Below are 112,504 nucleotides of genomic sequence, written 5' to 3'. Positions count from 1 at the left end.
CGCGATGAACTCGTAGTCGGAGGCCGTCACCGCGCGGTGCTGGTGCCGGATGTGCTGGGGACCACGCACCAGGGCGCGGTCCAGCGTCTCGGCCGCCTGCCCACCGGACGCGGCGGCCGGGTTGGTCACCATGACACCGGGCCACGTGCCCTGCACGGTGGTCAGGGTGCCGGGGGCCACGTTGCCGTCCTCGCCACCGCCACGCCAGTACCACGCGCGCACCTCGCGGCCCGCCGCGACCGGGGGCGGGCGGCCCGCCGCGCCGGGTGGGAAGGTCACGCTGCCGGCCAGCCGGTCGGCCAGATAACTCTGCGGGTCGCCCCCCCCGGCACTGAAGAACGGCACCTCGCGGGCGATCCGGTACACCTTCCCCTCCCAGGTCATGATCGGCGTGCTGGGCTGCACCTCGGCGGGCTGGGCCTCGACCGCCACGATCAGGTCGGCCCCCTGCGCGTCGGTGACCGGCGCGACGATGGGTGGCCGGGCCACGGTGAAGGTGCCGCCGGCCGCGCCAGTGACGCCCAGCAGCTCGCCCACGACGAACTCGGCGTGGATGGCGGGGACGTCGACGCCACCGCTGCCGGCGGGCAGCTCAGCGTCCCGGAGGGTGGAGAACACGGACGCCGTGCCGGACGCGGTCGCCCCGCTGGTCACGCAGGTACCCGCCGGAAGGCGGAGCGCGGCGTCCGGCGACCCGGTGCGTGTGAAGCGAAGCGTGACCCGCGCGGCCGAGGGCGGCAGCATCACCACACCCAGCAGCCGCAGGAACTCCACGTAGGCCCGCTGCGGCAGGCGGTTGAGGCGGTAGATCATGGTGTCGGTCAGGAACGCGAAGGCTTCGAGCAGCACCGTGCCCGGCTCGCCGGCCGAGAAGTCTGTCCAGTCGGGGGCGCTCTGGCGTGCGCGGGCGATGGCCGCTTCGCGCAGCTGCTCGAAGGTGCGGTCGTCCATGTTCGGGAGGGGCAACGCCATCACGTCCCTCCCGCGAGGTTCAGCCGCAGCTGGAGTTCGTCCTCGTGCAGGGTCGCGCGCACGCGGTAGCGCAGGGTCACGCGCAGCACCTCCGGCGCGCCCGGGTCGCGGCCGGCGTCCAGCTGCAGGATCTGGGCACGCGGCTCCCAGCGCTCGATGGCCTGTCTCACGTAGTGGATCGCCAGCCCGGCGGTCGTGTCGTCGTTCGGCGCGAACATCAGCCGGGGCAGGTGGCAGCCGTAGGCGGGCCGCATGACCCGCTCGCCGGGCCGGGTCGAGAGCAGCAGGAGCAGGGCCTGCCGCACCAGCGCCCCGCCGCGCGCCACCTGCACGCCCCCGCCCGGTGCCAGCCGCAGCCCCGGCCCGTCCGCACTCGCCTCGCCGGCGTCCAGATCCGGGTGCACGAAGCGCCAGCCCTGATCCGGCGCGGTCATGGGCGCTCCTCCAGCAGCTCCTGGCCGGGCTGGCGCACCACATACTCGACCACGCCGGGCGGCGTGCCGTCGGTCAGGCCACGCACGCTGTCCAGGGCCACGCGCTTCCCGCCGATCCACAAGAGCGTGGAATAGCCCTGGTGCACCTTCAGGGTGCGCTGGCAGGGCTTGATGGCCACGCCGTAGTTCGGGCACAAGCGGATGGGCCGGCCCTCGGGATCGTCGTCCACCAGCAGCGGCTGGCCCTCGACGTACACCAGGGCCTGCGAGGCCTGCAGGCTCACCCGGCCGATCTCGTGCGCGCAGACCAGCGTTGCTCTGTCGGTCAGGAGTTTCATCAGGCCCTCTCGAAGTTGATGCGCCCACCCCGGATCAGGACGTCCTGCCCCGGCGCTTCCAGGATCAGCCGGTTCCGGGCATGAACCCGCAGGGCCTCCGGGGTGAGTTCCACGGCGCTGCCCTGGCCGTCCTCCAGGCGCAGCACGCCGGCCGCCGCGTCCAGCACGACCTGCTGCCCGACCGCCGTGCGCAGCGTGTAGCGCCGGGTCTGTCCGCCCTCGATGCCGCTGTCAGGCATGCCCCCCGCCCCGTACAGGCCGCCCAGCACCACGCCGGAGCTGCCGTCCCCGGCGGGCAGCAGCACCAGCACCGTGTCGCCCACGTCCGGCAGGAGCATCAGGCCCCGATCCGGCCCGGCGGCCAGGCTTAGCACGGGGAGCCACCCGCTCTCCAGGTCGCCCTGGGCGGGCAGGGTCACGCGCACCCGCCCGAGCGTGTCAGGATCGTCCACCTGCGACACCACGCCCAGGGTCGCCCCCGGCACCGGCGGGACGGGTGGCGGCAGGGGGGCACTGCCGAACTCGGTGACGAAGCCCAGGCCGGCCTCGACGCGGTGCGTGACCTCGGTCAGCACGAACCCGCCGTCCAGGCCATCCCCCAGGCCCTCCAGGCGCACGCCGCCGCCCGGCCTCAGGCGCGGGTCGCCCAGACTCACGCCCCGGCAGGTGTGCGCGGCGCGGGCGCGCCAGTCCAGTTCCGCCTGCGCCAGCCACTGCGCCTCCTCGTCGTTCTCGGCCGGCACGCCTACAATCTGGCGGGCACCGCCCTCTCCGGCGCGGCCCTGCACGGCCTGGACGGTCAGGACGTTCCAGCCACGCACCTCCACCGACTCGCAGGCGGGATCGGCGCCCCGTTCCACGCGCACCTCCAGCAGATCCTGACCCAGCCGCAGCAGGGTCACGGTGCCGTCCCCGGCGGGCCCCACGAAGTCGAGATGTCCGCCCTGCACCCGGAAGGCCCGGCCGCTGCGTTCACTGAGGCGCCGCAGCACGTCGAAATCTGACTGCCGCACCTGCGCGCCCCACGTCCGGGTCAGGGCCGGCACGTCGAGCTGCACATCCAGCCCCAGTCCGGCGGCGAGTTCCTCCGCGAGGGTGCGCAGATCCTGGCCGGCGTGCACCCGAGCGGTCTGGCGACGGCGCAGGCGCTGGAGGGGGTCGTAAGCGCGCACGCGCACCTCCCTCGTGCCGCCCGCCAGGAATTCGACACCCACGGCCGAGACCTCGCCCGTGAACACCGCCGGCCCGCCGTGCGCGTCCTCGACCACCAGCGGGTCGCCGGGTTGCGCGGGCGGCAGGCCGGGCCCCCGCAGTACCAGTTCGCAGGCGGCCGGCAGAGACAGGCGCTGCATGACCCGCAGGGCGTGCACCGCACCGTCCCAGACCTCCAGGGGCTGCCCGGCCAGCACCACGCGCAGCACCGCTGTCGGCCTCGTCAGCACGGGTGCTGTCATGGCGTGCCGCCGGAGACCGTGGCATCCAGCCCGCCCGACACAGCGACGGACAGCACCTCGGGCAGCCGCAGCAGTTGCCCGGCCACCAGCCCGAAGGGACTGGCGAGGTCGTTGACAGCCGCGATGGCCCGCCACGCGGCCGGGTCGCCATACACCTGGGCAGCCAGCGTGTCCAGGCGGCTGCCCGCCTGCACCCCGTCGCCCTGCACGGCGTAGACGTCGGCCGGCGCGGCTGGATCGGCCCCGGCGAACGTCAGGGCCGGCCAGCGGCCATGGCTGGGCGCGACCACCGGATCGGCGCCCATGCCGCCCGGCGCCTGCTCGGACACGCGGCGCAGGCGCAGGCGCAGCCACGAGCGCTGCGGCGCCCCGCTCGCGGCGAACTGCTCAAAGCGCTCGCTGACCGCCAGGATCACGCCGGGCACGTTCCAGGACTTGCCCCACAGGAAGCGCACGCGGGCCAGGGCTGGCGCGCGGCCTGGAGAACGCTGCTCCTCGGCCAGCTGCCACAGCGGGCGGGTCAGTTCGCGTACGTCCGTCACGCGCTGCGGCGGTTCCTGCACGGAGGTGTCAAAGAGCAGTCTCAGCTCCAGTTCGGTCACGCCGCCCCCCAGCGCCAGCAGCGGATCGTCGCCCAGCGCCCGGCCGCCCAGCAGCCCGCCCACCGAGCGGCCCGCTCCCACGCCGGCCTGCCGCGTCACGGTCAGCAGCTCGGGATTCAGCAGGCACGACACCCGCTCGTTCGTGGCCTCAATCAGGAAACTCACCCGTTCCACCGTTCACCTGCCTGTTCGCGTTCCAGCTCCCGCCAGCGTTCCTGCTCGCGCTGCGCGGCATGAAAGAGGTCCACCACGTCCGGGGCTGGCGTGGGCAGGTCGGGCCAGTCGTCTGAAGAATCGTCAGGAGCGGCCGGCCATCCACTCCCAGACGGGGTGGCCGCCGCCGGGGGAAACGTCGTGGTGGGTGCTGCGCTGGAGGGCGTCTGGGGCCACGCCGGGCGCGGTTCCCGTGTCGGCTCTGATCTGTCCGGCCACGTCGGCACCGCTGGGCTCGCCCCATCCGGCGCGGCGGCCAGCCACGGTGGAGGCGCCGGAGTCGGGGCGACATCGGGCCAGCGGAGCGGTGCAGGCGGAGTGTCAGGCGCGGGCGGCTCCCAGCCCGGCCTGGATGGAGCTGGAGACCTGACCTCGCGCACTTCGGTACGGACGACGGGTGCCGTGGGTGGACGTTCCGGGAACACCGGCCGGGCATCGGTGGCCGGAGGCCGCGCGGAGAAGACCAGGGCCGGCGACGTGTCCTGCCGGCGCGGCGACGCGGTGCCTGGGGCAGACGCCGCCAGGACGGCCGGACGCTCCGCGCTGAAGGTCAGGAGGCGGTGCGGTTCTGCCGTGTGCGCCGCCGGTCTCTCCGCCCCCACCCCCAGCCAGTCCACCCCTGGCGCGGCGCGGACACGCTGTAGCCACACCTGTGGTGCCCCGGACGGCCCGGCAGCGGCCGGCTCGTCCTCCCACGCGTCCAGGGCACGCACAGCGTCCAGCGCCCAGCGCCGCAGCCACCGCCGCACGGGTCTCGGGGGGCGGGGCCACCTCATGCGCGCTCGAGGGTGTCGTACACCAGCGTCAGGTGCTCCAGCGCAGCTTCCTGGCTCATGGCGTCCAGCACTGCACCCCGCCACTGCGACGGCCACGCGTTCACGAGGTTCCAGCGCATGACCTCCTGCGTGCCCTGCGCGTCGAGCATCAGGATCGAGACATTCTTGCGGACGACCTCGCCCTGCACGGCCGTCATCAACCAGTCCCACAGCTCGCGGGACTTGGTGAGGCCATACTTCAGCTCCACGTCCGCGTACTCCACGCGGCCCGGCAGCGCGCGGGCGACCTGGCCGTTGCCACCCTCGCGGTAGCGGATCACGCCCACGCGCACGCCGAGGCCGCTGCACTGCGTGAAATGCCCTTCCACCACGCCCTGGATGACGATCTTGAAGTTGTAGCTTCGGTACGGATCGAGATTCTCTGGCACCCTCATTCACCCGGCCCCTGCGTGTCGCTGCGCTGATCCATCTGGCTCAGGCGGAACACAATGAACTCTGCTGGCTTGACCGGGGCCACGCCGATCAGCGTGACCACCTGCCCGGCGTCGATCACCTCCGGCGGATTGGTCTCCCGGTCGCACTTGACGAAGAACGCCTCCTGGGGCGTGCGGCCCATGAGCGCTCCATCCCGCCACAGCCGCAGCAGGAAGGCATTGACGTCCCGGCGGATTGACTTCCACAGCGTCTCGTCGTTCGGCTCGAACACGATCCAGCGCGTGCTCAGGGCAATCGACTCCTTGATCATGTTGAACAGCCGCCGGACGTTCAGGTAACGGAACTCGCTGGCACTGGCGGCGACCGTGCGCGCCCCCCACACCCGCACACCCTCACTGGAGAAGAAGCGAACGCAGTTCACACCGTGGCTGTTGAGCTGCTCCTGCTCAGCCCGCGTGAGGTGGTAGCTCAGGTCGAGCGCCCCGCGGACCGCCTCGTTGGCCGGGGCCTTGTGGACGCCGCGCATCGCGTCGGTGCGCGCCCAGATACCCGCCATATGGCCACTCGGCGGGACGTCGATCAGTTCGGCCGGATTGCCCGGATCACGCACCCTCAGCCACGGGAAGTACAGCGCGCCGTACCCATTGTCGGACTGCCGGGGCCGCAGCCCGTCCAACTCGCCGGGCGGGGGCCGGCCAGGGCCGTCTCGCTCCGCTCCTTCCCGGGTGGACGTGTCCGCCCCCGCGCGGACCGCCGGCACCGGGCGGGCCACCCGCGTCAGGGCCATCACGTCCGGCACGTCGCGCGGGGCGTCCAGAATGGCCACGCGGTCGCCCAGCGTCTCGCAGTGGGTCAGCAGGGCGTCGTAACTGGCCGCGTCGGTGAAGCCCGGCGCCGCCACGATCGCCACGTCGTCGCGCTGCGCGACGAGGTTCAGGGCCGCCCCCAGGTCGCGCGCCGGGCCGGTGTTCACCACGTAGCAGCGCTGACCGCCGTTCTGGAAGAAGCCGAACACCGCCTGCGACAGGTCGGTGCCCGCCTGCCCCTGTGCGGCGTACAGCCGCTGGAATTCCGACCAGTTGGTGACCGCGCGGATGCCCTGCGTCAGCGCGTCCGCGTCCGGCGCGGCGCCGATGAAGGCGGCCGTGCTCGTGCCCACCGCCTCGATCGGGCGCGGGCCGCCCGGCACTTCCTCGACGTAGACATCCGGCGCAAGATAGTTCGGCATGGAGACTCCTCCTCAGGGAAGACCGGCGGGTGGGGGACGGTGACGGGGCCGATCGCGGCTACTCGGGGGGCGGCACCTGCACCGGCCATCCGGCGTCCCGCCCCGGCGGCTGAACGCGCACCTCCCGCACCTGTCCGTCGACCACGGCCGCCACGTGCAGCGTGTCCTCCGGCCGGGCGGCCAGCTCAAAGTGCCCGGAGGCGTCGGTGTACAGCGGTTCCGGGGCACCGCCGAGCTGCACGCGGGCGCCGGCCACCGGCTGGCCCCGGGCGTCGGTCACGGTGCCGCGCCGCCACGCCCGCCCGGAGGTCTGCACGCTGAGCACGTGTTCCCGGGCCAGCGGGGCGGTCGGCTCCGCCAGCGGCACACTGACCGGCACGAGCAGCCAGAAGGCCGGCTGGGGGGGCCAGCCCAGCGCCGACCACCACTCCGGCGCGATGTCACCCAGTTCGACCTGCAGCTCCGGCTCCTGCAGGGCACTGACCAGCAGCCGTCCCAGCAGGGTCTGCGCCTCTGGCGTGGTGGACGGGCAGGTCACCAGGTAGCGCAACCGGAAGCGCAGCGGCGCGCGGGTCAGGGTGCGCGGCGGCGGAAATGGCAGGATTCCCAGCAGGCTCAGCCGCGCGGCCAGCGTGCTGTCGTGTGGGGCGTCCCCGGCGAAGACGACCGCGCCGGCCCCCTGCGTGGTGGCCCAGGTGGTCAGACGCTGACTCACTCCATCGAACATGTCGTCCTCCGACGCGGCCAGGGGCCTGACGTAGCCCCTGACGGCACTCGCGCCACTCCAGCACCCGGCTAGGGCCTCAGGCGCGTTCCAGGGCGGGGCGGATCATGGATTCATCCAGAGGTTCCGGGACAGGGGGCCAGGGGCAGGGAGGTGGCCCCGTCGACACCACGACGATGCACTTCGCCACGTGATGCCCGTTCACCGTCCGCCGGTCGAAGTGCCTGCACAGTAGGGGCTCACCCGTGATCAGGCCATGATCGGCGGTCTGCAGGTCGGCTGCCGCACTCGTGGGGCCACCACACACGCCACGCCGGGCACCGGGATGTGCCCAACACGCCGCCTGGCTGACCGGGGGCGGATCAGCGACACCTCCATGATCAACGCCATCCCATCCGGTCGTTCGACACACGTGATTCCGAGCGGCCATCGGTGACCGTGCCCTGCACCTTGACTTGCGCGGACGCCTGCGCCATGATGCTCCCACTACAGGCAAACGTTGTCTCGCCAGCTGGGCGAGGAATTTTTCTATTGCATCGAGGGGTGTTCTGTTGGCACGCGTCCGGGTCGCACAGCCAAGCAAGCCGGCCACCATCAAGGATGTGGCCCGGGTGGCCGGCGTGTCGTTCTCGACCGTGTCGCGTGTGGTGAACAACTCCAAGCCGGTCGACGAACCCACGCGGCTGCGGGTGCTGGAGGCGATCGACCACCTGCGGTACGTGCCCAACACGCTGGCGCGGGGGCTGCAGACGCGGCAGTCCCGCTGCCTGGGCATCATGCTCCCGGAGATCGGGTCGTCCGGCGCGGCGCAGATCGTCAAGGGGGCCGAAGACCGGGCGCGGCAGGCCGGCTTCACCCTGCTGCTGATGACGACGGCGGCCGATGACCGGCGCGAGGTCGAGTGCCTGTCGACCATGCGCCAGCAGCAGATCGACGGCGTCATCTGGGTGGCGGCGTCGTACACCGCCCTGCACGACCAGTGGCTCGGCCATCACGCCATGCCGGCCGTGGTCATCGCGCAGGACTTCTCGACCCACGGGCTGCCGAGCGTGGTGGTGGACAACGAACGCGCCGCCTTCGACGCGACCCGCCACCTGATCGAGCAGGGCCACACCCGGATCGCCATGATCACCGCCGACCTCGCCGATCACGCGGTCGGGCAGGCGCGGCGCCGCGGGTTCGAGCTCGCGCTCTCGGCTCACCAGCTCACCCTCGACCCGGCCCTGGTCACGAGCGGGGACGTGTCCTCGCACGACAGTGGGTACGCCGCGATGGAACGGCTGCTGCCGCTGGCCCCCTCAGCCGTGCTGGCCGCGTCGGACATTCTGGCGATCGGGGCCATGCAGGCCATCCTCGAACGGGGGCTCTCGATCCCGGGCGACCTCTCGGTCATGGGCTTCGACGACCTCGACATTGCGGCACACCCGGCGCTGCGCCTGTCCACCGTCGCTCTGGACTTCAGCGAACTCGGCCAGATCGCCGCACGGACGCTGATCCACTCGCTCTCTGGCGAAGGTTCGGTACCGCTCGTCCAGACCCTGCCCCACCGCCTGGTGCTGCGAGACACCGTCCGACACCTCTGATTTTTTTGAGACGCTGGCAAACGTTTGCCTGATCCAAGGAGCCCATATGGCCGTCACCCACCGTCCCCGAGCACCCTCGCCGCCTTTCCGCGCGCCGCCCCCGACCTACCGCCCCGTCACAAGGAGTGTCAGATCATGCCCATGACCCGTGTCCAGACCGTCATCCTGCTCGTCTCCGCGAGCCTGCTGCTGAGCCCGGCGGCCACGGCCGCCGTCACCCCTCCGGGCGGCACCTTCACGTTCGCCGTGGGCAACGCGCCGGCCTCTCTCGATCCGTCGAGCGGCGAGGCCTCGAACGAGTACTACTTCACCCCGGCGTACGACTCCCTGATCAACTACGGCTATGACGGCAAGTACACCCCCGGTCTGGCCACGTCGTGGAAGTGGGTGGGGAGCAACTACAAGACCCTCGACCTGACGCTGCGCCCGAACGTCAAGTTCAGCGACGGCAGTCCCCTCACCGCCCAGGTCGTCAAGAGCTGGCTCGACCTGCAGATGAAGAACAAGTCGCCGGTCTTCGTGAACCTCGGCACCAAGTCCGTGGAGGTTCGCGGCCCCCTGTCGCTACGCCTCAACCTCGCCTCGTCCAACCCGCTCACCCTGCTGTTCCTCTCGCGGACGTGGCTTTCCGGCGTGATTCCCTGCGCCAAGGCCGCGGCGACGCCTGCAATGCTCAAGGCAGCCACGTGCGGCACCGGTCCGTACGTGCTCGACCCGAAGCAGACGGTCACGGGCGACACCTATACCTACGTGCCCAACCCGAACTACTGGAACCCGTCGCGCATCCAGTGGAAGAAGCTGGTGCTCAAGGTCGTGACGAACAACCAGGCCGCCATCGACGCGGTACGCGCCGGGCAGGCCCAGGCCGCGTGGCCCGCGCAGGCCTCCCTGATCCCCACAGCCGTCGCGGCCGGCCTGAAGAGCGCCGGCGTGCCCCAGAACATCATCGGTCTGGACTTCCTCGACAAGAGCGGCAAGATCGTGCCAGCCTTCAAGGATGTCCGCGTGCGGCAGGCGCTGAACTACGCCGTGGATCGCAAGGCGCTCGCGGCGGCCCTCGGCGGCGGTCAGGGCGACCCGGTCAGCACCCAGTTCCTGCCGGGCGGGGAGGGCTACGACGCCGCGCTCAGCAACTACTACCCGTATGACGTCGCCAAGGCCAAGCAGCTGCCTGCAGATGCCGGCTACCCACAGGGCTTTGAGTTCACGGTTCTCTCGACGCCTATCGCCGGGATCGACACCATGATCCAGGCCGTCGCCGGGTACTGGCAGGCGATCGGCGTGAAGGCGAAGATCGACACCAAACCCCAGGCGGCCGACTTCTTCGCCGGCCTCACATCCGGCAAGTACGGCATCGCGGGGGCAGGCCTCGGGGCCACCAACCCCACCCTCCTTGCGTGGAACTGCTGCTTCCGTCCTGGCGCGGTGTGGAACCCGGACAAGACGGCCGTGCCGGCCCTGCAGGCCATCGTCGACAAACTCGCGGCAACCGATCCCACGCGGGCGAACCCGGTCGCCATGCAGGTCAACGCCTATATGACCAAGAACGCGTGGTTCGTGCCGGTCTACAGCGGAAAGCTGAACTACATCTACGACGCGAAGAAGCTGTCGCTGCCGACCCCGTCGACGGTGCAGCCGGTGATCGACATCCTCGACATGAAGCCCGTCAAGTAGGTTCGATCGGTGGATCACGGTTCGGCACGTGCCGAACCGTGATCCACCCCTCCACGTCCGGGAGTGCCCGTATGCCCACTGCCTCCACCACCCCACCCGGCGGTTCACGTCACCCACACCGCCCGATCACCCGGACGCGCCCGTGCTGAGGGTGCTCGGCCTGCGCCTGCTGCTGTCGGTGCCGCTGCTGCTGTTCGTCACGGCCCTGACCTTCTTCCTCGTCTCACTGACGCCGGGCGATCCGGCGGTCGTCATCCTGGGGCAGAACCGCGCGCCCGAGGAGTACCAGCGCCTGCGCGAGCAGCTTGGCCTGCTCGACCCGGTTCCGGTGCAGTACGCCCGCTGGCTGGGCACCCTGACACAGGGCAGTCTCGGCGTGTCGATCTTCAACAACGAGCCGGTCGTGGCGAAACTCGGGGCCCGGCTCGGCGTCACGCTGTCGCTCGTGACGCTCACCGCCCTGGTCGCCAGCGTGGTCGGCGTGGCGCTGGGGATCGCGAGCGCCCTGCGTCAGGGTGCCCTGGCCCGCGCCGTGGACGTCCTGTCGCTGCTGGGCATCGTGCTGCCGAACTTCTGGGTGGCGCTCGTGCTGGTCGCGGTGTTCGCCGTCCGGCTGCGCTGGTTCCCGGCCATCGGGTACGTCCAGCCGTCCACGTCCACGGGCGGGTGGCTGCGCAGCCTGGCGCTGCCGGTCGTCGTGCTCGCCGGCCCGGCCATCGGGCTGATCGCGCAGCAGACCCGCAACGCCATGCTCGACGTGCTCGACCGGCCGTTCATCCGGACGCTGCGCGCCGGGGGCGTCCCGCCCGCCTCCCTGATCTACCGGCACGCGCTGCGCAACGCCGGTATCCCCATCATCACGGTGGTGGGGCTGGTCTTCATCGCGCTGCTGGGCGGCACCATCATCGCCGAGAACGTGTTCGCCCTGCCGGGCCTGGGTGGGCTGGCCGTGGAGGCCACCAGCCGGCACGACCTGCCGGTCATCCAGGGCATCGTCCTGTACTTCACCGTGATCGTCGTGGTCGTGAATCTCGTCATCGACGTGATCTACGCGTGGCTCAACCCCCGCGTGCGGGTCACGTGACGGTCGCCGCGCCGCGCCGCGCACGCTTTCCGCTGCTGCGCGCCCTGCGCCGCCAGCCGCTCGCCGCCGTCCCGATCGCCTTCCTGCTGCTCGTCGTCGTCGCGTCCGTCTTCGCCCGGCAGCTCGCGCCGTATGCGCCGGACGCCTTCGACCTGCCCAACCGCCTGAGCGGCCCCACCGCCCGGCACCTGCTCGGCGCGGACGAGCTCGGGCGGGACGTCCTCAGCCGCCTGCTCTACGGCGGCGTCCGGGCGCTCGTCGGCATCCTCGAGGCCGTGCTCACAGCGACCGTGGTGGCCGTGCCCCTGGGAATTCTCGCCGGGTATCTGGGCGGCACGTTCGACCGCGTGGTGTCGTGGCTCACGGATCTCGTGCTGGCCATCCCGGCGATCATCCTGGTGCTCGTCGTGCTCACCGTGTTTCCGGGCAACTCGCACGCCGCCATGATCGCGTTCGGCCTGCTGGTCGCGCCGGGCTTCGCCCGCGTCGTCCGGGGCGTGACCCTGCCGCTGCGGGAGGCGGACTTCGTCTCGGCGGCTCGCGTGGCGGGCGTGTCCGAGGCCCGCATCATGACCCGGCACATCCTGCCGGGCGTGACACGTACGGCCATCGTGCAGGCCTCGCTGGTCGCCGCGAACTCGCTGCTCTTTGCCGTCGCGCTCGGGTTCCTGGGTCTGACGGCCACGCCCGGCGAGGCCGAGTGGGGCCAGATCGTGGCGGGGGCCGCGCAGCAGATCAGCGTGCAGCCGTGGCTGCTGGTGCCGTCCGGCGGCCTGATCGCCCTGATGGCCCTGGCCCTGGTGCTGTTCGGCAACGCGCTGCGGGACGCGGCGGCCGACCTGGGGGCCAGCGCGGAGCCGCCCGCCGTGACCACAGAACCGCCCGCCACGCCGAACACGGCCCGTCCTCAGGCCCCAGACGCGCTGTTCTCGGTACGGAACCTCACGGTGGCGTTCTCACAGCGCGGCCGGGACACGGTGATCGTGGACGGCGTGAGCTTCGACGTCCACGCGGGCGAGACGGTCGGACTGGTCGGCGAGTCCGGCGCCGGCAAGAGCGTCACGGCCCTCGCCGCGCTGCGCCTGCTCGCCCGTGGCGGACGCATCACGGCGGGGCAGGTGCTGTTCGAGGGCCGCGACCTCGTGCCACTGGACGACCGCACCTTCGACACGCTCCGTGGCAGCGCCCTGGGCCTCATCTCGCAGGAGCCCCTGTCGAGCCTCGATCCGGCCTTCACGATCGGCAGCCAGCTCGGGGAGCTCGTGCGCCTGCACGACCGTGTGCGCGGCCACGCCAACCGGGAACGCTGCGCGGAACTGCTGCGGCTCGTGCAGCTGCGGGAACCGGAGCGGGTGTTGCGTTCGTACCCGCACGAACTGTCCGGCGGCATGGCGCAGCGCGTCGCGATTGCCCTGGCGCTGGCGGGTCGGCCCCAGCTGCTCGTGGCGGATGAGCCCACCACGGCCCTCGACGTGACCGTCCAGAAGGAGATCCTGGCCCTGCTGCGTCAGCTGCAGCGCGACACCGGCATGGCCGTATTGATCGTCACGCACAACCTCGGCGTCGTGGCCGACATCTGTGACCGCGTGATCGTGCTGTACGCCGGCCAGGTCTTCGAGGACGCGGAGGTCTACGCCCTGTTTGACCGGCCGCTGAATCCCTACACGCTGGGCCTGATGGGCGCGAATCCGGCGAACGCCCGGCCCGGCCAGCCACTCACCGTGATTCCCGGACGGGTGCCCCCGCCGGGCACGTGGCCAGCCCACTGCCGCTTCTCGCCGCGCTGCGCGTACGTGCAGGATCGCTGCCTGGCCGCCCCCGTGCCGCTCGTGGAGGTCGCGGCGCAGCACGACAGCCGCTGCGTGCGTGCCGCAGAGTTCGCAGTGGTGAACCCGACCACCGTGACGGGCCGTGACGCGGCGCTCACCGCCCAGGAGGTGCCATGACCACCGCCCACGACACCGCCCCACCGCTGCTCAGCGTGCGCGAGCTCGACGTCCGGTACCGGCGTCGCGGCGGCACCACGCTGCGCGCGGCCGATCACGTCAGCGTGGAGGTGCGGGCCGGTGAGACGGTCGGGGTGGTCGGCGAGTCCGGCTCCGGGAAGTCGACCGTGGCGAGGGCTGCCCTCGGCCTCGCCCCCATCCACGGCGGGAGCGTCCACGTCGCCGGGCGTGACGTCACGCACCTCGGCACCCGTGGCCGGCGCGACCTGAGCCGCGTCATGCAGGTCGTCTTCCAGGATCCCAACGCGTCCCTCAACCCGTACCTGACCGTCGGCCGCTCCCTCGCCGAGCCGCTGGAGGTGCAGGGCGTCCGTGCCGGCCCAGCCCGCGAGCGGCAGGTCGCGGAGGCCCTGGAACGGGTGGGCCTGTCGTCCGAGGCGGCGGCCCGTTACCCGGCCCAGTTCTCCGGCGGGCAGAAGCAGCGGATTGCGATCGCCCGCGCCCTGATCGTAAATCCGCAGCTCGTCATCTGCGACGAGGCGGTCAGCGCCCTCGACCTGTCCGTGCAGGCACAGATCCTGAACCTGCTCGTGGAACTGCAGCACGAACGCCAGCTCAGCTACCTGTTCATCTCCCACGACATCGAGGTCGTGCGCTACGTGTCTGGCCGGCTCTATGTGATGTACCTCGGGCAGGTGATGGAGACCGGCCCTACCCCGCGCGTCACCGCTGATCCGGCCCATCCGTACACGCAGGAACTGCTGGACTCCGCCCCGGTCGCCGACCCGCGCGTCCAGCGGCGCCGGCACGTCCTCGATCAGGAACGCCGCGCCGCCCAGGCCTCCACCCTCCCGGCCGTGGGCGGCGCAGGCTGCCCGTTCGCGCCGCGCTGCCCCTACGCCACGGAGGTGTGCCGTACCACGCGGCCCCCCCTTGCGCCCACGCCCGACGGCGGCCTCGTCGCCTGCCACCACTTCCCAGGCTGGAAGGCGAGCCGGGACGCCGCCCACGCCCTCATTGCCGCACCCTGAGGCCCCCATGACCGCACCCCAGACCATCCAGAGCGCCATCGACACCATCCTCAGGGCCACGACCCTGGCCCCACTGCCCCACACCGCCGACACCCTCAAGTCCGGCGACCCGGAGCGGCCCCTGACCGGGATCGTCACGACCTTCCTCGCGACGGCCGACGTCATCACGCGCGCCGCGCAGCACGGCGCGAACCTGATCATCACCCACGAGCCCACCTACTACTCCGACCATGACACGGACGACGTCGCGTGGCTGGATGGCGACCCCATCTACGACGCCAAGCGGGCCCTCGTCGAGTCGCTGGGCATGGCCATCTGGCGCTTCCACGACTACTGGCACCTGATGACCCCGGACGGCATCCAGACTGGGGTGGCCCGGCAACTGGGCTGGCCACTCGACGACCCGTCCATCGATACCCGCGAGGCAATCCGGGCGTGGTCGATGACGCGCGGCCAGGACTGGAACGCGGAACTCGCGGGCGCGTCCAGCAGCGTCGCCACCATTCCCGCCACAACCCTCTCCCAGCTGGCCGAGGACGTCCGCAGTGGGCTCGGAGCGGCCCAGATCCGGTATGTCGGCCCGGCGGAGCTGCCGGTTCGGCGCGTGGCCCTCACAGTCGGGGCGCTGCCCGGCAAGATGACCATCGCCACGCTACAGCGCGACGACGTGGACGTCGTGCTGTGCGGCGAGACCCGCGAGTGGGAGACCTGCGAGTACCTCCGGGACGCCGCGTACTTCGGCCGGCCCAAGGGCATGCTCGTCGTCGGCCACGCCACCAGCGAGGAGGGCGGGATGGCCTACCTCGCCGAGTGGCTGCGCCCGCAGCTGCCCGGCGTGACCATCACACACCTGCCGAGCGGCGATCCCTTCCAGACCATCTGAGTCGCCCGCGCGACCACCGAGGACGTCCCTGCATGACCTTTTACACCCGGATCGACCCTGACAGCCGCGCGGCACTCGCCGCCGTCACCACCCTGATGCCCGACGATCTGTGGGCTCCCGACCCCGCCGTGCGCCGCGCGGCCGGTGAGGCCATGCTCGCCGCGATGCCCCCAGCCCCCCCACACCCGGCCGTGCAGTGGATCGACCGCATGATTCCGGGACAGCCCGGCCACCCGGACATTCCAGTGCGCGTCTACCGCCCGTCTGCGGGATCCGGCCCCCATCCAGCAGTGCTCGTCATCCACGGCGGCGGCATGTGGGGCGGCAGCCTCGCGAGCGAACATCCCCAGGCCACCGCCCTGTGCGCCGCCCTGGAGGCGGTGGTGGTCTCGGTCGGCTACCGCCTGGCCCCGGAACACCCGCATCCTGCCCCGGTCACGGACTGCTACGGTGCGCTGTGCTGGCTGGCGGCCCACGCTGCCGACCTCGGTGCCGATCCGCAGCGGCTCGCGGTGTACGGCGGCAGTGCCGGTGGCGGCCTTGCCCTCGGCACGGCGCTGAGGGCACGCGACCACGGCGGCCCCACGCTGGCCCTTGTCATGGCGCTCTACCCGATGATCGATCCCCGCCACGACACGCCGTCCTCGCGCGAGTTCGAGAACCTCGGCCCGATCTGGGATCGTGGCAAGAACATCGAGGCGTGGGGGTGGTACCTGGCCGGACAGGAGGCTGATCCCTACGCGGCACCTGTCCACGCGACGTCGCTCCACGGGCTGCCCCCGGTCTTCATCGATGTCGGCGAACTCGACCTCTTCCGCGACGAGGACATCGCCTTCGCCCAGCGCCTGATGGCTGCGGGCGTGCCGGCCGAGCTGCACGTGTATCCGGGGGCGTTCCACGCCTCCGAGCACCTCGCCCCGGACGCGGCCCTGAGCCGGCGCATCGTGGACACCCGCATGACGGCGCTGCGCCGTGCGCTGAAGGTGCAGGCTGCGCCGCCTCAGGAGTTGAGCCCGGAGGTCGTGAGCTGAGCGGTAGAAGCGCGTTCTGAACCTGACGATCCGATCTCCGCCAGAGGAGGGTCACGCTGGACGTGGCCCCGCCTCGCGCCGGGCGGAGCGCCGGGGCTGGTCATCATGCCACTGCACCCGAGGTCACCCCTGTGGTGCGGGTGGGGACTGTGGACGCTGCCCCTTGACTTCAAGCGCTTGAGGTCTGGTGTGATGGGGACATGACGTCGATACTGAGCATTCAGGACGTGTCCCGCCGCTGCGGACTGAGCGAGCCGACCCTGCGCTACTACGAGGAGGTTGGCCTGATCGGCCCGGTCGAGCGTGAGGGGCGCAGTGGGCACCGCCGCTACCACGAGCAGGACGTCGAGACGCTGCAGATGCTGGCCTGCCTGCGCGCCATGGGCGTCGGCATCGAGGACATGCGCACCTACCAGGCCAACCGTGCCCGGGGCCATGCCAGCGCGGGCGAACAGCGCGACCTGTTGCTCAGGCACGCCCAGCGCATCAAGGCCGAGATCGTGACCCTCGGGATTCACATGGACTACCTGCAGCAGAAGGCCGCCCTGTGGGACGCCCGTGAGCGCGGTGACGACGCAGCGGAGGCACGCGTCCAGGCGCACATTCACGACCTGCTGCCCCGCCTGGCCCCGGTGGCCCGATGAGCCGGGTTCTGATGACGGGAGGGAATGGCTACCTCGGCGCGTGGGTCATCGATGGCCTGCTGCGCGGGGGAACCGATGTGCGCGCCGTGATCCGGACGCTGGACAGCGCAGCCCTCCTCCGCGACGCGCTGCGCCGCCGCGACACCGACGATACCGGTCTCGAACTTGTTGTGGCGGACGTGGCGGGCGGCACCGGACTCGCCCAGGCCTTCGCGGGAACGCAGGAGGTCTACCACCTCGCGTCGCCGATGCAGCACGGCGGCACGTCCGAGCAGATTGTCGACCCGGCCCGCGACAGCGCCCTGTACGTGCTGCGCGCCGCGCGCGACGCCGGGTCGCGCCGGGTCGTCTTCACGTCGTCCTTCGCGGCAGTCGGGTACTCCCCCAAGCCTGTCCGGGAGTACACCGAGGACGACTGGACGGATCCCGCCACCCCGGGCCTGCCCCTGTACCCGCTGTCCAAGACCATGGCCGAGAGGGCCGCGTGGGACTTCATGGCGCGCGAGGGGGGGGACATGGAACTCGTCGTCCTCAACCCCACATTCATCGCCGGCCCGCCCCTGACGGCGGAGTTGCGGTCATCCCTCCACTCCTTGACGGCAGCCTGAAGGCGCTGCCCCGCCAGCGCTTCGGCGTGGCCGATGTGCGAGACGTCGCCGGGCTACACATCACAGCGATGATGACGCCCCTGGCGGCCGGTCGGAGCTAACTCACGCTGGCCGACGGGCCCACCCTGACGTACCTGGACATCGCCCTGCTCCTGCGCGCCCGGCTCGGCCCACTGGGCACCCGGATCGCGACCACGGAGGTGCCCGGCGACGTCCCGCTGCCGCTCACCATCCACAATGACCGGGCAAAGCGGGAGCTGGACTTCCGGCCGCGACCCGCCGAGACGACGCTCCTCGACACCGTCACGGGTCTGTACGACCAGGGTCTGTTGCGGGAGGACTTCTGGCGTCTGAACCGCTCCTGGACACCAGCCTGAATGATCGTGGGGGGTGGGTCGCTATGGCGATGACCGGCCTGCGGCGCGCCGAGACCCGCAGCCTGCGCTGGAAGCGCGGGCGTGCCCTGGGGCGATCACCGGGGAGCCGACGACGTGGTCACCCGCCGTGACGGCGCCGCGCCCCGACTCCCTGCGCAGGCTGTTCCACACGCTGTGTGCGCAGGCGGGAGTGCGGCCGATGCGCCTCCACGATCTGCGGGGGATCACGGCCACCCATCTCGCCCAGCAGGGGGTGCCGATGGACATGGTGGCGAAAATCCTCGGCCACGCCAGCGCCGCGGCCACGCGCACGTTCTACATGGAGGTGCAGATCGGAGAGGTGAAGGAGGCCATCGCCAGGCCGCCGCTGCTCAGCGAGCCGGACAGCAAGGGGGGGGCGCAGGCATCTGCGCAGGACGAGGGCCGGGGGCAATCCCCGGCCCTCTTTGCCGCGCCCTGACCTCGATCCGAGATCGCGAGGCGTGCCTTCGGCGTCGTGTGCTCCAACTGCACCCCGATCCCAGGGGCGCTCGTGAGTGCGGCGCTCAGATGGGCTCGGGCGCACCGGCATTCATCCACACCGAGCCGTCTGCACATGGCTCCCGCTTGACCTCCCCACGGAGTCTCGGCACCTTCACTTGTCTACTCTTCACCCCTCACTGCGGCGGACAGGCCTTGCACACACAGATCAAGGTCGTTACGATCTATCAAACGGTTTGAGAATATCAATCAGGAGGCCACGGTGACCCAGTCCACCAGGGATGTTCCGCGCTACCTCATTCAGTCCGCCGCCCTCACACTCGAAGTCCTGCTGGTGTTCGGCCGCCCCCCCTACCGCTACACCCCCTCCGAGATGGCCCAGCAGCTCGACGTGGATCGCAACCAGGCCTTCCGCTGCCTGCGAACCCTGCAACACGTCGGGTTCATCCGCCTGGACGAGGACGACCGGTTCGTGCTGACCACCCTGGTCGACCAGCTCGCCGCCGCGTCTCAGCCGCAACCCACCCTGGTCAGCGCCGCGCAGAGCTACCTGGACGAGGTCTCCCAGACGACCGGTGAGACCGTCAACCTCTTCACGCTGGACGGAGACCAGCTCACCTGCGTGGATCACCGCGACGGCCTGCGCCCTGTCCGGCTCGTCACCGAACCCGGCCGCCGCACCCCGCTGCACGCCGGAGCCTGCCCCAAGGCGGTGCTGGCCTTCCTGCCCGCCGAGCAGCAGGACGCCGTACTGAGCGCGCTGCCGACCATGCCGCGTTTCACCCCGCATACCGAACTTGATCCCGCTGCACTCCGCCTGGAGCTCGACGCAACCCGCCGACGTGGCTACGCCATCAGCGACCTGGACATCGACGAGGAAGCGCGCGGTGTCGGGTCTCCCATCTTCAATGCCGCCGGGCAGGCCATCGGTGCGATCAGTGTGGGGGGCCCCGCGACCCGCATGAGTCCCCCCCGACTGGCCGAACTCGGCGACCTGATCCGCGGCGCCGCGCAGCGCATCTCCCGGCAGCTCGGTCACAACCGTCCTTTGTCGTCCCCCCTGGAGTGAGGTGGCAGGTATGAAACGAACCCGCACGCTGACCCTGATTGCCCTGAGTCTCTCCCTGGCCGGCGCCGCCAGCGCCCAGACGGCCGACCCCAGCGGCACGGTCACCTTCGTGACCACGGCCGACCCGACCTTCAACCCGTGGAGCCCAAACGCCTTCGTCGAGTCCAATCTGATCAACGAACTGCTGTTCCCCGGCCTGACCCGCTGGGACAAGGATCTCAAGCCGGTGCCCGACCTCGCCACGTCGTGGAAAGCCTCGGCTGACGGCCTGAAGTGGACGTTCACCCTGCGCAAGAACGTGAAGTGGTCGGACGGCAAGCCCCTGACCGCCGACGACGTAGCGTTCACCTTCAACGACCTCGTCCTGAAAAAGGAACTCGGCGCGAACCAGGGCAGCACGTGGCGCAATTCCGTGACGAAGGTGAACGCCGTCAACCCGACCACCGTCGAGTTCATCCTCTCGCGGCCGTGGGCGTCCCTGCCCACCTACCTCGCGTACTACGCCGGCATCCTGCCCAAGCACGCCTTCGCGGGCGTGACCGATCCGTGGAAATTCACGGCCTTCAACAAGCAGAACCCCATCAGCTCGGGGCCGTTCAAGATCTCTCAGGTGGTGTCCGGGGCGACCGTGCGCATGGTGCGCAACGACAACTACTGGGGAGAGCGGCCCAAGCTGCAGGGCGTGACCTTCAAGGTCGTGCCGGACAGCAATGCGCAGCTCGCGCAGCTGCTCTCCGGGGATGTGGATCAGATCGCCATCGGCAACCCCGAGACGGTCGACCGGGTCAAGAGCAGCCCGAACCTCACGGTGGACATCGCCACCGCGAACATCTACTACTTCGTGGCCCTGAACCAGGATGATCCGCGCTTCAAGGACGCCCGGGTGCGCCAGGCGCTGCTGTACGCCATCAACCGCCCGGCCATGATCACCAGTGTCCTCAAGGGCTACGGCCAGGTGGCCACCGGACCCATTGCGCCCATCCAGAAGTCCTTCTACAACGCCAAGGTTCAGCAGTATCCGTATGACCCGGCCAAGGCCAAGGCCCTGCTCGCCCAGGCCGGCTGGAAGCCCGGCCCGGACGGCACCCTGATGAAGGACGGCAAGCCCTTCGTGATCAGCATGCCGACCGCGTCCTACCAGCAGCTCGTGCCGATCTCGCTGCTGGTGCAGCAGTACTGGAAGGACATCGGCGTGAAGGCCGAGATCAAGACCATGGACTGGAATTCGTACATCCAGCAGGTCATCGTCAAGCGCGACTACCAGGCCTCGGCGGCGTGGTGGTCGACCCCGGCCGATCCGGACGTGCTGCCGTACTACGACTCCTCGGCGGCGAACGTGGGCAACAACATCCCGAACTACAAGAACCCCAAGCTGGACACGCTGCTCGAGAATGGCCGCAAGGCCAGCAGTCTGGTGGCCCGCCGGGTCGTGTACAACGAGGCGCAGGCACTGATGGCCAAGGAACTGCCGTACCTGTACCTGTGGTACCCGCAGAGCATCACCGCCTCCAACAAGCGCGTGCAGGGCATGCGCGGCATCACGCAGGCCGCGGATTTCCAGTACGCCAACGAGTGGTTCGTCACGAAGTAACCGCAGGGGGCGCGCTTCGGCGCGCCCTTGCCCGTTCATGAGGTGCTGAGATGCTGGGTTTTCTGGTTCGCCGCCTCGGACAGGGCGCGCTTGTCCTCGTCCTGATCTCCCTGATCACCTTCTTCCTGATCAACCTCGCGCCTGGCGGGCCAAGCGCGGCGTCGCGCTTCGAGACGACCGCCGAGGAACGTGCCGCGCTGACCAAACAGCTCGGCCTCGACCAGCCGCTCGTCACCCGCTACGGACAGTGGGCGGGCAACCTCGTGCAGGGGGATTTCGGGGTGACGCTCAACGGCGGGCAGCCGATCGGCCCGATCCTGCGTCAGCGGCTCGGCAACACCGCGCAGCTGGGCCTGTCGGCGCTGCTGCTGTCGGTCGTGATCGGTATTCCGCTGGGCATCCTGACCGCCATGCGCCGCAACTCCGCACTCGATCACGTCGTGAACGCCATCACCACGCTCGGCATGAGCATCCCGGACTTCTGGACCGGGATCATGGCGATCCTGCTCTTCTCGGTGGTGTGGAAGGTGCTGCCGTCGTCGGGGCTGTACGACGCGAGCGCCGGCTTCTCCGCGACTGGCTGGCTGCAGCACATGATCCTCCCGGCCGGCGTGCTGGCCTTCGTGATGCTGCCGAACCTGGTGCGCTTCACGCGCTCCTCGCTGCTGGAGGTGCTCGGCATGGATTACCTGCGCACCGCGCGGGCCAAGGGCGTGCGCGAGCAGCGGGTCATCGCCAAGCACGCGCTGCGCAACGCGTTCGTGCCGATCATCGCCATGGTCGGCCTGATCCTCCCGGCGCTGCTGAGCGGCTCGGTCATCATCGAGAGCGTGTTCGGCCTGCCCGGCATGGGCCGTCTCGCGGTGGACGCCGCGCTGGGACGCGATTACAACACCATCATGGCCGTCACGCTGGTGGCGGGGGCCGTGGTGATCGTCACGAACCTGCTTGTCGACCTCACGTACTCGCTCGTGGATCCGAGGATCCGCCATGACTGAGGCGCGCGACCTGGGCCCGGCGCGCGTGCCGGCAGGGCGCCCGGTTCGTCGGCGGTCGGGGCTGGTCGCCCGGCTGGTGACGCATCCGGTCGGGATGCTGGCGCTGATCGTCCTCGCCCTGATGTACCTCACGGCGTTCCTCGGGCCGCTGGTCTACCCCGCCTCCCCCATCACGACCGACGCGCTGAACACGACCGCCGCGCCGTCCGCACAGCATCTCCTCGGCACCGACGAACTCGGCCGGGACGTGCTCGCCCGGCTGATGTACGGCGGGCGGATCACGCTGATGATCAGCGTCATCTCGATGGTCGTGGCCCTGACCATCGGTTCGCTGGTGGGCGCGCTGGCCGGCTACCACCGTGGGTGGCTGGAGACCGTCCTGATGCGGATCGTGGACACCTTCATGGCCATCCCCAGTTTCTTCCTGATCCTCGCGGCGCTGGCCGTCCTGGGGAACAGCCCACCGGTCGTGGTCGTCGTCGTCGGCCTGGGCTTCTGGCCGCAGGTGGCGCGCATCGTGCACGCCGAGGTCACGAAGATCCGCAACTTCGACTTCGTCGAGGCCGAGCGTGCCCTGGGGGCATCGAGCAGCCGCATCATCTGGCGGCACATCTTCCCGCAGGCGCTGCCCGCCACGGCGGTCCTGACGACCCTGGGCATCGCGTGGTCGATCCTCACGGAGACGGGCCTGAGTTACCTGGGGCTGGGGATCCAGCCGCCGCTGGCGTCGTGGGGCAACATGCTCCAGAACGCGCAGACGTACTTCTGGACGAAGCCCGCCCTGGCGGTGTACCCGGGCCTGGCGATCGCGGTGGCGGTGCTGTGCTTCAACCTGCTCGGCAACGTCCTGCGCGACCTGACCGACCCGAGGGGCCGGTGACCGCCGCCCCCGCGTGGTGGACGGCGCTGCGCGCCGAACTGGCCCCCGTCCTGCCCGGCCTGCGGGTCGCGGTCTACGCCTCCGGCGGTGCCCCCTACCACCACGCGGCGCTGATCGCGCAGTGGGGCGGCACGCCGGAACCCGTGAGCGCCGCGCAGATCCAGGCCGGCGACCTGGCGGCCTACGACGTGCTGGTCATGCCGGGCGGCGGTCTGCTCGGCATGGGCGGCCTGCTGGCCCCGCTGGGCGTCCGTGGCGGTGAGGCCATCCGGGACTGGGTGGCCGGGGGCGGCCTGTACATCGGCTCCTGCGCCGGTGCGTACCTGCCCGCGACCGTCCCCGACAGCTTCGCCGCGCAGCACCCGGCCATCACGCACCTTCACCTGCTCGACGTCCCCCTTGCCAACGGTGCCGATGCGGGCCTGGGTGGCCTCGACTCGCCCGGCGTCGGCGTGCTGCGCGCCGCCGTGAGCGCGCCGCACCACTGGCTCACCCGCAACCTGCCTCTTCATTTCGAGGTCGTGCACTACAACGGGCCGTGCTTTACGCCCCTCAGCGTGACAGACGTGACCGCCGTGACCCGCGTGGAGGGCACGGGCGCCGCCTTCACGCCGTGGGAGCACAGTCTGCCGGGCGGGGAGTTTCCCCTGGTCTACCGCCTGATCGAGGCGCAGGCCGCCAATGTGGTGAGCGGCGCCCACGGTCACGGCGAGGCGGTGCTGTTCGGCTCCCACCCGGAGTTCGGCTTCGATGTCCTGCAGCTCGGCTGGGGGGAGGCCGCGCGGCTGTTTGGCAATGCGCTGCTGCATCAGGCCGGCCACGCGAAGCGTCCAGGGGACGCGCCCCTGGACGCCCCCCGCGTGACCGCTGACCTCAGCGCCGTGACGGCCGACCTCGAGCACGCCTCGGAGCGGTTCGCCGCCCTGGTCGACCGCGCGCCGGAGCTGGGCGGGGCCCCCGCCTTCCAGGGACGCGACGCCCCGGCCCTCTGGGCATCCTCCCTGGCCGAGGCGGCCACCCTGACCGCCGACACGGCCGCGTACCTGCGCGCCCTGCACCTCATGACCGTTCCCGCCGGCGGCGCGGTCTGGATCGACCACCCGGGCGCGCCGGGTCAGGACTACGGCTTCGTGGGCCTGCGCCAGCTCGCCACGCACATCCTGGCGCTGCTCGATCAGGCCGAGGCGCACCTGCGGTCTCCCCCGCCGCCGGTGACCTCCCCGTACGGCGACTGGGATCAGCACGCGTACCACCTGCTGGCGAGCACCTACCTCAGCGCCGCGGGCCTGAGCGCCTCCGCCGCCCTCGCCGCCGGCACCCTCGGCACCCTGTCCGGCACCCTCCTCCCGCCCCCCCACCCGATGTTCAGACCCGAGAGGATTCCCCATGACTGACGTGAAAGACGTGCCCACCCAGAACGACGCTCCAATGCAACAGAAGAACTACACCGGCTACAAATCCTTCTCGTACCTGGAGCCCGGCACGGACTACAAGGTGTACCCGCTGGCGAAGGAACTGAACCGCGTCCCCAGCCGCCGCCCGGAGATCACCGGCGAGCAGGAGGCCCGCGTGCGCCGGCTGTTCCAGGAGCAGCTGATGATCTCCCTGCACGACCACTGCTTCATCGCGCCTGAGGATCTGAGTCAGTTCCTGGAGTTCCGCCGCTGGGGCCGCGACTTCACCGGGTACGAGGGCCTGAGCGTGTCCGGTCTGGACGCGGTATTCGACAACCTGATGAACGGTACGGCCATGATCACGTCGCGCGGCGGGTGGAAGTGGGACGACATCATCTACGACCTCGGCATGCGCCTGTCGGACATCGCGCACCAGGAGATGGTCGTGCTGTGCCGCACCACCGAGGACATCGTGAACGCCAAGAAGAACGGGCAGATCGCGTTCATCGTGTCCATCGAGGGTGCGGCGATGATCGAGAACGAGCTCGACCGGCTGGACATTCTGTACGGTCTGGGCGTGCGCTGCCTGGGTATCGCGTACAGCGAGGGCAACCAGCTCGGCGCGGGCCTGAAGGAACCCAACGACGGTGGCCTCACGACCTTCGGGCGGCAGGCCGTGAAGCGCATGAACAAGCTCGGGATCGCCATCGACGTGAGCCACTCGGGCGACCGCACGGCGCTCGACACCATCGAGGTGAGCGACAAGCCGATCTTCATCACGCATGCCGGCGCGCGGGCCCTGTGGAACTCCAACCGCCTGAAGCCCGACGACGTGATCCGCGCGTGCGCCGAGAAGGGGGGCGTGATCGGCATCGAGGCCGCGCCGCACACCACCCTGACGGAGAAGCACCCCCGTCACTCCATCGAGTCGTTCATGGAGCACTTCGAGTACTGCGTGAACCTCGTCGGGATCGACCACGTCGCGTTCGGCCCGGACGTGCTGTTCGGGGATCACGTCGGCCTGCACAATGCCCTGACCGAGGCGCTGTCGATCGGCGCGTCCCGCGGGCACCTGAGCTACGAGAAGGTCGCGTACGTGGACGGCATCGAAAGTCCCGCCGAGGCCTTCCCGAACATCGTGCGCTGGCTGGTGAAGCACGGCTACAGCGACGAGGACATCGGCAAGGCCGTGGGCGGGAACATCATGCGCGTGCTGAAGGCCGCGTGGTACCGGTGAGCAAGTCGGTCACCGTCAATGGCGTGACGCTCGTGTACGAGGACGGCGGCCACGGCACGGCCATCGTGACGCTACACGGCGGGCCGGGCATGGGGAGCCGCGCCGGGGACTGGGCCGCGTTCCAGCCGCTGACCGACACCTACCGCCTGATCAGCTACGACCAGCGCGGCAACGGCGACTCGGACGCCGGCGAGCCGTACTCGCACGCGCAGTTCGTGGCCGACCTCGAGGCGCTGCGCGAGGAGCTGGGGCTCGGGAAGATCGTCGTGCTGGGCGGCAGCTACGGCGGCTTTCTGGCGCTGGAATACGCGCTGGCCCACCCGGACGCCCTGCACGCCGTGATCCTGCGTGACACCGCCGCCAGCAACCGCTTCCAGGGCACCAGCATGGAACGCGCCATGGGCAGCGGCTTTCCCATGGATCAGGAGCGCCTGGAGCGCCTGTTTGGCGGTCGGGTCGCCAGCAACGACGAGTTCCGCGAGAGCTTCGGCATGATCCAGCCGCTCTACACCGTCGAGCGCGACCCCGCCGCCGAGGCCGAGCGGCTCGCCCGGATCCCGTTCCGGTACGAGACGCACAACTGGGCGTTCAGCCGCAACCAGCCGGACTACGACCTGACCGGCCGCCTGAACGAGATCCAGGTGCCGGTGCTCGTCACGGTCGGCCGTGAGGACTGGATCACGCCGCTGGAGGCCTCCGAGGAACTCGCGGCGGGCCTGCCCAACAATGAGTTCGTGGTCTTCGAGCACAGCGGCCACTCGCCCCACATGGAGGAGCAGGAGCGGTACCTGGGCGTGGTTCGGGACTTCCTGGCGCGGCACGTGCCGGCTCCCGCGCCCGCATGACCACCAGCCCGGACACGCCCGTTCCGCCGATCAGCCGTGAGGAGCGCGCCCAGCGCGCCGCCACCGTGTTCAACCACCTGCCTCCGCGCACGGACGCGGCCGTGCTGTTCGATGACCAGTTCATCCAGTACTACGCGGGGTTCGCCTTCCACGCGACGGAGCGGCCCATCGCGCTGGTCATCCTGCCCGGTGGGGAGCGGCACCTGTTCGTGCCCCGCCTGGAGCGGGAGCACGCGCAGACCTTCGCCGAGACCGAACAGGTCGTGGACTACCCCGAGTACCCCGGAGAGACCCACCCCATGGAGGTGCTGGCTGCCCACCTGCGGGCCCTGGGGCTGGGCCACGCCCGGATCGGCGTGGATCACGACGGGTACCCGGCGGTGATGGGCTACAGCGGCCCGCCGGTCAGCGAGGTGATGCCGGACGCGGTCGTCCGGCGGGTCTCGCCACACCTCGACGCGCAGATGGCCCTGAAGTCCCCGGCGGAACTGGCCCTGATCCGCGAGAGCGTCCGCTGGGGCGACCATGCCCACCGGCTGCTGCAGCAGTACACGCAGGTCGGCGCGAGTGAGACGGACGTGGAGGGGCAGGCGACCCGGGAGGCGACCGCTGCGATGGTGGCCGCCATCGGTGAGCAGCGCCGCACCCCGAACCGCTGGCTCAGCGGCGCGGTGGCGCTGTACCGCGGGCAGATCGGGGCGGCCAGTGCGCTGCCCCACGCCATGACCAGCGGCGTGCGGTTCCAGGCCGGCGACACGCTCGTGACCGGGGCGGGGGCCGGGGTCGGCGGGTACCTGAGCGAGCTGGAACGCACCATGGTCATGGGGGAGCCCAGCGCCGAGCAGCGTGCCTTCTTCGCTCACATGCTCGCGCTGCAGGACATCGCCTTCGAGGCGCTGCGGCCCGGCGCGACCTGCGCGAGCGTGGATCTCGCCGTGCTGGCCTACGTCGACCGGGAAGGCCTGCAGCCGTACTGGCGGCATCACGTCGGGCACGGGCTCGGGCAGCGCATCCACGAGGCGCCGTTCCTCGACCGGGGCGATTCACGTGTGCTGGAACCCGGCATGGTGCTCAGCGTCGAGCCGGGCCTGTACGTGCCGGGCCTAGGCGGGTTCCGGCACTCGGACACCATCCTGATCACGGCCTCCGGCATGGAGATCCTGACCTCGTACCCGCGTGCCCTAGAGGATCTCGTCATTCCTTGACCAGCCCGCCGAAGGGGTCGCCGCCAGTCGTCGTCCCCCGGCCTTCAGAGGAACGCGGCGATCACTCTGTCCGGGGCCGTCCTCCCAGCGACGTTCCCGGCACCCACTGGCAGGGCAGGGTACGGGACTCGGCAGGATGCCCGGACAGGAGGTTCGCCAGCAGTCTCACCGCGTGCCGTCCCATCTCCAGCCGGGGGATGGTCACGTGCGCCCACCCGGCCGGCAGGTCACTCTGGTAGATGGGATCGCCGAGCACCGCGAAGCCGTAGTCCTGCGGCCAGCCGACGCCCAGCGTGTCGGCGGCCGCAATCCACTGCGCGGTGAGGCGTTCGTTCTCGCACAGCACGCCCGTCACGCCGGCACGCAGCGCCCTGGACACCACGTCCGGGGTGACGACGTCGACGCGCTCCACCTGTCCGGCCGCCGGGGTGCGGCCCATGGCGCGGCGGTACCCGAGTTCACGGTCGACGGCGGATTCATGGCGGGTCAGCGTGCCGAGGTAGAGGGTGCGCTCGTGGCCGCGATCCAGCAGGGCCTCACACGCCCCGGCGGTCGCCGCGGTGTAATCCGCCGTGACGTACGGCAGCTCCTGACCGGGCAGGTCGCGGCGCCCGATGAACACCGTCGGGTGGCCGCTGCCGATCAGCTGGGCCAGGTCGCCGCGCCGGTCGTCGTCGAGCAGACCGAGCATGACCGTGCCGTCCGCGAGGCGCAGGCGGCTGGCGCCGTCGTGGTATACCGCCCGGCGGCCCCCCTGCGGGGCGGGGCGGGTGTGCAGCAGCAGGTCGTAGTCGAGTTCGGCGGCGGCCTCCTCAATGCCCTCCAGAAAGGGCGTGAAGAAGTCCCGCGTGCTGGTCGGAAACACCGGCTCGTAGGTGAACACCCCGAGAATGCGGTTGCGGCCTCCGGCAAGGCGACGCGCGGCCACGTTGGGCACGTAGCCGACGTCCTGCATGGCCTGCAGGACGCGCTGCCGGGTGGCGTCCGGGATGCGGATGCCACCCTCGCCGCCGTTGAGCACCTGGGACACGGCGGCCTGCGACACGCCGGCAAGCCGGGCGACCTCGCGCTGGGTGGGGCCTTTGCGGGATGGGGGGGCCACCTCCGTATCCTAGAACCCCGGCGAGGGGGTGAGCCGCTGCGCGTCGGGCCAGTGGAGCTCGACGCCCAGGTCGCGCTCCAGCAGACGCTGGAAGTCGCTCAGCAGGTCGGGCGAGTGGTACACCTGCGCCGGGGTCAGGCCCGCGTTCAGGGCGTGCGCCGCCAGCGCTCCGGCGGCCTCGCCGATGTTCCACTCGACGGGATGCAGGCGGTAGCAGCCGTTGGTGATGTGCGTGACCCCGAGGTTCTTGGCGGCCGGCAGCAGGTTTTCCACGCGCACCGGGATCAGGGCACCGAGCGGGATCTGGAAGGGCCAGGACGCCACATCCACGTAGTTGCGTCCACGGGTCGAGGGGTGCAGGTCGATGCGGTACTGCCCGATGCCGACGGTGTCTGGGAACGGCTCGGCGCCCTGCAGGCCGGCGCGGGCGTCCACGCCGACCATCTGCTCAAGCACCGTGAACTGCGCGCGGATGCGGCGGGACTCGCGGACGTAGATGGCCTTGGCGAGCCCGTCGGTGGTGCCGGTCACGTCGCCGCGCAGGCGCAGGCCCGGGTAGCCGTGACCGGGGCCGTCGTGGCGGGGGGCCTCCGTCTGCATCCAGTACAGCAGGCTCAGGCTCAGGTCGCGGGCCCCGGCGAGGTGCCTCGCCTTCTCCTCCTCGCTGACGCCGAGCACCGGCCCCAGCCAGTAGTCGATCTGCGGCCAGTTCACGAGCGTGATGTCGCTGGCATAGCGGCCCTCGGGGTAGTGCCGCCGGGCGAAGATGCGCCGGAAGTGCCACAGGTCGCCGCCGTGCGGGGTCTCATCGGGATTGCCGAACAGGTCACGGTACACGGCGCGGTGCGTGATGGGATGGCACAGCGTCCAGCTCAGTTGCCTGTCCGGCCAGAAGGGGGCCTGGTACTCGCGCCAGAAATCGTAACCGCCGGGCTTGTCGATGGTGTGATCCTCGCCCTCCAGGTGATCCATCGCGAAACACCAGCTGATCGCCTGCTGGTTCAGGGGGTCGGCCTCGGGCAGCGCGTGCGGCTCGCCGGTCTGATCCTGCCCCTCGGCCCCGATGACGCTCTCGATGTTCCCGAGTTCCAGCAGCTCGCCCATCTCCGTGGCGTCGAGTACATACGGCGCTGTGAGGATTGACCGCTCCCCGGTGCGGAGGTTCTCCACCGTGACGGCGGCCACGCGGTCGCCGTCCATCTCGACCGCCACTGGCCGGGTGTCCAGCCACACGTCGAGCTGCCGGTTCGCTCGGTACGGGGCGAGCATGGCCTCCAGCACCGCCAGCGCCACGCGCGGTTCGTGGCACAGGCGGCTCACCGTGCCCGCGCCGGGATTCAGGTCGCGCTCGGCCATCGACTCGGGCCGCAGCGGGTAGTGCTGGCGGTAGTACGCCCGCACCCCGCCCCTGAAGGCGCGGTAACTCGCGGTGCAGCCCACCTCCTCGATCCAGACGCCCTCGTCGGGCGGGACGGCCTGGGAGGTGAGCTGCCCGCCGATCCAGTCCGTTTCCTCGGTCATGAGGACGCGCCGGCCCAGGCGCAGGGCAGCGAGGGCCGCGGCGACGCCGCCGGTGCCGCCGCCGATGATCAGGATGTCTGTGTGGGTGTCTGGCATGGAATCAGCCTTTGGTGCCGCTGGCGGCGAGGCTCTCGATGAACTGCCGCTGCGCGAGGAGGAAGGTGAGGAGCACCGGCAGGGCGACGAGCACGCCGCCGGCGAGCGTGAGGTTCCAGTACACGCCGCCAAGCGGATCCGTGAAGCGCTGGAGCGCCAGCGGCAGGGTCAGCAGCCCCTCGCGGCTGAGGTAGATCAGCGGGTTGAAATAGTCGTTCCATGAGTTCAGCACCGCGAAGATCGCCACCGTGGCCAGCGCGGGCCGCGACAGGGGCAGCATGATGTGCCGGAACACGCCCAGGGTGCCCAGGCCATCGACCCGGCCGGCGTCGTCGAGTTCCGGGGGCAGCGTGATGAAATGCTGGCGCATCAGGAAGACCGCGAGCGCGCCAGTGGCGCTGAAGATCTGCGTGACGATCACCGGAAGGTGGGAATTGGTGAGGCCCAGGCGGCTGAAGACTACGAACTGCGGCACCGCCGTGAGTTCGCTGGGCACCATCATGGCGACGAGCGTCAGGATGAACACCGCGTCCCGGCCGGGGAAGCGCAGCCGCGCGAAGGCGTACCCGGCCAGCGCGGAGAGCCCCATGGTGAGGGGCACGACCAGCGCGGCGATGTAGACGCTGTTGAAGTACTGCCGGGCAAACGGATACTCGGCGAACACCTGACGAAAATTCGCGGCGCTCAGCCGGGCGGGATCAAGGTCAAAGGGCGAGGAGAAGATCGCCGCGCTGGTCTTGAAGGCCGACAACAGCAGCCACAGCAACGGGAGCAGAAACGGCAGGCTGACGAGGATCAGCAGCGCGTACAGCGCCCACGACCAGCGGGGCGCGCGCTCAGCTCTCATAGAACACCAGCCGGCGGCGCAGCGACCACTGGGCTACGGTCAGCGCCAGGACGATCACGAACAGCACGGTCGCGACTGCGCTCGCATACCCGAACTCGAAGAACTGGAAGCCCTGCTTGAACATGTACACGATCAGCGTGGTGGTCGCGTCCGCCGGGCCGCCCCCGGTCAGCACGTACACCGGCGTGAAGAGCTTCAGCGCCCCGATCAACGTGACGATGAACACCAGGAAGAAGGTCGGGGAGATCAGTGGCAGGGTGATGTGCCGGAAGACCTGCCACGGACTCGCGCCGTCGAGCCGGGCGGCCTCGTGCAGTTCCGGGGGGACGCCCTGGAGGGCACTGAGGAAGATCACGGCATTCAGACCCACCGCCTTGATGACTTCAATGACCACGACCGTCCACAGGGCCGTGCCGGGCGTGAACAGCAGGTTCGCGTCGCCGGCCCCGAGCCGCGACAGCCCGGCATTCACGGTGCCGTCGGGCTGCAGCAGGAATTTCCACACGAGCGCCCACGCGACGACCGGCATCACGACCGGGGAGAAGATGATGGTGCGGAACACCCCGATGCCGCGCAGTTTCGCGTTGAGCAGCGTCGCCAGGGCCAGCGCCACGCTGATGTTGAGCACCAGAATGCCAGCGGTGAACGCGGCCGTCACGCCGGCGCTGCGCAGGAAAGCCGGATCGGCGGCGAGGCGCGCATAGTTGTGCAGACCCACCCAGCGCGGCGCGTCGAGCAGCGACCACTGCGTCAACGAGATGCCGATCACGCCCAGCAGTGGCAGAACGACGACGAGCAGCATCCCCAGCGCGAAGGGCGCGGCGAACAACACGCCCATCAGCGCCTCGCGCTGGGCACGCCGCAGGGCCGGCCGGCCCGGGCGTGCCGCGCCCATCATAGGCTGTCCACCTGCCGGCAGATGTCGTTCAGGACGCTGCCCACGTTCGCGCCCGGCTGGTACAGCCGCTCCAGACCGCCGGCGATGACGTCACCCGCGCGCAGGTAGTTCTCTCCGGTCTTGAAGACGCGGGCGCTACCGAGCTGGCTGACCAGAGCGGTCTTGACGTCGGCGGCGGGAATCGCCGGGTTGCTGCCCAGGTACGCGGCGCTGTTCAGCACGCTCTTCCGGGGCGGCGGGAAGAACTTCGCAGTGCGGGCCATCACGGCCGGAGACGCCAGGAACTTCAGGAAGGCCTGCGCCTCGGCCGGGTGGGCGGACTTTGCGAAGACCACATACCCGGCCTGCCCGAGCTGCGTGACCCGGCCCGTGCTGCCTCTGGGCATCGGGGCCACCCCCCACTTGAAGGGCGCGTCCCTGAGCTGGGCACTGAAACTGACGTTGTCCACGTACATCCCAAGCTTGCCGCCCTGGAAGGTCGTCTGGTCACCGGGACGCGGCACCGACTGATCCCTGAAGGTCATGTCGTGCATGAGCTGGAAGGCCTGCACGCTGGCGGGCGTGTTCAGGGCACACTTCAGCTTCGCGTCAAAGGCATTGCCGCCGTTCGACCACAGCACCGGCAGGGTGCCGCTGTTCCACGCCTTGATGTCCAGCCGCATGATGCGTGCGCCGTACGCACCCGTCTTGTCCTTGATGGTCTTTGCGGCCGTGCGGAAGGACGTGTATGTCCACGTGCCCTTGGCGTACTGCGCCATCGGATCTGCGACGCCCGCCTGCCGGAAGAGGTCTTTGTTGTAGAAGAGCACCGAGGGCGAGTTCGAGAACGGCACGCCGTACAGCGCCCTGCCCTGCGTCCACAGCGACAGGGCACTGGTCGGGAAGTCCGCGACGTTGAAGCTCTGATCCGTCCGTAAGGCCGCGAGGTCGCGCAGCGAGCGGCTGGCAAGGAAGGTGGGTACGTTGGCCTCGGCGAGCCACCCGATGTCCGGGCCGTCGCCGGACGCGAGCTGCACCGCGACCTTCCTCGCGTAGTCCGCGAAGGGTGTGACCTCCACGCTGACCTTCACGCCGGGGGTCTGGGCCCCATACTCCTGGGCGAGCTGCTGGAGCAGGGCGAGGCCGTCACCGCCGGCCCATGTGGAGAAACGCAGGCTGGTCTGAGCGGAGGCGGCGGACGACAGAAGCAGGGCGGACACGCTGAGCAGCAGACCGGTACGGGACATGACATCCTCCAGGGAATGATTTGATTATGCGTATTATCAGAATGGATCGGAGGGTTGTCAAGATGACCCTGACCGTTCCCCCAACGCACCTGTTCCGCCTGCGATCATTCCCTGGCTCACGTCACCGAGTCACCACACGTGAATTCGGTCATCTCGGCCATAGAGGGGCGGGGGATGAGGTTGTGCTGTCTGGCTCACACTGGAATCACCAGGGCCGCCAGATCGCGCGGGTACAGGCTCAGGCTCTCCGCGCCACCATCGGTGACGACCACCGTGTCCGAGAGGATGGGCGTGAACAGGCAGCGCACGCCGATCTCGCGCTCCTCGTCGTCCACAGCGTAGCCCTGCTGGCGCACGACCTGCAATGCCGCGTCTAGGTCGTCGGCGCTGTTGATGGTGTGCGGCGTCCAGGGGCGCAGGCCGGTATTGTCGATCATCTTGTTCATGCGGGCCGGCGGCAGATCCGCCAAGAACTGCTTGCCGACGTCTCTGCAATACAGCGGCGCGATGGAGTCCGGCGTGGTGAACACACGTGTGAGGAGGGCATCATGCCGTGGCGACCCCACGGCCTTGACGGCCGCACCCGATCCCCCTATCCTCAGTTCACTTATCAGATATCTGATGTCAGATCGACTGCGATCCGACACTCCCAGGGAGGTGGCATGACCGCCAAAGTTCCGGCCTACCGTCAGGCCCAGATCGCCATCAAGCGCTACATCGAGGAGCACCGCCTGCAGCCCGGCGACCCCCTCCCCTCCGAGGGCCAGCTCGCCCGCGACATGGGCATGAGCCGCCTGTCGCTGCGAGAGGGGGTCAAGACCCTGGAGGCCGTCGGCATCCTGGAGGCCCGCCACGGCGAGGGGCTGTACGTCAAGACCTTCACCTTCGACAGCATCTTCGAGAACCTCCCCTACTCCTTCGCCGCCGACGGCAAGTCCCTGCGCGATCTGCTGCAGGTGCGCACCGCGCTGGAAGAGGGGCTGATCGGCACGGTGGCCACCCAGGCCACGCCCGCGCAGCTCGACCACCTGCAGCACCTGGCACAGCGGATGATGGACCGGGCGCGTGCCGGCGAGACCTTCGCCGACGAAGACCGCGAGTTCCACCTGACGCTCTACGGCCCCCTGCAAAACCAATTCCTGACCCGCCTGGTCGACCTGTTCTGGGAGGTCTTCCGCCGCCTGCACGGCACCACCGGCGTCACCCACTGGAACATGCAGAAGACTGCGCAGGATCACCTGGATATCGTGCAGGCCCTACGCGAGGGCAATGTCGCGCGCTCGGGCGACGCCATGCGCGAACACTTCCGGCAGATCCAGGAACGCCTCGGCAGCGGCGACGGCGAACCGCCGGTCGTGACCGACATCCTGCCGCGGCCCCCGAGCCGCACCCCGTTCTGACCCCGCACCCCACCGCTCGACGCTCCCCCAGGAGGACGCCATGTTCAGACGCACCCTCGTCAGCCTCGCCCTCGCGTTCACGCTCGGCACCGCCGGCGCCGACAAGGTCATCACCGGCGCCTTCGACCAGGGGCCGGGGGGCGCGGCCCAGCAGTTCAACCCGCTGACCAACACGGCCGGCTTCACGTGGCTGAACAAGATCTATTCCACGCTGGTGCTCTACGACGTGGGCTTCAAGAAGGTCAGCGGCGACCTGGCCAGCTCGTGGGTGATCGCCGATGGCGGGAAGAAGTACACGTTCATCCTGAGGGACGGCGTGAAGTGGCACGACGGCAGTGCCTTCACCTCGAAGGACGTGAAGTTCAGCATCGAACTCGCCAACAACCCGGACTCCGGGAGCGCCTTCGCCGCGAAGTTCGGGAACATCACCACAATCCAGACCCCCAATGCCCGGACGGTCGTGCTGACCCTCAGCAAGCCCAACGCGGCGCTGCTCGACGCCCTGACGAACTTCATGATCCTGCCGGCCGCGCCCCTCTCGAAGATACCCGCCAGGGATCTGCGCACCTCGGCGTGGTGGCGCACCAGTCCGGTCGGCACCGGGCCCTTCCGATGGGGCCGGCTCGTGCCGGATCAGTACAACGAGCTCACGGCGAATCCCACGTATTTCCGGGGTCGGCCCAAGGTCGACCGGCTCGTGAACCGCTACTTCAAGGAACAGGCCGCCGCCGTCCTGGCCCTCAAGAGCGGCGACATCGACTTCACCTACCTGACGCTGGACGACACCAGGAGCTTCACCGGCAGCGCCGTGAGCATCCTCAGCGGGCCGTCGCAGGTCGCGAACTACCTGGGCTTCAACAACGCCGCCCCCCTGTTCAAGGACGTGCGGGTGCGCCAGGCGCTTCTGCACGCCATCGACCGGACGACCATCGTCAAGCAGCTGTACGGCGGCGGCGCGGAACTGGCGAACTGCCCGGTCACGAACGCCCGCTATGTGCCCAAGGGCGTGAACACCTACGCCTACGATCCCGCCAAGGCCCGCCAGCTGCTCCAGGCGGCCGGATGGAACGGCAACCAGACCGTGGAGGTCATGACGTACTACGGCGACCAGCTGAGCAAGGACGTGCTGGTCACGATCCAGCAGATGCTCGCGCAGGTCGGGTTCAGGATCACGCCGCGCTTCGTGGACGTCCCCACGTACAACCAGACGACCGCCGGCAGCAGCTTCAGCATGGTGTACGCCGGCATCGGCAACGGCCCGGATCCCGACACGCTGTACCCCAGCCTGCACTCGGACTTCATCCCGCCGAACGGCGTGAACCGCATGAAGGTCAGCGTCCCGGCGCTGAACCGGCTGTTCGAGCAGGGCCAGGAATCCGCCGCACCCGCCGCGCGCACCAAGGCCTACCAGACCATGTGCACGCTCGTAAACCAGCAGCTTCCGTGGGATGTGCTGTGGACGGCCAAACGCTTCGGCGGGGCCAGCAGCAGGCTCGTGAACTTCGTGTGGACGCCCGCGCCGGGTGGCGGGCGCTACAACGACCAGGCGCAGCTGTGGGACATCAAGTAGCGCCCGGACGGGCGGAGCGCTGAGCCGTGGGCACGTATGTCCTGCGCCGCCTGGCGACCAGCGTGCCGCTGCTGCTCGTCATCACGGTCATCATCTTCACGCTGCTGCAGTTCACGCCGGGCGATCCGCTGGACGCCTACATCCCGCAGGATACGGTCGTCACGGCCGAGCAGCGTCAGAGCATCAAGGCGCAACTCGGGCTCGACCAGCCCACACCTGTCCAGTACCTGCGCTGGCTCGGCGAGGCGGCGCAGGGCAACCTGGGCTACCGCATCAAGAACGGCGAGCCCGTCGCCGCCGAGATCGCGCGCCGCCTGCCGCCCACCCTGATGATGATGGGCCTGGGCATGACCGTGGGCATCGTGCTGGGCGTGCTGTTCGGGGTGATCGCGGCGGTGCGGCGCTACACGGCGCTCGACACCGCCCTGACGGTGCTGGCCTTCCTGGGGATCTCCACGCCCGCGTTCCTGGCCGGGCTGGTGGGCATGTACGTGTTCGTCCTGAAGCTGGGCTGGTTTCCCGCCGGCGGGTACCAGACGCCGGGCGATGGCAGCGCCGCCGACATCCTGCGGCACCTCGTGCTGCCCGCCCTGATCCTGTCGGTCACGTACGTCGCCACCCTGATGCGCTACACGCGCTCCAGCGTGCTGGAGGTGATCACGCAGGACTTCGTGCGGACCGCCAGCGCGAAGGGCGTCACGGCCCGGCGGGTCATCAGCAAGCATGTGCTGCGCAACGCCCTGATTCCCGTGGTCACCGTGATCGGGGCGAACACCGCCAACCTGATCGGCGGGGCGGTGTTCCTCGAGAGCATCTTCTCGTGGCCCGGCACCGGGCAGCTGTACCTAGACGCGATCGACGCGCGCGACTACCCGATGATCATGGGCACGACGCTGGTGCTGGCCGCCGTGATCCTCCTGGCCAACCTCGTCACCGACGTGCTGTACGGCGTGATCGACCCCCGGATCCGGTACTCGTGACGCCCGCCGACCCTGCCCAGCCCTGCTCCTCCCCGCTCGTCCTCTCCCCGGAGGTCACGTCATGACAGCCGCCCTCACTGTGTCTCCCCTGGCCCGAACCCCAACCCGGCTGGCCATGGGCCGCTTCCTCAGGCACCGCCTCGCGGTCGTGGGCCTGATCCTGCTCGGCGCGGTCGTCCTGCTGGTGCTGCTCGGGCCGATCCTCGCGCCGTTCAGACCCGACGACATCGACCTGCTCGCCCGCAACCAGGGGCCGGGCGCACGGCACTGGCTGGGCACGGATCAGACCGGGCGGGATGTCTTCGCGCGCACCGTCGCGGCCGGCCGCGTCTCGCTGATGGTGGGCCTGTTCAGCACCCTGATCTCCGTCGCAGTCGGCACCACGCTCGGGGCGCTCGCCGGGTTCTTCGGCGGGTGGGTGGACAACGTGATCATGCGCTTCGTCGACGTCGTCATGACCTTCCCCAGCATCATCGTGCTGCTCACCCTCGCCGCGATCATCGGCCCCGGCCTGGACAAGACCATCGTCATCATCGGGCTGCTGGGCTGGCCGCTGGCCGCGCGGCTGGTGCGCGCCAAGCTGCTGTCGGTGCGGGAACTGGAGTTCATCGCCGCCGCCACGGCGCTGGGAGCCTCCGACCGGCGCATCCTGCTGCGGCACGCCCTGCCGAACGTGCTGGACGTGCTGGTCGTGTTCTTCAGCCTGGGGGTGGCGAGCGCCATCCTGACCGAGGCAGGCCTGAGCTTCCTCGGCCTGGGGGTACAGCCGCCGCAGGCGAGCTGGGGCAACCTGCTGAGCACCGCGCGCGAACTCACGATTCTGGAGGCGTACCCATGGCAGTGGATGCCGGCCGGGGCACTGATCCTGATCACGGTGCTCGCCACAAACTTCCTGGGAGACGGCCTGCGCGACGCCCTCGACCCCAAGAGCCGACCGTGACGTGCCGGCCGTGACCGTACCGCCCTCTCGCCCTTCCTTCTCCCCGAGGCCTCCATGACCCAGCACGACCTGACCCAGCTCCACGGCATCATCCCGCCCGTCGTCACGCCACTGACGCCCGACTTCCAGGTGGACGAACCCGCGCTGAGGCGCGTGCTGCGTCACCTGCTCGCCGGCGGCGTGCACGGCCTGTTCCTGCTGGGCTCCACCAGCGAGGTCGTCTTCATGGACGCCCCCCAGCGGCGCGAGGTGCTGCGCATCGCGGCGGACGAGGTGGCCGGCCACGTGCCCCTGCTGGCGGGCGTGATCGACCCCACCACAGACCGCGTCATCGCGCACGCCCGCGACGCCCTGGCCGCCGGCATAGACGGCCTGGTCGTCACGGCCCCCTTCTACACGCGCACCAGCCAGCCGGAGATCGTGGAGCACTTCCGCGCCGTGCAGGCGGCCGTGCCCCTGCCGATCCTGGCGTACGACATTCCCGTGTGCGTCCATGTGAAGCTCGAGCGCGACACCATCGTCACGCTGCGCCGCGAGGGCGTGATCACCGGCCTGAAGGACAGCAGCGGCGACGACACGAACTTCCGCCTGCTCGCCCGGGCGTGTGCGGACGACCTGGGCTTCCGGCTGTTCACCGGCTCCGAGCTGATGGTCGACACGGCCCTGCTGGTGGGCGCACACGGCTGCGTGCCGGGCCTGGGCAACGTCGACCCCGCAGGCTACGTCGCGCTGTACGAGGCCGCCTGCCGCGAGGACTGGCGGGAGGCCCGGCGGATTCAGGAGCGCCTGATCCGGCTCTTCGGCGTCGCCCTCCAGGGCACGCCGCGCACCAGTCCCGGCGCATCCGGCGTGGGCGGCTTCAAGACCGCCATGAAGCTGCTGGGGCTGATCCCCACCCACCACATGCACCGCCCGAACGCCCCGCTGGACGCCACCGAGACGCACCGCGTGCAGGCGATCCTCCGGGCCGAGGGCCTGCTCACGCCGGCATGACCGCGCTGACGGCCGATGGTATCCACAGCACGTGGGTCACCGTGCTGCTCCCTGTCCGGGAGAATGACACCGTCGACTATGCCGCCCTGGAACGTCAGGTGCAGGCGCTCGTCGCCGCGGGCGTGGACGGTGTGTACACCAACGGCACGGCCGGCGAGTTCCACACCCAGGACGACGACGAGTTTCTGGAGGTGAGCACGGTGGTGGCGCGGATCTGCGGGTGCAGCGGGACGCCGTTCCAGCTGGGCGTCAGCCATCCGGTCGCGCAGACCTCGCTGGCGCGGCTGCGGCGCGACGAAATGCCCGATCAGGCCGACGCGTTCCCCACGGGTGTGGGGATGATCCGTCTCGATCACCAATCCCATCCCGCTTTCCTGACTTCGACTGTTCACCGGAGGCCACGGCATGGATTTCTGGCACAGCTCCATGCTCCTATTGCACACGCTACTGCACACGCGCCGAATAGTGCATATGCCACAAAGAGAAAACCCACGTCTAAGACGTGGGTTTCTGTGGTGTGCCCGAAGGGATTCGAACCCCTGGCCTTCTGATCCGTAGTCAGACGCTCTATCCAGCTGAGCTACGGGCACATCCGTACGGTGGTGCTTGGCGGAGAGAGCGAGATTCGAACTCGCGGTAGGGTATAACCCCTACGAGCGTTTAGCAAACGCTTGGTTTAAGCCGCTCACCCATCTCTCCGTGATGGAGCACCGGATTGTCATGTGTGGCCGTGTGTGGCGAGGGGTGAGGGATTCGAACCCCCGGTAGGTTGCCCTACTACGGTTTTCAAGACCGTTGCCTTCAACCACTCGGCCAACCCCCCAGGTCTGGCGGGCGCACGACAGCAGGGGGCTGCGGAAGTGCGAAGGGAAGTATAGGCACGACCCCCGACGTTGTCAACGCTTGCGCCACCACGCGTACACCAGCGCTCCCAGACCGAGCAGCCCCCACGGCACGCGTCGCGTGGGCAGGACAGCGTCGGCCAGCAGGGCCTGCAGCGCGTGTTCGTGTGGCGTGCGCTCTGGCAGCGGCCGACTCACTGCCGGAAGCGTCAGATCCGCGTGCAGGACGGCCGTGTGGTAGGCGTTCTCGCGCGGGTGGCCGCTGTGGGCCGCGAGGTGCTGGCCGAGCGACCGGAGGTGCTCGGGAGGGCCATCCTCGACCCACGGCGCTAGGGCGAGAAAACCGGGGCGGGGCGGGGTCATCACATAGCTGCGGAGTGCCGGGGCCTCGTCGGCCGGGCCGGTGATGGCGCTCTGTCCGTCGAACGTCAGGTCGAGCAGGTTGCCCACAACCATGGGGTTCACGGCGTAGCGGATCTGCCCACCGCGCGCGGTGACCGCCCAGCTGGACTCCAGCCACGCCAGCGGCTGGTCGCGCCGGTTCGCGGGATCCGGCGCGAGCCCCTCCAGCGCCGTCCATGAGGCGCCGTTCGCGTCGGGCTGCAGGAGCACGGTGCAGCCCTGAGCGTCCAGTGCCCCGATCACATCCGGGCGAAAGGCGTCCAGACTGATCGCCACGCCCAGGTCACCGACCGGCGTGGGAAAGACGCGCAACGCCTCCAGGACGCCGGCGCTCAGGTCGACGCCGCCGGTCTCCTCATCCGGGGTCAGGTAGACCTTGTCTGCCGTGCCGACCAGGGCACCGTCCGGATCCAGGATCACACTCTGGTTGGTGAGGACACCCGGCTCACGGCGCAACCGACCATCCTGGAGGCGGTAGCGCGGCGTGGGAGCGCTGCCACAACACACGTACACACCGTACTCACGGGCCAGATCGCGGCAGGTGTGCAGGTACAGCCGCGTGTTGGCGTCACTGTCCGCGAGTTGCAGGGCCCGCACGGGAGACACGCGCTCACGCAGCAGCACCGGCAGGGTGCGTGGCAGCCGGGCGAGGAACAGGGCCATCGCCACCCGTTCCAGGGTGCGCAGCCCCAGGGCCCACCCACCGCCGCGCAGCACCAGCGGCAGACCATTCAACTCGGTCAGGACGACCAGGGTCGGCCGGTCGCGGGACATCTCCGGGCGGGCCGCCTCGAACTGGCGGCGCAGCCAGGCCCGGAACGCTCGGGCGCTGGTGAAGTCTGCCGCATGCCACTGCGGCTGGACGGCGATCACACGGAAGCGGCGGGGGGACATGATCCCCAGAGTAGCGGGGTCGCCCTGGCCGTGGAGGGAAGGATGCGCTGCTGGAGGCACGTTGAGCGGATCCGGGCCGGCCCGCCTGTATGAGGAATGTGATATGTCCCGTGATCCACTGCCAGCTGAGATGCGTGACCGTGTCACCCTGACGCCCCCGATCCTGCCGGATCGGCCCCGCACTGCGGGCTGGCCGATGCTGGCCGGCGTCATGACCCGCCGGGAGCTCTATCTGCTCGGCCTGCCCCTGGGGGCACTGGCACTGGTACCGACGTGGCTCGACGGGCAGCTCGACGTCTTCGAGCGTGCGGCGATTCCCGCCGTGTGGGCCCTGATGGCCGGCGTGTTCGTGGCGCTGCTGCTGGGGCGCTGGCCGCTGGAACGGCTGTTGTGGGTGCTGCTGGGCGGCCTGTGGCTGTGGGTTCTGGGCCGGGTGGGATTCATCCTCTTCGATCCCCACCCGGCATCGACGGGGGCGCTCGCCGCGTGTGGCCCGTGGGTGCCGGTGCTGCTGAGCGGCCACCTGTGGATGCTCGGCCGCGACGCGGGCCGGCTGGCGAGTCAGGCCGCGCTGGGAGCGTTCGTGCTGCTCCTGCTGACCGCTGGCCTGCTCGATCCCGGTCTGGCGACCTCCGGCCACGGGAATCTGCTCGTGCAGATCCTGCTGGCATCGCTGGCGGCCCTCGCCGGTCAGCGGTCCGGGGTGGCGCGCCTGAGGCGCGAGTTGCGCGTGCAGCGCCTGGGCACGGATCTGACCGGCCTGGGCGACAGCCTGACGGGTCTGCTCGACGGCCGGGCCACCCGGCGCTGGCTGCGGCAGGCCTCCGCCCGACAGCTGGAGGGGCTGGCCGTGGCCGTGATCGAGGTCGATCAGCACCGGCAGCTGGAAGCCACCCGCGGCGAGGCCTTCGCCGGGTGTGTCATGGCGCACGTGGCCCGCGTGCTGGAGGGTGCCCTGCGGGACGGCGACGCCCTGGCCCGTCTGGGGCCGTCGGAATTCGCAGCGCTGGTGCGGGTGCCCGACGAGCGGGCGGCGCGGGCGGCGTGTGAACGCCTGCGTCTGCGGGTGGCGTCCCGGCCGCTCGACGGCGTGAACGTGTCGGTCAGTGTCGGGGTGGCGGTATACGGCGGCGAACACGACGGACTGGCGCTGCTGGCCGGCGCACAGGATGCGCTGGATGACCTGCGCGCCGGCGGTGGCAACCGGGCGAAACTGGCCAGCCATCGCCCGGCCGGGCCGACCGACACCCCTGCCGACGTCCTCTGACAGCGGCGTGCAGTTCCCTCCAGGGGCTGAAGAGATGACCCAGGGCTCCACGGAGGCCGCTGTCATGTCAGGGACTCGCTTCGCTCGGTTCAGAGGCAGTGAGGGGTGCCCTCACTGCCTCTGAACTCTGCTGTGAGTCAGTCCGGCGTGACCTGCACGCCCTTCCAGAACGCGATCCGGCCGGCGATCTGTTTCGCGGCGTCCTTGGGCTGCGGGTAGTACCACGCGGCGTCGCGATTCTCCTGGCCGTCGACGGTCAGGGTGTGGTAGCTGGCCTCGCCCTTCCACGGGCAGGTGGTGTGCGTGCTGCTGGGGATCAGGTACGCGGGATCCACGCTGCCCTCGGGGAAGTAGTGGTTGCCCTCGACGACCACGGTGTCGTCGGACTGGGCGATGACCTTGCCGTTCCAGGTGGCTTTCATACTGCAGGCTAGGCCGCTGGCACGGCTCCAGACCGTCAGCGGACGCGCAGTGTGCGCCCTGCCATGCGCTCCAACCTTCACGCAACCGACAGCCTGTCCTCATGGATGGATCACGCCGGGGTGGACGCGGCATACTGGTGGTTGCCTGACAATTCGCCTGCGCCACAGATCCGTCTGCCCAAGGAGTGTTGCCCACAAATGAAGCGCTTCCATCCTGTCTGCCGTCTGCCCGTCGCGGGCCTCCTCACCGTCTCTCTGGCCGCGTGCAGCCAGTCCCCGGCACCGGTGGGCACCATGACTGCCCAGGCGGCCACCAACGAGAACCGCCGCGACTGGCGGGACGACACCATCTATTTCGCCATGACCGACCGCTTTGCCAACGGGAACCCAGCGAACGACAACGGCCTGAACCGGGGGGCGGGCGACGTGGCCGACAGGGCCAATCCGCTCGGCTGGCACGGCGGCGATTTTGCCGGCCTGAAAGCCAAAATCGACGAGGGCTACTTCAGACGGATGGGGTTCACGGCGCTGTGGATCACGCCGGTGGTGCTGCAGGTGCCGGCCATTCCCGGGCCGACGAGCGGGCCCAACACCGGCAAGCTGTTCGCCGGCTACCACGGCTACTGGGCCGAGGACTTCTTCAAGGTCGATCCGCACCTGGGCACGCTGGCGGAATACCGCGAGCTGATCAAGACGGCACACCGGAACGACATCCGGATCATCCAGGACGTCGTCGTGAACCACGCCGGATACGGCGCGACCCTGACGAAGACGAATCCGGAGTGGTTCCACACGGACACCGAGTGCGCCGCGAGCACGAACCAGACGACGGACTGCCCGCTGGCGGGCCTGCCGGACTTCAAGCAGGACATCCCGGCGGTCACGAGCTACCTGAATTCGTTCATTGAGTCCTGGCGCAAGGAAACGGGCATCGACGGCCTGCGGATCGACACCATGAAGCACGTGCCGGATGCGTACTGGCGGCAATTCTTCGCCAAGGGCGGCGCGGGTGATCCCAGCAAGCTCTGGTCGGTCGGCGAGGTGTTCGATGGGAACCCCGCGTACCTTGCGCGCTTCATGAACGACCTGGGCGCGCCCAGCGTGTTCGACTTCGCGCTGTACTACGCCTTCAAGGATCAGATGAGCAGCTCGGGCGGGAACCTCGACCGCATGGCGGACGTGTTCGCGCAGGACGGGGTATACCGGGACGCCACGAGACTCACGACCTTCGTGGACAACCACGACGTGCGCCGCTTCGTGAACGAGGTGACGTCCCGGGGCGGCACCGCCGCACAGGCGGCCGAGCGGCTCGACCTGGCGCTGTCGACCATGTACTTCTCGCGCGGCACGCCCAGCGTGTGGCAGGGCACCGAGTACGCCCAGGTGGGCGAGGGCGACCCCTACAACTACCCCACCGGCCAGGGCAACCGTGAGGACATGGACTTCTCGAGACTCGCGTCGTCCACACTGGACGAGCGGCTCGGCGCCCTTGCGCAGGCCCGGCGCACGTACACGGCCCTCACGCGCGGCGCGCAGCAGGAGCTGTGGCGGCCGAACGGCGGCGCGCCCGTCCTGGCGTACCGCCGGGTGGTGAGCGGCGTGCGGGGCACGGCCGGGCAGCCCGTGGTGTTCGTGGTGAACAACGGCGACGCGCCCGTGAACCTCTCGACCCTGAGCGGCGGCGGGATTCCGCTGCTGGGCACCTTCGGCGGCGGCGCCCTGACCGAGATCACGGGCCGCGCCAGCACCCTGGCCATCAGCGGCGGGAAGCTGGTGGGCAACCTCCCCGCCCGCACCGCGCTGGCCGTGACCGCCCCGGCGGGCAGCGGCGCGTCCGGCACCGTGAACCCCGCGCTCCCCGAGGTCACCGCCCTGAGCGCGGCGCCCGGCGACAGCGCCGTGAACCTCACGTGGACGCCGAGCACGGATCCGGCCGTGAGCGGCTCCCGCATCTATGCCAAGACCGGAACGGGGGCCGAGCGGCTGCTGAACTTCGCGCCGCTGCCCGCGTCGCAGGGCTCCTACCTCGCGCGCGGCGTGACGAACGACGTCGCCACGACGTTCCGGGTGGTCACCGTCGATGCCGGCGGGGCCGAGAGCAGGGGCGCGTCAGTGACGGCCACACCCAGCGCCACCATCACCGCGAAGGTCACGTTCACGGTGGACGCGCGCAGCCAGGGCAACGGGCCCATCGAGCTGCGGCGCTTCGACACCGGCGCTCAGGTCGTGTATCCCATGACCTCGGCCACGCGCGGCATCTGGAAGACCAGCATCGACCTGCCGCTCTACCGCGAGGTCAAGTTCAAGTTCGGCAACACCGGCCCCGGCGCGCGCAACAGCGGCTACGAGGGCGACGGCCAGGGTGACCGCGCGTACGTGGTGGGCACCGGCGGGAATGCGTACAGCGGCACCTACGACTTCATCGACGTGCCCGCCCCGACCACGGTCATCGAGGGCACCGTGCGGGGAAGTGGCAGCCCGCTGACCGGCGCGCTCGTCGAGGCGACGACCGCCGACCCGAAGAAGAACTACGCCCTGACCTTCGGCGACGGCACCTACACCCTGTTCGCCCCGGCAGGTGCGCAGACGCTTCGGGCCAGCGCGGACGGCTTCGACGCCGCCACGCGCACCGCGACCTCGCCGCAGAGTGGCGCAGACGTCGACCTGAGCGCCCAGACCGGCACCGTGGTCGGCAAGTACCGCATCGACGGGAAGCTCGGCGACTGGACGGCCCCGAAGGTCAGCGTGCAGAGCCCCGCCGAGGGCACCTTCGGCGCGGACAACAACTGGCTGACCCTGCAGGCCGACAGCGACGCCACGTACCTTTACCTCGCGTACACGTACCGCGTCTCGGGCAACTCGGCCATCGTGTATCTGGACACGCAGCCCGGCGGGGCGGCGCAGGCCGACTCCTTCGATGCCTGGAGACGGGCCGCGACCTTCAGCGGCGGGATGGGCGGCGTGGACGCGTTCATCGCGCGCTACGAGAACCAGAACCCGGAAGTGCGGCTGGTCGGCAGCGCGACCGCCACATCGGTCGTGAGCGGCAGCGCATACACCGCCGTGGGCACCGGCACGCTGCCCGCGCAGACCGTCGAGATGGCGATTGCCTGGACGGCGCTGGGCCTGAGCAGCGCACCGGCGAACGGCGTGAACCTCGTGGGCGGCATCTTCGGCGGGGACGGCTACGGCGCGGGCGACATCGTCCCGGACGCGGGCAGCACCCCGGCCGGCGCGAACACCATCACGGACTGCTACACCTCCTGCCGCGCGACGTTCACCGCGCCGCTGAACGTGAAGTAACCCGGCAGCAGGTACACTGGTTTCCAGACGCGGGAGGTTCATTCAGGGCCTCCCGCACTGTTCTGCCCGGACATCATGACCTGCCCATGACCGCCGGGCGGAACACGGGGAGGAATGTCATGGTGCTGTCAAAATTCATGCCCAGCAACCCGAAGTTTGCCGCGAAGTTCGCCGAGGCGGCCCGCAACGCGCACGTGACCGCCCAGGCCCTGGTGGATCTGCTGGAGAACTACACGGACGTCGAGGGCAAGGTGCAGCGCGTCCGCGACCTGGAACACGAGGGCGACCGCATCTCGCGCGAGGTCACGAACCTGCTCGCCGAGTCGTTCATCGTGCCCTTCGACCGCGAGGACATCATCTCGCTGCGCGACGAACTCGACGATCTTGTGGACGACATGGAAGACGCCGCCCGCAAGCTCAGCCTGTACGGGGTCGAGAAGCCGCTGCCCCAGATGGCCCAGCTCGCCCGCGTGGTCGAGCAGCAGTGCGCCCTGCTGGCCCAGGGCATGCCCATGATCGAGGACACGGGCAGGGCCAGGGATCTCGCGCAGATCGCCGTGCAGATCCGTGCCCTGGAGGACGAGGGCGACACCATCAGCGACGACGTGCAGCGCCGCCTGTACGACGGGGTGCACGACGTGCCGGGAATGATCCGCGCCATGCGGGGCGGCGAGATCGTGAACCTGATCGAGGACGCCAGCGACCAGGCGCAGCGCGTGGCCAAGACCGTCGAGAGCATCCTGCTCAAGAACGCCTGAGGCCTGTGGTGGAACCCATCCTTCTCGGCTTCGTGCTGATCGTGTTCCTGGCCCTGGCCTTCGACTTCATCAACGGCTTCCACGACACGGCCAACGCCATCGCCACCTCGGTCGCCACGCGGGTGCTGACGCCGGCGCAGGCCATCGCCATGGCCGCCGTCCTGAACGTGGTCGGAGCGCTGGCGGGCACGGCGGTCGCCAAGACCATCGCCACCGACATCGTGCCGCAGGACTACGCCACCCTGGAATTGACCGGCGCGGCGCTGCTGTCGGCCATCGCGTGGAACCTCTTCACGTGGTGGAGGGGGCTGCCCAGTTCCTCCAGCCACGCGCTGATCTTCAGCCTGGTGGGGGCCGGTGTCGCGGTCGGCGGCTGGGGGATCATCGTGCCCAAGGGCGTGCGCAAGACCCTGACCGGCCTGGTCACCAGCCCGGCGCTGGGCTTCATCGTGCCCATCGTGTTCATGACGCTGCTGACGTGGCTGGTGCTGCGCTTCCTGCGGCCGCGCACCGTCACGCGCAGCTTCCGCTGGCTGCAGATCGCCTCGGCGGCGTTCATGGCCTTCAGCCACGGCGGCAACGACGCCCAGAAGGCCATGGGGATCATGACCTTCGCCCTGAGCGCGTACCTGGGCACGCAGGTCGCCGAGGTGCCGCTGTGGATCATCCTCTCTGCGGCCACCGCCATGGGCCTGGGCACCGCCGTGGGCGGGTGGCGCATCATCAAGACCATGGGCTTCAAGGTCGTGGATCTCAAACCCGTGGACGGCTTCGTGGCCGAGGCGAGCGCCGCCGGCGTGATCACGGTGGCCACCCACCTGGGGATTCCCGTGAGCACGACCCACACCATCTCCAGCGCCATCATGGGCGTGGGCACCACCAAGGGCTTCCGCAAGGTCAAGTGGCAGGTGGCGGGGCGCATCGTGCAGGCGTGGGTGTTCACCATTCCCGTGTGCATCGCGCTGGGGTGGGTGTTCCACAAGTTGATTCTGCTGGTGGGGTAGACGGGGCTCTGGGCTCTGAGGCGGGGTGGGTCGGCGGACTCGCCCCGCCTGCTCTATTGGAGGCGCACGCTCTGGCCAGCGGTCGGCTCGCCGCGCAGCAGGGCGGCCAGCACCGCCGCGCCCCGGATCACGCCCAGCGCGGGGCGGCTGAACAGGGCGTTCGCATCCACGGCCCAGACCTCACGATCCCGGACGGCGCGCAGGTCGCGGCGCTCCAGCACGTCGCGGGCGAAGGCCACGTTGTCGTCCAGCCCGTACCCGCAGCACATGACCACGACCACGTCCGGGTCGGCCGCGGCGACCGCCTCCCACGTCGTCCGGGCGCTGTCCACGCCGGGGGCGCCCAGGACGTTCACGCCGCCGGCCCGCTCGACCTGCTCGGGCACCCAGTGACCGCCGGTGAACGGCGGATCGGCCCACTCCAGGGTCAGCACGCGCGGCGCGTGGGTCACGGGCTGCACGGCGTCCCACTCGGCCTGGGCACGTGCCGCCAGGGCCTCTCCCCTGTCCGGGACGCCAGCGGCCGTCGCCAGGGCGCGCAGGTCGGCCAGGATGCCCGCCACGGATGTCCCCTCCAGGCTCAGCACGGAGTCCGCGGGCAGGCAGCCGGGCAGATACCGCACGGCCTGTTCGATGGTGCCCGGCGTGACCGCGCAGACCTCGCACACGCCCTGCGTGACGACCAGATCGGGGTTCAGGGCGTCGAGCAGCGGGCCGTCGACGGTGTACAGCGCGAGGCCCGAGCGCATGGCCTCGCTCACGGCGCGGTCGATCTCGGCCTGGGGGGCGCGGCTGTCGACGATCGAGCGCGTGAGCACGCTCCGCCCCGCCACCCCCGGATGGTCGCAGGAGTGGCTGATCCCCACCACACGGTCGCCCAGCCCCAGGTCGAACAGCAGGTCGGTGGCGCTGGGGAGCAGGCTCACGATGCGGGCTGGAGACGTGTACAGACTCATCCGGTCACAGTAGAACAGCACGACAGAGAACCTTCTGGTCAATCCCCACCGATCAACCCACGGATATGGTCGTCGATGAGCGACGCCTTTCCGAGAAGGGAGGCTGGAACGGAGCCGAGATGTTCGGTGCGGATTCTTGGAACGTTTTGCCACCAGTCCGGGACGATGCCCCGTCCATGCACGTAGTTGTCGCAGGTTCCGCACCATATCCAGCTTCCACCCCTGCGTCGTTCATCACCGTCAAGGTTCCAATACAGATGAACGTCGAAGGCAGCGCAACCTGGACACTGGAATGGAGGACGAGCAGTGCCAGCCCGTACAGAGCCCTGAAGTTGTCCGAGTTGCTTGAGGTGGTCTTCCGTCCACCATTTCACCGGCTCGCCCACAGTTCCACGAGGCCGCGCAGGGTCAGCGTCTCGTCGTAGTGGTCGATCTCGCGGCAGATGCCCTCGATGGTGCGCGCGAAGCCCCCGGTGGCGACGGCCACGGCGGGAGTGGGCAGCTCGGCGCGGATGCGGCGCAGCAGGCCGTCCACCATCTCGGCGTAGCCGTACACCAGCCCCGACTGCAGGGCATGCACGGTGTTCTTCCCGATGGCGGACTGCGGCGCGGCCAGCGTGATTCGCGGCAGTTTCGCGGCGCGGGCGAACAGCGCGTCGGCGCTGACCTGTGCCCCGGTGGCGAGCACACCGCCCAGGAAGCGCCGGCCGCGGCCGATCACATCGAAGTTCGTGCTGGTGCCGAAATCCACGACGACCACGTAGTCATGCCCGTCCATGTACTTCTCGGCGCCGAACAGGTTGCACAGCCGGTCAGCGCCCACGGCATCGGGCTGGTCGAGTTCCACCGACACGTCCGGCAGATTGATCGCCGCCACGCTGAAGGCCTCGACCATGAAATGCCGCCGCAGCGCCAGCTGGTAGTTCTCGCCCACAGGCGGGGCGACGCTGCTCAGGATCGCGCTCCTGGGCACCTGCGCTCCGGCCAGCCCGAACAGACCGTGCAGCTGGAGCGCCAGGTCGTCCGGCAGCACGTCGCGGTTGGTGCGGATGCGCCACGTGTGGGTCAGGTTCAGTGTCTCGTCCGCGAGACCCAGCACGGTGCTGGTGTTGCCGATATCCACGGCCAGGAGGGGAAAGGCGGGCACGCCCCGCATTCTACCGGAGGGCCCGGTCACGCAGCCGGCTCAGCTCAGGGTTTCGGGAAGGCCACGTAGAAGGTCGCGCCGTCGCCGGGATGGCCCGTGGCCCACACCCGTCCGCCGTGCCGCTCGACGATCCGCTTCACGTTCGCCAGACCCATACCGACCCCCTGGAAATCGCGGTCGCTGTGCAGGCGCTGGAAGGCCCCGAACAGCCGGTGGGTGTACGCGGGATCGAAGCCCACGCCGTCGTCCTGCACGAACACGATCCACTCGCCGCCGCTGCTGCTCGATCCGACCTCGATCTTGGCGCGCTCCCGGCCGCTGGTGTACTTGATGGCGTTCCCGAGCAGATTCTCGAAGGCCAGCCGCAGCAGATCCGGGTCACCGTGGACGACGGGCAGGTCGTGCGCCACCCACTCGATCTCGCGGCCCTGGGTCTCGGGATTCAGGTTCGCCCACGCGCGCAGCACGACCTGGGCCAGATTCACGTCCTGAAACTGCAGGGCAGTCTGCGACACGCGGGCCAGGCCCAGCAGCTCGTTGATCATGCCGTCCAGACGACCGGCCGCGCCGTCGACCACCTCGATCAGCCGCCGGTCGTCGGGGGTCAGGCGGGCCTCGGCCCGGCCGAGCAGCAGCTGCATGTAGCTGCGGATATGCCGCACCGGCGTGCGCAGATCGTGCGACACGGCCCCCACGAAGGAGTCCAGTTCATCGCGCTCGGTGCGCAGGGCCTGGGTACGCACGCGCACCTCGTGGGCCACCTCCGTGTCCATGTCGGACTCCCGGATCTCGGCGTGCTTGCGCTCGGTGATGTCGCGGTGGAGCACCGTGGCGTACCGCGCTGCCCCGTCCGCGAAGGGCGTGATGGTGATCCGGAACCAGCGTTCCTCGGTGGCGCTGTGGCATGGATACTCGGCCTCGAAGCGGTCGGCATGGCCGCCCAGCACTGCCCGCATGCCCTCGGCCACCAGCGGCCCCTCGTCGGCGCACGGCCCCTGGGTGCTGTCGCACACGTCCAGATAGTTGCTGCCGGTGGCGCAGGTGGCCTCGGTGCCGCCATTCGCGGTCATGAACCGCAGCCACGGGTCATTGACCATCACGATCACGCCCTGGCCGTCCACAATGGCGATGATGTCCTCCACGGCGTCCAGGGCGCTCTGCACGGCGCTGACCGGAAGCCGTGCAGCCGGGGCCGAGGCCCGCCTGCGCGTGGTCACGCGGGCCTCCAGGGAACGGCGCCGCCCCGCAGGTTCAGACCGGCGGGACAGGAACTGGCGCCGGCCTGTCCGTCCCAGCTCTGCCAACCGCCGTCACCCGCGTTCACCGCGCCACCATCCTGACCTTGTACCATCCCGCCCGGTGCCGGCCCCAACAGCGTTTCTTCACACTGACGAGGCCAGGCCCGGGCCGATCACTGGAACGCGCCCAGGTCGACCGGCACGCTGTAGGCACAGGCCGTGTCGGCCTCGGTTCGCAGCAGCAGTTCGGTTCTGTCGCTCGCGCCGATGCCTGCCTTGAGCGGCTGGAAGTAGTACACCAGGGTACCGCTCCAGGTGTCGCCCACCTGCTTGAAGTCGTTCACGTACGACGTGCGTTCCGGTGCGATCAGCTTGCCGTCGGTGCCCTTCAGACGTACCAGATACGCGCCCCTCGCCTGCTGGTTGGGCAGGCCGGACACGGCGATGTCCACGCGCAGTTCGCCGTCGGCCAGCCGGCCCTTGCTCAGGTCGGCGCCCAGGGCGTCCTGCACGCTCAGGTTCTGGAAGTTGTTGCGGGCCTGCTGTGCCTGGAACGCCAGTTCATCGGCCTGCCCGCTCAGGGTGATGGTCAGTGGCCGGCTGCCCTGTTTCGGATCCTGGGGGGCGGTCAGCCAGTCGCTCACGCAGGTGGCCCCGCCGTCGAAGGCGGTCACGGCGGTCGGACCGGACACGAAGGCCCCGTCCTTGACATTCAGGTCGACGGTCAGGAAGGTCGTCACCGCGTCACGACGGGCATACACGCCGTCAATGACGTTCTTCGCGGTGGTGTCCTCCAGCTTCGGCACCCACGCGAGGGCCGGGGCGGACAGGGCGAGCACGCCCAGCAGGGCGACGGACAGGGCAGAAACGGACGTGGGATGGCGCATGCAGAGGGTCTCCTGAGGGAAAGGGGGACGGTCAGTCCTTGAGGTACACGACGCGGCAGGCCTGACCGGCCGAGCGGAACAGGGCCGTGCCCGCGATATTGAGGGCCACGTCGGTGTAGACGTTCGACTGCGGGGCCAGCGCGTTGGGCCGGATGCGGGCCGCCCTGATCCGCGTGACCTCCGGGAAGGCCGCGATCTGAGATTCGGAGGTGATGTAGGTGTGCAGGTTGCCCTCCTGCACGAGGTCGTTGCTCACACCGGCGATCAGGGCCGCGTCCGGCCAGACCTTACGGCCCTGGTCGTCGTAGACGGCGCTGGTCATGTCCCGCTGGAAGCTGCCCAGGCCGCGCACGTCGATCACGACCGTGCACGACAGCGGCTTGCCCGCCGAGGCCGATACCCCGGCCCCGCCGGCCCCACCACGGGCCCCGACACCGGCCCCACCTGCGCCGCCAGTTCCGCCGCCGCCCGTGCCGGCACCCGCACCGCCGCCCGTGCCGGCCGGGGCCGCACCGCCGCCCCCGCTGCCACCCCCGGCACCCGCCGGGGAGCCAGTGCCGCCCGAGCCGTTTCCTGCTCCACGGGCCGCTGGCGCGGCCCCCGCACCGCCGTCGCCCCCGCTGCCTGCTCCCGACGTCCCGCCACCGGAAGGGGTGGCGACCGGCGCGGCCGGAGCAGTGCTGCCGGACGGACGGGCCGGCGCGGTGACCGGCGCGGCGGCGGGTGCCGACGCCACTGGAGCAGACGGCCGCGCTGCCACGGGGGCCGCCGGAGAGGCCCCCCCACCCCGCGCCTGCACCGGTGCGGCCGGAGCCGACGCGTCCTGCCCGCCCGCCGGGGTCGTCCGTGACGCCACTGGGGCGACCGGAGCCGCGGAGCCCTCCCCGCCCTGGGGAACTGCGGTGCGGGGCGCGGTCGGGCTGAGTTCGGCGGGAGCCGCCGCGACCGGACTCACCGGCGTGGTCGGGGGTGCCGGAGCCGTCGGCGTGACGGAGGGGCGGGACGTGACGGGCGCAGTCGCCACCGGAGCGGCGGCCGCCGGTGTCTGCCGGGGAACCGACGTGCTCGTCGCCGGAGCGGGGGGCGCCGGACGGACGGCGGGAGCCGAGGCCACCGGCGCTGGCGTGGACGAACCCGCGCTGCGCTGCGGCGACGTGGCGGCCGGCGTGGCCGGGCGAACCGTGGGCTGTGCCCGCGTGACCGGGGCCGGCGAGACGGTCTGCGCGGGCTGGGCCGGCTGCGTGGGGCGGGTCGGCGCGGGCGGTGTCTGGGCAGGCTGTGTCCGTGTCTGCGCCGGCCGGGTCGTCTGCGCTGCCCGGGTCGTCTGGGTGGGTCGCGTGGCCTGTGCCGGAGCCGTCCGGGTTGCCGGTGTCGGCGTGGCCGGACGGACGGTCGGTGCGGTGGTGGCCGTGGGCCGCTCGGGCCGTGTCACCGGGGCCGGACTCTGACGGGCGGTTCCCGACGGGCGGGCCGCCTGTGCGGGCGCGGGAGTGCGCGAGGGAGCCGGGGCCGCCGCACTGCGGGCGGGCGACCGGGGAGCCGCCGCCGGAGCCGGTGTCTGGGCGGGCGTGGCCGCACCTCCGGCCGCCGCCGAGGAGGGCTGGGCCGGGGGGGCCGGCCTCACCGGTGTCGCTGGCACAGGCCGGATCGGCGTGTCGGGCACCACCGGGCGGGGCGCCGGAGTGGCCTCGACCTCCGGCACGATGGTCTCCTCTGGAATTGGCTCGGGCACCGGCACATCCGGGAACTTGTTCGGCGGGATCACGACCCGGGGCGTCGCCGTGGCCGGTGGGGCCGTGGTCTGCGCCGGCGCAAGAGGGACGACCTCCAGTGGCCGGGAGGACGGTGGAGGCACCGTCACGTTCTCCAGGAACAGCAGCAGGCCGCCCAGCAGCGCCACATGCACCGCGACGGTCGCCAGCGTGGCCCGGCGGCGTTCGCGCACCTCGGCCGGGCTGGCCGGGCGCTTGGGGCGCTCGGGGCCGGACGGAGTACCTGGAAGCGGCTGGCTGGTCACGGCGCGGCCCTCGTCCCCAGGGCGAGCTTCTGCCCGCCGGCCTTGCGGATCTCATCCATGACGCCCACGACTGCTCCGTACTGGCCCTGCTCGTCGGCCTTCAGGCCCACCACGCCGTCCGAGGCGCCCAGCAGGGGGCGCAGCTGTCCGGCCAGCGCGTCCAGGGTGGTGGACTGGCCGTTCAGGAACACCTTCCCGGCGCTGTCCACACTGACCACCGGCAACGAGGTCGTCTGCTGCACGCTGGTACTCGCGCCCGGCAGCGTGAGTGGCACCGCGCGGTCGCGTGGAGCGAGGCTGCTGGTCAGGAAGAAGAAGATCAGCAGCAGCAGCACCACGTCCACCATGGGCGCGAAGTCGAAGGTCACGGTGTCCCCGCCGCGCGCACGGGCCCTCACCGCCGAACCCCCCCGGGCAGCATGTCGTCGAAGCTCAGCGAGACCTCGGGGCGGCGCAGCCAGCCGGGCAGCTCCTCACGCACACGCTCGGCCTGCGTGGCGATCCGGTCGGCGCGGGCCCGCAGCGCCCCACGCGCCACGTACGCCACGATGGCCACGATCAGGCCGCCCGCCGTGTTGATCAGCGCCTCGCTGATCCCGGTGGCCAGCTGCTCGGGCGTGGGCGCGGTCGTCTGGCTGAACACCAGGAATGAGCGCACCATACCGATCACGGTGCCCAGCAGGCCCAGCAGCGGCGCGACCTGCGCGGCGGTGCCCAGCGCGCTCAGGCCGGTGTACAGGCGGTCTTCCTCGACGATCAGGGCCCCCTGCATGGCGCTGGTGGCGGCGTCCACACCCCGGTCGGCGCGGCTCAGGCCGGCCCGCAGCACGCTCACGGCCGGACTGGGGTGAGCGGCGCGATCGATCTCGGCCAGGGCCGCCGCCGGGCCACTCTCGGCGGTGACGGCGCGGGCACGCTCGATCAGGGCGCCGGCGTCCCGACCGAGCCGCGAGAGCACCTGGGCGCGGACGGCGACCAGGTAGACGACATACACGGACAGCAGCAGCAGCACCCACAGCAGCGGCCCGGCAGCGCGAATCAGGTCGAGGACATTCACATACACGAAGTAACACGCCGCAAGGTGGCAAGCGTGAAAGACACGTGGAGCGACCTCATGTGGCCGTCACCTTCCGATCAGGTGATGTGCAGCACAGCATCCAGAATCCGCAGTAAACCACTCGACTTTGAACCCTGCCGGCGAGTAAAATGGCAGGGCAAGTAGGAATCATTCTCAAGAAGGATTCCCCACCCCGCACGACCCACCCCCCACACCCGCCCCGGGCGTGCCAAGGAGACCCATGACCGAACACAGCGCCCCCCACCAGCTCGAGATCCGCAACCTGCACGCCACCGTCGGCGACATGGAGATCCTCAAGGGCATTGACCTGATCGTCCCCAGGGGCGAACTGCACGCCGTCATGGGTCCGAACGGCAACGGCAAGAGCACCCTCGCCAAGGTCATCGTCGGCGACCCCGAGTACACCGTCACCCAGGGCGAGGTGCTCGTCGACGGCGTGAACATCCTCGAGATGGAACCCGACGAGCGGGCCCGCCTGGGCGTCTTCCTGGCCTTCCAGTACCCCGTCGAGATCCCCGGCGTCACCATCGCCAACTTCCTGCGCCTCGCCATGCAGGCCCGCAAGGCCGAGGGCGAGGAAGTGAGCTTCACCGAGTTCTACGGCAAGCTCCAGAGTGCCCTCAAGACCCTGGAATGGGACGAGAGCATCGTCGAACGCTACCTGAACGCCGGCTTCAGCGGCGGCGAGAAGAAGCGCAACGAGATCCTCCAGATGCTGATGCTCGACCCCAACTACATCATCATGGACGAGACCGACTCGGGCCTCGACGTCGACGCGCTGAAGATCGTCGCCAAGGGCGTGAACTCCATGCGCGGCGAGAACCTCGGCGGCCTGATCATCACCCACTACCAGCGCCTGCTCGACTACATCGTGCCCGACAAGGTGCACATCATCCTCAACGGCAAGGTCGTCCAGAGCGGCGGCCCTGAGCTGGCGAAGAAGATGGACACCGAAGGCTACGACTGGGTCAAGGAACTGGCGACGGCGTAACCACGCAGAGGGCCGAGAGCAGAGGGCAGAGCGCAGCCCGAAGCTGAAGCGACCGCCCGCATGGCCCCCTGCACTCTGCCCTGAGCCCTCTGCACTCCGAAGGAGCCCCACATGACCATCAATCCTGAAGTCAATGACATCAACGCCGGCTACGAGTACGGCTGGAGCAACCCCGAACGCTACGCCGTGAAGGCCCCCAAGGGCCTGCGCCGCGACGTGGTCGAGATGATCAGCAAGGCCAAGGACGAACCCCAGTGGATGCTGGACTTCCGCCTCAAGGCGCTGGACATCTTCCTGAGCAAGCCCATGCCTACGTGGGGCGCTGACCTGAGCGGCCTGGATCTGGACGAGATCTACTACTACATCAAGCCCGAGGGCGCGAACGCCCGCTCGTGGGACGACGTGCCGGACGACGTGAAACAGACCTTCGAGCGCCTGGGTATCCCCGAGGCCGAACGCGCCGCGCTGGCCGGTGTCGGTGCCCAGTACGAATCCGAGATGGTGTACCACAACCTCAAGGAGGAGTGGGAGAAGCTCGGCGTGGTCTTCCTGAGCATCGAGGACGGCCTCAAGGAGTACCCGGAGCTGTTCCGCGAGCACTTCGCCACGATCATCCCGCCCGAGGACAACAAGTTCGCGGCCATCAACTCCGCCGTGTGGTCGGGCGGCTCCTTCGTGTACGTGCCCAAGGGCGTTAAGGTGGACATCCCCCTCCAGACGTACTTCCGCATCAACGCCGAGAGCAGCGGCCAGTTCGAACGCACCCTGATCATCATCGACGAGGGCGCGCAGGCCCACTACATCGAGGGCTGCACCGCCCCCGCGTACTCCAGCGACTCCTTCCACTCCGGCGTGATCGAGATCGTCGTGAAGGAAGGCGCACGCTTCCGCTACAGCACCATCCAGAACTGGAGCCACAACGTCTACAACCTCGTGACCCAGCGCGCTGCCGTGTACGGCAACGGCGTCATGGAATGGGTGGACGGCAACCTGGGCAGCAAGGTCACCATGAAGTACCCCGCGTGCTACCTGCTCGAAGAGGGCGCGCGCGGCGAAGTCCTGAGCATCGCCATGGCCGGGCGCGGCCAGCACCAGGACGCCGGCGCGAAGATCGTGCACTTCGCCCCGCACACCAGCGGCACCATCGTGTCCAAGAGCATCAGCAAGGACTCGGGCCGCTCCTCCTACCGTGGCCTCGTCAAGATCTACGAGGGCGCGAAGGGTTCCAAGACCAACGTGGAATGCGACGCCCTGCTCCTCGACGACGAGGCCCGCACCGACACCTACCCTTACATCGAGATCGAGGAAAAGGACGCCAGCGTCGGCCACGAGGCGACCGTGTCCAAGATCAACGACGACCAGATCCTGTACCTCCAGAGCCGCGGCCTGAGCGAGGACGAGGCCGCCGGCCTGATCGTGCGCGGCTTCATTGAGCCGATCGCCAAGGAACTGCCGCTGGAGTACGCCGTGGAACTGAACCGGCTGATCGAGCTGGAAATGGAAGGCAGCGTCGGTTGAGGTAAGAGTGAAGGACTCGGATAAAGCGATGCTGGATCAAGCCGTCAAGGCCGCTGCCGCCTGCATTATTGACTATATCGACAACGATATTGATTCGCTGGTGCGGACTCCAGAGATGAGCCGCTTTCCGAGATCCGTAGCTTTACGATCATGCATCCTGACGCCGATTGCGTTTGCAGATTTTGAGGCGAACCGGACTCCTGAACATCCATCCATAACTGGAGACCCGATTTACCAAGCTGCATTCGAGTACGCCAATTCCTTCCGGCAAAGATGGGGCTCGAACCCGTTTGGCCGGATTGCGGGAGAAGCACAGGCGATGCAACAGCATCTAGAGAAGATGGCGAATCTATGATCTCCCCCGCCACCTCCCCCCATTACATCTGGGCTGACGTCTGTGACGGCTGGAAGCTCGTGGACACGCCGGGCCTGAATGTCATTCAGGAGCGGATGCCCACGGGCACGCAGGAAGTCCGGCATCAGCACTCGCGGGTGCGGCAGTTCTTCTACGTGCTGCGCGGCGAGTTGACGCTCGACGTGGACGGCGCGGCGCAGGTCATCCCGGCCGGAAGCGGTCTGGAAGTCCAGCCGGGGCAGGTGCACCAGGCCCGGAACGAGAGCGGGGCGGACGTGGAGTTCCTCGTCATCAGCGACGGGATTTCACGGGACGACCGGGTGGAGGTGACGGGATGACGACCAGGGAAGAGGCCAAAGCGAAACTCGACGCCCTGAGCGAGACCGAGTTCCAGCAGGTCGTGGATTTTCTGGACGCCCAGCAGCGCCGGCACCACGCGCAGGCGGACGAACTGGCGCGTCTGCTGGACGTGCTCGCCGAACCGCTGCCGGGGGCAGAGCAGGATGAACTCCTGCGCGATCTGGAACACCGTCCGTGGCGGAGCGGGACGGCGGAGGACAGGTCTTGACGCTGTACTGCCTCGACACCAACGTGATCAGTGCGGTCATGGCCGGCGATCAGGCGGTGATCAAGCGTTGGGTCGGGGCAACCAGGGAAGGGCACGGCGTGTCGTTGAGCGCCGTGACGTACTACGAGGTCAAGCGTGGGCTGGATCTGCCGCGTCTGGCCCGGAAATACGCGGCGTTCCAGGGCATCGTGGCGCAGAGCCAGATCCTGATTCCGAACCTGCCCACGTACGACGTCGCGGCGCAGATCTATCAGGATCTGAAGGTCAGCGGCACGCCGATTGAGGACGCCGACATCCTGATCGCCGCGACGGCCCTGGCGTTCGGGGCGACCCTCGTGACAAGGAACATCAAACACATGCAGCGCATCACTGGCCTGAGCCTCGAGAGCTGGCATGCCGAAAAGGAGCAACAATGACCCAATTCAACGATCAACTCGCGTTACAGGCCGGCCCGGAGTGGCTGACGAGCAAGCGGCAGGCGGGGCTGGAGCTGTTCAGCACGCTGGACATTCCCACGGAGTCCGTGGAGGCGTGGAAGTACACGCGCGTGGACGTGGACTTCACGAAGCTGCGCCCGCACGGCAAGCGCGACGTGGTGTCCGACGTGTCGGCGCTCCCCCAGAGCGTGCAGGATCGCCTGACGGGCACCGACGTGGGCGCGTTTCTCGTGCTGGACGGCCCGGACGTGGTGTACCGCACCGAGCTTCCGGCGGAACTGACCGCCAGGGGCGTGATCTTCACCGACCTGAAGACGGCGGTGGAGCAGCACGCCGACAAGGTGCAGCAGTACCTGTACTCGGTGGTGCCGGCCGAGGTGCCGGACGACACGACGATCGCCGCGCCGGGCACGACGCCCAGCAAGTCGCCGGATCCCAGCGAGGGCAAGTTCTCGGCGCTGGCGGCGGCGCTGTGGACGAACGGGGCGTTCGTGTACGTGCCGCGTGGCGTCGAGGTGGAGCTGCCGCTGGGCAGCTTCCGCGTGATGAGCGAGGCGGGGACGTACACCGCGACCCGCACCCTGGTCGTGGCCGAGGAGAACGCGCAGGTGACGTTCATCGACGAGCAGGACAGCGAGGAACTGCCCGAGACCTACGCGATCGGCGCGGTGGAACTCGTCGTGAAGGACGGGGCGCGCGTGCGGTACGTCAGCATCCAGAACTGGGGCAAGGGGGTGACGCACATCCAGCGCCAGCGCGGCGACGTGGGCCGCGACGCCACCCTGAACTCGCTGGTCGTGACGATGGGCGGCACACTCTCGCGCACCGAGATGCAGAGCTACCTGCGCGGGCAGGGCAGCGACAGCGAGATGCTGGCCCTGTACTTCGCCAACGAGGATCAGCACTTCGACCACTACACGTTGCAGCACCACGCCGCCGCCAACGCGCACAGCGACCTGCTGTACAAGGGCGTCAGCGACGACCGCAGCGTGGGCGTGTTCAGCGGCATGATCAAGGTGGATCTGGGCGCGCAGAAGACCGACGCGTACCAGAAGCACCGCACCCTGATGCTGAGCAGCGAGGCCCGCAACTTCAGCGTGCCGCAGCTGGAGATCAACGCGAACGACGTGCGCTGCTCGCACGGCAGCACGACCGGCCCCGTCGATCAGGAGGCGCTGTTCTTCCTGCGCTCGCGCGGCATCCGCCGGGAACTCGCCGAGAAGATGCTCGTCACGGCATTCCTGGAGGACGTGCTCACCCGTGTGCCCCTCAAGAGCGTCGTGGAATACATCGAGGGCATCATCGCCAAGAAGGTCGGCGCGGCGTAAGGCGCGAGGCAGCCCCGCAGAGCGGTCAGTCCCGGGTAGGCTGGCCGCTCTTCGTTGTCCCGCTCACTTTGAAGAAGGCTCATGAACACGACGTTCAGCGTGCTCCCAGCGTCGTCGCAGGAGCGCACTCCAGCATGAGGGCAACGCCGTACCCACCATGGGAACCCGGCCAGGAGGACGCCACATGACGAGCTATGCACAGGAAGTCGAGGTCAGGACAGACGGCAGCAGGGCGCAGGGCACGCCAGCAGTGGGCTACGGGACGCCGGACAAGACGTCTCCGCTGGGGCCGATCCAGTTCGAGCGGCGCGAGCCCGGCCCAACCGACGTGAGCATCGAGATCCTGTACTGCGGGGTGTGTCACTCCGACCTGCATCAGGTGCGCGACGAGTGGAACAACACCGTGTGGCCGTGTATCCCCGGGCACGAGATCGTGGGCCGTGTCACGGCGGTCGGTGCGGAGGTCACGCGCTTCCAGGTGGGCGACCTGGCGGGCGTGGGCTGCATGGTCGACAGCTGCCAGGAGTGCGAGTCCTGCAAGGCCGGCGAGGAACAGTACTGCCAGAACGGTTTCCTCGCCACGTATAACGGCCCCTTCAAGGCCGACGGCAGCAACACCTTCGGCGGGTACTCCGACCACATCGTCGTGACCGAGCAGTTCGTGCTGCGGATTCCCGAGAACCTCGACCTCAAGGCCGTCGCGCCGATCCTGTGCGCGGGCGTGACCACGTACTCGCCCATGAAGCACTGGAAGGTCGGGAAGGGTACGAAGGTCGGCGTGGTGGCGCTGGGCGGCCTGGGCCACATGGCCGTGCAGATCGCCGCAGCGCTGGGCGCAGAGGTCACCGTGTTTACCACCCGCGAGGACAAGATGGCCGATGCCCGCACGCTCGGCGCGAAGGCGGTGGTGCTCTCGACCGACGAGGACGCCATGAAGGCACTGAAGGGCACGCTGGAGTTCATCATCGACACCATCCCCACCAGGCATGACGTCAATCCCTACCTCCAGACGCTGGCGCACGACGGGCAGCTGGTGCTGGTGGGCGCGCTGGAGCCGCTGGAACCGGCCAACAACATGTACATGGCGACCCAGCGCCTGGGGATGTCCGGCTCGCTGATCGGCAGCCTCGCCGAGACGCAGGAGGTGCTCGACCTGTGCGGCCAGCACGGCATCGTGGCGCAGGCCGAGATGATCGACATCCAGGACATCAACAAGACCTTCGAGCGCATGATGAACGAGGAGATCCACTACCGCGCCGTCATCGACATGGCGTCCATCACGCGCGAGCAGCGGGCGTAAGACCCACGGGCCGCAGCGGTCAGTCCCGGTGGGCTGGCCGCCCTTCGTTGCGGCTGTCACTTTGAAAAAGGCTCATGAACACGGCCTTGAGCGTCATATCAGCCGACTGACGAAAACGATTTCCACACTGTGGGGCAGCCCGAGATCCGGGTGGCCGACGCCCGCGCGGTTCGCCGCCATCACCCCACAGGAGTTCCCATGTCCGACGACCACACCCCGCCCTCCCCTACGGACACCCCCGACACGTCCACCCGCCGCCGCGTGCTCGGCAAGATCGGCACCGGGCTGGCCGCCACCTTCGCCTCCCCGGCCCTGGCGTTGCAGGGCGGCGCGGTCACGCCCAGCGTGAGCACGCGGCAGCCCGCGCAGTCCATCAAGCGCGACCCCCTGACGCAGTACCCGCGCCCGCCCTTCCCGAAACAGACGCAGCCGTGGCCCGGCCTGGCGAGCAAGATGACGCCCGTGCCCGATCACGGCGAGAAGACCTACCAGGGCAGTGGTCGCCTGACCGGCCGCAAGGCCCTGATCACCGGCGGGGACTCGGGCATCGGCCGCGCCGTCGCCATCGCCTACGCGCGGGAGGGCGCAGACGTCGCCATCAACTACCTGCCCGCCGAGGAGAGCGACGCGCAGGAGGTCGTCGCGCTGATCCGGGCGGCCGGACGCAAGGCCGTCGCCATTCCCGGCGACCTCCGCAGCGAGGCGTTCTGCCAGTCGCTCGTCGCGCAGGCGGTGCGGGAACTCGGCGGGCTGGACATCGTGGTGAGCAACGCCGCCCGGCAGCACCAGGTGCCGTCCATCCTCGACCTGACCACCGAACTGTTCGACTGGACGATGAAGACGAACCTGTACGCCATGTTCTGGATCGTGAAGGCTGCCATCCCGCACTTCCAGCCGGGCGCGTGCATCATCGTCACGGCCAGCGAGCAGGCGTACGATCCCTCGCCGAACCTGCTGGACTACGCGCAGACGAAGGCCGCGCAGGTCGCGTTCACGAAGCTGCTGTCCAAGCAGCTCATCCCCCGCGGGATCCGCGTGAACGCCGTCGCGCCCGGCCCCATCTGGACGCCCCTGCAACCCAGCGGCGGCCAGGATCCCGCCAAGCTCCCGCAGTTCGGCGCGAGCACCCCCATGGGCCGCGCCGGGCAGCCGGCCGAACTCGCCGCCGCGTACGTCACGCTGGCGTCGCAGGAGAGCAGCTACGCCACGGGACAGGTCTATGGCGTGAACGGCGGCAACGCCCTGCCCTGAGCCGGCACATCGAGCGCAGAGCGGTCAGTCCTGCGGGGCTGGCCGTTTTACAGTGACAGGCATGACCCAGGCAGCGTGGCGCGTCGTGTTTCCCGCCGATTACTTCACCGCCCGGCAGCCGGACGAGGCGTTCGCGGATCAGGCGGAGATGTTCGCCGCCCTCGGCTGGGGCGTGTCCACGTTCGCCTTCGACGCGGATCGCCGCTTCCGTCCCGCGCTGGAGCCCGGAGAGACGGTGCTGTACCGGGGCTGGATGCTCACCGGAGATGCTTACAGCGAAGTTGACGAGGCCGTCACCGCTGCCGGCGCGACCCTCGCCACATCTCCTTCGGCATATCTGGCAGCGCACCACATCCCCAACTGGGTTCCGCTGCTGGAGGCGCTGACGCCGGAGACGGTGTGCTTCAGCGACCTGACCGGCCTGGAAGGTCAGCTGGCCGGTCTGGGGTGGGACGCGTTCTTCGTCAAGGATTACGTGAAGTCCCTGAAGACCGGGGACGGCAGCGTCATCACCCGCCCGGAGCAGATCGGGGAACTCATGTCACGCATGGAGCAGTTCCGGGGGCAGATCGAGGGCGGCGTGTGCGTGCGCCGGTTCGAGGCCCTGGAGCCCGGCACCGAGACGCGGTACTTCGTGCGGGACGGTCACGCCTTCGCGGCGGATGGGCGCGCCCTACCGGACATCGTGCTGACGGTCGCCGGGCGCATCTCCTCACCGTTCTTCTCGGTGGATGTGGCCCGGCGTGCGGATGGCATGTGGCGCGTCGTGGAGATCGGGGACGGTCAGGTGTCGGATCTGGTCGGATGGACGGCGGAACAGTTCAGCGCCGTGTGGGCCGACGCGCAGCCCGCTTAACGCCTACAGTTCAATCTCGCCGTCGTCCTCGCCCCACCAGTTCACGCGCTTGGCCTTCACCTCGATCATGGTCAGGCCGGGCGTGTCCAGGCCCTCCTTGAACCACTGCTCCAGTTCCCTGTGCCAGTGCTCCGCCATGGCGCCTTTGTCGTCCTTCAGGGTCGCCTCGCCCTGCACGGCCACGAACAGGAAGCCCTTCTCCGCGCGGAAGTTCAGCTGCACGTGCTTGTTCTTCTCGATGTCCTTCGCGGTGCGGGAATCGGCCCACGTGAAGAAGTAGCTGGTGCCGTCGTACTCGACTTCACCGTTGTTGCTCATGGGGCGGGATGCCAGGTGGCCGTAGCTGGTCACGGTGGTCATCATGCACAGGTCGAGGCCGCGCATCTTTTTCGCCAGGGTCGCCAGGGATTTACTTGCCATGCCCGATGGTAGGCAGCCGGGGCCGGCGCTGGTGCTGGCGCGGCTTCACGCAGCGGTGACGAGATGCGGAGCCGGCCTTCACCCTCGCCGCTTTGCGTGCGTGCCTTCAGACGCCGCCGCCCCGGCAGGGTATGACAGAGGGCATGCGCCTCAACCACCTGAACCTCAGCGTCACCGACGTGGCCGCGTGCGTCGAACTGTTCGAGACGTATTTCGGCTTCACCCGCTCGGACATGCCCGTGAACGAGCACATGGCCTTCCTGCACGACGAGAGCGGCTTCCTGCTGTCCATGTTCCGCGCGAAGACGGTGGAGTACCCCAAGTCCTTCCACATCGGCTTCCTGCAGGACACGCCCGAGCAGGTGCACGCCATCCGCGCGCGGCTGCTGGAGGGCGGGTACGCCGTGCCGGAGCCCCAGCAGAACCACGGACGGCTGACCTTCTACTTCGACGCGCCGGGCGGCTTCGTGGTGGAGGTCGAGTCGTTCCTGGGCTGAACGCCCGGCGTGTTCAGCCGGTGCAGGGGATGACCTGGGGCAGCACGACCGCCCGGCTGGCGATGACCTCGCCGGAGGCCGAGAAGACCTGGTAGGCCAGGGTGACGTTCTCGCCGATCAGGTCGGGGCTGCACCGATCGCCGGCGTTGAACTGGAAGTACGTGTTGTCCGGGGCGACCGGGAAGAAGAAGCCCTGGAGCGACCGGGAACGGGTCGTCAGCGTGGCCCGCGACGCGCTGGCCGCGACCTCCGGGGTCAGTTGGTCAGTCTGTACGTAGACCGTGTAGCGCCGGTACGGGGACGTGTTGAGCGCGGTGGCCGACGCTTCAGGCCGATCGAAGTTCACCGTCACCGCATTGGCCACGGGGAGCCGAGCGCAGGATGCCGCCAGGGCCGCGAACAGCACGGAAAGAACGATCCGATTCATACCCAACCTCCTGTCCTCCTCGGCCGGGCCACGCTGACGTGAGGATTCGAGACCAGGGTAGACCGGCGGCAGCGGACGCGGTGCGTCACATCAGCAGCCGGAGAGGCCCGGAGCGTCACGCAGGCAGCGTTCCCGCTTCCACCGCACCCGCCACGACCTCCTGCGCCAGCGTCCACAGCGCCGGGAAGTCCCGCAGGGCGTGTTCCTTCAGCGCCAGCACGCGCGTGGCGGTCAGGTCAGGTTCCCGCTCCGCGCAGCCCATGCCTCCCGCACCCCACGTCAGGAGCAGGGGCTGGAGGGCATCGAGCGCGCGGGCAAAGCGCGCCTCGGGGGTAGCGCGGGCCACGAACTCGGCGTGCAGGGCGTGGACGTCGGCCCGCTGGGGCTCCGGCAGCAGGCCGAACAGCGTGTGCGCGGCCTCATCCTCAGCCTGCGCCTGCGAGGCGTGCTCAGCCGGGGGCGCGGCGAAGTGCAGGTCACCCGCGTGGATCTCCACGAGGTCGTGCACGAGCAGCAGGCGGATCACGTGGTTCACGTCCGTGCCGGGGGGCGCGTGCTCCGCGAGCGTCACGGCCATCAGGGCGAGGTGCCAGGAGTGCTCGGCGCTGTTCTCCGCGCGGGTGCCGTCGTGCAGGAAGGTCGTGCGGGTCACGGCCTTCAGGCGGTCGCATGCGAGCAGGAAGGCCACCTGATCGGCCAGCGCGGTCATTCCGCGGGTTCCTGCGTCCACGCGGGCACCCCCGCGATCCGGGCGCGGGCGGCGTCGGGATCGGTGGCCTCTGGGCGGCAGGTGTCCCACTCCCGGCCGCCCGCGTACGCGCCGATCACGAGCAGGTCGGCGCTGCTGCCGTCGTTGCGGTGCCCGGTGCCGGCGGGCAGGAGCAGCACGTCGCCCTCCCCCACCGCGAGTTGCGGGCCGCCCTCGCCGCCCAGCGTGACCGTGGCGTGCCCGCGCGCGACCACCAGCACCTCGTGCGCGGTCGAGTGGTAGTGGTGGAAGGGGTAGATGCCGTTGCGCCACGCCTTTGTCCAGTCGCGCGCGGCGAGGTGCGCCTCGATCTCTCTGGGAGTCCTGCCCTTCAGGGCAGCGCGGTAGACGCGCACGGGGAGGGCGTTGTTCGGCACGCGGCCGGTCAAGGGCAGGGGCAGCAGATCGGCGGGCATGGCCCAGGCTACGGCCCTGGCCGGATGGCCGGGGGCACAGAACCTCCCCCTATGCTGGAGGCGGGAGGGCACGCGAATGATGACGAAATCGCGCATGGAAGCATTCAGCGACGGAGTCCTGGCCATCATCATCACCATCATGGTGCTGGAACTGCACGTCCCGGAGGGCCACGGGTGGTCGGAACTGGGCGCGCTGTGGCCGAAGGTGGCGGCGTATGTGATCAGCTTCGTGTACGTGGGCATCTACTGGAACAACCACCACCACCTGATGCACACCGTGCGGCGCGTGACCGGCGGGATCCTGTGGGCGAACCTGCACCTGCTGTTCTGGCTGTCGCTGTTCCCGTTCGTGTCCGGGTGGGCCGGCGAGTCGCACTTCGCGCGGGAACCCATGACCGCGTACGGCGTGGTCGCGCTGATGGCCGCGCTCGCGTACACCATTCTGGTGCGCACGATCATCGGCGCGGGCGAGCAGAACCACCTGCTCGCCGACGCCATCGGCACCGACGCGAAGGGGAACTTCTCGCTCGTCGCGTACGTGGTCGCCATCATGGCCCCACTGCTGGGCGCGTGGGGCGTATGGGCGTCCGGCGTGGCCCTGGTCGCCGTGGCGCTCGTGTGGCTCATCCCGGATCGCCGCATCGAGCGCGTGCTGGACGCCACCCCGCACCCCTGAACGGCCGGGGGCCGGGCGGGAGGTGAGCCGCGGCACAGCCGACCGACGCACCCGCAGGCGGAAGCAGCGCCCACACGGCTCCCGCCCGTGAGACGGGGCCTTCACCCCGTCCGGCGGCCGCTGTGCTACCGGCGGGTCCATCCTCCGCGGCGCCGGGCCCCCGTCCGGCGCGGCGGGTGAACGCGGCGTGGCGCCGGGCTGAGGTGCATGAATCCTTCTTCCGGGTGACGCGAGACATGGAGACAGGCCGGGTTCAGCGTTCCCACGCCGGACGCACAGACGCGGCCCATAGGGTGGGACAGGTCGGCGGGCCACGACGATGTGCGGCCCGCTGCCGAACCCACCCCGCACCCGTGGGGTGGCCGTGGGCCGCCCGGAGGGGCGTGCTCCCCCGAACTCTCCCGCTGGCCGGTGCCCCGCACCCGCCCCACCCGGCCGGACGGCGCGTGGCTGACCACACGCGGCGCCGTCCTGGCCGCCCCACCTGGAGGACGATGATGAATCGCTCCCTGCTGTCCATCCGCACCCTGACCCTGAGCGCCCTGCTGGGCACCGCCGCCCTGGGCGCAGCCCACGCACAGACCACCGAGCCCCCCGCGCTGGGCCTGCCGCCCGTGACCGCCCCCACCCAGACGCCTCCGGTGGAGACGCCACCTGCCGAGACGCCCCCCGCCGAGACGCCGCCGACAGCCCCGCTGCCCCCGGAGACCCCGCCGGCAGACATGGTTGCCCCGCCATCAGCTCCGGCCACCGGGCCCGCACCGGCGACGGACACCCCCCCGGACGCGAATCCCGCCCCGGCCGAAGCGGCGCCGGTCGACTCCACCACCCAGCCCCCGGCGGCCCCGATGGTCACCGCCACCACGACTGCCCTGCCGCAGCTCCAGGGCGAACAGGTGCTCCGGACGGCACCGACCGTGCTGGGTCAGGCCGTGATCTACGCGGGCACCATCGAGGACGCCCTGGCGCGCACCGTGGACGCCATGAAGGCCGACGGCTTCACCGAGGCGACGACGGGTGCGGACTCGGCCAGCAGCGCGGATACCGCGGCACAGACGGCCACCCTGCAGAAGGCCGGCGAGACCGTGGACGTCCGGGTGACCCAGACCCTGGGCCTGACGGTTGTGGCCGTGGCCCGTGACCTCGCGGCCAGCGCACAGACGGCGACCCCCGGAACCACCGTCCCTGCCGGTGAGACGACGCCGCCGGACACGGCCACGCCGGCGGAGGACGCCGCGCCAGCTGACGACACTGTGCCAGCTGACGACACGGCTCCCACCGAAGACACCCCTATCCCCACGCCGCCCGCGGAGGACACGCCGCCGGCTCCGGGCACCGGTGAGCCGGATCCCGTGGCTCCACCCGCCGACGCCGTGCCCGTGCCCCCCGTGGAGCCGCCCCCCAGCCAGCCCTGACCACGGACACCTGCTCACAGCGGCCGGCCCCACCATGGGGCCGGCCGCTGTGGCTGGCACGGATTCCTTGAGCGTCTCCTCATCTTGCAGACTCCATGAAGGGGTGTGTGTAGGAAGAAATCCCGTCCTGTAGGGCAGCAGTGCTTCTTCTGCCCTGCTTTGTGTCGTGGGCGGGATTCTCCATTCATTCGAGATCGCCGTGTTCCATACCGGATATGGAACAGGTCTCGAAGTCCGGCACGCCCCCGCCGCCTCCCCCCCGCCGGACGCCGGCCCGCGCCGCTGCGCCTACGGTGGGCGCGCGTCGTCCCTTCCCGTGGGGATGGCTGTTCGTGCCGCTCCTGCTGGGCGGCGCGGGCTTCGTCGGGTACCGGCTGGGCACCGCGGACAGCGGGAGCACCACGTCCCGCGCGGGCGGCTCCTTCGGCGCGGGACAGGGCGGTTCAGGATCAGGCAGCGCAGGATCGAGTGGAGCCGGACGGAGCGGGGCCGCGCAGGCCGGGGCGGGCCAGGGAAGTGCGGCGCGCGGTGCCGGCGCTGGCGCGGGCGGCGCGGCGTCGGGAAGCTCGACCGGGACGGGAACGCGGTCGGCGGGCCAGGCCGCGGGCGCCGGGGCGACGGGGGCTGGCCGCGGCGTGGCGACGTCCTCGGTGGTGACGCCCGTGCAGGTCACGGCGGCCACGTCCGGCACGCTGAGCACGTCGCGCACGCTGACGGGCACGGTCGCGGCGGCGCAGAGCACGACGGTCACGGCCCGCACGTCGGGCACCGTGACGGGGGTGGGCGTGGCCGTGGGCGGGTCGGTGACGGCCGGGCAGACGGTCGTGACGCTCAGCAACGCCGACCTGAACGCCGCGGTGCAGAACGCGCAGAACGCGCTGGACTCGGCGCGGGTGCAGCTGCGCGGGCAGCAGGCGAGCACGGTCGGCGGGCGGGCCGGGTTGCAGGCGCAGGTCACGGCGGCGCAGCTCGCGCTGACGAACGCGCAGGCGACGCTCCAGGCGCAGCAGGCGCTGCTGGCGGTGGGCGCGGTGGCCCGGAGCGAGGTCGCGGCGCAGCAGGCGGCGGTGGCGTCGGCCCAGACGACCCTCACGACCGCCCGCGCGAACCTCGCGGAGAACGAGCGTTCCGGCGCGCAGGGCGTGACGGAGGCGGAGCTGAGCGTGCAGAGGGCGCAGCTCGCGCTGACGCAGGCGCAGGCGGCGGCGGCCGCGGCGCGCGTGACCGCGCCGTTCGCGGGGCAGGTCACGGCGCTGAACGTCGCGCCGGGCGAGTACGTCACCGCGAACGGCGAGGCCTTCACGCTGGTGAGCCGCGAGCGGCAGGTGAACGTGAACGTCCCCGCGACCGAGGCGACCACCCTGACGCCCGGCACCGTCCTGAGCTTCACGAGCGGGGCCGTGAAGTACCCCCTGAAAGTCGCGCAGAATCCGGGCGCGCCCACGAACGGCAGCGTGCTGCTGGTCGCGCGCTTCACCGGCGACACGCTGCCGGCGCTCGGCGCGGTCGGCTCGGTGGTGTACACGGCGAAGGTCGCGACCGGCGTCGTGATCCCCAGCACGGCCCTGCAGGCCGACGGTGATCAGACATACGTGTTCACGGTCTCGGGCGGCACCGCCACGCTGAACAGGGTGACGGTGCTCGGGCAGGCGGGCACGCAGTCCGCCGTGAGCGGCATCCCGTCGGGCGCGCAGGTGGTCACGCAGCCGCCCACGGGTCTGCTGGACGGCGGGGGCGTAAGTACGGGTGACGCGGCGGCCAGAGGCAGCACCAGCCCGGCGGGCGGCCCGCCTCCCGGGGGCCAGCCGTGATCCGCAAGGTGGGGAAGGGCATGTTCTCCGGCGTGAACCCGGTCGTGGGCTTCTCGGTCACGCGCTACGTGCTGTCCATCGGCATCTTCATCGGGGTGGTCGTGTTCGGGTTCATCTCCACGCGCTCGCTGGGCGTGGATCTGCTGCCCAGCACCACCATTCCCGTCGTGACGGTCAGCACGTCGTACTCCGGGGCGAGCCCGGTCACGGTGGACGACTCGGTCACGCAGGTGATCGAGAGCGCGCTCGCGCAGGTGCCGGACGTCACGACCATCAGCAGTTCCAGCAACACGGGCTCCAGCCGCGTCACCCTGCAGCTCGCGGACGGCACCGACCAGAACGCCGCCGCGAACCAGGTGGCGTCGCTGGTGTCCGGCGCGTCCCGGCAGCTCCCGAGCGGGGCGGGGTCGCCGTCGGTGCGCACCTTCAACCCGAACGCCTCGGCCATCCTGGAGTTCGGCGTGTCCGGCGGCACGGCCAGCCTCGCGGACGTGTACGACTACGTCGAGACGCAGCTCGTGCCGACACTCCAGCGCGTGGACGGCGTGGCCGACGTGACCCTCAGCGGCGGGTCGCAGCGGCGGATCGAGGTGCAGCTGAACCCCGACCGCCTGAGCGCGTACGGCCTGACGCCGCAGTCGGTGTCGGGCGCGATCTCGGGCAGCAACGTCAGTTCGTCCATCGGGACGATCACGCGCGACGGGAACTCGACGACGTACACCACGAACGCGCGGCTGACCAGCGTGACGGACATCGGGAACGTCCTGCTCGACGCGGGCCGGGGCGTGCGGGTGTCGGACGTGGCGACGGTGCGCGACAGCAGCACGGCGAGCAGCGTGACGCGCGTGAACGGCCTGCCGGTCGTGCTGGTGTCCATCCAGCAGAGTTCCGGCAGCAACGCGGTCGCCGTCGTGGACGGCGTGAAGGCCCTGATCTCCGGCACGACGCTCCCCGCCGGGTACGCGGTCACGTTCAGCAACGACACGACCGGCCCGATCCGCGCCAGCATCGAATCGACCACGCACGAGCTGTGGATCACGGCGCTGGTCGTCGCGGTGGTCGCGCTGCTGTTCCTGGGCCGCCTGAACACGGCGTTCACGGTGATCGCCGCGATTCCCATCTCGCTGGCCGCCGCGCCCATCCTGTACGGCCTGCTGGGCTTCACCTTCAACCAGGTGTCGCTGCTCGCCCTGATCGTCGCCATCGGCATCGTCGTGGACGACTCGATCGTGGTCGCGGAGAACGTCGAGCGCTACCGGGCCCTGGGCCTGGGGCGCGTGCAGGCCGTCCTGAAGGGCGCGTCGGAGGTGTTCAGCGCGGTCGCGGCGGCCTCGCTGTCGCTGCTGGCCGTGCTGATCCCCGTGAGCTTCATGGGCGGCATCGTCGGCGAGTACGTGCGGCAGTTCGCGCTGGGCCTCGCGGCGGCGGTGCTGATGTCGTGGCTGGAGGCGCTGCTGTTCCTGACGGTGCGCATGGCGTACACGCCGGACGCCGCGCCGCTGGGGTGGCGCGACGTGCCGCGCGTGCTGGCCCGCGGGCCCGCGGCCGTGCGCTTCGGCCTGACCGCCCCGCGCACGTGGTGGTTCTGGGCGCTGGCCGTGGCCGCGGGCGCGCTGATCTGGACGCAGGGGCCGGGGCGCGCGTGGCTGCTCGCCCTGGTGCTGCTCCCCGTCGCCCTGATGGCCGGGCGGTACGTGTGGGGCGTGCTCCTCGCGGTGGCCGAGGCGCTGACCACGACCCTGCACGGCGTGACCGACCGCGGCGTGTCCGCCGTGCGGGACGCCTACGCCCGCAGCCTGGACGGCGCGCTGCACGCCAGCGTGGGGGTGCTGGTGGTGGCCGCGGCCTTCCTGGCCCTGACCGTGTGGCTGGTCGTGCCGCGCCTGACCTTCACATTCACGCCCGCGACCGATTCGGGCACCCTGCGCGCCGGGCTGCGGCTCCCCAGCGGGCTGTCACTGGCCAAGCGCAACGAGCTGAGCAGCCGCCTGGAGTCGTACTTCCTGGCGCAGCCGGCTGTGCAGAGCGTGCAGGCGAACGTCTCCACGAACAGCACCAACCTGAACATCACCCTGAAGGACAAGCACGAGCGGCCCTCCACCGCCGCCCTGACCGCCACGTACCAGCAGGCGCTGCGCACCCTGTTCGCCGACCAGCCGGACGTGCGCGCCAACCTGTTCAGCGGCGGCGGCTTCCGCGGGCAGGGCAACAGCCAGACCGTCACGCTGGTCGCCAGCAACTTCGACCTCCTCAAGACCCGCGCCGCCACGGCCGTCGCCGCCCTGGAGGCCGACAGCGGCGTCCTGAGCGCCAGCAGCAGCCTGGACAACACCACCCTGGAAAACCAGTTCGTGCCGAACGCCGCCCTGCTCGCCAACGCCGGCCTGAGCGCCAGCACCGTCGCCGGGGCGCTCGGCACCTACGGCAGCGGCAGCAGCGGCGGCACCGTGGAACTCGGCGGCGTCACGTACCCCATCTCGGTGGAACTCGACCCGACCGTGCTGCGCGACGACCAGTCGCTGCTCTCGCTGCCGGTGTACTCGGGCACGCTGGGCACGTCCGTGCCGGTCGGGCAGCTCGGCAGCATCGTGCAGGCGAGCGCCCCCACCAGCCTTCAGCGCACCAACCGCCTGTACTCGCTCACCCTGACCGTCGAGCCCGATCCCTCCAGCACGCTGAGCAGCACGCAGCAGCAGGAGCGTTACACGTCGGTGCTCACGCAGGCGGGCGTGATCGACAACCTCGTCACGGTCGGGAGGGCCGACCGCAACAGCGCCTTCGCGCTCGGCGCGCAGCTCGGCTCCATCGGCCTGCAGGCCTTCGGGCTGTCCATGCTGCTCGTGTACCTCGTGATGGGCGCGCAGTTCAACTCGTTCCGCTACCCGCTGTACCTGCTGCTCCCGGTGCCCTTCGCGGTGGCCGGCGCGTACTGGACGATGTTCCTCACCGGCAGCACCCTCGACATCTTCGGCGTCCTGGGCTTCCTGCTGCTGATCGGCCTGTCCGCCAAGAACGCCATCCTGTACCTGGAGTTCGTGGTCGAGCAGATGCAGACCCTTCCCCTGAGGGACGCGCTGATCGAGGCGTCGCGCCTGCGCTTCCGGCCCATCGTCATGACGACCCTCACGGTGCTCGTGATCAGCATTCCCCTGCTGCTGAACTCCGGCAGCGGCAGCGAGTTCGGCCGCAGCCTCTCGATCGTCATCGTGGGCGGCATCAGCGTGAGCGCCCTGATGACCTTCTACGTCGTGCCCGCCGCGTTCTACCTCTTCGAGCGGGGCCGCGCCGCGAGGGCCCAGCCGCGCGCCCGTCTGACCCACATCCGCCGCGCGCCCCAGGCGTTCTCGATCCGGGGTGTCCAGGCCGGCGACTGAGGCACACACAGACGACGCCCTCCCGCGCGATGGGGAGGGCGTCTCCATGTGGCACCTCTACATGATCCGGGTCTGTGCGCCGCCCTCGTACGCCGTGATGGTCAGATCGGTCGCGCCCATCGCGTGCGCCGCCGCGACCGCCTCGCCCACGCCCGGCAGCGCGAGGTGCGCCTGCATGTCGGCCATGGAATCCCAGTGCTCGGTGATCACGAAGTGGCCGGGCTGCTCCAGATCCTCGGAGACGACGTACAGCGTGCAGCCCGCGTCCTGGCGACTGGCCTGCGCGACCTGCCGCAGCAGGGTTCGGGCCCCCTCGGCGTGCTCGGGGGGCGTGGACAGGGTGCCGTGGGAGATGATCATGGGTGGAACCTCCGGGGAACTGGATGGTGGGGCGACTGCACCATACGCCCGATCCAGCCCGCTCACAGCAGCATTCAGAGGCCGTGAGCAATACCCTCATGACCTCTGGATCGAGCAGGGCGAGCCCCTGACAGGGCGGCGGTTGGACGTGGAAGCCCTGGGACGTGCTCCCGGCCCCGGGGCGGAACGGAACACGGCGGTCAGTCCGCCGGCACCACGCTGCCCACGTCCGGCGCGGGCTCCAGCTTCGGTTCCAGCACGGGTACGCTGCCCAGGCGGTTGATGCCGTCGAAGGCGGCGGTCTTGTAGCACTCGGCCAGGGTGGGGTAGTTGAAGACGGTATTGACGAAGTAGTCGACGGTGCCGCCAAAGGACATGACCGCCTGCCCGATGTGGATGAGTTCGCTCGCGCCGCTGCCGATGATGTGCACGCCGAGCAGCGCGCGGGTCTCGAGGTGGAAGATCAGCTTCAGGGTGCCCTGTTCGTCGCCGATGATCTGGCCGCGCGCGATCTCGCGGTACTGCGCCTTGCCGATCTCGTAGGGCACGCCCGCCTGGGTGAGTTCCTCCTCGGACTTGCCGACGGTGCTGATCTCGGGGATGGTGTAGATGCCGTAGGGGAACAGTTCCGGGACGCTCTGGGTGGGCACGCCGTACGCGTGGCACGCGGCGAGGCGGCCCTGTTCCATGCTGACCGACGCGAGGCTGGGGAAGCCGATCACGTCGCCGACCGCGTAGATGTGCGGCTGGGCGGTCTGGTAGTGCTCATTGACGGTGATGCGCCCGCGGCCGTCGGCCCCCAGGCCCGCCGCGCCGAGGTTCAGGCGGTCGGTCGCGCCGACCCGCCCGATGGCGTACAGCACCATGTCGGCCTGCACGGCCTTGCCGCTCGTGAGGGTCACGCGCACGCCGTCGCCGGTGGGGGTCACGTCCTGCACGGCCTCGCCGAGGCGCAGGGTCATGCGGTTCTGCCGCAGCTGGTACGTCAGGATGTCGGTGATCTCGTGGTCGATGAACTCCAGCAGCCGCGGACGCTGGTCGATCAGGGTGACACGCACGCCGAGCGCGGCGAACATGCTGGCGTACTCGCAGCCGATCACACCCCCGCCGATCACGGCGACGGTGCGGGGCATGGTGGTCAGGTCGAGGATGTCGTCGCTGATCAGGACGCGCTTCCCATCGAAGGGGATCTTCGGGTCACGCGCCGCGCGGGTGCCGACCGCTATCACGATGTGCCGGGCGGAGACCTCGCGCCACGTCTCGCCCCCCTGGCCGGGCCGGACGTCGCGCAGGCGCAGGGTGTGGGGGCCGGTGAAGCTCGCCTCGGCCGCGATGACCTCCACGCGGTTGCGGTGCAGCTGCGAGCGGATCACGTCGAGTTCGTGCGTGATCACGCTGGTCGTGCGGTGCAGCAGGTCGGCCATGCCGAGGTCTTCCTTGACCATGTACGACGCGCCGTACAGGCCACGCTCGTTGTAGCCGCTCAGGTGCAGGATCGCCTCGCGGAAGGTCTTGCTGGGAATCGTGCCGGTGTTGATGCACACGCCGCCCACCACGGTCTTGCGCTCGACCACCGCGACCTTTCTGCCCAGCTTCGCGGCCTGGATGGCGGCGCGCTGCCCGCCGGGGCCGGAGCCGATGACGAGCAGGTCATGCGTGAACTCGGTCGGGACAGCGTCAGTCATGGGAACCTCGCGGGCATGGGGGCGGAGGAATGGAGGAGGACTTCACGCTACCACCCGCAGGTCATGCGTAGATTGGGCCCATGCGGCAGATGTGGATCGTGGCGGGCGTGCTGGGCGCGGCCGCACTGACCGTGGCCCTGAGCGGCTGCTCCGACGTGCGCTACCTGACCCAGGCGGCGGGCGGACAGCTCGACCTGCTGCGCCGGGCGCGGCCGCTGGCAGACGTGCTGGCCGATCCGGCCACATCGGCAGCGGTGCGGCGCAAGGTGCAGCTGGCGTCGGACGTGCGGGCCTTCGCGGTCGCGCCGGCGGGCGCGGGCGGGCTGGGCCTGCCGGATCACGGCAGCTTCCAGAAGTACGTGGACGTGGGGCGCGAGTACGTCGTGTGGAACGTCTTTTCTGCGCCCGAGTTCAGCGTGGCGCTCGACACGTCGTGCTTCCCCATCGCGGGCTGCGTGGGCTACCGGGGCTACTTCAACGAGGCCGCCGCGCAGGCCCACGCTCAGGAGCGCCGCGCGGCGGGCCGGGACGTGAACGTGGGCGGCGTGAGTGCGTACAGCACGCTGGGGTACCTGAGCGACCCGCTGCTCTCCACCATGCTGGGGTATCCCGACGCCACGCTGATCCGCACGGTGATCCACGAGCTGTCTCACCCCAGCCTGTACGTGCCGGGCGACACGGTGTTCAACGAGTCCTACGCCACGGCCGTCGAGGAGGAGGGGATGCGCCGCTGGCTGGCCGCGCACGGAACGCCAGAACTCCGCGATGAGGATCGGCTGGCCCAGGAGCGCTCGGCGGCCTTCGAGGCCCTGCTGCTGGGCGCTCGGCACGAGCTGGAGGCCCTGTACGCACAGACGCTGCCGGCAGCGGAGATGCGGACGCGCAAGGCGGCGGTGCTGACTGACCTGAACGCCCGGTACGCCGCCCTGAAGGCGAGCTGGGGCGGCTACGCCGGCTACGACGCCTTCTTCGCGCGGGGCGTGAACAACGCCACCCTGGGGGCCGTGGCCGCCTACGCCACGATGGTGCCGGACTTCCAGGCCCTGCTGACCCGGGTGGGGGGCGACATGCCGAGCTTCATCGCTGCCGCGACGGCGTGCTCGAAGCGGCCGCAGGGCGAACGGGCGGCGTGCCTGCGGGGGGCATAGCCGCGCGGGCCGCCCCCAATCTGGGAACGGCCCGCGTGCAGGAGGTGAGGCTCAGTCTTCCTTGGTGTCGCTCTCGGCGGTGTCGGACTCGGCAGCGGCCTCGGCCTTGACCTCGTCCAGGCTGGCGTCGCCTTCCAGAACGGCCTCGGCGGCTTCCTCGGACAGCTCGCCGGCGGCGACCATGCCGGCCACCTGGGCGGCCTGGGTCTCGGCGGCGGCCTCGTCGGCGCTCATGCGCGGCGGCAGCACGCTGATGACGACCAGATCGGCATCGGCGGCCAGCTTCACGCCCTCGGGCAGACGCACCTGACCGGCGGTGACGTGGTCACCGATGTTCAGCTTCGCGACGTCCACGACGAGTTCCTGGGGAATGCGGCGGGGACCGGGGGCGATCACGGAGAGGTTGTGGACGACGATGTCGACCAGACCGCCCTGGATCTCGCCCTGGCTCTTGCCCTTGACGTGCACCGGCACGGAGACTTCGATGGGCTCACCGTAGGTCACCATGTAGAAGTCCACGTGGATCGGCGCCCGCTTGCGCTTGTCCATGTGCACGGCCTTGACCAGCGCGGGGAAGGTCTCGCCGCCCTCGACGGTGATGTCGAACAGACCCGTGGTGCTCTGCTGGCGGAACGCACGGTCGAAGGCCTTGCGGTCAATGGCGAAGGAGACGTTGTTCTCCTTGTTGTAGGCGACGGCGGGGATCAGGCCTTCGGCCAGCTTCTGCCGGCTCGTGCGGGGCGTTGCGTTCAGTTCCATGTTCGTGTCTCCTTGATCTTTCGCTGCCCTGCTCTCGCCGCGCGTCCGGCCACGGTGCGGGCCAGGGGGCGGGGGCGGACGTGCAACCGCAGCATCATAGCAAACCGGGGCGGGCGGGTGGAAGACCCACCGCCACGTCTGCTAGACTCCCACGCGTTGTCGGGCCGCGCCCCAGGATCACTGGGCGAGCGCCCCCGGACAGGACAAAGGAGTACACATGATCAGCGTGACTGAACTGCGTAACGGCACGAAAGTGGAGATGGACGGCGGCCTGTGGGAGTGCCTGGACTACTCGCACCTGAAGATGGGACGCGGCGGCGCGAAGGTCGTCACCAAGTTCCGGAACATGGAGTCCGGCGCGATCGTCGACCGCACCTTCAACAGCACCGAAAAGCTGCAGGACATCTACGTCGAGGGCAAGAAGATGCAGTACCTCTACAAGGACGGCGACGACTTCGTGTTCATGGACATGGACACCTTCGAGCAGGTGCACCTGTCGCCCACCCTGGTCAGCGACGCCGCCAAGTACATGAAGGAGAACACCGAGGTCGAGGTCGCCATGTACGGCGAGAAGGCCCTGAGCATCACGCTGCCCAACCAGGTGATCCTCAAGATCGTGCAGACCGATCCCGGCGTGCGCGGCGACACCGTCTCGGGCGGCACCAAGCCCGCCACGCTGGAGACCGGCGCGGTCGTGCAGGTGCCCCTGTTCGTCGAGCAGGACACCAGCGTGAAGGTCGATACCCGCACCGGCATGTACCTCAGCCGCGCCTGAGCCGCACGCTCCCGGCCGCCGCCCCGGCACCCGCCTGGGGCGGCGTTCCCATACCGGTACGGACAGTAGACTCAGTGCAGACAAACGGGCGTTAGGCGGGCGGTGACACCCCACTCTGGCCGGCGCACGGCATGATGGAGCGCAGCACGATCCTCAGCACGAGTCCAGACCGGCGCGCCTGACCGCCACCCCAGGAGGGGCCATGAACCCAGACGACCTCAAACAGATCCTTGATGCCCTGACCCATGCCGACGTGCGCGAATTCGCCCTGCGCACCGGCAGCTTCGACCTGCAGCTCAAGCGCGGCCCGCAGGCCGTGAACACCGCGCCTGCCGCGCCCGCTGGCCCAGCCGCCTTCACGTCCCCCGCCCCGGCCCCCACACCCAGTGCCGCCCCGGCCAGCACCGGCCCGGCTCCGGCCAGCACGACGCCCGCTGCCACCAGCACGCCCGCCCCGGTCGCCGAGGCCGCCCCCGCGCCTGCCGCGAGCAAGGGCACGCCCGTCAAGGCCCCCATCGTCGGCACGTTCTACGCGTCCAGCAGCCCCGACGCGCCCCCCTACGTGAAGGTCGGCGACACCGTGGCCGCCGGGCAGGTGCTGTGCATCATCGAGGCGATGAAACTCATGAACGAGATCGAGGCCGAGACCGGCGGCACGGTGCGCGAGATCCTCGTGAAGAACGCCGAACCGGTCGAGTACGGTCAATCGCTGTTCATCATCGAGTGATGGCGGTGGGCCGCGGGCGGAGCGGGTAGCCACGACCGCCGGACTGCGGAGATGGAAGGCTGTCCGGGTGCCTGTCCGGGACAGCCTGGAATCGGAACGGTGCGGCGGCCGACACGGTTCGTCGCCGGCCTCCGCCAAGGAGCGAATCCTATGTTCAAGAAGATCCTGATCGCCAACCGTGGCGAGATCGCCCTGCGCGTCATCCGGACGGCGCGGGAGATGGGCATCAAGACCGTCGTCGTCTACAGCACCGCCGACGAGAAGAGCCTCCCGGTGCTGCTCGCGGACGAGTCCGTGTGCGTGGGGCCGCCCGCCAGCAACCAGTCATACCTGAACATCCCCAACATCCTGTCGGCCGCCCTGATGACCGGCGCCGAGGCGATTCACCCCGGCTACGGCTTCATGGCCGAGAACCCTGATTTTGCCGAGATGTGCCGCGAGCACGGGATCGTGTTCATCGGCCCCACCCCCGAGAGCATGCGGGCGCTGGGCTCCAAGGCCGGCGGGCGCGACATCGCCGCGCAGAGCAAGGTGCCCACCGTGCCCGGCACCGGCGTGCTGGAAGACACCGACGCCGCGCTGCTCGCCGCCAAGCAGATCGGCTACCCCGTGCTCCTCAAGGCCAGCGCGGGCGGCGGCGGACGCGGGCAGAAGGTCATCCGCACACAGGACGAACTCGCCAGGGGCTTCGCGCAGGCGCAGGAGGAAGCCAAGCTGTACTTCGGCGACCCCGCCCTGATCATGGAGAAGTTCCTCGAGGAATTCCGGCACGTGGAAGTGCAGGTCATGGGCGACGGCACCGGGCACGTCATCCACATCGGCGAGCGCGACTGCTCCATCCAGCGGCGCAACCAGAAGCTCATCGAGGAAGCGCCCAGCACCCTCCCCGAGTCGCTGCGCCAGGAGATCCTGAGCGCCGGCGTGCGCCTCGCCAAGCACGTGAACTACGCCGGGGCGGGCACGCTGGAATTCATCCTCGACCGTGAAGGCAACTACTACTTCATGGAGATGAACACCCGCATCCAGGTCGAGCACTGCGTCTCCGAGATGATCAGCAGCCTGGATCTGGTGCGCATGCAGATCGAGATCGCCGCCGGCGAGGGCCTGAAGCTCCAGCAGGAGGACGTGATCCTGCGCGGGCACGCCATCGAGTGCCGCATCAACGCGGAAGACCCCGACAAGGACTTCCGCCCGGCCGCCGGCAAGATCGACGACGTGCACTTCGCCGGCGGGCCCGGCGTGCGCGTCGACACGCACACGTACAGCGGCTACGTCATCCCCCCACACTACGACAGCCTGATCGGCAAGCTCATCGTGTGGCACGAGAGCCGCGACAAGGCCATCCACCGCATGAAACGCGCCCTGGAGGAGACCGTCATCCAGGGGCCGAAGACCACCATTCCCCTGTACATCAAGATCATGGACAACCCCTTCTACAAGCGCGGGGCCGTCATGACCAACTTCCTGAAGACGAGGATGGTCGCGCCGGAAGCGTAAGCGGCAGGACAGGACGCGGCGCGTACCCTGGGTGGGATGCGCCGCGTTCGTCTGTTCAAGGAATCGAAGGGGCCGCCGGAACCTCCCCAACTCAATCAATCGGGACAGGACATGCTGACCGGCGTCCTCAGTCGCGGGGTATGGGAACGCGCCGACCCGATGTGGTGGCGTCCGGGTGCGCTGGTGGCGCTCCTGAACGTGGATCGCATGATTCAATTCAACGCGGCCACAGGGCACCTGATGGGCGACCATGCGCTGCGGCTGATCGGCTCACTCCTCGCCATCTACAGTGACGAGGCCGGCTCACAGGCGCATACGTTCCGAATCGGCGGCAATGAGTTCGCGGTGGTGTGGCATGACGCGACGGTCGAGTCTGCGACATCTGCAGTGGAGCAGGCTCGGGCAGCCGTGGAGGCCATGGGCCTGGGCCTCACCGTGCGGATTGCTGTGAGCATCATCCGGGAAGGCGAGACGCCGCAGCGCGTGCTGATCAGATTCGACGGCTTCATGCACGAGGCGGGCATCTCCAGGAGGAATAGCGTCTACATCGACCCTGAGCTGTCCCTGTCAACCCTGACGATCCGTGATGCCCTCCTCTCCCGCCTGTGCGGTCAGCCGTGGCCGGAGGGGCCGCTGCTGGACGCGCTGGCCCTCTCGCCTGCCCTGGACGTGCTGGATGTGGGGGCGGGCGATGAACGCCTGCTGCGGCTGCTCCGGGCGCGGGGGCACACGGGGCGGCTGGAGGGCCTCGACCCAGTGGGCGGCGAGGGCGTGCGGAGCGGCATGGCGCACGCCCTGCCCTACCCGGATGCCAGTTTCGACGTGGTGCTGTTCGTGCGGGCGCTGGCCCACATGGGCTGGCCCGACACGGCGCTCCGTACGGCGCTCCGTGAGGCGCGGCGGGTGCTGCGGCCGGGCGGGCGGCTGGTCGTGGTGGCGCACGGGCCGGAGCACCTGCGGGCCACGTGGCGGGCGCTGGGTCAGGCGGACGCGCCGGTGAAAGCAGCGCCGGAGGGCATGGGGATCGATGTGAGACTCCCCGTCAGCGTCACGGGGCAGGATGCGCGGGCGCTGGCCCAGAGCTCCGGCGGGGAACAGGCGGTACAGGAGCACCGATTTCCTGTCCGGGACACGCTGCACCTGACCATCCGGCAGCAGACGCTGTAGTCGGTGCCCGACAGACCGGTGCGGCCCTACTTCTTCCGGGGCCTGACCAGCAGCATGTCGGTGGCCTCCCGGAGGACGATGTCCTGCGACAGGGATTTCGAGGCGATGACGCCTTTCACGACCGGAACGCCGATCCGCCAGGTATCGATGCTGAGGTTGCCAGACGTCCGCCGCGCCGTGGAGAAGGTCGTTCCCCAGTTCATGTAGGCCATCGGCAGGGGCGGGGCGGGCGGGCACAGCAGGGTCATGGTCTCCCCGGTCGTCCCAGGATCGTAGTCGTCGAGCACCACGTCCTGCACCCCGAGCGCGCCGTTCAGGCGGAGTTCCAGGCGGTTGACCGTGAAGGGTGTGGGCCTGAACGTGTACGTGGCGGTGCAGCCCGACTTCTCCAGGGACTGGTGAACCCGCCGAACCATCCCGGTGCCGGTGTACAGACCGGTGCCAAGGTTGTACGTGAGCGGTACCTTCACCTCGAAGTGCGCTCTGTAATTGGCCTCGATGAACGTCATGCTGGAATCGATGTGGAGTTCCAGGGCCAGGCAGTCCGGCAGGCGGGCGCGAATCCTGGCGATGTGCGCCACCCCGACCCCCTGGGTGGTCTGCACGTTGCGATCCAGCGCCCGAACGAGTTCGCCCGCCTTCATGCCGTCGCCCAGGCTGCCCGCCTCGCAGTTCCGGGTCATGACCTCCAGCAGGGAGGCCATCGCCCGGTAGGACAGGTCACGGCTGACCTTCACCTCGTTGCCCAGCCCCTGATACTCCAAATTCGCCAGATCCGCGATCACCGTGTTGTACTTCTCGATGGCGGCCAGCAGCCGATTCCGCGAGCCGCTGCTGATCGCAGCCTTCAGGGCGCTGTTGACTTCCTTCAGCGCTCCACGCGCCATGTCGTTCTGGTGCAGCACAGCCGGTGGAACGGCCTGCGCTGCCGCCCAGGGGGCAGGGGTGAACGGGGCCAGGGTCAGGATCAGGCAGGTCAGCGGTCTACGCATCGGGGGTCTCCTCCGTTCAGACGAACGTGGGACGACCGTAGGAGACTGACGATGATCCCAGGGTGATTGACCGTGGCGCGGTCGACGTCAGCGCCGATGACAGGTGAAGTCTCACCCAAACCGGTCTCCAGTCCTGGATCGCCACGACGAGGGGCGGCGAGCCGTCGCCCACCGCCCCGCACCCGTGAACCCTACTTGTCGAACTTGCCGTACCCGGCCGCACTCCGGCGGGCCGCACCACGGGCGTAGTCCATCTGCATCTCGACCGTCTCGTGCTTGCCCTCGGTGAAGGTGGAGTCGTGGATCCAGTAGTTCAGGCGGTCGTCGCCGAGCTGCACCCACAGCTTGTGCTCGTCCTCGGGGTCGCGCCAGAACGCCACGTGCTCGAAGGCGTTGGCCTGTGCCCACTGGTCGATGTCCTTCAGGACGCGTTCGGCTTTCGGATGGGTCATGCGGAACTCGGCACCGTCGGATTCGTTCAGGAACTTGATGTCGGCCATAGTGAGGTTACGGTACACCGTTCATGAAGGTTGCGGTTTCACTTTTGCTGAATGCGCCTTGAACAAAGCACCCGGTTCAAAAAGCGGCACAGCGCACGTTCAGGTATCCTCGGTGCGCCATGACGTCCGACGCGCCCCTGAAGGTCACGACCCTGAACGTGAACGGCATCCGCAGTGCGCTGAACAAAGGGCTGGCGGCGTGGGTGGAGAGAGAGCAGCCCGATATCCTGCTGCTGCAGGAGGTTCGCGCCGATCCCCACCCGCACGCGCTGGCCCACCTGGGCTTCGAGAGCGCGTGGTTCCCCGCCCGGAAGGCGGGCTACAGCGGCGTGGCGATCCTGTCGCGCCACGGACTCGACGACGTGCAGGTGGGCATGCTGCACGACGAGATGGACGCCGAGGGCCGCGTGATCAGTGCGGTGGTGCAGGGTGTGCGCTTCGTCAGTGTGTACCTGCCGAGCGGCAGCAGCGGCGAGGCGCGCCAGGGCTTCAAGGAACGCATCCTGGAGGACTACCAGACCTGGGTGTCAGGACTGGTCGCGCAGGGGCCGGTGGTGCTGGGCGGCGACTACAACATCGCTCACCAGCCGGTCGACCTGAAGAACTGGCGCGGCAACCAGAAGAATTCCGGCTTCCTGCCGCAGGAGCGGGCGTGGATGACCGCTCATCTGGCATCCGGGCTGACCGACAGCCACCGCGCGCATCTGGGCGACCGGGCGCAGTACACGTGGTGGAGCAACCGGGGCGGGGCCTACGACAACGACGTGGGCTGGCGCATCGACTACCTGCTGGCGGCCGGCGTGGAACTGCGGGAGGTCACGGTTGACCGGGCAGCGCGGCTCAGCGACCACGCGCCGCTGAGCGGGCTGCTCACCGCTCTCTGAACGCTCCCTCCCTGAAGAAGTCGAGCAGCATGGCGGCCAGTTCGTCCGGGGCATCCTCGGCCATGTGGTGACCGCAGTCCAGGCTCCGCACGCGCAGGTCGTCCGACCACGCCCGCCAGATGGCAGGCAGGTCGTCGTAGAGGGGCTCCGGATCGTCGCGGGTGGCCCAGACGACCAGGGTCGGGCAGGCCAGCCGGCGGCCGGCGGCGCGGTCGGCCTCGTCGTGGGCGCGGTTCAGGCCCAGGCCCGCCCGGTAGTCCTCCAGCATGGCGTGAACCGTGGCGGGGTCGTGCAGGGCCGCGCGGCAGTCGGCATAGTTCTCCGTACCCATGCGCTCTCGCAGTTCCGGTGTCAGCCCATACCATGCATCCGGATCGGCCAGGATGGCCTGTTCGGGCTTGCCGGGCTGCGCGAAGAAGAACCAGTGCCACCACAGCCGCGCGAAGCGCTCGTTCACGCGTTCCAGCGCGTCCAGAATGGGAACCTGACCCAGGAACGCGAGCCGTATGACGGCGTCCGGATGCTCCATGGCGAGCCGGAACGCCACGTAACTGCCCCGGTCATGCCCGGCCACGGCGAACCGCTCGTGCCCCAGGTGGGTCATCAGCTCGCGCATGTCCTGTGCCAGCGCCCGCCCCGACATGCCGCTGTGATCCGGCGTGTCGGCCGGTGTGCTGGACTGCCCGTAGCCGCGCAGATCCGGACACACGACCGTGTGCTCGCGTGCCAGGAGGGGGGCCACGCGGTGCCACGTGGTGTGCGTGCGCGGGTGCCCGTGCAGCAGCAGCAGCGGTGGCCCCTGCCCCCCGTGCCGGACACGCAGCGTGGCAGCCGGGAGCGCGACGTGCTCCAGCTGAAATCCGTCGAACATGCCGCAGCGTAGCCAAGGTGGGCCCGCCCGCCTGGGGTGGGCGTCACGGTGCGATCCGGTGTGCGTGTTATGCTGGTCGTGCTGCCGGGTACAGGACAGCGCCCCCACGCGAGCCAGCCGGGCTGCGGGGTTCGGCGCGACCCGAGGAAGCGAATGTCTTGTTCCCGTGAGCGGGATGCGTGCGGCACCGTGATGCCCGTTGGCCGAGAATGCCCACAGAGCCGGTGACCGCGTGCCAATCGAGGCTCAACCTCACGGGCGCGTCCTGAACGACCAGGTGCGTTGATGCCTAAGAAAAAACAGGACACGGTGCCGGAGGCGAAGCCCCGCACGACGTCCAAGAAGACCACCAAGCCCATCACTCCCACATCCGCAGCGTCCTCCGAGGCGGCGGAGCCTGCGGCTCCCACGCCGGCCAGGGCGACCGGCCGGGCCTCCGCGAAGGCCGCCCCCAGCACCGCGAAGACGCCGGCCCGCAAAAAGACCGCTGCCCCGGCTGCGGACACCACGGAGACCAGCACCCCTACTCCGGAGGCCGTGACCCCCACCCGCCCGCGCACGCCCAGGGCTGCGAAGGCGGCCACGCCGACTGTTCCAGCCCCGGCACCCGCCCGCCCGAGCCGCAAGAAGACTGCGGCGCCGGTGGCCAGTGTCGAGGCCGTCCCGGTTGAGCCAGCACCTGTTGAGCCCGTGCCGGCCGAGACGCTGCCGGAAGCCGAGCCAGCCCCCCGGACCGCGACCGTCACGCCGGAGCCGACCCCCCGCAAGGGCCGCTCCCGGAAGACGCCCCCGGCTCCCGAACCCGCCGAAGCGGCCCTGGTGGCCGACGTCCCCGTGACGCCGGAAGTGACCCCGGTAAGCGCGGCCGATTCCTCTCCCCGCCGGGGCCGGGGCAAACGCCCGGCACAGCCGGCGGCTGAACACTCAGTTCGTGAGCATCCAGCGCCTGAGCAGACGGTCACGGCACAGCCAGTGACCGGGCCGTCGGCTCCGGACGCCGCCGATCTGGCTGCCACCGAACCGGCCGAAGCCCCGGTGACGCCCGTGCGGCGGGGCCGCAAGGCCAGGACGACCATGCCAGCCCCGGCAGAGGCGACGCCTGTCGAGGCTGCGGCGCCGGACGCCGAACAGGTCACCCCCCCACCGGCGGACGAACCGCTGATTCTGGAGGTTCCCAAGCGCCGGGGACGCGGCAAGCGCGCCCTGACCGACGCGCCGCTGACCGAGGTGCTGGGCGGGGTCGAGGCCGTGCCGACGGCTGCCCCCACCGGCGCGGCTCAGGGCGTGGCGCACGCGCATGTCCGGCCGCTGGTGGACATGCCCGGCGACGACGGCGAGGAGTCCGCGCCGCCTGTCCCTGCGAAACGCAAGGGCCGCCCGGAACGCCCGGCGGCCCCCGAGACGGTCGCCACGCCCGACACCGATCCTGCCCAGGAACTCGTCCTGGCGCAGTTGCGCAAGCTGGGCCGGCCGCTGCACGTCAAGGATCTGGAGCGCACCTTCACGCGGCAGATGCTCGACCGGATCGGGGACTGGCGCGATCTGGAACGCATGCTGGACGAGCTGACCGAGGACGGTCAGGTCATCCGTACCCGCAAGAAGACCTACGGCCTGCCCGAGGCGATGAGCCTGGTGCGCGGGAAGTTCCAGGCATCGGCAGCGGGCTTCGGCTTCGTGGTGCCCGACAGCGGCGGCGACGACTTCTACATCCCGGCCGAGCAGACCCTGGAAGCGTGGAACGGCGACGTGGTGCTGGTGCGCATGGAGGGGCGCGGCGACACCGGCAACCGGGGCGGCCCGCGCCGGGGCCAGCGCGGTGATGGCAGCCCCCGCGCCAGTGTGGTCAGGATCGTGCAGCGGGCGTACTCGCAGCTGGTCGGCACGCTGGAATTCCACCACGGGCACCCGATCCTGAAACCCGACGACCACCGCGCCCGGCACCGGATTCTGGTGCTGCCCGACGGCCTGGAGGGGCTGGAGGCCGGTGCCCGCGTGGTCACCGAGCTGTACTGGCCCGAGAACACCGGCGAGGACGAGGTCTTCGGGCAGGTCGTGCGCGTGCTGGGGGCCGAGGACGATCCCGTCACCGAGACCGAGGCCGTGATCGTGAAGTTCGGCCTGCGCGGCGCGTTCCCGCCCGAGGTCGAGGCCCAGGCGGGCGCCATCGCCGCCGCGATTCCCGAGGAGGCCCTGAAGGGCCGCCTGGATCTGCGTGGCTTCAACATCTTCACCGTGGACGGCCGCGACGCCAAGGACTTTGACGACGCGATCCACATCCAGCCCACGCCGGAAGGCACCTTCGTGGTGGGCGTGCACATCGCAGATGTCAGCCACTACGTGACCGAGGGCTCCCCGCTGGACGAGGAGGCCTACGCCCGCGCGACCAGCGTGTACCTGCCGGGCCGCGTGCTGCCCATGCTGCCCGAGCACCTGAGCAACGGCGTGTGCAGTCTGGTTCCGTATGAAGACCGCCTGACCATGACCGCCCTGGTGGAGCTGTCGGCCGAGGGCGAGATCCTGAAGGTGCAGATCGCGCCCAGCGTGATCAATTCCAAGGCCCGGCTGACCTACGACGAGGTGCAGGCCTACTCCGAGGCGACCGCCACCCTGCCGGACGCGGCCCGCATGCTCGAAGGCGACCTGCACCTGCTGCTGAAGATCACGACCAAGCTGCGCCAGAAGCGCCTGCGCGAGGGCTCGCTGGACTTCAAGATGCGCGAGGTCAAGGTCGACGTCGGCCCGGACGGCCGGATGGAACTCATCCCGATCCGCGAGGAGACGGCGCGCGGCATGATCGAGGATCTGATGCTGCTGGCCAACAAGGTCGTCGCGCGCTACCTGCTGGAGCGCTCGGTGCCGGCCCTGTTCCGCATCCACGAGGAACCCACGCTGCAACGCTTCCAGGACGTCACGAACGCGATCGGGCGGCTGGGCTTCTCGTTCCCCGGCGGGCAACCCACCCCGCAGGCGTACCAGGCGGTGCTCAAGCAGGTTCGTGGCACCCCGCGCGAGAGCGTCGTGAACACGCTGCTGCTGCGCTCCATGCAGCAGGCGAAGTACGCGGGCGAGAACCTGGGCCACTTCGGACTGGCCTTCGAGGAGTACCTGCACTTCACCTCGCCCATCCGCCGCTACCCCGACCTGCTGGTGCACCGCGTGCTGCGCGGGGTGCTCAGTGGGGAACTGCGGGCCGGCACCCGCGCCGTGGCCGACCTCCAGGCGCGGCTGCCCGGCATGGGCGACCACACCAGCGCCCGCGAGCGCACCGCCGCCGAGGCCGAGCGTGACCTGACCAAGTACTACCAGGCCAAGTGGGCCCAGGAGCACCTGGGCGAGTCCTTCCCCGGCACCGTGAGCGGCGTCACCGCCAGCGGCCTGTATGTGGCGCTCGACAACGGCGTGGAAGGCAAGCTGCACATCTCGCATCTGGACGACGACTACTACGTGTACCTGGAGGACTCGCAGATCCTGCGGGGCCGCAGCCGGGGCCGCACCTACCGACTGGGCGACAGCGTGAACGTCACCATCCAGGCCGTCAAACCCCTGGCCCGTCAGACCGACCTCACGCTGGCCGATCCGACGGATCCCGCCTACAGGCCCGGCACCATGCCGGAGGAGAACAGTATGGATTCACCCGTGAAAGTCCGCGCCCGCCGCCGCGAGGATCGCGAACAGGAAAAGCAGAAACGCCTGGAGACCGTGCCGGTCAGCGAGCCCCGCAAGTTCACGCTGGACGATCCGGAGCCGGCCCGTGGCGCCCTGGCCCCGGCCCGGACGGGTGGCCGGGAACGCGGCAGTGGCCGCCCCACACGCGGCGCTCAGACACAGCCGCAGTCCGGTTCACCGGGGGGCCGCCAGCGCACCTTTGGCGGCGTGCCCATGGAGGGCGGTGGCCGGCAGGGCGGTTCCGGCGGCGGACGCGGCACCCGGCGCGTGGTCACGCTGGAGCGCCCCCGCAACGAGCACCTGCGCCCCGTGAACATCACCGTTCAGCGCATGTACTTCGGGGACTGGACGCTGGACAACATGCCGCCTGAAGACCCCCAGGGGGGCGGCGGGCGGACGGGCGGCGGACGGCCCGGCGGCACTATGGAACGCGGACGCGGCTACACCCGTGGCGGGAACGACCGGGGTGCCCATGAGCGTGGGGCCGGCAGCCGGGGCGGAGGCTCTGGCCGTTCCGGCGGGCAGGCACAGCCCGCCGCCCCGCGTGCCCAGGCGAGCAGCGCCCCGGCTCCGGCCCAGGCCACGTCCGGCGACGAGGGCGGCAAGCGTCGTCGTCGCCGCCGGGGCCGCCGCAGTGGGAGTGGCGGCGGCGAGAGCTGACCGGAAGTGAAGACGGACAGGGGGGGCGGGCCACATCGGCACCGCCCCCCCTTTCAGCCCGACTCCGCACTCTTGCGCCACAACCGGGACGGCACCGGTTGCGGCTCCATGACGCGGAGCCGGTCTGTCGTTCCTCCTCTGCTTCGCAGCTCTACGAGTCCCTCTGGTCGGATTTCATCGGTTCAAGCAACCAATTCAATCGGAATCGTCCCTACCTACGCGCTGCGCGTCACGCTCTCCAGCACGCCCCGGTAGCCGTCGGGGGTGATCAGGCCCAGGCTCATGGCATGGCCGGCGGCGTTCAGGCTGTCGGCCGCCAGCACCAGATCGATCCCGGTGTGGCGCACCTCGTCGCGCAGGGTCATGACGCCCGTGTCGCGGTGGGCCTCGGTCACGTCGCGGATGTACACGCCCAGGATGCGCTGCGGGTGGCGGCGGACGACCTCGGCGTAGATCTCCGGATCCTTCTCGCCGCTGTCCCCGATCAGGACGAAGGGCAGGTCAGGGAAGCGGGTCAGCAGGCGCTCGATCACCTCGTGCTTGTAGCCGCCGTGGCCGGCCAGCAGATCCACGCCCCAGTTGCGCAGGAACAGCGGCCCCAGCGGGATGTGGCGGTAGCTCAGGAAACTGAGCAGCAGGTCGAAGAAATTCCACGGACTGCTGGACACGTAGAAGATCGGGTTGCGCTCGTGCTCGCTGTGCGTCAGGGCACGGTACAGGGCGCTGACGCCGGGAAAGGGCGAGCGGGTGCGGGCGTTGCCGGTCAGGACGGTCAGCAGCATGCGCGGCACGCTGGTCACGTCCGACTGGATCACGGTGTCGTCGAGGTCGCTGATGATCCCGAAGCGGGCCTGCGAGACGACCTGGACGCGGGCGGTGGTGGTGCCCTCGCGGCCATCCAGGGACAGGGCGGCCTCGTGCCAGCCGGCCCCGAGTGGCTCGGGCAGCGTGAAGACCAGCGTGAAGTAGCCGTCGGAATCGCTGACGGCGCGGGCCGGCACGCCGTCCAGGGTGCCGGTCACGCCGATGCCGCCGACCTCGCGGGAGAACAGGCGGCGCAGGGCGTTCCGGACATTGCGCAACCGGGGATCGCCGGTCTGCGGGGGGCGCATGGTGCGCGGAAGCAGCACCCGCCCGGAGACCTCCACGCGGCCGGGTGTCCCCCAGCCGACATAGGGCTGCAGCAGCAGTTTGCCGCGTGCCCGGCGGGGCTGCAGAAACGCGCTGGCCGACCGGTCGAGGGCACTCACGCCCCGTTCGAGCACGGGCAGCAGGGCACGGAACGCGGTTCTGGCGGGGTTCACGTGTGCAGTCTACGAAGTGGGCACGGCCGGCGCAGTCCGGAGATGTTCAGATCTTCTTGTCATGCCCGTAGCGCCGCCGGATCACGACGCGGCTCACCAGCGTGTCGGACAGCGCCGGCAGGTGACGGTCGAGCCACGCGAGGGCCCGGTAGGCTGCTGGCACAACCACCTCGCGCTGGGGGCGAGAGAGCACGTCCGCGACGGCGCGGGCCACGACCTCCGGCCCGGGCATGGGCAGCCGGGCGCTGGCGGTCATCTCGCTTTTCACGAACCCCGGCGACACGATGCTGACCTGCACGCCGGTGCCCAGCAGCTCGCGCCGCAGCCCCAGCGAGAAGCCGCGCAGCCCGAACTTGCTCGCGGAGTACAGACCGTTCGTGGCGACGATGCCCGCCACGGACGCGATGTTCACGATGTGCCCGCTGCCCCGCGCCCGCATGGCCGGCAGCACGAGCCGCACGAGTTCCACCGGGGCCTCCAGGTTCACGCGCAGCACCCGCAGCGGGTCGGCGTCGTCCCACCACCACCCGTGCTCGACGGTGACGCCCGCGTTGTTGACCAGCACGTCGATATGCCCGAAATGCCCGGTGGCCGCCGCAACCAGCGCCCGGCGCGAGGCGTCGTCGGTGACATCGGTGGGCACGGCCAGCACCCGGACACCCGTGGGATCGAGTTCACGGGCCAGCGCCGCGATCTGCTCCGTGCGGCGGGCCGCGAGCACCAGCCGGTGCCCCCGCGCCGCGAGTTCCCGCGCCGTGGCCAGGCCGATGCCGCTGGACGCGCCGGTCAGGACGATCACACGGGGGCCGGCGGCAGGAGCGGTCATGACGTGATGGTATCCGCAAGCGGCGCTCAGGCGCACGTCAGGCGGGGGCGGCAGACTGGACGGCAATGAGTCAGGATTCCTCTGTGCCGCGCAGGTTCGGACGCCGCCTGCGGCTGGGCCTCCTGCTCGGCGTGGCCCTGCTGCCCGCCTCGCAGGCCATCAAGCTCGTGCCCATTCCCGCACTGCCGCCGGGCGTGACAACGCCAGCGTTGCCGGAAATTCCACCGGTCACGCCCGCCGCGCCGGCCATCAAGCCGCTGCCGACCACCGTCCCCGCCCAGTCCATCCCCACTGATCCCCTGTATCCCCGGCAGTGGAACCTGCCCGTGATCCACGCGGCGCAGGCGTGGGCCCTCGCTCCCGGCGGGCCGGTCACGGTGGCGGTGCTGGACACCGGCTACGTGAACTCGCCGGAACTGTCCGGGCGCGTGGTGAACGGCCATGACTTCGTGAGCGACCCCGCCCGCTCCGGCGACGGCGACGGCCGCGACCCGGACGCCACGGGCGTCGGAGAGTACGCCTACCACGCCGAGGTCGTGGCCAACATCATCGCCGCCGGGCGCGACGGGCGGGGCATGGTCGGCATCAATCCGCAGGCGAAGGTGGTGCAGATCCGCGTGGCCGGCACCGACGGGCTGGTCGATCCCACGGATCTCGTGGACGCGATGAAGTGGGCGGTCGGTATGAGCATTCCCGGCGTGCCGGCCAATCCGAACCCGGCGCGGCTGCTGAACCTCAGCCTGTACGCAGATTTCATTCCCCTGACCCGCTGTGACCCGCGTATCCAGGCCGCCATCGACGTGATCACGACCAAGGGGGCCGTGGTGATCGCCGGGGCGGCGAACGACGGCGCAGATTCGGCCGGCTACTCACCCGCCGGGTGCCGCAATGTCCTGACCGTCACCAGCGTGACCGAGGCCGGGACGCGCCCCGCGTATGCCAACTGGGGCCGGGCGGTGGCCCTGGCCGCGCCCGGCGGCGAGCAGGGCCACGGCATCGTCTCCAGCAGCGTCACGGGGGGCGGCGGGGAGCGTACACCCAACGGCACGAGTTTCGCCGCGCCGCACGCCACCGGGGTCGCCAGCCTGCTCCTGAGCGTGCGCCCCCGCCTGAGCCCGGCCCTGCTGCGCTCGTATCTGACGCGCAGCGCCATCCCCTTTCCCGGTGGGCGCTGCGACCCGGAGCCGGCCCACACCTGCGGGCGCGGCACCCTGAACGCCGAGGCGGCTGTGAAGCTCGCTGTGGCCTCCAGCGCCGGCAAGTGACGGTCACGGTCACCGGCCACCTGGGACGGTAGGCTGGGGGCATGGAGCACCGCAAGTGAACGCGCCCGCGTGGCGGATCTGGCTGGTCACGGCCCTGATCTGCGGCTGGGGCATCCTGACCATCCGCTTCGTCCAGCAGCAGCAGTGGGTCATGGCGGGGCTGTGTGCCCTCCTGATGGTCGTCAACGGCATCACGCTGTGGCGGCTGACGAAGCACGGCAAGTAGACCGGCAGCGCCGTCTGTGGCCTCCGGTACGCTGGACGCCGTGACCCGTCTCCTGCGCCGCGTTCTCGCCCCACCCCGCCTGAACGCCGATCCACGAACCCACGTGCTGCTGCTCGATGTGGACGGCGTGCTGGTGACCCCGCCCGAGTGGTTCGGCGTGCGGCTGCGGCGCGAGAGTCCCACACTGACCCGCCAGTTCTTCGAGACGGCCTTCCATTCGGCCAGCACCGGCCAGAGCGACCTGAAGGAGCACCTCCCGGACTTCATCGCCGCGCTGGGCCGCGACCAGACGCCGGACGAGTTCCTGCACGAGTGGCTGGACTCCGAGAACCACCCCAACCGTGCCCTGCTGACCGCCGTGCGCGAGTTACGCGCCCAGGGCTGGCACAGTTACCTGGCGACCAATCAGGAGGCCCACCGCACGAAGCACCTGCTGGAGGTCGTGGGCCTGGGCGACGTGGTGGACGGGCACTTCGCCTCCTGCATGGTGGGCCACCGCAAGCCCAGTCCCGAGTACTACGCCGAGGTCACCCGGCGCATGGGAGACGACGCCGCGCACCTCGTCTTCTGGGACGACAACCGGGACAACGTACAGGCGGCGCGGGAGGCAGGCTGGCAGGCGTTCCGCTACACCAGCGTCCGGCACTTCCGGCGGGTCATGGCTGTGGGCTGACGTCCCCCGGCACGCCCAGATCGGTGTCTGGCCCCGGCGGGTACGGGTGCCCCAGAATGCGGCCCATCGTCAGCATCTGGCCCTTGTGGTGGAACTCGTGCGTGATAGGATGCATGACCAGCCAGCGCTGCGTGACCGGTAAGACCTCATCCCGGACGGCGAGACCGAACACCTCGTCGGGCGTGGTGAAGGCCCCGAAGGCCCGCTCCATCATGTCGTCTACCTCGGCATACACGCGGCGCATGGCCGCCACGTCGTGTACGGCCGTGGTGTCGACCCAGTCGTGGTGCTCGCCCAGGCCGCGCACCCCCACCCACACCGCGTAGCAGTCCGCGATGTGCGCCTGCACGTTCCGCAGGCTGCCGTACGCGAAGTCCGGGCGCTCCTGCGTGTACACGCCCCCCGGCAGCGCCTCGGCCCACGCGAACAGCCGCTCACGCGAGAACTTCACCCATGGGTACAGCGTCCGCAGGTCATCGTTCATGCCAACAGTCTTCCCTATCTGGGCCAGATCATGGCCGAGTCTGCTCCGCCCACCATGCTCACATGCTGATATCAGATACTGATACCCGTGGACGTGAACCTCTTCAAGGGCAACCTCGACCTGATCCTGCTGAGCGTGCTGGAGCGCGAGGGGGGCTACGGCCAGGACATCGCCAAGCGTGTCCGTGCCCTCACGGACGGCCGCATCACCCTGAACGCCGGGAGCCTGTACCCCGCGCTGCACCGCCTGGAACGGGCCGGTCATCTGAGCGCCGCCGAGACGGTGCCGGCACGCGGCGGCCCCCCGGTGCGGACGTACACCCTGACCGACGCCGGACGCGCCGAACTGGCCCGCAAGCGCGACACGTACCACGCCTTCGACCGTGCCCTGCGGAGCCTGTGGTGACGCCGCCCGAGGTGCAGCGCTACCTGCGCCGCGCGACGGTGCTGCTTGCCCCGGCCCCGGCCCGCCGCGTTCGCGCCGAACTGCACGGTCACCTGCACCAGAGCATGCTCGACGCCCGGCTGCGCGGCCTGAGCGAGGCCCAGGCCTGGGCAGCCGCCCTGCACGACGCCGGCCCGGCGTTGCCGGCAGCCCTGCGGCTGGCACGGGTGCACACGCTGGGCCACGTGCTGCGCGGGCTGCTCGTGGTGGGGGCGCTGGGTGGGGCGGCGTACGCCCTCCAGGGCAGTCATCCCCTGCCGCCTGCCCCCGCCCAGGCGCATCCATGACTGCCCGGCTGGCCCGCCTGTGGCGTGAGTGGCTGGCTCCCCCGGTCGTCGCGCTGCTGTTCACCCAGTTCGCCGCGACCGCCGTGCGCGTGGACGGCACGAGTATGCGGCCCGGTCTCCAGCACGGCGAGCTGCTGGTCATCCCCAGACTGGAGGGCTGGGCACACACGCTGGGCGTGGGCACGTACCACCGGGGCGACATCGTGGTGTTCAAACCGCCCCGTGACGCGCCGGGCGAGTGGACGCACCGCTACCGGGGGCTGACCCTCCCCTGGGCCTACCGGCCGTATCTGGTCAAGCGCATTGTTGGCGTGCCCGGCGACACCGTGCAGGTCGATCGCGGCACCGTGACGGTGAACGGACAGGCGCTGGACGAATCCCAGACGACCGTGTACTGGGGCGGGGGCTGCCAGGACACGGCGAGCGACCTGGCCAACACGCCACCGGTCACGGTGCCCGCCGGCACCTACTTCGTCATGGGCGACAACCGCAGTCCCGGCGGCAGTCTCGACAGCCGCGTCTTCGGCCCGGTCAGCACCGCCGACATCGCCGGCCGCGCCGTGGCGAGCGTGTGGCCGCTGGTCGCCCCGGCCACCGCAGCGTCGGGCTGTGACCGTCCAGATCGTTCGCAGGCACAGGGCGCGGCCCACTGGAATCCCCGGCTGTTCGGGCCGTGACCTCCAGGGCCGCACACGGACGAACCCCACCAGAGGCGTCCGGTGGGGGTTCGTCCGTGTTGATGCTGGTGCACCCGTCGCGATTCGAACGCGAGACCTGCCCCTTAGGAGGGGGCCGCTCTATCCAGCTGAGCTACGGGTGCATCGGGGTGCCGGCCGGCGGAAGACGCGGCCCGGGCAGCCGGGAGTATACCAGGGGCCGCCGCCCCCCGCTGGGCCCTGCGGCCAGTGTGGGTGAGAGGAAAGTGTAAGCGGGGGGTTCCTATACTCGGCAGAGGTTTCCCATGACGAACGCCGTTTACATCATGATTGTGCGTGCCCTTGAACGCCTCGTGTCGGAGCGGGCGGCCGAGAGCATGCTCCGGACGGCGCTGCGTGACCTGAAGCTTGCGCCCGACACCGTGTCCGGGGCCGACATGCAGCGCGTGCTGTCGGGACCGCTGCTGGCGCGGCTGTCGACCGTCTTGCCGCACGCCCGGGCCCGGCAGGAACTGATCAGCCTGTCGCGGCAGCTGGAGGCCACCGACGTCAAGGCCCCGACGCTGTTCACGCAGCCGGGGCCCTCCGCATCGTGGGAGGATCACACGCAGACTGACGTCACGGCGACCGGCTGGAGCCAGATGGGCCTGGACGTGGACGACTTCGAGTTCGAGGATCCGGATTCCGCCCTGAGTTCCGGGGGGCAGTCCTACGATCTGGATACGCCGCTGGGACAGGAGGAGCTGATGCAGAACCTGGGTCGCCTGAGCGGCGTGCAGGGCGTGATGGTGTGCCGCGCGAACGGGGAGGTGCTGCGGGTGAGGGCCATCCGGGATCCGGCAGGCGTGGGCGCGGTCGTGGCGGCCAGTGTGCTGCTGTTCCAGCAGCGGACGCTGCGCCTGATGTCGGCCGAGCTTGGAGGCAAGACCGTGTGCGTGCGTCCACTGGGCGCGTACTGCGTGGCGGTCATCGTGAATTCTCAATCGAACGTGGGGCGGTTACTTGTGGAACTCCAGCAGTTGAAGGCGGCAGCATGAACCGGAATCGTCAGGTCTGGATCCGCGCGTCAGGGGTGGCGGCGGCCCTCATGCTGGGCATGGCCGGCGCACAGGATCTGGCTGCGTACCGGCAGCTGGCCGCCGGGCTGGACGGCGCCGTGATCGCCCGAAACCAGTCTGCGCAGGCGGCACTCACCCGGCTGGACACGGCCGGGGCGGCGTTCACGCAGCTGCGCCCCACGCTGCGCAACCGGCAGCTGGCCGCCGGGCTGGACGACGCGCTGTCGGGGGCGCGGGCGGCACTGGCCCGCTCGCCGGCCGAACTGGAGGCCCAGGTCATGCTCGCGCGCGGGCTGATGCGCAAGGCCCTGTACGACCAGACGCTCGCCCGGCTGGTCAGCAGTCCGGCCAACAGCACGGCGCAGCTCCAGCTGCTCACCAGGGAGTTCGGCCTCAGTCCACAGGGGGCCAGCGCCGTTCTGGCCGAGCAGAAGGCCGGTCGCCCGGAGCGGGTCGCGTGGCGGCTCCAGCGGGCGGCGGCGTCACGGGTGCTGTCCTCCCTGAAAGCCACGCGGGCAGAGCGCACCACCGGCTCGTATGTGAACCTGGCCCGCGCCACGAGCTGGTTTACCGTGCTGCAGGACACGGCGGACGCGAGCGGCCTTCAGGTCTCGCAGTTCGGCGACGCGCTGCGGCAGCTGACCGCCGGGAAGACCACGGAACTCGCGGCGTCGCTGGATCAGCTGCGCCAGGGGACAGCGACCCTGGTGTCGAGCTTGACCGCCGAACCGGCCACCGTGGCGCCACGGGCACTGGCGAGTGCCGCCACGGGCACCCGCCCGGCAGCCACGACGAAGCAGACCGTGGTCGTGTCATCTACCGCGCCGGCCGGTGCCCGCGGCTCCACCCCTGCCGGCGCCAGTGTCCAGACGGCCAGCGCCCAGTCGGTCGACGCCGCCCCGCTGTACGCCGCGCTGGGCCGTGCCCTGGCCGCGACCGGACACGGCGATGCCGCCGGCGGACGCGCGGAACTGGCCCGCGCGAGCATGGCGCTGCGGGCCGTGCCGGCCTCCCTGCGCACCGCACGGGGCTACACCGATCTGGTGTTCAACGTGTCGGCGGCGCAGGCGCGCTCGGCGCTGCGCGTCTCGGACGTACAGGCCCTGATCGCCCAGACCGCGAACCTGGAGGCCGCCGCCGCCGGGCGTCCGGCGAGTACGCTGGACACCGTGTCGTCCAGCGTGGCGCGGTCGTTCAGCGGGTGGCTGCGCGTGCTGGTGTTCCTGCTGCTGGCCGCCCTGGCGGTCGTGCCGCTGTACCTGCTGAATCTGGCCTTCGGGACACGCAACACCTACTGGCGGGCCGTGATGGCCGGCCTGGGTCTGCTGCTGCTGCCGGTCTTCCTGGAGGGGCTGTTCGGCCTGCTGGGCGCCCTGGGCGACGTCACCGGCGCCGGAGCGCTGCGCGGCGCGGTCAACGTGAGCCTGCTCCAGGGAGCGTATGGCCTGCCGCTGTGGGCACTGCTGTGCGCGCTGGCGATCGGCCTGATGTCCTTCGGGTTCCGGGGGCTGTGCCAGCAGTTCGGCCTGATGGGCAGTCCGTCCAGCACCCGTCATCCCACACAGGGCGGCCTGGAATGGGATGAGGATCTGTGATGTCCGCGCCGTCCGAGCTGCACCGCCTGCCCGTGCAGATGCTGGGGGATCTGGTCTCGCCCCGCGCCCTGGAGCGCATCCTGCAGGACGCCGCCGACACCCGTGGTGTTCCTGCCGCCGGACTTGATATTCCCACCCTGGAGGACATCCTCAAGAAGGAGGTGTTCAAGCGCCTCCAGCTGACCGTGCCTGCGCCCCTGGCGAAGCGGCGCGTGTCGGAGGTGCTGAATGAGCTGATGAAGGCCACGCAGGAGCGCAGCGCGGTCGCCCCGGCCGTCAGCTCCCTCCAGGGGCTGGAGGACGGTGCCCGCAAGTTCTCGCTGTACTTCGACTGGCCGGAGACGCAGCGGCTGCGCAGCCTGCTGGTGGTGGCCCGGCAGGAGGAGCAGCAGGGCCACGCGGTCGCGGGACTGGTGCAGGAGGGGCAGGATCTCGTCGTGCAGCTCGAGCGCCGGCTCCAGGAGAGCCTGGTCGCGCAGGCACAGGACCTTGCGGAGATGCGCGCGGCCTTCACGCGGGTGCAGGGCATGGGCAGCCGCGAGGTGCGTCGGCTGGAGACGCTGATCGGGCAGATCGACGAGGCCCAGTCGCAGGGCACCCTGCTGCCCGCCGAGGTCGAGCGTGCCCGCACCCTGACCTTCTCGCTGCGCAAGCTGCTGGAGTCGTCGGTCGTCCAGACCGTCGGCAGCGGCGCGGCCCCCCCGGAACTCGATCCGGAGGCGCAGGCGCGGGTGCTGGCGCTGGAGCAGGAGCACGCCGCGCAGCAGCTCATGGCGCTGGAGCGGGAGTTCGCGGCGCTGCTGGGTGCCCGACCGGCCCTGCACGCCCAGCACCAGACCCTGGCCGGCCGCCAGCGCGAGGGGCAGGTGGGAGCCGCCGAGGTCGAGGCGTGGCGGGCACAGCTCCAGGACGCACGCGACGAGGTGCTGGCCGAGCAGCGGGCGGACTTCGCGGCGCTGGAAACGCAGCTCACGCCGCACACGGCGTCCGGGGAACTGGCGATGGGCGTGCGCGTGCTGCTGGATACCGTCCGGCAGACGCTGGCACTGGGCAACCTGGCGACCGACGCGCTGCGGGAGCTGCGCAACACGCGTGACACCCTGGGCGACGGCCAGTTGGACGCGTCCCGGCTGGCCGCACAGCAGGAACTGCTGGATCTGGAGCGCTCGGCCCGGGCGCTGCCGGCCTCGCTGCCGGAACTCGAGCCGCTGATCGCACAGGCCCGGGCCCGCTCCGCGCAGGGCGAGGACATGGATCTGGGGCCGCTGTGGACGCTGCTCGAGAAACACATGGGGGCGGCGGCACAGGAACGCGACGCCTTCGACCTCCGCGCCGACACGGTCATCCACGAGTACGCGCCGCTGCGGCATCTGGCGGGTGAAACGACCCAGAAACTGGGGCGCCTGGTCGACAGCCTGCGGGCGCAGCGCAAGCTGGGCACCATGAGCGCCTCGGCGCGGGCCCGCTACGGCCAGACCCTGACCGAGGCCGAGGCCCTGCTGGCCGAGGCCCAGGCGGAGTTCCAGGCGGCGCAGCAGGTCACAGCGACCTTCGGCGAGGACGCCCTGAGCGGCTTGCTGGGCGTGTTCGACCTGGGCGGCGAGGGCACGTCCGTGCCGACCGGAGCGGCCCAGCCCGCATCAGCCCAGCCCGCCCCGGCCCAGCCCCCGGCCACCGTCACCGACCTGCTCGCTGGCCTGAACCACGTCGGCGGCCCGGCTCCGGTTCCGGCCCCGGCCATCCCGGAGGACGCCTGGACGATCCACGCCGGGCGCGTGACCGGCGGGCTCAACGATCCCGCCGCGACGGGCATGGCCGCGCTGCTGGCGCAGGCCGACGCGCTGGGACTGCACCGCCTGGACATGGCCGACACCATGAGCGTGTGGTCGGCCCGCCGTTCGGGCACGACCTGGCGGCTGGGCCGCGCCGAGGACTGGGAAGCGCTGGACGAGCGCACCGGCACGTGGCTGGACGGCGCGTGAGCCGATACGGCCTCTGACCGAAGAGACGGAGAAACGACGGACTCCGGAAGATGGACGTGCCTGCGGAACAGCGCCGGATGCACGGGACTCGGACGGAATCCGTATGACATGGCGGGGCCCGGGCCCCATGCCACACTGAGGGCATGGACGGCTTTCCACTCGCGCCGGACGAGATCCGGATCCTGACCGGCGACGACGCGCAGCGGGCGCTGGGCGCGGCGCTGGCCGCCGCCCTGCCGCCGGGCAGCGTGCTGTTTCTGGAGGGTGAACTGGGGGCCGGCAAGACCACCCTGACCCAGGGTCTGGTCGCGGCACTGGGCTTCACGGACACCGTCACCAGTCCGACCTACGCCCTGATGCACGTCTATCCCACTCCGGGCGGTCAGGTGCTGCACGTGGACGCCTACCGCGTGCGCGACGTCGCGGAACTGTACGAGATGGATCTGGATGAGCTGGTGGCAGGCAGCCGCGTGAGCGTGATCGAGTGGGGCGAGGGCCTGTACGCCGACTGGCCGGACGCGCCGGTGCTGCGGCTGGAACACGTGGACACGGCAGGTGACGTGCGGCGGGTCACGCGGCGGCGGTAGGGCGAACCTGGGACAATGGCGGCATGTGGACTCTGGTTCTGAACTGCGGTTCCAGCAGCGTGAAGGTGGCGCTGCTGGAACCGGATACCGGCGCGGTGGCCGTGACGGGGCTGGCAGAGCGGCTGGGCACAGCCGGCGCGGCGCTGCGGCTGGACGTGTCCGGCGAGCGGCGCGTGGTGGATCTGGGGGGCGGCAGCTACCCGGCGGCCTTCGCGGCGCTGCTGGCCGGACTGGACGAGCTGGGCCTGCGGGCACAGGTGCAGGCCATCGGGCACCGCGTCGTGCATGGCGGCGAGGCCTTCAGTGTTCCCGCCACGATCACGCCGGAGGTGCTGGACGCCATCCGGGCGTGCTCGGCGCTGGCCCCGCTGCACAATCCGGCCAACGTGGCGGGCATCGAGGCCGCGCAGCAGGCCTTTCCGGCGCTGCCGCAGGTGGCGGTGTTCGACACGGCCTTTCACCAGACCATGCCCGAGGTCGCGTACCGCTACGCCGTGCCGGAGGCGTGGTACCGGCAGCATGGCGTGCGCCGCTACGGCTTTCACGGCACCTCCCACGCCTGGGTGGCACAGGAGGCCGCCCGGATGCTCGGCCGTCCACTGACCGAGCTGAACCTGGTCACGGCACACCTGGGCAACGGATGCAGCGTGTGCGCGGTGCAGGGGGGCCGCTCGGTGGACACCAGCATGGGCCTGACCCCGCTGGAGGGCCTGGTCATGGGCACCCGCAGCGGCGACGTCGATCCGGGCCTGCACGACTTCATCGCCCGGCAGGCGGGGCTGAGCCTGGATCAGGTCACGGCCGCCCTGAACCGCGAGAGTGGCCTGCTGGGCCTGTCGGGGCTGGCGAGCGACGTGCGCGAGCTGGAGGCCGCCGCCGGACGCGGGCACGCGGGGGCGCGGCTGGCCCTGGACGTGTTCGTGTACCGGCTCGCCCAGGCCGTGGCGGGCATGGCGGTCGCGCTGGGACAGGTGGACGCGCTGGTGTTCACGGGCGGCATCGGGGAGAATTCGGTGACGGTGCGGGCGGCGACTCTGGCCCGCCTGGGCGTGCTGGGGGCCGGCGTCGACGACGACGCGAACGCCCGTGCGGTGCGCGGGACGCCGGGCGTGATCAGCGCCCCGGGCCGCCTGACCACCCTGGTCGTGAACACCGACGAGGAACGGATGATCGCCCGCGAGACCGCCCGCGCCCTGGAGGCCGGCGCGTGATCTCCCCTGCCCCGACTTCCATCCTGATCCGCAAGGAGCCCACATGCAGACCCTATTGATCGCCCCGACCCAGAGCGGTGTCGGCCTGAGCAGCACCGCGCTGGGGCTCACACGGGCGCTCGAACGCCAGGGCCTGCGCGTGGCCTTCCTCAAGCCCATCGCGCAGACCTACGAGACCGTGCCGGACGACTCCGTGCACTTTGCCCGCACGGCCTTCCACCTCCAGCCCCCGGCCCCGATCGCCCTGACCCGCGCCGAGGACCTGCTCAGCCACGGCGGGCAGGAGGAGCTGATGGAGGAGGTCATCGCCCTGGCACAGCACGCGGCCGGGGACGGCGGGGCCACGCCGGTCGACGTGCTGGTCGTCGAGGGGCTCGCCCTGACCGAGCGCAATGCCTACGCGGGCCGCCTGAATGCCGATCTGGCCCGCAACCTGGGGGCCGACACGGTGCTGGTGTCGTCCCTGGCCGGCGTGAGCGCCGCCGAACTGGTCGACCAGCTGGAGATCGCCGCGAATCTGCACCGCCGCAGCGACGGCAGCGGGCTGGCCGGGTACGTCCTGAACTTCGCGCCGCCGGGTCTGGACTACGGAGCGCTGCTGGCCGAACTGCGGTCGCGCAGCCCCGTGATCGCCCGCGGCGAACTGCCGCTGCTGGGCGTGGTGGCGCTGTCGCCGGAACTCCAGGCCCCGCGCACGCTGGACGTGGCCCGCGCCCTGGGGGCCGAGGTGCTCAACGAGGGCGAGGCGACCACGCGCCGCGTGACCAGCACGGTCGTCACGGCCCGCAGCGTCCCCAAGATGGCGCACCTGCTCGTGCCGGGAGCCCTGGTGGTCACGCCCGGCGACCGCGAGGACGTGGTCATGGCCGCCGCGCTGTCGCACCTCAGCGGGGTGCCGCTGGCGGGCCTGATGTTCACGTCGGGCAGCGTCCCCGAGGACGGGATCGCCCTGCTGTGCGCCGCCGCGCTGGGCGGCCCCGGCGTGCCCAGTTCCCTGCCGGTCATGCGCGTGAATACCAATTCCTTCCACACCGCGTCGGCCCTGTCGCGCCTGAGCCCCCGCGTGCCGCACGACGATCCCGAGCGCATGGACCGGATGCTGGACTTCATCGCGGATCGGCTGGACACGCTGCCGCTCACGCCGCGCCTGCGTGCCCGCCCGGACGCCGAGCGCCGCCTGCCCCCCAGCGCCTTCCGCCACGAGCTGATCGTCAAGGCCCGCGCCGCCGGCAAGCGCATCGTGCTGCCCGAGGGCGACGAGCCGCGCACCGTCCAGGCCGCCATCCGCTGCACCGAGAAGGGCATCGCCCGCTGCGTGCTGCTGGCCCGCCCCGAGCGCGTGGCCCAGGTCGCGCAGGGGCTGGGGCTGGTTATCCCGGACGGCCTGGAGATGATCGACCCGGACACGGTGCGCGAACGCTACGTCGAGCCGATGGTCGAGCTGCGCAAGGCCAAGGGCCTGACCGCGCCCCAGGCGCTGGCACAGCTGGAGGACACCGTCGTGCTGGGCACCATGATGCTCGCGCTGGGCGAGGTCGACGGGCTGGTGTCGGGGGCCATCCACACCACCGCGAACACCGTGCGGCCCGCGCTGCAGCTCATCAAGACCGCTCCCGGTGCGGCGCTGGTCAGCAGCGTGTTCTTCATGCTCATGCCCGAGCAGGTGCTGGTCTACGGCGACGCCGCCATCAACCCCAACCCCGACGCCGAGGCGCTGGCCGACATCGCCATCCAGTCGGCCGACAGCGCCCGCGCCTTCGGCATTCCGGTGCGGGTCGCCATGCTCAGCTACTCCACCGGCGAGTCCGGCAGCGGCGAGGACGTCGAGAAGGTCCGGGCCGCGACCGCCCTGGTGCGCCAGCGCCGCCCGGACATCACCGTGGACGGCCCCTTGCAGTACGACGCCGCCGCCGTGCTCTCGGTCGGCCAGTCCAAGGCCCCGGACAGCCCCGTCGCGGGCCGGGCCACCGTGTTCATCTTCCCTGACCTGAACACCGGCAACACCACCTACAAGGCCGTGCAGCGGGCGGCGGGCGTAGTCGCCGTCGGGCCGATGCTCCAGGGCCTGCGCAAGCCCGTGAACGACCTGTCACGCGGCGCCCTGGTCGACGACATCGTGTACACGATCGCCCTGACGGCGATTCAGGCCACGCAGACCCCGGCAGAGATCGGGGGCACGGGTCAGGCGGGCTGAGCGTCCGCGCCAGACAGGGCTTCAGGACACGCCCGCCCGGCTACCGCCGCCGCGCCAGCACCAGCAGGGCCACCCCAGCCACCACGGCGATCGCGTCGGCCGCGTAGGCGGCGGGCACGGCGGCCAGCGCCCCCTTCTCGCCCATGACGCGGAACACGCTGTAGGTCGAGTAGTACGCGAAGCTCAGCAGCAGCGCCCACACCAGCCCCAGATTGCGGCCCGTGCGGAAGCTGAACACGGCCAGGGCCGCCGCGAAGAAGGCCAGCGCCAGGGCGGCCAGCGGCTGCGCGAATTTCAGGTGCAGCGCCGTGAACTCGGCCGGGGCCTGCACGCCCTGCTGCCGGTACGCCTGCGTGCGGGCGAGCAGTTCGGGCAGCGGCGTGTCGATGGCCCGCACTGCGCCGCCGCTGGTGTCCAGATCGGCCTGTACGTCCTGCACCGGCAGCGTGCCGCGCGTGAAGCTCAGGATGGTCAGCGGGCGGCCGTCCTGATACGTGATGCGCTGCCCGGCCTCCAGCGTCAGGACGTTGCCTCCCTCCAGCCGGCCGCGCTGCGCGGTGATGACCTCGCGGGGGGGCAGGCCGGGCTGCATGGCGACGATCCGCAGGTCGCGCAGTTCCCCGCCCGGCAGGATGCGCCCGACCGAGATCGCGCGGTTCAGCGCGTCGCGCAGCACGATGTTCTGCCCGCCGGCCGCGCCGTCCAGGCCGACCACGCGCGGGTTGTCGAACACGATCTGCTGCTTGACCTTGCGGTCTTCCACGCGGGCACGGGGCACGACGCCCTCGCCCAGCGCGAAGGCGAGGACGGTCACGGCGAGACCCAGGCCCAGCACCGGCCGGAACAGGCGGGTGGCCGGAATGCCGCTCGCCAGCGCTCCCTTGATCTCGGAGTCGGCCGACAGCCGCGACAGTCCCAGCAGCGTGGCGAACATCAGCGCGATGGGCAGCGCGGTCGCGGCGGCCTCGGGGATGTTCAGCGCGACGGCGCGGGCGACCAGCACCGGGCTGGCCCCCTTGGCAAGCAGCGGCGCGATCACGTCCGAGAGCAGCGCGATCACCAGCAGCAGGATCACGGCCGCCAGCGCCCCGAACAGCAGCGGCAGGATCTCGTCGAGGACATAGCCCTCGAAGCGTTTGATCCTCACGCCGTCCCCCTCACCGCAGCCGCCACGCGAGCACGCCCGCCAGCCCGAGGAACACCATGTTCGGCAGCCACGCGGCCAGCGTGGGATCCATGGCCCCGGCCCGCGCCAGCCCCGGCGCGGTCGTCCACAGCACATAGAACAGCGCGATGAACACGACCACGCTGGCAAAGGCCGCCGCCCGGCTGCGGATCAGCAGGCCCAGCACCCCCGCCGCCAGCGCGAACACGATGGCGGTCAGGGGATCGGCGTAGCGCGTGGCGAGCTGGAAGGTGTACTCGCGGCGCTGCGTGGCGTCCAGACGGTCACTGCCCAGGGCACGGCGCAGCTCGGACGTGACCAGTTCCCGCGAGTCGCGCACGGGCGGGGCCAGGGTGTCGCCCTGGGGAATCACCAGCGGCCGGAGCTGCTGCACCGGGTTCTGGCCGGGCCGGACGATCCACGCATTCTGGAGGGTCCACGTGCGCTTGCCGGTGTCCCACGTGCCGCTGCTGGCCGTGATCGTCTCGTCGCCGCGCTGCACCATCACGCCCTGGAGCTGCGCGACCCGGCCGCCGGCGTCGTTGGTCACGCGGCCCGCGTAGTACAGCGCCCCGGCGGGCGCGTAGGTGTACGTGTCCTGGCTGGGAGCGGGCGGCCCCTGACCATAAATGTCGTACCACGCCCGGTTCTGCCAGATGTCCAGGCCAGCGGGCACCAGCCGGTCGGCGTTGAAGAAGGCCAGGGCACCCACCACCGCGAAGGGCAGCGCCAGCGGCCACACCAGATTCAGCGGCCGAATGCCGCCCGCGCTGATGGCCTTGAGTTCGCTGTCCTGCTGCATCCGCGAGAACGCCAGCAGGATGGCGAAGGCCACCGCCAGCACCAGCGCCTTGTTCAGGAAGCTGGGCAGGATGCTCAGGAACGCGAAGGCGGCCTTTTCCAGCGGCGCACGGTACGAGATCAGGTTGGCGACGGTGCTGCTCAGCGCGTCGGCCATCTGGAGGATCATGAACAGCGCGATGCCCGCCGCATACCAGCGGAGAACCTCCTTCAGGACGGAGCGGGTGAGCAGCGGCACGCGCCGGATTCTAGCGGGCCGGCATGAGGACGGGGCAGAGGAATCGACCCCTGCCCCCGGAAGGTGAATGCCGGTCAGCCGGCCTGATTCGGCAGCGGCATCGCGGGCAGCGGGGTCTCCCAGCCCAGCCGCTCGCGCCGGGCGACGAACTGGTGGAGCTTCAGGATGGCGTCGTTGCCCTGCGCTCCCTTCTCCTGGATGGCGCGGGCGGTGGCCATGTCCAGGTACGCCAGGCGCAGCAGTTCGGTGCTGCTCAGGCCGTCACGGGTCGCCTTCACGCCCCGCTCGCGGCGGATGGTCGCGCTGTCGGTGCCCAGCACGCTGCGGTTGCTGATCGAGCCGAGCTGGCCGTACACGTTGCCCCCGCCGCCATGGCGGGCGACGGTGCTCATCAGTTCGCGGCGGGCGTGGGTGCTCTCCAGGCGGGCGGTCAGCCAGCGCCGGGCCTCGGGGTCGGGGTTGCGCTCGGCGATCTGGGCCGACAGCCGAACGTCGCCCTGCATGGCGCGGATCAGCAGTTCCTGCGCCCGCTTCCGCCAGCGCCGGGCCTGCGGGGTCTCCAGCGTGAAGGCCAGCCGCACGAAGTCCGGGACACCCACGGTGGGTTCCAGTCCCGCGCCGAAGTCGCGGGGTTCGTCGTTCAGGTCGTGTTCCTGCGCCAGCACCGTCCACTCGCGGTCGGCGACGCCGAGCTGGGTCAGGGCAGTGGGGGCATGGAGCCGTCCGTCGGCACTGATGGGCAGCCGGACGGTGCCGAAATCGAGGGTCAGCGGAGCGTTCTTCATGCGAATATCTTAGCATAGATTACGCCAATAGCATAATCATAAGCTGACTCCAGCTTCATTATCGGGTGAGCGGGAACGACGTCCAGGACAGTCATTCCGTCAGCCCGAGCAGGCACTCCCACCGCATCCTCATCTGCTTCCCCCTTCTCGACCACGTGTCCCCGCGCGGGTAGCGCCCGGTGGGGCGGCTGGCCTCCGCGCGCACTACACTGACCCCAAACACATCCACAACCCAGACCCCGCCCTGCTCCCTGCCCCGGAGGCTTCGCCATGACCGATCCCGCCGCCCCGCACGCGCCCCAGCCTGACCGCGTCCCCGCGCCCGCGAGCGTCACCGCCCGCCTCCACAGCGACATCGACGCCGACCTCACGCGCGCGGCGGCCGACCCCGACGGCTTCTGGCTGGAACAGGCCCAGGGCTATGAGTGGACGCGCGTGCCCACGCAGGGCCTCGGCGGCCCGCAGGCGGACGGCACGGGCCCGGAGTTCACGTGGTTCGCGGACGGCGAGACGAACATCACCGTGAACGCCCTCGACCGGCACGCGCGCGGCGAGGCCCGCACCCGCGCGGCCCTGATCTGGCTGCCCGAGACCGGGGAGCCCACCGTGTACACCTACGGCATGCTGCTGACCGCCGTGGAGCGCGCCGCGGCGGGCCTGCGGCACCTGGGCGTGGGGCCGGGCGACCGGGTCGTCATCTACATGCCCCTCACGCCCGAGGGGGCCATCGCCATGCTCGCGTGCGCGCGGATCGGGGCGGTGCACTCGGTGGTGTACGCCGGGCTGGGCGTGTCCGCGCTGCGCGACCGCATCGCCGACGCGGGGGCACGGGTCGTCATCACCGCCGACGTCGGATACCGGCGCGGGAAGCTTGTCGACCTGTACGCCATCGTCGCGGAGGCCATCGCGGAACTGGGCGGCGTCGAGCACCTCGTGCTGTGGGAACGCATCAAGGAGCACCAGCGCGAGCACGACGCCCGCACGGTGGCGTGGGAAACGCTGTTCACGCACGGCCGCGCGCCCGCCGTGCCCGTCAGCGCCGAGGCCCCGCTGTACCTGCTGTACACGTCCGGCAGCACCGGCAAACCCAAGGGCGTGCTGCACACGCACGGCGGGTACATGGTCGGCACGTCGTACCACCTGCGCACCCTCTTCGACGTGCAGCCCGGCGACGTGTTCTTCTGCACCTCCGACATCGGCTGGATCGTCGGCCACTCGTACATCGTGTACGGCCCGCTCGTGGCCGGCACGACCGCCCTGTTCCGCGAGGGCGCGCCCGACTTCCCGGACCCCGGCGTGCTGTGGCGCGCGGTCGAGGACTACGGCGTGAACGTGCTGTTCACCGCGCCCACCGCCCTGCGCCTGTTCATGAAACTCGGCGCGGACGTCGTGAACTCCCACGACCTGAGTTCCCTGCGCGTGATCGCGTGCGCCGGCGAGGCCCTGAACCCCGAGGCGTGGCGCTGGGCGCAGGAACACCTGGGCGGCGGCACCGGCGAGGACGCGCACGCCATGGTCATCGACAACTGGTGGCAGACCGAACTCGGCGCGCCCACCCTGGGCACGCACCCGCGCTGGCCCGCCCGCCCCGGCTACGTGGGCCGCCCCCTGGCCGGCGTGGACGCCGACGTGGTCGACGAGGCCGGCAACACGCTGCCGGACGGCCAGCAGGGCTTCCTGGTCATCCGCCGCCCCCTGCCCGCCATGATGCGCGGCATCCACGGCAACCCCGAGAAGTATGCGCAGGTGTGGAACGAGAACCCCGCCGGGTACCTCTCCGGCGACCTCGCCATGCGCGACGAACACGGGTACATCTCCATTCTCGGCCGCGCCGACGACGTCCTGTCCGTCGCCGGGCACCGCATCGGCTCCGCCGACGTCGAGGACGCCCTGGTGTCGCACCCCGCCGTCGCGGAGGCCGCCGTGATCGGCATTCCCGACGACCTCAAGGGCGAGAGCATCATCGCGCACGTCATCCTGCGCCGTGGCTTCGAGGATCAGGTCGGGCGGGGCCTGCGCGCCAGCATCAGCGAGCACGTGCGGCGGGAACTGGGACCGATCGCCACGCCCGGCGAGATCCGGGTCGTGACCGCCCTGCCCAAGACCCGCAGCGGCAAGATCATGCGCCGCGTGCTGCGTGCCCAGGCCCTGGGCCAGGATCCCGGCGACCTGACGACGCTGGAGGGGTAACTCGATGATTCCACGCACCCTGGGACAGCAGACCGAACGGGAGGCCCGCCGCCAGCGGGCCTGGGAACCGCACGTCGAGCCCATCAACACCTGGGCCGAGGGCCTGCGGACGGACGGGCGGGAGGTGCCCCACTTCGACCCCGCCGACGGTGGCGTGAACGCCCGCGTGCTGTTCCTGCTCGAATCGCCGGGCCCGCGGGTCAGCGATACCGGCTTCATTTCGATGGACAACCCGGACGGCACCGCTGCGAACATGCACACTCTGATCACCGAGTCCGGGCTGAGCCGCGAAGACCTCGCCCTGTGGAACGTGGTGCCGTGGCAGCTGAGCGCTGCCGGGGTCGTGACTCCGGATCGGGCCAGTCATCAGGAAGCCCTGCCAGCCACACGACGCCTGTTAACCCTGCTGCCACACCTGAAAGCCGTCGTCCTTGTCGGCCAACATGCCCAGCGAGCCTGGCAAGGTATTGGAAGCGACCTCACCACGTTCGCCATGCCTCATCCCAGCCCCCAGAATTTCAACACCCGGCCATATGCACGGGATGACGCCTTGGCAGCGCTGAGAACTGTGCAGCGATACCTCAGCATGCAACCCTGAAATCGCTAAGCGAACGATGCTCCAGCACTGGGACAGTTCAGATTCACTTGATCTGGAAGCTGGCGGCGGCACGTCGCTCATCACCCTTCTAGACAAGACTGTCCCTGGCCCATTTAACGGATCGCACGTCTCCCGCTCCTACAGCGACGCCCTCAGGATGCCCTCCAGAGCAGCGCGATCCGGCGTGCGGGGGGCCACGGCCAGCAGACGCTGCTGTTTCAGGGCACCGTCCACCAGGGCGGGCAGATCCGTTGCCGAATAGCCCAGGTCGCGCAGGCGGGTGGGGGCACCCACGTCCTGCATTAGGTGCGTCAGGGCCCGCGGCAGGGCGTCGCGGTCATCTGGTTCCTGCGGCTGGCCGGTCAGGAGTTCGGCGGCCCGCACGTGCTTGGCTGGATCGGCGTCGAAGGTGTAGCGGAACGCGGCGGGCGCGGTCACGATCACGCTGAACCCGTGCGGGATGAATGCCTTGGTGCCGGGGTAGCCGTCCGGGTGCGCGTGGTGGCGCAGCCCTGCGATGGGATACGCGCAGGCATGCGGGATGTGCACGCCCGCCGAGCCGAAGCCCACGCCGGCCATGGTGGCGGCCAGCATCATCGCGCCGCGCGCCTCCAGATCCCCGCCCTGCACGGCGCGGCGCAGATACCGCCCGCCGCTGCGCAGCGCCTCGGCCGACCACACGTCGGCGACCGGGTTGCTGCCCTGGTAGGGGGGCCGGAAGGCCGGCGACTCCGGGCGCGGGCGGGTGGTGTAGGGCCGGCTCAGGAAGCTCTCGGCGGCGTGGCACACCACGTCCAGCCCGGCCGCTGCGGTCACGGCGGCCGGAGCAGTGCGCGTCAGCTCCGGATCGACGATGGCCTGAGCGGGCCGCAGCGTGCGGTGGCTGATCCCGGACTTGATCCCCAGTTCCGGCAGATCCACGATCGCCACCGTCGTCGCCTCCGAGCCGCTGCCAGAGGTCGTGGGAATGGCGAGCAGGGGCCGCAGCGGGCCGGGCGGCAGGCGCCCCCCACCCACGGGCGGGTTCACCCAGTCCATGATCTCGCCCCCGTGCGTGGTGAGCAGGTTGGCGACCTTGGCGGTGTCGATGGCGCTGCCCCCCCCGATGGCGACGAAGCCGTCCGGGTCGGCGGCGCGGGCCGCCTGCACGGCGCGGTTCAGGGCCGAGAGATCCGGCTCGGTGTCCACGTCGTCGTACAGCACCGTGTCCACCCCGGCCGCCCGCAGGCTGTCCAGCACGCCCTGCGCGATCCCGGCGGCCTGCACATAGGGGTCGATCACGACAAAGGCGCGGCGCACGCCCAGCCGCGTCAGCTCCCACCCGGCGTCCGTGCCCGCGCCGGGGCCGAATTTCACGGGCGTGGCCTCGATGGTGAAGATGCTCTCTCGGGGCGTGCTGTCTGCGGTGTCCATGCTGACCTCCGGCGACCGGCAGCAGGCGGCCCGGCGCGTCTTCCGATGTGGGTACAGGCAGGCTAACACCCGCTCCGGCCGGGCGTCCGGCTGGTGCAGACCAGCGGGGGCAGTCCAGAACCCGTGCTGGCCACTCCTCCCGACCCTCCAGACCGGCACGCACGTCAGCGGACGTGCCGTAGAATCCGGCCATGCGCAGCGCTTACCTGACCGCCGCCCGCGCCCTGCAACTGGGGCGCGAGTGGGCCGTCGAGGGCGACCAGCGCCGTGCCCTGGACGCCTACGAGGAAGCGCTGTCCCTGCTGCGCGTCCTGCCGCCCGAGCGCACGCGGGACGTGTTGCTGGCACACACCCATCTGGCGTTCTACCAGACCCTGGAACTCGTCGGGTCGCGCGGCGGCCAGCACCACCTGCACCTGGGGGTCAGCTACGCCCGCGCCACCCGCGATCCCCTGGCCCGCGCGATTGCCGAGGAGTGCCTGAGCGGGCTCGATGTCGTGATGTAGGGCACAGGGAGCGCGCCGCGCCCCCGGGTGGGACGCGGCGCGGGCATGAAACGCTGTTCTGGAGTTACTGGCCCTGGCCGGGCAGTTGCAGCTGGGCGGTGGTCTTCCCGGCCTTCTTGTCGTAGGCGCACTGCAGGGGCAGCTGGCCCAGGGGCGTGGTCGTCTTGCCGATCACGCTGATGGTCACGGGCACGCCAGTGAGTGTCCAGCCGCCGCCGTCCAGGGGCTGTGTCCCGCTCACGACCGCCGCCGACGGCGCTTCCAGGCTGCTGCCGATGCGCTCGCCGGTCGCCAGGGGGCGACTCTGCGTGACCAGCGTCTTCAGGGGAATGGCCTGCCCCCCTGCACTCACGGTCAGGGTCTCGGCGTCGGCCGCCGCCTCCTTGCACTCCTCGATGAAGTGGTACTTGCTG

General features: G+C 70.3%; 108 protein-coding genes and 4 tRNA genes (2 of these 112 cut by a window edge). 66 read left to right on the top strand and 46 right to left on the bottom strand.

Annotation, left to right across the window (positions count from 1 at the left end; translation table 11 throughout):
• The 9 genes from U2P90_RS02900 to U2P90_RS02860 all read right to left on the bottom strand — a co-directional run.
• On the bottom strand, positions 1–972 hold the 5' portion of the coding sequence (locus tag U2P90_RS02900) for a baseplate J/gp47 family protein (RefSeq protein ID WP_322473719.1). Its footprint begins 1,560 nt before the window's first position; 972 of the gene's 2,532 nt are visible here — the first part of the coding sequence; it begins with the start codon at positions 970–972; the stop codon falls past the left edge of the window.
• Positions 972–1,406 carry a GPW/gp25 family protein gene (locus U2P90_RS02895; protein ID WP_295820894.1) on the bottom strand — a complete coding sequence of 145 codons (435 nt, stop codon included), beginning with the start codon at positions 1,404–1,406 and terminating at the stop codon, positions 972–974. The genes U2P90_RS02900 and U2P90_RS02895 overlap by 1 nt, the downstream gene beginning before the upstream one ends.
• Positions 1,403–1,744, bottom strand: coding sequence for a hypothetical protein (locus U2P90_RS02890; RefSeq protein ID WP_322473718.1), 342 nt, complete (start codon positions 1,742–1,744; stop codon positions 1,403–1,405). The genes U2P90_RS02895 and U2P90_RS02890 overlap by 4 nt, the downstream gene beginning before the upstream one ends.
• Positions 1,744–3,198, bottom strand: coding sequence for a phage baseplate assembly protein V (locus U2P90_RS02885; protein ID WP_322473717.1), 1,455 nt, complete (start codon positions 3,196–3,198; stop codon positions 1,744–1,746). The genes U2P90_RS02890 and U2P90_RS02885 overlap by 1 nt, the downstream gene beginning before the upstream one ends.
• The gene (locus U2P90_RS02880; RefSeq protein ID WP_322473716.1) at positions 3,195–3,965 is read right to left on the bottom strand and encodes a hypothetical protein; all 771 of its coding nucleotides are present in this window, start codon (positions 3,963–3,965) and stop codon (positions 3,195–3,197) included. Before U2P90_RS02880 ends, U2P90_RS02885 begins: the two co-directional genes overlap by 4 nt.
• A gap of 132 nt (positions 3,966–4,097) precedes the next feature.
• Entirely contained in the window at positions 4,098–4,277 is a 180-nt protein-coding gene (locus tag U2P90_RS02875; protein WP_322473715.1) for a hypothetical protein, read from the bottom strand.
• Between the two features lie 508 nt (positions 4,278–4,785).
• Positions 4,786–5,223 (bottom strand): phage tail protein, encoded by a 438-nt coding sequence (locus tag U2P90_RS02870; RefSeq protein WP_295818953.1) that lies wholly within the window; start codon positions 5,221–5,223, stop codon positions 4,786–4,788.
• A complete protein-coding gene (locus U2P90_RS02865; protein WP_322473714.1) occupies positions 5,220–6,452 on the bottom strand; it encodes a phage tail sheath family protein in 1,233 nt (410 codons plus the stop codon). The genes U2P90_RS02870 and U2P90_RS02865 overlap by 4 nt, the downstream gene beginning before the upstream one ends.
• A gap of 58 nt (positions 6,453–6,510) precedes the next feature.
• Entirely contained in the window at positions 6,511–7,179 is a 669-nt protein-coding gene (locus U2P90_RS02860; RefSeq protein WP_322473713.1) for a carboxypeptidase-like regulatory domain-containing protein, read from the bottom strand.
• A gap of 548 nt (positions 7,180–7,727) precedes the next feature.
• Here U2P90_RS02860 and U2P90_RS02855 point away from each other — a divergent pair.
• The 19 genes from U2P90_RS02855 (at position 7,728) to U2P90_RS02765 (ending at position 27,736) form a co-directional block, all read left to right on the top strand.
• On the top strand, positions 7,728–8,759 hold the full coding sequence (locus U2P90_RS02855) for a LacI family DNA-binding transcriptional regulator (protein ID WP_322473712.1): 1,032 nt from the start codon (positions 7,728–7,730) through the stop codon (positions 8,757–8,759).
• 141 nt (positions 8,760–8,900) lie between these two features.
• Positions 8,901–10,433 carry an ABC transporter substrate-binding protein gene (locus U2P90_RS02850; protein WP_322473711.1) on the top strand — a complete coding sequence of 511 codons (1,533 nt, stop codon included), beginning with the start codon at positions 8,901–8,903 and terminating at the stop codon, positions 10,431–10,433.
• A gap of 142 nt (positions 10,434–10,575) precedes the next feature.
• Positions 10,576–11,517, top strand: coding sequence for an ABC transporter permease (locus tag U2P90_RS02845; protein WP_322473710.1), 942 nt, complete (start codon positions 10,576–10,578; stop codon positions 11,515–11,517).
• The gene (locus U2P90_RS02840) at positions 11,514–13,463 is read left to right on the top strand and encodes a dipeptide/oligopeptide/nickel ABC transporter permease/ATP-binding protein (RefSeq protein WP_322473709.1); all 1,950 of its coding nucleotides are present in this window, start codon (positions 11,514–11,516) and stop codon (positions 13,461–13,463) included. The genes U2P90_RS02845 and U2P90_RS02840 overlap by 4 nt, the downstream gene beginning before the upstream one ends.
• Entirely contained in the window at positions 13,460–14,494 is a 1,035-nt protein-coding gene (locus U2P90_RS02835) for an oligopeptide/dipeptide ABC transporter ATP-binding protein (RefSeq protein WP_295818939.1), read from the top strand. Before U2P90_RS02840 ends, U2P90_RS02835 begins: the two co-directional genes overlap by 4 nt.
• Before the next feature lie 7 nt (positions 14,495–14,501).
• Positions 14,502–15,377 (top strand): Nif3-like dinuclear metal center hexameric protein, encoded by an 876-nt coding sequence (locus U2P90_RS02830; protein ID WP_322473708.1) that lies wholly within the window; start codon positions 14,502–14,504, stop codon positions 15,375–15,377.
• A 32-nt stretch (positions 15,378–15,409) separates the two neighbouring features.
• Positions 15,410–16,408, top strand: a complete 999-nt coding sequence (locus U2P90_RS02825; protein ID WP_322473707.1) for an alpha/beta hydrolase — start codon at positions 15,410–15,412, stop codon at positions 16,406–16,408.
• A gap of 200 nt (positions 16,409–16,608) precedes the next feature.
• Positions 16,609–17,052 carry a MerR family transcriptional regulator gene (locus U2P90_RS02820; protein WP_322473706.1) on the top strand — a complete coding sequence of 148 codons (444 nt, stop codon included), beginning with the start codon at positions 16,609–16,611 and terminating at the stop codon, positions 17,050–17,052.
• A gap of 11 nt (positions 17,053–17,063) precedes the next feature.
• Positions 17,064–17,660, top strand: coding sequence for an NAD-dependent epimerase/dehydratase family protein (locus tag U2P90_RS02815; RefSeq protein ID WP_322473705.1), 597 nt, complete (start codon positions 17,064–17,066; stop codon positions 17,658–17,660).
• Positions 17,661–17,860: 200 nt separating this feature from the next.
• On the top strand, positions 17,861–18,037 hold the full coding sequence (locus tag U2P90_RS02810) for a hypothetical protein (protein WP_322473704.1): 177 nt from the start codon (positions 17,861–17,863) through the stop codon (positions 18,035–18,037).
• Positions 18,038–18,050: 13 nt separating this feature from the next.
• The gene (locus U2P90_RS02805) at positions 18,051–18,497 is read left to right on the top strand and encodes a tyrosine-type recombinase/integrase (protein WP_322473703.1); all 447 of its coding nucleotides are present in this window, start codon (positions 18,051–18,053) and stop codon (positions 18,495–18,497) included.
• Between the two features lie 282 nt (positions 18,498–18,779).
• Complete coding sequence (locus tag U2P90_RS02800) at positions 18,780–19,586, top strand: IclR family transcriptional regulator (RefSeq protein WP_295818926.1); 807 nt, start codon at positions 18,780–18,782, stop codon at positions 19,584–19,586.
• Between the two features lie 10 nt (positions 19,587–19,596).
• Positions 19,597–21,177 (top strand): ABC transporter substrate-binding protein, encoded by a 1,581-nt coding sequence (locus U2P90_RS02795; RefSeq protein WP_322473702.1) that lies wholly within the window; start codon positions 19,597–19,599, stop codon positions 21,175–21,177.
• 50 nt (positions 21,178–21,227) lie between these two features.
• Entirely contained in the window at positions 21,228–22,175 is a 948-nt protein-coding gene (locus U2P90_RS02790; protein ID WP_295818922.1) for an ABC transporter permease, read from the top strand.
• The gene (locus U2P90_RS02785) at positions 22,168–23,055 is read left to right on the top strand and encodes an ABC transporter permease (protein ID WP_322473701.1); all 888 of its coding nucleotides are present in this window, start codon (positions 22,168–22,170) and stop codon (positions 23,053–23,055) included. Before U2P90_RS02790 ends, U2P90_RS02785 begins: the two co-directional genes overlap by 8 nt.
• Complete coding sequence (locus U2P90_RS02780; RefSeq protein WP_322473700.1) at positions 23,052–24,449, top strand: BPL-N domain-containing protein; 1,398 nt, start codon at positions 23,052–23,054, stop codon at positions 24,447–24,449. Before U2P90_RS02785 ends, U2P90_RS02780 begins: the two co-directional genes overlap by 4 nt.
• Positions 24,442–25,686, top strand: a complete 1,245-nt coding sequence (locus U2P90_RS02775; protein ID WP_322473699.1) for a dipeptidase — start codon at positions 24,442–24,444, stop codon at positions 25,684–25,686. The genes U2P90_RS02780 and U2P90_RS02775 overlap by 8 nt, the downstream gene beginning before the upstream one ends.
• Positions 25,683–26,531, top strand: a complete 849-nt coding sequence (locus U2P90_RS02770; RefSeq protein WP_322473698.1) for an alpha/beta fold hydrolase — start codon at positions 25,683–25,685, stop codon at positions 26,529–26,531. Before U2P90_RS02775 ends, U2P90_RS02770 begins: the two co-directional genes overlap by 4 nt.
• Positions 26,528–27,736 (top strand): M24 family metallopeptidase, encoded by a 1,209-nt coding sequence (locus U2P90_RS02765; protein WP_322473697.1) that lies wholly within the window; start codon positions 26,528–26,530, stop codon positions 27,734–27,736. The genes U2P90_RS02770 and U2P90_RS02765 overlap by 4 nt, the downstream gene beginning before the upstream one ends.
• A 61-nt stretch (positions 27,737–27,797) precedes the next feature.
• On the opposite strand, the gene U2P90_RS02760 is transcribed toward U2P90_RS02765, so the two are convergent.
• The 6 genes from U2P90_RS02760 to U2P90_RS02735 form a co-directional block, all read right to left on the bottom strand.
• Complete coding sequence (locus U2P90_RS02760; RefSeq protein WP_322473696.1) at positions 27,798–28,838, bottom strand: LacI family DNA-binding transcriptional regulator; 1,041 nt, start codon at positions 28,836–28,838, stop codon at positions 27,798–27,800.
• A gap of 9 nt (positions 28,839–28,847) precedes the next feature.
• Positions 28,848–30,455 (bottom strand): FAD-dependent oxidoreductase, encoded by a 1,608-nt coding sequence (locus tag U2P90_RS02755; protein WP_322473695.1) that lies wholly within the window; start codon positions 30,453–30,455, stop codon positions 28,848–28,850.
• 4 nt (positions 30,456–30,459) lie between these two features.
• Positions 30,460–31,302 carry a carbohydrate ABC transporter permease gene (locus U2P90_RS02750; RefSeq protein WP_322473694.1) on the bottom strand — a complete coding sequence of 281 codons (843 nt, stop codon included), beginning with the start codon at positions 31,300–31,302 and terminating at the stop codon, positions 30,460–30,462.
• Positions 31,292–32,200 carry a carbohydrate ABC transporter permease gene (locus tag U2P90_RS02745; protein WP_322473693.1) on the bottom strand — a complete coding sequence of 303 codons (909 nt, stop codon included), beginning with the start codon at positions 32,198–32,200 and terminating at the stop codon, positions 31,292–31,294. The genes U2P90_RS02750 and U2P90_RS02745 overlap by 11 nt, the downstream gene beginning before the upstream one ends.
• Positions 32,197–33,426 (bottom strand): ABC transporter substrate-binding protein, encoded by a 1,230-nt coding sequence (locus U2P90_RS02740; protein ID WP_295821582.1) that lies wholly within the window; start codon positions 33,424–33,426, stop codon positions 32,197–32,199. Before U2P90_RS02740 ends, U2P90_RS02745 begins: the two co-directional genes overlap by 4 nt.
• 194 nt (positions 33,427–33,620) lie before the next feature.
• Positions 33,621–33,956, bottom strand: coding sequence for an IclR family transcriptional regulator domain-containing protein (locus U2P90_RS02735; protein WP_322473692.1), 336 nt, complete (start codon positions 33,954–33,956; stop codon positions 33,621–33,623).
• 132 nt (positions 33,957–34,088) lie between these two features.
• On the opposite strand from U2P90_RS02735, the gene U2P90_RS02730 reads away from it, so the two are divergent.
• The 6 genes from U2P90_RS02730 (at position 34,089) to U2P90_RS02705 (ending at position 39,860) form a co-directional block, all read left to right on the top strand.
• Positions 34,089–34,826, top strand: a complete 738-nt coding sequence (locus U2P90_RS02730; RefSeq protein WP_322473691.1) for a FadR/GntR family transcriptional regulator — start codon at positions 34,089–34,091, stop codon at positions 34,824–34,826.
• 40 nt (positions 34,827–34,866) lie between these two features.
• Entirely contained in the window at positions 34,867–36,396 is a 1,530-nt protein-coding gene (locus U2P90_RS02725) for an ABC transporter substrate-binding protein (protein ID WP_322473690.1), read from the top strand.
• 26 nt (positions 36,397–36,422) lie between these two features.
• Complete coding sequence (locus U2P90_RS02720) at positions 36,423–37,376, top strand: ABC transporter permease (protein WP_295821574.1); 954 nt, start codon at positions 36,423–36,425, stop codon at positions 37,374–37,376.
• Positions 37,377–37,437: 61 nt separating this feature from the next.
• Positions 37,438–38,316: an oligopeptide ABC transporter permease gene (opp4C, locus tag U2P90_RS02715; RefSeq protein ID WP_322473689.1), complete on the top strand. Its 879-nt coding sequence runs from the start codon at positions 37,438–37,440 to the stop codon at positions 38,314–38,316.
• Positions 38,317–38,370: 54 nt separating this feature from the next.
• The gene (locus tag U2P90_RS02710) at positions 38,371–39,309 is read left to right on the top strand and encodes a dihydrodipicolinate synthase family protein (RefSeq protein ID WP_322473688.1); all 939 of its coding nucleotides are present in this window, start codon (positions 38,371–38,373) and stop codon (positions 39,307–39,309) included.
• Complete coding sequence (locus U2P90_RS02705; RefSeq protein ID WP_322473687.1) at positions 39,306–39,860, top strand: dihydrodipicolinate synthase family protein; 555 nt, start codon at positions 39,306–39,308, stop codon at positions 39,858–39,860. The genes U2P90_RS02710 and U2P90_RS02705 overlap by 4 nt, the downstream gene beginning before the upstream one ends.
• Here the strand turns inward: U2P90_RS02705 and U2P90_RS02700 are convergent.
• The 4 genes from U2P90_RS02700 to U2P90_RS02685 all read right to left on the bottom strand — a co-directional run bounded on the left by U2P90_RS02700 (position 39,823) and on the right by U2P90_RS02685 (position 41,447).
• Positions 39,823–39,899: transfer RNA gene (locus U2P90_RS02700), tRNA-Arg, on the bottom strand. The two genes, U2P90_RS02705 and U2P90_RS02700, sit on opposite strands and share 38 nt — an antisense overlap.
• Before the next feature lie 17 nt (positions 39,900–39,916).
• A tRNA-Ser gene (locus tag U2P90_RS02695) sits at positions 39,917–40,008 on the bottom strand.
• Positions 40,009–40,044: 36 nt separating this feature from the next.
• Positions 40,045–40,132, bottom strand: a tRNA-Ser gene (locus U2P90_RS02690).
• A gap of 73 nt (positions 40,133–40,205) precedes the next feature.
• Positions 40,206–41,447, bottom strand: coding sequence for a nitrilase-related carbon-nitrogen hydrolase (locus U2P90_RS02685; RefSeq protein WP_322473686.1), 1,242 nt, complete (start codon positions 41,445–41,447; stop codon positions 40,206–40,208).
• 130 nt (positions 41,448–41,577) lie between these two features.
• Here U2P90_RS02685 and U2P90_RS02680 point away from each other — a divergent pair, with 130 nt between their 5' ends.
• Positions 41,578–42,714: a GGDEF domain-containing protein gene (locus U2P90_RS02680; protein ID WP_322473685.1), complete on the top strand. Its 1,137-nt coding sequence runs from the start codon at positions 41,578–41,580 to the stop codon at positions 42,712–42,714.
• A gap of 137 nt (positions 42,715–42,851) precedes the next feature.
• Here the strand turns inward: U2P90_RS02680 and U2P90_RS02675 are convergent, their stop codons facing one another.
• Complete coding sequence (locus U2P90_RS02675) at positions 42,852–43,136, bottom strand: DUF427 domain-containing protein (RefSeq protein WP_322473684.1); 285 nt, start codon at positions 43,134–43,136, stop codon at positions 42,852–42,854.
• 294 nt (positions 43,137–43,430) lie between these two features.
• On the opposite strand from U2P90_RS02675, the gene U2P90_RS02670 reads away from it, so the two are divergent.
• The 3 genes from U2P90_RS02670 (at position 43,431) to U2P90_RS02660 (ending at position 48,201) form a co-directional block, all read left to right on the top strand.
• The gene (locus tag U2P90_RS02670) at positions 43,431–46,439 is read left to right on the top strand and encodes an alpha-amylase family glycosyl hydrolase (protein ID WP_322473683.1); all 3,009 of its coding nucleotides are present in this window, start codon (positions 43,431–43,433) and stop codon (positions 46,437–46,439) included.
• A gap of 119 nt (positions 46,440–46,558) precedes the next feature.
• On the top strand, positions 46,559–47,197 hold the full coding sequence (locus U2P90_RS02665; protein WP_295821240.1) for a DUF47 domain-containing protein: 639 nt from the start codon (positions 46,559–46,561) through the stop codon (positions 47,195–47,197).
• An 8-nt stretch (positions 47,198–47,205) separates the two neighbouring features.
• Positions 47,206–48,201, top strand: coding sequence for an inorganic phosphate transporter (locus U2P90_RS02660; protein WP_295821239.1), 996 nt, complete (start codon positions 47,206–47,208; stop codon positions 48,199–48,201).
• Positions 48,202–48,254: 53 nt separating this feature from the next.
• On the opposite strand, the gene U2P90_RS02655 is transcribed toward U2P90_RS02660, so the two are convergent.
• The 7 genes from U2P90_RS02655 to U2P90_RS02625 all read right to left on the bottom strand — a co-directional run bounded on the left by U2P90_RS02655 (position 48,255) and on the right by U2P90_RS02625 (position 55,503).
• Positions 48,255–49,157 carry a cobalamin-binding protein gene (locus U2P90_RS02655; protein WP_322473682.1) on the bottom strand — a complete coding sequence of 301 codons (903 nt, stop codon included), beginning with the start codon at positions 49,155–49,157 and terminating at the stop codon, positions 48,255–48,257.
• A 370-nt stretch (positions 49,158–49,527) separates the two neighbouring features.
• Complete coding sequence (locus U2P90_RS02650; RefSeq protein ID WP_295821235.1) at positions 49,528–50,304, bottom strand: type III pantothenate kinase; 777 nt, start codon at positions 50,302–50,304, stop codon at positions 49,528–49,530.
• A 44-nt stretch (positions 50,305–50,348) separates the two neighbouring features.
• Entirely contained in the window at positions 50,349–51,521 is a 1,173-nt protein-coding gene (locus U2P90_RS02645) for a sensor histidine kinase (protein ID WP_322473681.1), read from the bottom strand.
• A gap of 194 nt (positions 51,522–51,715) precedes the next feature.
• Positions 51,716–52,429, bottom strand: a complete 714-nt coding sequence (locus U2P90_RS02640; RefSeq protein ID WP_322473680.1) for a hypothetical protein — start codon at positions 52,427–52,429, stop codon at positions 51,716–51,718.
• Positions 52,430–52,460: 31 nt separating this feature from the next.
• A complete protein-coding gene (locus U2P90_RS02635; protein ID WP_322473679.1) occupies positions 52,461–54,446 on the bottom strand; it encodes a hypothetical protein in 1,986 nt (661 codons plus the stop codon).
• Positions 54,443–54,844 (bottom strand): ExbD/TolR family protein, encoded by a 402-nt coding sequence (locus tag U2P90_RS02630; RefSeq protein WP_295821228.1) that lies wholly within the window; start codon positions 54,842–54,844, stop codon positions 54,443–54,445. Before U2P90_RS02630 ends, U2P90_RS02635 begins: the two co-directional genes overlap by 4 nt.
• On the bottom strand, positions 54,841–55,503 hold the full coding sequence (locus tag U2P90_RS02625; RefSeq protein ID WP_322473678.1) for a MotA/TolQ/ExbB proton channel family protein: 663 nt from the start codon (positions 55,501–55,503) through the stop codon (positions 54,841–54,843). Before U2P90_RS02625 ends, U2P90_RS02630 begins: the two co-directional genes overlap by 4 nt.
• Before the next feature lie 241 nt (positions 55,504–55,744).
• Here U2P90_RS02625 and sufC point away from each other — a divergent pair, with 241 nt between their 5' ends.
• From sufC to U2P90_RS02575, 10 genes are all read left to right on the top strand, one after another.
• Positions 55,745–56,515 carry a Fe-S cluster assembly ATPase SufC gene (gene sufC, locus U2P90_RS02620; RefSeq protein ID WP_322473677.1) on the top strand — a complete coding sequence of 257 codons (771 nt, stop codon included), beginning with the start codon at positions 55,745–55,747 and terminating at the stop codon, positions 56,513–56,515.
• Between the two features lie 111 nt (positions 56,516–56,626).
• Positions 56,627–58,033 carry a Fe-S cluster assembly protein SufB gene (gene sufB / locus U2P90_RS02615; RefSeq protein ID WP_295823144.1) on the top strand — a complete coding sequence of 469 codons (1,407 nt, stop codon included), beginning with the start codon at positions 56,627–56,629 and terminating at the stop codon, positions 58,031–58,033.
• Positions 58,034–58,040: 7 nt separating this feature from the next.
• On the top strand, positions 58,041–58,388 hold the full coding sequence (locus tag U2P90_RS02610) for a hypothetical protein (protein WP_322473676.1): 348 nt from the start codon (positions 58,041–58,043) through the stop codon (positions 58,386–58,388).
• Positions 58,385–58,726: a cupin domain-containing protein gene (locus U2P90_RS02605; RefSeq protein WP_322473675.1), complete on the top strand. Its 342-nt coding sequence runs from the start codon at positions 58,385–58,387 to the stop codon at positions 58,724–58,726. The genes U2P90_RS02610 and U2P90_RS02605 overlap by 4 nt, the downstream gene beginning before the upstream one ends.
• On the top strand, positions 58,723–58,956 hold the full coding sequence (locus U2P90_RS02600) for a hypothetical protein (RefSeq protein WP_322473674.1): 234 nt from the start codon (positions 58,723–58,725) through the stop codon (positions 58,954–58,956). The genes U2P90_RS02605 and U2P90_RS02600 overlap by 4 nt, the downstream gene beginning before the upstream one ends.
• Positions 58,953–59,372 (top strand): PIN domain-containing protein, encoded by a 420-nt coding sequence (locus U2P90_RS02595; protein ID WP_295823140.1) that lies wholly within the window; start codon positions 58,953–58,955, stop codon positions 59,370–59,372. The genes U2P90_RS02600 and U2P90_RS02595 overlap by 4 nt, the downstream gene beginning before the upstream one ends.
• Positions 59,369–60,721, top strand: a complete 1,353-nt coding sequence (gene sufD / locus U2P90_RS02590) for a Fe-S cluster assembly protein SufD (RefSeq protein ID WP_322473673.1) — start codon at positions 59,369–59,371, stop codon at positions 60,719–60,721. Before U2P90_RS02595 ends, sufD begins: the two co-directional genes overlap by 4 nt.
• Positions 60,722–60,905: 184 nt before the next feature.
• The gene (locus U2P90_RS02585) at positions 60,906–62,021 is read left to right on the top strand and encodes an NAD(P)-dependent alcohol dehydrogenase (RefSeq protein ID WP_322473672.1); all 1,116 of its coding nucleotides are present in this window, start codon (positions 60,906–60,908) and stop codon (positions 62,019–62,021) included.
• A gap of 198 nt (positions 62,022–62,219) precedes the next feature.
• Positions 62,220–63,272, top strand: coding sequence for an SDR family oxidoreductase (locus tag U2P90_RS02580; protein ID WP_322473671.1), 1,053 nt, complete (start codon positions 62,220–62,222; stop codon positions 63,270–63,272).
• A 61-nt stretch (positions 63,273–63,333) separates the two neighbouring features.
• A complete protein-coding gene (locus U2P90_RS02575) occupies positions 63,334–64,128 on the top strand; it encodes an ATP-grasp domain-containing protein (RefSeq protein ID WP_322473670.1) in 795 nt (264 codons plus the stop codon).
• 3 nt (positions 64,129–64,131) lie between these two features.
• Here the strand turns inward: U2P90_RS02575 and U2P90_RS02570 are convergent, their stop codons facing one another.
• On the bottom strand, positions 64,132–64,548 hold the full coding sequence (locus U2P90_RS02570) for a pyridoxamine 5'-phosphate oxidase family protein (RefSeq protein ID WP_322473669.1): 417 nt from the start codon (positions 64,546–64,548) through the stop codon (positions 64,132–64,134).
• A gap of 143 nt (positions 64,549–64,691) precedes the next feature.
• Between U2P90_RS02570 and U2P90_RS02565 the strand changes: the two genes are divergently transcribed.
• Positions 64,692–65,045: a VOC family protein gene (locus U2P90_RS02565; protein ID WP_295820870.1), complete on the top strand. Its 354-nt coding sequence runs from the start codon at positions 64,692–64,694 to the stop codon at positions 65,043–65,045.
• 13 nt (positions 65,046–65,058) lie between these two features.
• On the opposite strand, the gene U2P90_RS02560 is transcribed toward U2P90_RS02565, so the two are convergent.
• The 3 genes from U2P90_RS02560 to U2P90_RS02550 form a co-directional block, all read right to left on the bottom strand.
• Positions 65,059–65,472, bottom strand: coding sequence for a hypothetical protein (locus tag U2P90_RS02560; RefSeq protein WP_322473668.1), 414 nt, complete (start codon positions 65,470–65,472; stop codon positions 65,059–65,061).
• A 115-nt stretch (positions 65,473–65,587) separates the two neighbouring features.
• On the bottom strand, positions 65,588–66,181 hold the full coding sequence (locus U2P90_RS02555) for an HD domain-containing protein (protein WP_322473667.1): 594 nt from the start codon (positions 66,179–66,181) through the stop codon (positions 65,588–65,590).
• Positions 66,178–66,636, bottom strand: a complete 459-nt coding sequence (locus U2P90_RS02550) for a cupin domain-containing protein (RefSeq protein WP_322473666.1) — start codon at positions 66,634–66,636, stop codon at positions 66,178–66,180. The genes U2P90_RS02555 and U2P90_RS02550 overlap by 4 nt, the downstream gene beginning before the upstream one ends.
• 79 nt (positions 66,637–66,715) lie before the next feature.
• Here U2P90_RS02550 and U2P90_RS02545 point away from each other — a divergent pair, with 79 nt between their 5' ends.
• The 4 genes from U2P90_RS02545 to U2P90_RS02530 all read left to right on the top strand — a co-directional run bounded on the left by U2P90_RS02545 (position 66,716) and on the right by U2P90_RS02530 (position 73,912).
• Positions 66,716–67,312 carry a TMEM175 family protein gene (locus tag U2P90_RS02545; RefSeq protein WP_322473665.1) on the top strand — a complete coding sequence of 199 codons (597 nt, stop codon included), beginning with the start codon at positions 66,716–66,718 and terminating at the stop codon, positions 67,310–67,312.
• Positions 67,313–67,809: 497 nt separating this feature from the next.
• Positions 67,810–68,727, top strand: a complete 918-nt coding sequence (locus U2P90_RS02540; RefSeq protein WP_322473664.1) for a hypothetical protein — start codon at positions 67,810–67,812, stop codon at positions 68,725–68,727.
• Between the two features lie 215 nt (positions 68,728–68,942).
• Complete coding sequence (locus tag U2P90_RS02535; RefSeq protein WP_322473663.1) at positions 68,943–70,538, top strand: efflux RND transporter periplasmic adaptor subunit; 1,596 nt, start codon at positions 68,943–68,945, stop codon at positions 70,536–70,538.
• Positions 70,535–73,912 (top strand): efflux RND transporter permease subunit, encoded by a 3,378-nt coding sequence (locus U2P90_RS02530; RefSeq protein ID WP_322473662.1) that lies wholly within the window; start codon positions 70,535–70,537, stop codon positions 73,910–73,912. The genes U2P90_RS02535 and U2P90_RS02530 overlap by 4 nt, the downstream gene beginning before the upstream one ends.
• 57 nt (positions 73,913–73,969) lie before the next feature.
• On the opposite strand, the gene U2P90_RS02525 is transcribed toward U2P90_RS02530, so the two are convergent.
• Positions 73,970–74,272, bottom strand: a complete 303-nt coding sequence (locus tag U2P90_RS02525) for a putative quinol monooxygenase (RefSeq protein WP_322473661.1) — start codon at positions 74,270–74,272, stop codon at positions 73,970–73,972.
• Between the two features lie 200 nt (positions 74,273–74,472).
• Positions 74,473–75,957, bottom strand: coding sequence for a Si-specific NAD(P)(+) transhydrogenase (sthA, locus tag U2P90_RS02520; protein ID WP_322473660.1), 1,485 nt, complete (start codon positions 75,955–75,957; stop codon positions 74,473–74,475).
• An 80-nt stretch (positions 75,958–76,037) separates the two neighbouring features.
• On the opposite strand from sthA, the gene U2P90_RS02515 reads away from it, so the two are divergent.
• Positions 76,038–77,105 carry an aminopeptidase gene (locus U2P90_RS02515; protein ID WP_322473659.1) on the top strand — a complete coding sequence of 356 codons (1,068 nt, stop codon included), beginning with the start codon at positions 76,038–76,040 and terminating at the stop codon, positions 77,103–77,105.
• 51 nt (positions 77,106–77,156) lie between these two features.
• Here the strand turns inward: U2P90_RS02515 and U2P90_RS02510 are convergent, their stop codons facing one another.
• The gene (locus U2P90_RS02510) at positions 77,157–77,864 is read right to left on the bottom strand and encodes a 50S ribosomal protein L25/general stress protein Ctc (protein WP_322473658.1); all 708 of its coding nucleotides are present in this window, start codon (positions 77,862–77,864) and stop codon (positions 77,157–77,159) included.
• A gap of 217 nt (positions 77,865–78,081) precedes the next feature.
• Here U2P90_RS02510 and efp point away from each other — a divergent pair, with 217 nt between their 5' ends.
• The 4 genes from efp (at position 78,082) to U2P90_RS02490 (ending at position 82,030) form a co-directional block, all read left to right on the top strand.
• Complete coding sequence (efp, locus tag U2P90_RS02505; protein ID WP_322473657.1) at positions 78,082–78,639, top strand: elongation factor P; 558 nt, start codon at positions 78,082–78,084, stop codon at positions 78,637–78,639.
• Positions 78,640–78,841: 202 nt separating this feature from the next.
• Positions 78,842–79,366, top strand: a complete 525-nt coding sequence (gene accB / locus U2P90_RS02500; RefSeq protein ID WP_322473656.1) for an acetyl-CoA carboxylase biotin carboxyl carrier protein — start codon at positions 78,842–78,844, stop codon at positions 79,364–79,366.
• A 150-nt stretch (positions 79,367–79,516) separates the two neighbouring features.
• Positions 79,517–80,863 carry an acetyl-CoA carboxylase biotin carboxylase subunit gene (accC, locus tag U2P90_RS02495; protein ID WP_322473655.1) on the top strand — a complete coding sequence of 449 codons (1,347 nt, stop codon included), beginning with the start codon at positions 79,517–79,519 and terminating at the stop codon, positions 80,861–80,863.
• A gap of 36 nt (positions 80,864–80,899) precedes the next feature.
• On the top strand, positions 80,900–82,030 hold the full coding sequence (locus tag U2P90_RS02490) for a methyltransferase domain-containing protein (protein ID WP_322473654.1): 1,131 nt from the start codon (positions 80,900–80,902) through the stop codon (positions 82,028–82,030).
• 26 nt (positions 82,031–82,056) lie between these two features.
• On the opposite strand, the gene U2P90_RS02485 is transcribed toward U2P90_RS02490, so the two are convergent.
• Together U2P90_RS02485 and U2P90_RS02480 are read right to left on the bottom strand one after the other, a co-directional pair.
• Positions 82,057–83,022, bottom strand: a complete 966-nt coding sequence (locus U2P90_RS02485) for a hypothetical protein (RefSeq protein WP_322473653.1) — start codon at positions 83,020–83,022, stop codon at positions 82,057–82,059.
• Positions 83,023–83,213: 191 nt separating this feature from the next.
• Positions 83,214–83,522, bottom strand: coding sequence for a hypothetical protein (locus tag U2P90_RS02480; protein ID WP_295822047.1), 309 nt, complete (start codon positions 83,520–83,522; stop codon positions 83,214–83,216).
• 119 nt (positions 83,523–83,641) lie between these two features.
• On the opposite strand from U2P90_RS02480, the gene U2P90_RS02475 reads away from it, so the two are divergent.
• A complete protein-coding gene (locus U2P90_RS02475) occupies positions 83,642–84,406 on the top strand; it encodes an exodeoxyribonuclease III (RefSeq protein ID WP_322473652.1) in 765 nt (254 codons plus the stop codon).
• Here U2P90_RS02475 and U2P90_RS02470 read toward each other — a convergent pair.
• Positions 84,393–85,277: an alpha/beta fold hydrolase gene (locus tag U2P90_RS02470; protein ID WP_322473651.1), complete on the bottom strand. Its 885-nt coding sequence runs from the start codon at positions 85,275–85,277 to the stop codon at positions 84,393–84,395. The two genes, U2P90_RS02475 and U2P90_RS02470, sit on opposite strands and share 14 nt — an antisense overlap.
• A gap of 285 nt (positions 85,278–85,562) precedes the next feature.
• Here U2P90_RS02470 and rnr point away from each other — a divergent pair, with 285 nt between their 5' ends.
• Positions 85,563–89,603, top strand: coding sequence for a ribonuclease R (gene rnr / locus U2P90_RS02465; protein WP_322473650.1), 4,041 nt, complete (start codon positions 85,563–85,565; stop codon positions 89,601–89,603).
• Positions 89,604–89,818: 215 nt separating this feature from the next.
• Here the strand turns inward: rnr and U2P90_RS02460 are convergent, their stop codons facing one another.
• Complete coding sequence (locus U2P90_RS02460) at positions 89,819–90,907, bottom strand: App1 family protein (RefSeq protein ID WP_322473649.1); 1,089 nt, start codon at positions 90,905–90,907, stop codon at positions 89,819–89,821.
• A 46-nt stretch (positions 90,908–90,953) separates the two neighbouring features.
• On the bottom strand, positions 90,954–91,733 hold the full coding sequence (locus tag U2P90_RS02455) for an SDR family NAD(P)-dependent oxidoreductase (RefSeq protein ID WP_322473648.1): 780 nt from the start codon (positions 91,731–91,733) through the stop codon (positions 90,954–90,956).
• Positions 91,734–91,816: 83 nt separating this feature from the next.
• Between U2P90_RS02455 and U2P90_RS02450 the strand changes: the two genes are divergently transcribed.
• Genes U2P90_RS02450 through U2P90_RS02440 form a run of 3 tightly spaced genes read left to right on the top strand, consistent with a single transcriptional unit; the run spans position 91,817 to position 93,897 of the window.
• Entirely contained in the window at positions 91,817–92,998 is a 1,182-nt protein-coding gene (locus U2P90_RS02450; protein ID WP_322473647.1) for a S8 family serine peptidase, read from the top strand.
• Between the two features lie 55 nt (positions 92,999–93,053).
• Positions 93,054–93,224 (top strand): hypothetical protein, encoded by a 171-nt coding sequence (locus tag U2P90_RS02445; RefSeq protein WP_295817926.1) that lies wholly within the window; start codon positions 93,054–93,056, stop codon positions 93,222–93,224.
• Positions 93,225–93,264: 40 nt separating this feature from the next.
• Entirely contained in the window at positions 93,265–93,897 is a 633-nt protein-coding gene (locus U2P90_RS02440; protein ID WP_322473646.1) for an HAD family hydrolase, read from the top strand.
• Here U2P90_RS02440 and U2P90_RS02435 read toward each other — a convergent pair.
• A complete protein-coding gene (locus U2P90_RS02435; protein WP_322473645.1) occupies positions 93,881–94,381 on the bottom strand; it encodes a DinB family protein in 501 nt (166 codons plus the stop codon). The genes U2P90_RS02440 and U2P90_RS02435 overlap by 17 nt on opposite strands.
• Positions 94,382–94,468: 87 nt before the next feature.
• On the opposite strand from U2P90_RS02435, the gene U2P90_RS02430 reads away from it, so the two are divergent.
• Genes U2P90_RS02430 through lepB form a run of 3 tightly spaced genes read left to right on the top strand, consistent with a single transcriptional unit; the run spans position 94,469 to position 95,789 of the window.
• On the top strand, positions 94,469–94,786 hold the full coding sequence (locus U2P90_RS02430; protein WP_322473644.1) for a PadR family transcriptional regulator: 318 nt from the start codon (positions 94,469–94,471) through the stop codon (positions 94,784–94,786).
• Positions 94,783–95,112 (top strand): hypothetical protein, encoded by a 330-nt coding sequence (locus U2P90_RS02425; protein ID WP_295817937.1) that lies wholly within the window; start codon positions 94,783–94,785, stop codon positions 95,110–95,112. Before U2P90_RS02430 ends, U2P90_RS02425 begins: the two co-directional genes overlap by 4 nt.
• On the top strand, positions 95,109–95,789 hold the full coding sequence (gene lepB / locus U2P90_RS02420) for a signal peptidase I (protein WP_322473643.1): 681 nt from the start codon (positions 95,109–95,111) through the stop codon (positions 95,787–95,789). The genes U2P90_RS02425 and lepB overlap by 4 nt, the downstream gene beginning before the upstream one ends.
• Before the next feature lie 66 nt (positions 95,790–95,855).
• Here lepB and U2P90_RS02415 read toward each other — a convergent pair.
• A tRNA-Arg gene (locus U2P90_RS02415) sits at positions 95,856–95,932 on the bottom strand.
• 141 nt (positions 95,933–96,073) lie between these two features.
• On the opposite strand from U2P90_RS02415, the gene U2P90_RS02410 reads away from it, so the two are divergent.
• The 6 genes from U2P90_RS02410 to pta all read left to right on the top strand — a co-directional run bounded on the left by U2P90_RS02410 (position 96,074) and on the right by pta (position 104,395).
• Entirely contained in the window at positions 96,074–96,805 is a 732-nt protein-coding gene (locus U2P90_RS02410; protein ID WP_295817941.1) for a roadblock/LC7 domain-containing protein, read from the top strand.
• Complete coding sequence (locus U2P90_RS02405) at positions 96,802–98,421, top strand: hypothetical protein (RefSeq protein WP_322473642.1); 1,620 nt, start codon at positions 96,802–96,804, stop codon at positions 98,419–98,421. Before U2P90_RS02410 ends, U2P90_RS02405 begins: the two co-directional genes overlap by 4 nt.
• Positions 98,421–100,403, top strand: a complete 1,983-nt coding sequence (locus U2P90_RS02400) for a hypothetical protein (RefSeq protein ID WP_322473641.1) — start codon at positions 98,421–98,423, stop codon at positions 100,401–100,403. Before U2P90_RS02405 ends, U2P90_RS02400 begins: the two co-directional genes overlap by 1 nt.
• Before the next feature lie 143 nt (positions 100,404–100,546).
• The gene (gene tsaE / locus U2P90_RS02395) at positions 100,547–100,990 is read left to right on the top strand and encodes a tRNA (adenosine(37)-N6)-threonylcarbamoyltransferase complex ATPase subunit type 1 TsaE (RefSeq protein ID WP_322473640.1); all 444 of its coding nucleotides are present in this window, start codon (positions 100,547–100,549) and stop codon (positions 100,988–100,990) included.
• 23 nt (positions 100,991–101,013) lie between these two features.
• The gene (locus tag U2P90_RS02390; RefSeq protein ID WP_322473639.1) at positions 101,014–102,201 is read left to right on the top strand and encodes an acetate kinase; all 1,188 of its coding nucleotides are present in this window, start codon (positions 101,014–101,016) and stop codon (positions 102,199–102,201) included.
• A 43-nt stretch (positions 102,202–102,244) separates the two neighbouring features.
• The gene (gene pta, locus U2P90_RS02385) at positions 102,245–104,395 is read left to right on the top strand and encodes a phosphate acetyltransferase (protein WP_322473638.1); all 2,151 of its coding nucleotides are present in this window, start codon (positions 102,245–102,247) and stop codon (positions 104,393–104,395) included.
• A gap of 40 nt (positions 104,396–104,435) precedes the next feature.
• On the opposite strand, the gene U2P90_RS02380 is transcribed toward pta, so the two are convergent.
• The 3 genes from U2P90_RS02380 to ddrC form a co-directional block, all read right to left on the bottom strand.
• Complete coding sequence (locus tag U2P90_RS02380; protein WP_295817981.1) at positions 104,436–105,536, bottom strand: LptF/LptG family permease; 1,101 nt, start codon at positions 105,534–105,536, stop codon at positions 104,436–104,438.
• Positions 105,537–105,552: 16 nt separating this feature from the next.
• The gene (locus U2P90_RS02375) at positions 105,553–106,608 is read right to left on the bottom strand and encodes an LptF/LptG family permease (RefSeq protein WP_380101334.1); all 1,056 of its coding nucleotides are present in this window, start codon (positions 106,606–106,608) and stop codon (positions 105,553–105,555) included.
• Between the two features lie 65 nt (positions 106,609–106,673).
• Entirely contained in the window at positions 106,674–107,384 is a 711-nt protein-coding gene (ddrC, locus tag U2P90_RS02370) for a DNA damage response protein DdrC (protein WP_322473637.1), read from the bottom strand.
• 270 nt (positions 107,385–107,654) lie between these two features.
• Between ddrC and U2P90_RS02365 the strand changes: the two genes are divergently transcribed.
• Together U2P90_RS02365 and U2P90_RS02360 are read left to right on the top strand one after the other, a co-directional pair.
• Positions 107,655–109,574, top strand: coding sequence for an acetate--CoA ligase (locus U2P90_RS02365; RefSeq protein WP_322473636.1), 1,920 nt, complete (start codon positions 107,655–107,657; stop codon positions 109,572–109,574).
• 4 nt (positions 109,575–109,578) lie between these two features.
• Entirely contained in the window at positions 109,579–110,172 is a 594-nt protein-coding gene (locus U2P90_RS02360) for a uracil-DNA glycosylase (protein WP_322473635.1), read from the top strand.
• Positions 110,173–110,310: 138 nt separating this feature from the next.
• Here U2P90_RS02360 and U2P90_RS02355 read toward each other — a convergent pair whose 3' ends face one another.
• Positions 110,311–111,585: a hydroxyacid-oxoacid transhydrogenase gene (locus U2P90_RS02355; RefSeq protein WP_322473634.1), complete on the bottom strand. Its 1,275-nt coding sequence runs from the start codon at positions 111,583–111,585 to the stop codon at positions 110,311–110,313.
• 191 nt (positions 111,586–111,776) lie between these two features.
• On the opposite strand from U2P90_RS02355, the gene U2P90_RS02350 reads away from it, so the two are divergent.
• On the top strand, positions 111,777–112,091 hold the full coding sequence (locus U2P90_RS02350; RefSeq protein ID WP_295817968.1) for a hypothetical protein: 315 nt from the start codon (positions 111,777–111,779) through the stop codon (positions 112,089–112,091).
• Between the two features lie 64 nt (positions 112,092–112,155).
• Here U2P90_RS02350 and U2P90_RS02345 read toward each other — a convergent pair whose 3' ends face one another.
• Positions 112,156–112,504: the 3' portion of a hypothetical protein gene (locus U2P90_RS02345; RefSeq protein ID WP_322473633.1), read on the bottom strand. 152 nt of this gene lie beyond the right edge of the window; only the last 349 of its 501 coding nucleotides appear in the window; the start codon falls outside the window, past its right edge; the stop codon is at positions 112,156–112,158.

This window comes from Deinococcus sp. AB2017081, assembly GCF_034440735.1.
Lineage (GTDB): Bacteria > Deinococcota > Deinococci > Deinococcales > Deinococcaceae > Deinococcus > Deinococcus rufus.
Note: the sequence above shows the minus strand (reverse complement) of the source record. Positions and strands in the feature narration are given on the sequence as shown.

What these genes read in the sequence shown, in the direction of transcription:
- U2P90_RS02705 (WP_322473687.1), top strand. Translation starts at nt 39,306, where the DNA reads ATGACCGCGCTGACGGCCGATGGTATCCACAGCACGTGGGTCACCGTG.
- U2P90_RS02850 (WP_322473711.1), top strand. Translation starts at nt 8,901, where the DNA reads ATGACCCGTGTCCAGACCGTCATCCTGCTCGTCTCCGCGAGCCTGCTG.
- U2P90_RS02860 (WP_322473713.1), bottom strand. Translation starts at nt 7,179, where the DNA reads ATGTTCGATGGAGTGAGTCAGCGTCTGACCACCTGGGCCACCACGCAG.
- U2P90_RS02525 (WP_322473661.1), bottom strand. Translation starts at nt 74,272, where the DNA reads ATGATCATCTCCCACGGCACCCTGTCCACGCCCCCCGAGCACGCCGAG.
- U2P90_RS02585 (WP_322473672.1), top strand. Translation starts at nt 60,906, where the DNA reads ATGACGAGCTATGCACAGGAAGTCGAGGTCAGGACAGACGGCAGCAGG.
- U2P90_RS02640 (WP_322473680.1), bottom strand. Translation starts at nt 52,429, where the DNA reads ATGCGCCATCCCACGTCCGTTTCTGCCCTGTCCGTCGCCCTGCTGGGC.
- U2P90_RS02790 (WP_295818922.1), top strand. Translation starts at nt 21,228, where the DNA reads ATGCTGGGTTTTCTGGTTCGCCGCCTCGGACAGGGCGCGCTTGTCCTC.
- U2P90_RS02895 (WP_295820894.1), bottom strand. Translation starts at nt 1,406, where the DNA reads ATGACCGCGCCGGATCAGGGCTGGCGCTTCGTGCACCCGGATCTGGAC.
- opp4C (WP_322473689.1), top strand. Translation starts at nt 37,438, where the DNA reads ATGACAGCCGCCCTCACTGTGTCTCCCCTGGCCCGAACCCCAACCCGG.
- sthA (WP_322473660.1), bottom strand. Translation starts at nt 75,957, where the DNA reads ATGACTGACGCTGTCCCGACCGAGTTCACGCATGACCTGCTCGTCATC.
- efp (WP_322473657.1), top strand. Translation starts at nt 78,082, where the DNA reads ATGATCAGCGTGACTGAACTGCGTAACGGCACGAAAGTGGAGATGGAC.
- U2P90_RS02365 (WP_322473636.1), top strand. Translation starts at nt 107,655, where the DNA reads ATGACCGATCCCGCCGCCCCGCACGCGCCCCAGCCTGACCGCGTCCCC.
- U2P90_RS02830 (WP_322473708.1), top strand. Translation starts at nt 14,502, where the DNA reads ATGACCGCACCCCAGACCATCCAGAGCGCCATCGACACCATCCTCAGG.
- U2P90_RS02755 (WP_322473695.1), bottom strand. Translation starts at nt 30,455, where the DNA reads ATGCCAGACACCCACACAGACATCCTGATCATCGGCGGCGGCACCGGC.
- rnr (WP_322473650.1), top strand. Translation starts at nt 85,563, where the DNA reads ATGCCTAAGAAAAAACAGGACACGGTGCCGGAGGCGAAGCCCCGCACG.
- U2P90_RS02400 (WP_322473641.1), top strand. Translation starts at nt 98,421, where the DNA reads ATGTCCGCGCCGTCCGAGCTGCACCGCCTGCCCGTGCAGATGCTGGGG.
- U2P90_RS02515 (WP_322473659.1), top strand. Translation starts at nt 76,038, where the DNA reads ATGCGGCAGATGTGGATCGTGGCGGGCGTGCTGGGCGCGGCCGCACTG.
- sufC (WP_322473677.1), top strand. Translation starts at nt 55,745, where the DNA reads ATGACCGAACACAGCGCCCCCCACCAGCTCGAGATCCGCAACCTGCAC.
- U2P90_RS02475 (WP_322473652.1), top strand. Translation starts at nt 83,642, where the DNA reads ATGACGTCCGACGCGCCCCTGAAGGTCACGACCCTGAACGTGAACGGC.
- U2P90_RS02555 (WP_322473667.1), bottom strand. Translation starts at nt 66,181, where the DNA reads ATGACCGCGCTGGCCGATCAGGTGGCCTTCCTGCTCGCATGCGACCGC.
- U2P90_RS02565 (WP_295820870.1), top strand. Translation starts at nt 64,692, where the DNA reads ATGCGCCTCAACCACCTGAACCTCAGCGTCACCGACGTGGCCGCGTGC.
- tsaE (WP_322473640.1), top strand. Translation starts at nt 100,547, where the DNA reads ATGGACGGCTTTCCACTCGCGCCGGACGAGATCCGGATCCTGACCGGC.
- U2P90_RS02795 (WP_322473702.1), top strand. Translation starts at nt 19,597, where the DNA reads ATGAAACGAACCCGCACGCTGACCCTGATTGCCCTGAGTCTCTCCCTG.
- pta (WP_322473638.1), top strand. Translation starts at nt 102,245, where the DNA reads ATGCAGACCCTATTGATCGCCCCGACCCAGAGCGGTGTCGGCCTGAGC.
- U2P90_RS02405 (WP_322473642.1), top strand. Translation starts at nt 96,802, where the DNA reads ATGAACCGGAATCGTCAGGTCTGGATCCGCGCGTCAGGGGTGGCGGCG.
- U2P90_RS02820 (WP_322473706.1), top strand. Translation starts at nt 16,609, where the DNA reads ATGACGTCGATACTGAGCATTCAGGACGTGTCCCGCCGCTGCGGACTG.
- U2P90_RS02835 (WP_295818939.1), top strand. Translation starts at nt 13,460, where the DNA reads ATGACCACCGCCCACGACACCGCCCCACCGCTGCTCAGCGTGCGCGAG.
- U2P90_RS02390 (WP_322473639.1), top strand. Translation starts at nt 101,014, where the DNA reads ATGTGGACTCTGGTTCTGAACTGCGGTTCCAGCAGCGTGAAGGTGGCG.
- ddrC (WP_322473637.1), bottom strand. Translation starts at nt 107,384, where the DNA reads ATGAAGAACGCTCCGCTGACCCTCGATTTCGGCACCGTCCGGCTGCCC.
- U2P90_RS02545 (WP_322473665.1), top strand. Translation starts at nt 66,716, where the DNA reads ATGACGAAATCGCGCATGGAAGCATTCAGCGACGGAGTCCTGGCCATC.
- U2P90_RS02765 (WP_322473697.1), top strand. Translation starts at nt 26,528, where the DNA reads ATGACCACCAGCCCGGACACGCCCGTTCCGCCGATCAGCCGTGAGGAG.
- accB (WP_322473656.1), top strand. Translation starts at nt 78,842, where the DNA reads ATGAACCCAGACGACCTCAAACAGATCCTTGATGCCCTGACCCATGCC.
- U2P90_RS02825 (WP_322473707.1), top strand. Translation starts at nt 15,410, where the DNA reads ATGACCTTTTACACCCGGATCGACCCTGACAGCCGCGCGGCACTCGCC.
- U2P90_RS02435 (WP_322473645.1), bottom strand. Translation starts at nt 94,381, where the DNA reads ATGAACGATGACCTGCGGACGCTGTACCCATGGGTGAAGTTCTCGCGT.
- U2P90_RS02665 (WP_295821240.1), top strand. Translation starts at nt 46,559, where the DNA reads ATGGTGCTGTCAAAATTCATGCCCAGCAACCCGAAGTTTGCCGCGAAG.
- U2P90_RS02680 (WP_322473685.1), top strand. Translation starts at nt 41,578, where the DNA reads ATGCGTGACCGTGTCACCCTGACGCCCCCGATCCTGCCGGATCGGCCC.
- U2P90_RS02550 (WP_322473666.1), bottom strand. Translation starts at nt 66,636, where the DNA reads ATGCCCGCCGATCTGCTGCCCCTGCCCTTGACCGGCCGCGTGCCGAAC.
- U2P90_RS02605 (WP_322473675.1), top strand. Translation starts at nt 58,385, where the DNA reads ATGATCTCCCCCGCCACCTCCCCCCATTACATCTGGGCTGACGTCTGT.
- U2P90_RS02480 (WP_295822047.1), bottom strand. Translation starts at nt 83,522, where the DNA reads ATGGCCGACATCAAGTTCCTGAACGAATCCGACGGTGCCGAGTTCCGC.
- U2P90_RS02350 (WP_295817968.1), top strand. Translation starts at nt 111,777, where the DNA reads ATGCGCAGCGCTTACCTGACCGCCGCCCGCGCCCTGCAACTGGGGCGC.
- U2P90_RS02580 (WP_322473671.1), top strand. Translation starts at nt 62,220, where the DNA reads ATGTCCGACGACCACACCCCGCCCTCCCCTACGGACACCCCCGACACG.
- U2P90_RS02470 (WP_322473651.1), bottom strand. Translation starts at nt 85,277, where the DNA reads ATGTTCGACGGATTTCAGCTGGAGCACGTCGCGCTCCCGGCTGCCACG.
- U2P90_RS02575 (WP_322473670.1), top strand. Translation starts at nt 63,334, where the DNA reads ATGACCCAGGCAGCGTGGCGCGTCGTGTTTCCCGCCGATTACTTCACC.
- U2P90_RS02570 (WP_322473669.1), bottom strand. Translation starts at nt 64,548, where the DNA reads ATGGCAAGTAAATCCCTGGCGACCCTGGCGAAAAAGATGCGCGGCCTC.
- U2P90_RS02360 (WP_322473635.1), top strand. Translation starts at nt 109,579, where the DNA reads ATGATTCCACGCACCCTGGGACAGCAGACCGAACGGGAGGCCCGCCGC.
- U2P90_RS02740 (WP_295821582.1), bottom strand. Translation starts at nt 33,426, where the DNA reads ATGTCCCGTACCGGTCTGCTGCTCAGCGTGTCCGCCCTGCTTCTGTCG.
- U2P90_RS02490 (WP_322473654.1), top strand. Translation starts at nt 80,900, where the DNA reads ATGCGCCGCGTTCGTCTGTTCAAGGAATCGAAGGGGCCGCCGGAACCT.
- U2P90_RS02540 (WP_322473664.1), top strand. Translation starts at nt 67,810, where the DNA reads ATGAATCGCTCCCTGCTGTCCATCCGCACCCTGACCCTGAGCGCCCTG.
- U2P90_RS02775 (WP_322473699.1), top strand. Translation starts at nt 24,442, where the DNA reads ATGACTGACGTGAAAGACGTGCCCACCCAGAACGACGCTCCAATGCAA.
- U2P90_RS02885 (WP_322473717.1), bottom strand. Translation starts at nt 3,198, where the DNA reads ATGACAGCACCCGTGCTGACGAGGCCGACAGCGGTGCTGCGCGTGGTG.
- U2P90_RS02785 (WP_322473701.1), top strand. Translation starts at nt 22,168, where the DNA reads ATGACTGAGGCGCGCGACCTGGGCCCGGCGCGCGTGCCGGCAGGGCGC.
- U2P90_RS02535 (WP_322473663.1), top strand. Translation starts at nt 68,943, where the DNA reads ATGGAACAGGTCTCGAAGTCCGGCACGCCCCCGCCGCCTCCCCCCCGC.
- U2P90_RS02485 (WP_322473653.1), bottom strand. Translation starts at nt 83,022, where the DNA reads ATGCGTAGACCGCTGACCTGCCTGATCCTGACCCTGGCCCCGTTCACC.
- U2P90_RS02355 (WP_322473634.1), bottom strand. Translation starts at nt 111,585, where the DNA reads ATGGACACCGCAGACAGCACGCCCCGAGAGAGCATCTTCACCATCGAG.
- U2P90_RS02865 (WP_322473714.1), bottom strand. Translation starts at nt 6,452, where the DNA reads ATGCCGAACTATCTTGCGCCGGATGTCTACGTCGAGGAAGTGCCGGGC.
- U2P90_RS02685 (WP_322473686.1), bottom strand. Translation starts at nt 41,447, where the DNA reads ATGTCCCCCCGCCGCTTCCGTGTGATCGCCGTCCAGCCGCAGTGGCAT.
- accC (WP_322473655.1), top strand. Translation starts at nt 79,517, where the DNA reads ATGTTCAAGAAGATCCTGATCGCCAACCGTGGCGAGATCGCCCTGCGC.
- U2P90_RS02510 (WP_322473658.1), bottom strand. Translation starts at nt 77,864, where the DNA reads ATGGAACTGAACGCAACGCCCCGCACGAGCCGGCAGAAGCTGGCCGAA.
- U2P90_RS02560 (WP_322473668.1), bottom strand. Translation starts at nt 65,472, where the DNA reads ATGAATCGGATCGTTCTTTCCGTGCTGTTCGCGGCCCTGGCGGCATCC.
- U2P90_RS02750 (WP_322473694.1), bottom strand. Translation starts at nt 31,302, where the DNA reads ATGAGAGCTGAGCGCGCGCCCCGCTGGTCGTGGGCGCTGTACGCGCTG.
- sufB (WP_295823144.1), top strand. Translation starts at nt 56,627, where the DNA reads ATGACCATCAATCCTGAAGTCAATGACATCAACGCCGGCTACGAGTAC.
- U2P90_RS02870 (WP_295818953.1), bottom strand. Translation starts at nt 5,223, where the DNA reads ATGAGGGTGCCAGAGAATCTCGATCCGTACCGAAGCTACAACTTCAAG.
- U2P90_RS02710 (WP_322473688.1), top strand. Translation starts at nt 38,371, where the DNA reads ATGACCCAGCACGACCTGACCCAGCTCCACGGCATCATCCCGCCCGTC.
- sufD (WP_322473673.1), top strand. Translation starts at nt 59,369, where the DNA reads ATGACCCAATTCAACGATCAACTCGCGTTACAGGCCGGCCCGGAGTGG.
- U2P90_RS02815 (WP_322473705.1), top strand. Translation starts at nt 17,064, where the DNA reads ATGACGGGAGGGAATGGCTACCTCGGCGCGTGGGTCATCGATGGCCTG.
- U2P90_RS02675 (WP_322473684.1), bottom strand. Translation starts at nt 43,136, where the DNA reads ATGAAAGCCACCTGGAACGGCAAGGTCATCGCCCAGTCCGACGACACC.
- U2P90_RS02890 (WP_322473718.1), bottom strand. Translation starts at nt 1,744, where the DNA reads ATGAAACTCCTGACCGACAGAGCAACGCTGGTCTGCGCGCACGAGATC.
- U2P90_RS02600 (WP_322473674.1), top strand. Translation starts at nt 58,723, where the DNA reads ATGACGACCAGGGAAGAGGCCAAAGCGAAACTCGACGCCCTGAGCGAG.
- U2P90_RS02725 (WP_322473690.1), top strand. Translation starts at nt 34,867, where the DNA reads ATGTTCAGACGCACCCTCGTCAGCCTCGCCCTCGCGTTCACGCTCGGC.
- lepB (WP_322473643.1), top strand. Translation starts at nt 95,109, where the DNA reads ATGACTGCCCGGCTGGCCCGCCTGTGGCGTGAGTGGCTGGCTCCCCCG.
- U2P90_RS02730 (WP_322473691.1), top strand. Translation starts at nt 34,089, where the DNA reads ATGACCGCCAAAGTTCCGGCCTACCGTCAGGCCCAGATCGCCATCAAG.
- U2P90_RS02745 (WP_322473693.1), bottom strand. Translation starts at nt 32,200, where the DNA reads ATGATGGGCGCGGCACGCCCGGGCCGGCCGGCCCTGCGGCGTGCCCAG.
- U2P90_RS02670 (WP_322473683.1), top strand. Translation starts at nt 43,431, where the DNA reads ATGACTGCCCAGGCGGCCACCAACGAGAACCGCCGCGACTGGCGGGAC.
- U2P90_RS02455 (WP_322473648.1), bottom strand. Translation starts at nt 91,733, where the DNA reads ATGACCGCTCCTGCCGCCGGCCCCCGTGTGATCGTCCTGACCGGCGCG.
- U2P90_RS02655 (WP_322473682.1), bottom strand. Translation starts at nt 49,157, where the DNA reads ATGAGTCTGTACACGTCTCCAGCCCGCATCGTGAGCCTGCTCCCCAGC.
- U2P90_RS02410 (WP_295817941.1), top strand. Translation starts at nt 96,074, where the DNA reads ATGACGAACGCCGTTTACATCATGATTGTGCGTGCCCTTGAACGCCTC.